The sequence below is a fragment of the Mesorhizobium sp. M6A.T.Cr.TU.016.01.1.1 genome, from assembly GCF_003952585.1.
Lineage (GTDB): Bacteria > Pseudomonadota > Alphaproteobacteria > Rhizobiales > Rhizobiaceae > Mesorhizobium > Mesorhizobium mediterraneum.
This window is the reverse complement of sequence record NZ_CP034452.1, coordinates 3,536,126-3,646,792: the sequence shown is the minus strand read 5'-3', so window position 1 is coordinate 3,646,792 and position 110,667 is coordinate 3,536,126. Positions and strand designations below refer to the sequence as shown.

The window sequence follows — 110,667 nt, the reverse complement described above, 5'->3', positions numbered from 1 at the left end:
ACCAGCTCGGCTTGGTCTTCCATGCCGCCGTCGTCACCTTGGCCTCAAGCGCCTTCATAGCGATCGGCACCTGGGAGTCGCGCAGGAATGCGGCGTCGGCATCGTTGGTATCCCCAGCAAAGCCGTCCTTAAACGTCTCTGCTTTCAAGAACGCAAAGCCATCGGGCTGCACGTCAGGCTGAAAGTTCGGCGGCGGAGGAACCTCGGCATATTGGTCCAGCGTGGATTGACCGACCTCTGGCGCGAAGGCGGCGACATAGACGAGGCCCGCAACATTGGCAGCGTTGCCGGCTTCTGTAATTACCGTGCCACCGTAGGAATGGCCGACGAGAATGGCTGGCCCATCCTGCCGGGCGAGCACGCGACGCGCTGCGGCGACATCGTCCTCGAACGACGTGAGCGGGTTCTGGACGATCGAGACTTTATAGCCACGGCTTGTCAGTTGGTCATAGACGCCCCGCCATCCAGCTCCGTCGGCAAAGGCGCCATGGACGAGAACGATGTTGCGGAGCGGCACGCTCTGCGCACCGGCAGCAGTTGCCGAAAGCGTCAGCGCACCGACGGCGATCGCTAGGGATTTGATCATGGCAGTTCTCCAGTTGGGTTTTGCTGTTGATAGGACAATCATGATCTACCCCCAAGGATACGGCTTGATTATCGAGCGGATTCGGACATCAATGTCTCGAAATGAGAGACAATCCGAATTTGCTGGAGGCCCCATATGCTGCGCGACTTCAGCGATACGGTCGCTTTCGTAAAGGTGGTGCAGGAAGGGAGCTTCACAGCGGCAGCGCGCGTGCTCAAGGTGCCGAAGACACGGGTCAGCCGGAAGGTGCAGGAGCTGGAATCCAGACTGCACACACAATTGCTGAATCGGACAACGCGCAGCCTGAAGCTGACTGAAGCGGGAGCGGTCTATTTCCAGCACTGCGAGCGAGTGGTGAAGAATCTGGAGGATGCGGAGAACGCAGTGGCCGAGTTGCAGCAACATCCGCGCGGGTGGCTTCGGATTACTGCCCCGTACTGGCTGGCAACTCGCGTCCTCGCGCCGCTGCTCACCGAGTTTCGCCGCTTCTATCCAGAGGTGTTCCCGCAATTGCTTCTTGGGCACGAGGTCGTCGACCTCGTCGCCAAGGACATCGACGTCGCTTTCCGGCTCCAGGAAGGCACCCTGCCCGATTCCACGCTCACGGCTCGGCGGCTCGGCGCATTGCCGATGGGCATTTATGGAGCCCCGACCTATCTGGGACGTGCGGGGACGCCGCAGCATCCTTCGGAGCTAGCGGAACATGCCTGTCTGTTGACAGAGTTCTATTTCAATCGTCCGGCAGTAGAATGGCCCTTATCGAGCGGCGGCGAGCGGTCCCAGTTCAAAGTACGAGCAGTGGCCGTCGCCAGCGATCCAGAGGCTCTTCACGGGTTCCTGCTGGAAGGAGTTGGCCTGTTCATGACCAACCATGTGCGCGTCAAGTCGGACGTTGCCGCTGGAAGGCTGGTCCGCGTCCTGCCCGAGTGGGCAGGGCCCGAGTGGGCAGGGCCCGAGCCGACCCTCTATGCGATCCGGCCAGGCGGCGGCGTTCAGCCCCCCAAGGTTAAAGCATTCTTGGACTTTCTCATTCCGCGGCTCGACTTGAAGAAGATTGATAGCAAAGGGAGCCACATCTGAAGCCGGCGGCAGCCGGCCGATCCAATTTGACCCAAGCGTAGCCTTATCAAGGTTACACCGATTTAATGTGCAAGCAAGTGGGAGAATTGCCATAAAGCTTTGATATCGACGAGTCATCCTGCGTGTCGGAGTGTGCCGTCGCGTCTACTTCACCTTGGGAGCCGTAGACGGTATATTTGCCAACCGGAGCGCCGATGGCCACCTGGAAACAGATCGTTTTTGCACTTGTGATCCTGGTCGCGGCCGCGGCCGCCTGGGTTCGCTTTTTTCAAGGCGCGCCGGATGTGCTGGCGCGCTGGGGCATCGACTGGGCTCATGCCGCAACGCCGCCAACGGGCGCCGTCGATAAGGCCGGGCAAGCAGGCAGCGGCAACGCCGCTGGCCAGAGGGTGACTATCGTCGCGTTGCCGGCGGCCGCGGCCGTCATCAACGATCGCCTGCAGGCAATCGGCACTGGCCGCGCCAACGCTTCGGTGACGGTCAATCCCTACAGTTCCGGCCGCCTCGTTGAATTCGTGGTCGAGTCCGGCGCCCATGTCGAAAAGGGGCAGGTCATTGCCACCCTCGATTCCGACACCGAGGTGATCGCACAGGACCGCGCCAAAGTTGCCGTGCAGGACGCGCAGGCCAAGCTCGTCCGAGTCAAATCGCTGCGCGCATCCAACGCCGCGACGGCGGTCGCCGTTGCCGATGCCGAAGTGGTGCTGGCCAATGCCAAGCTGGCGCTTCGCGATGCAGAACTGGCCTTGCAGCGCCGCTCGATCGTCGCGCCGATCGCCGGCGTCGTCGGCATCCTGCCAATATCAGCCGGCAATTATGTGACCAGCCAGTCGGCGGTCGCCACCCTCGACGACCGCTCCAGCATACTGGTAGAATTCTGGGTGCCGGAGCGCTTCGCCGCCGCCGTCAAGGTCGGCGCGCAATTGTCGGTGACGCCGATCGCCAATCCCAACAATGCCTATACCGGAACGGTTGCCGCCATCGACAACCACATCGACGAAGCCAGCCGCACCCTTCTGGTCAAGGCAAAGATCGCCAATCCGGCCGATTCGCTGCGTGCCGGCATGTCCTTCCGGATCGCCATGAAGTTCCCCGGCGACAGCTATCCGGCGGTCAGCCCGCTGGCGATCCAGTGGGGGTCGGACGGCGCCTATGTCTGGGCGATCGCGGACGGCAAGGCCAAGCGGGTGGCCGTCCGCATCATCCAGCGCAACACCGAGACCGTGCTGATCGACGCCCCGATCGTCAGCGGCGACATGGTGGTGACCGAAGGCACCCAGAGCGTCAGCGAAGGCGGCGAGGTCGCCATCGCCGGCGAAGAACAGCGCGCCGCGGACGCCGACGGCTGATGACCGCTTCCAACAACGCCGCCAGCGACACAGGCTTTACCGCGCTATTCATCCGCAGGCCGGTGATGGCCTTCGTCTTGAACACACTGATCGCGGTCGCCGGCCTTGCCGCCTTCTACGGCGTCGAAATCCGCGAGCTGCCGGACGTTGACCGCGCCGTCGTCACCGTTAACACAACCTTTGAAGGCGCGGCGGCCGAGACCGTCGACCGCGAATTGACCGACGTGATTGAGGGCGCGGTCGCCCGCGTCTCCGGTGTGAAGTCGATCTCGTCCACGTCGTCCTTCGGCACGAGCCGCGTCACCATCGAATTCAATGACGGCGTCGACCTCGACGTCGCCGCCTCCGATGTGCGCGACGGCGTCGGCCGCGTCGCCGACCAGATGCCGGACACGGCGGATGCACCGCGCATCGTCAAGGCCGATGCCAATTCCGAGCCGGTGATGCGACTGGCTGTCACCTCCGACACCATGTCGGTGCAGGACATGACGGTGCTGGTCCAGGACCAGATCGAGGACGAGCTTGCCGCCGTGCCCGGCGTAGCCGACGTCCAGGTCTATGGCGACCGCGACAAGATCTTTCGCATCGATGTCGACCAGAACAAGCTCGCCAGCCTGGGCTTCACAGTCGCCGACCTGAGGGCAGCGCTGGCCTCGGTTGCTTTCGATTCGCCGGCCGGCTCGATCACCACGACCAACCAGGACCTCATCGTGCGCACGACGGCGGACGTGACCACGCCGGAGGAGTTCGAGAACATCATCATCGGCGGCACGACCCGCATCCGCGACGTCGCCACCGTCACGCTTGGCCCCGACATCGGCCAGACCACATTGCGTTCGAACGGCAAGACCGGCATCGGCCTCGGCATTATCCGCCAGGCGGAATCGAACACGCTGGATATTTCGACCGGCGTCAAGGCCGCCGTCGACAAACTGCAGGCAGATCTACCTCAGGGCATGTCGATCAAGGTCACCAGCGACGATGCGGTCTTCGTCAACGGCGCGGTGCATGAGGTTGAGATCGCACTCGGCCTTTCCGTCTCCATCGTGCTGATCGTCATCTACGTGTTTCTCCTCGACTGGCGAGCGACGCTCATTCCGGGGCTCGCGATGCCGGTCGCCATGATCGGGACGATCGCCGCTATCTATCTCGCCGGCTTCTCGGTCAACATATTGACGCTGCTCGCCCTGGTGCTGGCGACGGGCCTGGTCGTCGACGACGCCATCGTCGTTCTGGAAAACATCGTGCGACGACGCAATCAAGGCATGGGACCACGCGCCGCTGCCTTGCTCGGCGCCCAGGAAGTGTTCTTCGCCGTCATCGCCACGACGCTGACGCTGGTCGCCGTCTTCGTGCCGATCTCCTTCCTGCCCGGGCAGACCGGCGGCCTGTTCCGCGAATTCGGCTTCGTTCTCGCCATATCGGTGCTTCTGTCCGCCGTCGTGGCGCTGACGCTTTGTCCGATGCTTGCCTCACGCATGCTGTCGGCCGCGCCGCTTCACCACGAAGGCGGCAGCGGCATCGGCGCCCGCATCGGCGGCGCGCTGAACATGCTCTACCGGCGCTGCCTGCGCATCTGCCTCGACGCGCCGTGGATCGTGCTTCTGGTCGCGCTGCTGTTTGCAGCCACCGCCTTCACGCTGTTTGGCACGATCCGCCAGGAACTGACGCCGACCGAGGACCGTGCCGTCGTGCTCATGCGCGTCGACGCGCCGCAAGGGGTCAGCCTCGACTACACGACGCAGCAGATGGAGAAGATCGAGAAACTGATCCAGCCGCTGCGCGATTCCGGCGAAATCCGCAACACGTTCGAGAGCGCCGGCCGAAACGGCGCCTACAATGCCGGCTTCATGGTGATGACGCTGGCGCCGTGGGACGAGCGCACGCGCAGCCAGCAGCAGATCATGGCCGACATTAGCCGGCTCACTCGGCAGGTGCCGAGCGTGCGCGTCTTTCCGATGCAGCCCAACAGCCTCGGCATTCGCGGCGCCGGCAATGGCCTGCAGTTCGCGCTGGTCGGCAACAATCGCGCGGCGCTCGGCGACGCTGCGGTGAAGATCATCGCCGAGATGCAGAAGGATCCCCGCTTCCAGTCGCCCCGGCTCTCCGTCGACCCGACGCAACCCCAGCTTTCCGTGGCCATCGACCGCGAGCGCGCTTCGGACCTCGGCATCGACATCACCGGGCTTGCCGACACTTTCCAGGCCATGCTCGACGGCAATGATGTCGTCGACGTCTATATCGCCGACCGCAGCTACGGGGTGAAGCTCGTCTCGACGACCAACCCGATCAACGATCCAACCGACCTGGAGAATATCTTCCTGAAGACGGCCGACGGCCGCTTCGTGCCGATGTCGACCATTGCCACGCTGACCGAGCGCGCCGTGCCACCCTCGCTGACCCGCGAGCAGCAACAGCCGTCGGTGGCGATCACCTCCAACCTCAGCGGCGATTTCGCGCTCGGCCAGGCGCTCACCCGCGCCGAGGCAATCGCCACGCCGCTCCTGCCGCCGGGCAGCCGCATCGTCCCCTTGGCCGAGGCGGCGACGCTGGGCGAAACCAACAGTGCCATGATCACCATCTTCGGTTTCTCGCTGGTCATCATCCTTTTGGTGCTCGCCGCCCAGTTCGAGAGCTTCGTCAGCGCGGTCATCATCATGGCGACAGTGCCGCTCGGCCTCGCCTGCGCGATCTTTGCCCTTTTGCTCAGCGGCACCAGCCTCAACGCCTACAGCCAGATCGGCCTGGTGCTGCTGGTCGGCGTCATGGCCAAGAACGGCATCCTGATCGTCGAGTTCGCCAATCAGTTGCGCGACCGCGGGCTTGGCGTGCGCGAGGCGATCGAGCAGGCCTCCACCATCCGGCTGCGGCCGGTGATGATGACGATGATCTGCACCGTGCTCGGCGGCGTGCCGTTGGTGCTGGCGAGCGGCGCCGGCGCCGAGGCGCGCATCGCGCTCGGCTGGGTGATCGTCGGCGGGTTGGGCCTGGCCACCGTCTCGACGCTGTTCCTGACCCCGGTCGCCTATCTCCTGCTCGGTCGCTTCGTCACACCCAAGGTGGAAGAGGCATCACGGCTGAAGCGCGAGCTCGAGGAAGCCGCCTACACCAATGTCGAGCCGGCGGAGTAGGTTCAGGTCAGGCCGCCTTCAGCGGGCGTTTCGCAATCATTCGGCAGCTGCATCCCGATGAACACCGTGCCGTTGGGCTTCGTCAGCTCAGACGGCACTCGGTCGCCTCGGCCTTGGCACTTTACCCGCGGCAGAGATGATCGTAGTTCGAATAGTCTTGTCAACGCGACGCCGCCCCCCGGGGCCGCGAAGCAAAGGCGCGGAGACCCTACAATGAGCTATCTGGACGAGCTGTTTTCGGTGGCCGGCAAGACCGCGCTGGTGACCGGGGCTGCGACCGGCATCGGCCGCATGGCGGCAACCGCTTTGGTCAGGGCTGGCGCCACCGTGATGATCGCCTCGCGCAAGGGCGAGGATTGCATCAGCGTTGCCGGCGAATTGAACGGCCTCGGCGGCTCCGGCCGGGCCGAGGGTTTTTCCGGGGATGTTTCCAGCGAGGCTGGCATCGCTGCGCTGGTCGCCGAGGTCAAGGCACGGACGGAGCGGCTGAACATCCTGGTCAACAATGCCGGTGTTTCCTGGGGGGCGCCGCTGGAAAGCTTCCCCTACCATGCCTGGGCCAAGGTGTTCGGCGTCAATGTCACCGCCGTCTTCCATCTGACGCGCGAGCTTCTGCCGCTGCTCGATGCTGCCGCCAGCGACGCCGATCCGGCCCGGGTGATCAATCTGGGTTCGGTGATGGGCACACAGCCGCTGGCCGACGACGCTTATTCCTACTCTGCCTCCAAGGCTGCGGTTCACCATCTGACGCGCACGCTTGCGATCGAGTTCGCCGCCCGTCGCATTACCGTCAACGCCTTCGCCCCCGGGCCCTTTCAGAGCCGGATGACCGCCTTCGCCACCGCGACCGAGGAACAGGCCAACCATGTCGGCGGCCATGTTCCGCTTCGTCGCATCGGCGCGCCGGATGACATTGCCGGCGCAACGCTCTATTTGTGCAGCCGTGCCGGCAGCTATGTCACCGGCGCCGTCCTGCCGATCGATGGCGGGCAGTCGGTGCAGCATGGGCTGACACTGTTCAAGGAATAAGGAATGAAGCCGCTCGCGCTCCGGACGGTTGAAATGGAGGACATCAGCGTGGAACCGATCAGTCTCGATGTGCTTCTGGCCAGCGTCGGCAAGGAAGTCGGCGTGTCGCCGTGGCGGGTGGTCTCGCAGCGCATGATCGACCAGTTTGCCGACGCCACCGACGACCACCAGTTCATCCACTGCGATCCGGAGCGGGCCAAGCGCGAGACGCCGTTCGGCGGCACCATCGCGCATGGCTTCCTGTCGCTTTCGCTTTTGTCGGCGATGACCTTCGAGACCATGCCGCCGCTCGAAAACAGCAAGATGGGCGTCAACCATGGCTTCGATTCGCTGCGCTTCCTGGCGCCGGTGAAGACCGGCGCGCGCATCCGCACCCGTTTCGTGCTGGCCGACGTCAAGGTCAGGCCGTCGGGCTGGGTGCAGACGGCGCATGACGTGACCATCGAGATCGAGGGTTCGAAAAAGCCGGCCCTGACCGCGCGCTGGCTGACGCTGACCCTGATCGAGCGCCAGCCAGAAGCGGCATAGACGGCTCAGCTAGCGTCGCTGGAGATGAACTTCATGTGCCGGCCGATCTGCAGAGCGATGTAGACGACCAGTGAGCAACCGATCGGAAACACGATCTCGTTGAGGCCGGTTGCGATAGCCTGCGGCAGTGCGAGGGCAACGTCCTTCACCGCGGCCGTCTCGATCGTCAGCACCGTGATTCCGCCGCCGAACACCGCGCCTATCAAGGCGCCTGCCAGCGTGAAATGGAGCGGACGGGGTTCTTCCTTCGACGCCAGCGAGGCCAGTATCCAGCCGAGCAGGCCGTATTCGATCGCCCGCAGCACCCCCAACGTCGTGAGCGAGAGGATGGCCGGCTTTGCGGCCGCATCAAGCGCACTTACCATGACCTTTTGCGTCCCCTTGGCGATGCCCATCGCCAGTGGCGCCGAGATCGCGCTGATCAAGCCGCCGAGCGAGGCTCGCACCTTGGCGAGCGCCGTTCCGAGGCTGACGCCGGCGCAGACGAAGAACGCCCATGTCACGCCTTGCGCCAATTCGATCAGGACCTGGGTGGTAGCCGGGTGGGAGCCTGCTGCAAATCTGCCAGCCAGAATAAGGGCCTCCATGGCGAAGCCGAGTGCGATCGCCAACCATGCAACCATGACGACTCGCCTGAGCGCCAGCCTGGCACCATGAGAAAGTGGATCCACGTCCGACACGCCGGACGAAAGCTCAGTCGTGGCCATGTTGGCCTCCCCAAACGGAATTTTTGCAGAACGGCGAACTATCGGTCGGTTGTAACGGCCCGATGTTGCCCGTTTGGGCCAGAGTAACACTCTACGTGAGAAGAAAACGGACATGTCGGAATGCTCAAGCTGGTTTTGACAGCGCCTTGTCCGTTTCCGTACAGCGTATATAATTTAGCCAACCGCCAACGGATAAAGGCAGGCAAATTGCAGCTCAGCGTCCAGACACGCCGCGAGAAACAAAAGGCCGAACTGCGCTCCGAGCTTGTCGATGCGGCGCACAAGCTCGTGCAGGAGGAAGGCTATGAAGGCCTCACCATCCGCAAGCTGGCGAAGCGCGTCGGCTATGCGCCAATGTCGGTCTATTCCTATTTCGCCGACAAGCAGGACATATTGTTCGCGCTGGCCGAGGATGCGTTCGAGACTCTGGCCAAGCGTATCGAGGATCACCCGGCCGACGATCCGATCGAGGCGCTGCAGGTGGTGATGACCGAATATGCGGCCTTCGGCCTTGGCAATCCCAACGAATACCGCACGGTGTTCATGACGGAAAAGACCAGACCGCCGGAAGGCAGGACCTTCGCCGAGATGCAAGAGGGCAACCCGTTGATGAAGGTGCTGATCAGCAGAGTCGAGGCCTGCGTTGCCGCCGGCAGGCTCAAGGGCGACCCACGCGCCATCGCCACCATGCTGTGGGCAGTCGGCCACGGCACGATCTCGCTGCTGATCACCTTTCCCTTCTATCCGTTCGGCGATCAGCAGGCTTTCGTGAAGCGGATGTGCGACTTCACGCTTGCCGGGCTGGCCACTCAGGACGTGCCGCCGCTGACCGGAACGCCGGCCAACTGCTGAAGGAATCTTGGTTTCGAAGACCTGAATATCTCGTAAGGCACTGGTGAACGGCGCCGGGCGGCGCAACTCGGTGCGTGCCGACGCGATGCAATTCCAAACATTCAAATAAAATTGTTCGTACATGTACGACTTCCGGCTTGAGCCCCGCGACTGTCGGGCGTATATGTACGCCATACCGTACATGTACAAAAAAGTTCAGCCGCCGAAACCGGAGACAGACAATGAAAAAGACAATCCTCACCCTCGCGGCCGTCCTGGCATTGTCGGGCGCGGCCCTCGCCGGCCAGAGTCAGCCCGGCAAGCAGGCGCCGGCCGCCTGCGCCGACACCAACATCAAGCTCGATTGCGGCGCGACCGGATCGGTCGAAAAGGTAGGCTCGGCCACTCGCGATGGCTCTACTGAAAAAAGGGAGCCGCGACTCGGCATCGACATCGATCCGTGGATCGTGCCCAGCACGTTCTGAGGTTCGAAAGCAAAAGGGCGGTAGGAAATCCTGACCGCCCGTTTTCGTGGCCATTTCAGCCCGGCTTCACCGAAGCCAGATGGAAGTCATTTCCTGCGCTTCTTCATTCCAGCCACGATCTTGGCCTTGCCGGGCCTTGCGGGAGCGCCGGAAATGGAAGTCCCGGTGATCGACACCGGATCGCTGGCCGGAAACGTGTCCTCGAGCCCTTCCTCGAGCTCCTCTTCGATGTTTGATTCTTCGTGCTTCTCGTGTTCGAGAGAGCGCACGGCCGACGTCTTCTGGACCGCTGGATTCGGCGCGGATTTCGACGGCATCGACATTCTCCCTCGACTTGCTCCGGCAAACGGTCGAGCGCAGCGAATGTTCCTAAGCCGCTGCGTCGCCTGCCGCCTCCGACAGGAAAGTAAAGACATAATCGGAGAAGGAACGCCAGCATTCGACCCGGAACGCATCGGCCGCGGTGCGCAACAGCACAATCTCGACCTTGCCCAGAATGGTGCGCGACGCCGCGCCTACCGGAAAGGCGTCAAGCGACAGATCCTGCGGGCAGCCTGAATTGATTGTTGCCGCGGCTGCCGGGCCGGTGACCGATATGGCGACGTTGCGATGCGAGATGCCGACCGCCGAATGCAGCACTGTCAACTTGGCACAGTCGGCGAGCGGATCTTTTGCCGCCTCGTCGATGACCAGCCATTCGTCCGGCCCTAGCCACAATGCAGTGCGCCCGGCCTTTGCCGCCGAGGTTTTGGGCTTTCGCGGCAGGGTCACGCCGAGCGCCTTCGAAAGCGCCGCGACCGAGGCCTCCGGCGCGCGCAGCGAAATGCGCTCCGCCGGCGGCAACACAGCAAGCGTGACGCCGGTGGCGGAAAATTCCTGGCCGGCGAGCGCCGGGCGGCGTTCGGCCGATGGCGCAGTGGCGGCAGTTTTCTTCGCGGCGGCCTTAGCCATTGAGGCGCTCCCCCTTCTCGTCGAAGAACACCATGCCGGTGACCTCCACCTCGATCGTCCCGTTTGGCATCGGCACGTAAAGCGTCTCGCCCATCCGATCACGGCCTCCGGCAACCAGAGCCAGGGCGATCGAGCGGCCGCAATTTTGCGACCAATAGCTGGAGGTGACATGGCCGATCATGGTCATCGGGATCGCCTGCTTCGGATCGCCGACGATCTGCGCGCCTTCTTCCAGCACCACCTTGGGGTCCTTGGTCTTCAGGCCGACAAGCTGCTTGCGGCCCTTGGCGACGAGATCCGGCCGCGCCATGCCCCTGATACCGACGAAATCGGTCTTCTTCTTGCCGACCGCCCAGTCGAGACCGGCATCGCCAGGCGTCACCGTGCCGTCGGTGTCCTGGCCGACGATGATGTAGCCTTTTTCGGCGCGCAGCACGTGCATCGCCTCGGTGCCGTAAGCGCAGGCGCCATGCTTCTGGCCCTCGGCCCACAGCGCTTCCCAGACGGCCTGGCCGTGGTCGGCCGGCACGTTGACCTCGAAACCGCGCTCGCCGGTGAACGACATGCGGAACAGCCTCGTCGGCACGCCGCAGATCTTGCCTTCGCGCACCGACATATGCGGCAGCGCGTCGTCCGACATGTCGATGCCTTCGACCAGCGGCGCGATGATGTCCCGAGACTTCGGTCCCTGCACGGCGATCACCGCCCACTGCTCGGTGATCGAGGTCAGCCAGACGTTGAGATGCGGGAACTCGGTCTGGAGGTAATCCTCCATATGGTTCACCACCCGCGGCGCGCCGCCCGTCGTCGTCGTCACATGGAAACGGTCCGGCGCCAGTCTTCCAACGACACCGTCGTCATAGATGAAGCCGTCCTCGCGCAGCATGATGCCATAGCGGCAGCGGCCGGGCTCCAACTTCTCCCACGGATTGGTGTAGAGCAGTTCCATGAACTTGGCCGCATCCGGCCCGACCACCTCGATCTTGCCCAGCGTCGAGGCATCGAACAGGCCGGCGGTCTTGCGCACGGTGACACACTCGCGATCGACGGCGGCATGCATGTCTTCGCCCGCTTTGGGAAAATACCAGGCGCGCTTCCATTGGCCGACATCCTCGAACACGGCACCTTGGCGCTCGGCCCAGGGATGAATCGCCGTCTTGCGGGTCGGGTCGAAGAGCGGACCCCGCGCGTGTCCGACGATCGAGCCGAAGGTGACCGGCGTGTAGGGCGCGCGGAACGTCGTCAGGCCGACTTGCGGGATCGGCTTGCCCAGCGTCTCGGCTGCGATGGCCAGGCCGTGCATGTTGGAGGTCTTGCCCTGGTCGGTCGCCATGCCGTTGGTGGTGAAGCGCTTGACGTGCTCGATCGAGCGCATGCCTTCATGCACCGCCTGGCGGATGTCCTTGGCGGTGACGTCGTTCTGGAAATCGACGAAGGCCTTTACCGTCGTGTCCGCACCGGCGCCGGGCGCCGCACCCAGCATGCCGCGCGACCAGCTCTCGCTGGCGTCGACCTTCGGCTTGGCTCCCTTGAGGGTGTCGGCGCCGGCATTCTTGACGCCCGCATCCTTGGCCGCCTTGGCGCCCGCCGCATAGGCCTCGTCGATCGTCGCCGACAGCCCGTCCGTGCCGTTGCAGGCGCCGACGGAGACGCAGTCCTGCGCATAGGCGCCGGGCACGAAGCGCTTGGTCTCGTCGTTGAAGGCAACCTTGCCGCGCGACTGCGAGAACAGATGCACCGACGGCGTCCAGCCGGCCGACATCAGGATCGCGTCGACCGGGATGGTGCGCTCGCCACCGCCATTCTTCGGCTGCACGGTCATCGATGAGACGCGCAATTTGCCGCCGGCGCGGATCACCGCACGGCCGAAATTGACCTCGATGCCGAGCGCCCTCGCCTCATCGATCACCGGTCCGGTCGGGTTGTCGCGCAGATCTACGATGGCCGCCACGCCGACGCCGGCCTTCTTCAGGTCGATCGCCGCCGCATAGGCGGAATCATTGGCCGTATAGACGCCGACATTCCTGCCGACCGCGACGCCGTAATGGTTGAGATAGGTCCGCGCCGCCGACGCCAGCATGATGCCGGGCCGGTCGTTGTCGGCAAACACCATGTGCCGCTCGATGGCGCCGGTTGCCAGCACCACGCGGCTGGCGCGGACCTGCCACAGCCGCTCGCGCGGCAGGTCGCGGCCGGGGCTCTGCAGATGATCGCTGACGCGCTCGACCAGCCCGACGAAATTCTGCGCGTAATAGCCGAAGGCCGTCGTGCGGGACAGCACGCGGACATTGTCCATGGCCTTGAGCTTGGCGACTGCACCTTGCGCCCAGGCAAAACCATCCTGGCCGTCGATCCTGGCGCCACTCTCGAAACGAAGGCTGCCGCCGAAATCCGCCTGTTCGTCGGCAAGGATGACGCGCACGCCGGTTTCGGCCGCGGCAAGTGCGGCGGCGATGCCGGCAGCGCCACCGCCCACCACCAGCACGTCGCAATGGGCATAGCGCGCCGAATAGTGGTCGGGATCCGGCTGGTCGGGGGCGACGCCGAGGCCGGCCGCAGCCCTGATCTTGGGCTCGTAGAGGTTCTTCCAGGCGGACTTCGGCCACATGAAGGTCTTGTAGTAGAAGCCCGCCGAAAGCAGCGGCGAGGCGATGTCGCCGACCGCGCTGACGTCGAAGGAAAGCGACGGCCAGCGGTTCTGCGACTGTGCCGTCAGCCCGTCATAGAGCTCCTGCACGGTGGCGCGGACATTCGGCGTCTTGCGCGCTGCGTCGCGCTTGACTTCAACCAGCGCGTTGGGCTCTTCCGCCCCGGCGGACAGGAAGCCGCGCGGCCGGTGGTATTTGAACGAACGGCCGACCAGATGGACGCCGTTGGCAAGCAGCGCCGAGGCCAGCGTATCGCCCTCGACACCGGCATAGGGCCGGCCGTCGAAGCTGAAGCTGGCCGTCTCTGCCTGCTTGAGGCGCCCAGCGCCGGGAATGCGGAACGCTGCGATCATTTGGAGGCTCCCGGCAGCTTCGCGGGCTTCGGCTCGCCGGCCTTGTAGGTCATCAGGAACCTGTCGCTGACGGTATCGCGCACGGCATTGAAGAACCGCGCGCAGCCATGCATGTGCCGCCAGCGCTCATAGATGATGCCTTTGGGATTCGAGCGGATGAAGAAGAACTTTTCGAAGTCGTCATCGCTTGTCGCGGCCATATCTGACGAACGTGCAATATGCGCCTCGCCGGCGTTGCGGAATTCGAGTTCCGGACGCTCTTCCTCGCAATAGGGGCAGCGGATGAGAAGCATGATTGTTCCTACAATTCGCCGTGGCCGACGCGAGCGCCGGCAGGTTGATCGCAAAGCCTCTGGCCCAACGTCACGAAAGGAGCGACGAGCCGGATGCGCTCCTCGATGCTTGCCGCGGGGCGAAAAAGCGCGCGGTTCGCCATGTTGCCGATAGTGAGCTGGATCGGATCGGTGGTGACGATGAGGCCGCGCGGCTCGAATGGCTCGTCCTCGTCCAGATCGGATGGCCGGCCTTCAAAGAAGGAAACGATTCTTTGCCCGCCGCTCCAGACGCAGGCCAGAACGCCGTCATCGACAGCAAACGGCCATTCCGCCTCGTTTTCGGCGCGACTGATCGGCTGCACGCGCACCTCGTCCGGCGACGGAAAATGAAACAGGCCTTGCTCTCCCGCGAGCATCAGCGGCATGGCGACAGCCATCTCGGCCATCATCAGTGCGCCACCGCCGCCGCAGCCGCCTCGTCGATCAGGCGACCGGTGCGGAAGCGCTCGATGGTGAAAGGCGCATTGATCGGATGCGGATCGTCCCTGGCGATGGTGTGGGCAAAGACATGGCCCGATCCGGGCGTTGCCTTGAAGCCGCCCGTGCCCCAGCCGCAATTGACATAGAGACCGGGCACCGGCGTCTTGGCCAGGATCGGCGAGCGGTCGGGCGTCACGTCGACGATGCCGCCCCACGAACGCAGCATCTTCATGCGGGTGAACATCGGGAACATCTCGCAGATGGCGTCGAGCGTGTGCTGCAGGATGTGCAGGCCGCCGGTCTGCGAATAGGAAATATACTGGTCGGTGCCAGCGCCGATGACCAGCTCGCCCTTGTCGGACTGCGAGATATAGGCATGCACGGTGTTCGACATCACCACGCAGGGGAATACCGGCTTGACCGGCTCCGACACCAGCGCCTGCAGCGGATAGCTTTCCAGCGGCATGCGCACGCCGGCCATGTTCATGATGACGGACGAATGGCCGGCGGCAACGACGCCGACCTTCCTGGCGCCGATGAAACCGCGCGTCGTCTCGACACCCATGACCGCACCGTTCGGCGCCCGCTTGACGCCGGTGACCTCGCAATTCTGGATGATGTGGACGCCGCGCGCCGAAGCGCCGCGCGCATAGCCCCAGGCAACGGCATCGTGACGGGCGGTGCCGCCGCGACGCTGCAGGGTCGCGCCCATCACCGGATAGCGGGCATCGCGCGAAATGTTGAGCGGCGGGCAGAATTCCTTCGCCGCTTCCGGCGTCAGCCACTCATTGTCGATGCCGTTCAGCCGGTTGGCGTGGACATGGCGCTTCAGCACCTGGATGTCGTGGACATTATGCGCCAGCATCATGACGCCGCGTGGCGAATACATGACGTTGTAGTTGAGCTCCTGGCTGAGCCCGTCCCACAGCTTCAGCGCATGGTCGTAGATGCCGGCGCTCTCGTCATAGAGATAGTTGGAGCGGATGATGGTGGTGTTGCGGCCGGTATTGCCGCCGCCGAGCCAGCCCTTTTCCAGCACCGCGACATTGGTGATGCCGTGCACCGTGGCGAGGTAGTAGGCGGTGGCCAGGCCATGGCCGCCGGCGCCGACGATGATGACGTCGTACTCCTTCTTCGGCTCTGGCGAGGACCACTGTTCCTCCCAGCCCTTGTGGCCGCGCATGGCCTCACGGGCGATGGCGAATACCGAGTATTTCTTCAACGTTCCAGCCTCGCAGATAGCGGCCGGGCATCCAATCGAGCGCCGGCGCGCGAGGTGTATCACTAGCGAAACAGCGCTGCCAGCCTTGCGCTGTTTGCGACGGCGCTTGCCGTTTTGCGCCGCGACAAAAAAGACCGGTCCGAAGCGGCGGGCCGAACGACGATGCATCCGGGCACCTTCGCAGGTATCGGGTGGCTCGCGCCGCCTCGACCTGCGATCAACACCCCGATTGCCGGCCAAGCTGGCGCGAAAAAAGGATGCAAAAAAATGTTCGCACTCACCAACAAGGTCGCCATCGTCACCGGCGCCAGTTCCGGCATCGGCCGCGCCACGGCAAAACTCTTTGCCGAGGCAGGCGCCAAGGTGGTCGTCGCTGCCCGTCGCCAGGCAGAGCTGGACGCGCTCGTCGCTGAAATCGAGGAAGCCGACGGCACCGCGATCGCCCTTGCTGGCGATGTCCGAGACGAAGCCTATGCCAATGCCCTTGTGGATCTTGCGGTGGACAGGTTCGGCGGTCTCGACATCGCCTTCAACAACGCTGGCTCCGTCGGCCAGATGGGACCGGTTCCCGACATGTCGCTGGCGACGTGGCACGAGACCATCGACATCAATCTGACCGGCGCCTTTATCGGTGCAAAATACCAGGTGCCGGCGCTACTGGAGCGCGGTGGCGGTTCGCTGATCTTCACCTCCAGCTTCGTCGGTCGCACCGCCGGCATGCCGGGCATGGCCGCTTACGCTGCGGCCAAGGCCGGGCTGATCGGTTTGACTCAGGTTCTGGCGGCCGAATACGGAGCACAAGGGTTGCGCGTCAACGCACTGCTGCCCGGCGGCACCGACACGCCGGGCGCGACGACGACCACACCCGAAGCCCGGGCTTTCGTCGAAGGCATCCACGCTCTGAAGCGGATGGCGCAGCCGGAAGAGATCGCCCGCTCGGCGCTCTATCTGGCGTCGGATGCGTCGAGCTTCACCACCGGAACGGCGCTCTTTGCCGATGGCGGCGTCTCGATCAATCGGACGTGAGGCGTTTCGCGTCGGCGAACGATGGAAAAGGGCATGTCGTAAAACCGCGCTTGCTTTCTTGGCGCGATTTGGCGATTCCGTTTTCTGTTCGAAGAATGCTGTTCGAAGACGGGCCTAAAACATGCTGCTGATCAGGACCTACATCGCTGCTAGCGCAATCGAGGGCGTCGGCGTCTTCGCCGCCGAGCCGATCGGGAAGGGAACGTCGATCTGGCAGCTCGATCCGGATTTCGACCGGCTGATCCCGATGGAAAAATATGAGGCCGCGCCGCCGCATCTCAAGGAATTGCTCGACAGATATGCCTATCCAAGCCCGGACCGGCCCGGATTCATGGTCTATGAAGTCGACAATGGGCGCTTCATGAACCACGCCGAAATGCCGAACACGGATTTTTCGCGGTATGGCGGGGCAACCGCGATCCGCGACATAGCGGCGGGCGAGGAAATAACCTGCGACTACGGCGAGTTCTTCGAGGATTTCGAGCGACTTCATTTGGCCACGGCATCATAGCGATCTGGTTGCGTCGTTTGAAGAAAACCCGGAGCGATGATCGGCTCCGGGCCAAATTTCCAGCCCCCAGCTTTAGTTTCGCTGGGCGTGCGGCTCGTCGGTATGCCGGCCGTCATACTGCAGGTCCAACTCGCGAATTGCCTCCTGGCCTTTCTGCGGATCGACCAGGGTGAGAAGCGCGTCGATCTTGGCCTCCATCCGGTCGGTACCCTCCTTAGATTGCGGCGAGCCGACGAAGAGCAGGAACGCCAGGCCACCGACCTGCCAAAGCAGTTGCAGGAATTCCGATTGCCAGTTTTCGAGCGTGTCGCGGCCCATCTCGATCAGATAGCCGCCGAACTCGGGCGGTTGGCCAAGCGCTCGCTGCTCGTCGAGATAGGCGAACCAGCCGAAGACCCAGTGGCCGACAAGCGAGATGATGAAGAAGCCGAGGGTAATCCAGGCATAGCTGTAAGCCCGCCACACCGAAGATGGCTTCACTTTGCCCGACGGCCTGCTGTCCTCACCGCTTGGCATCGTCGCTGTCCGACGCCGTGCGAGCCAGGAACTGCTCCGTGGTCGCGGGCAGGTTGTTTTTCAGCCACTCGGCCATCGCCTCCTCTTCCCGCAGGTTTTGCTCGCAGACGCGGGCGACCTCTGTTTCGCCAAGAGATTCGGCGGCCGCGATGAGGATCCTGTAGGAGGCAATCTCCATATGCTCGAAAGTGTAGCTCGCGAGTGAACCTTTCATCACCTCGTCCCCTGCGAAGACGCCGCTCAGGGACTGCGCCGCCGCCATCAGCTTGCCGCCGGCGTCCTTCAGCGTGGATGTATCCTCGTCTAAACTTTCCAGGCAGGTTCTGAGGCGTGCGGCCTGCCCCTTCGTCTCGTCGACGTGCTGGCTGATGCGCCTACTGAGCTCGGGATAGCTCTCCAGCCGGCTTAGCTGTCCGTTCAGCATGGTTTCGGCCTGCTCCTCCATCGCATGCGCGTCCCTGAGCCACTGGACAAGCCATTCACGGGTGTCTGACATCGGTTTTCTCCTCTGCTTGCGTCGCCGCAACAACCACCGCGGAGCGAAGTTGGTTCCTTCATCGATCAAGCCAGGCGGGCCGTTTTGCCGGATTGGGCAGCAGAAATTTATCGGTGGCGGAAATGCCAACGATCGCTCATCCGCGCGACAGAACCCCGGTCGCGAAGGCACACACCCGAGGTCGTGATTCTTGCTTTTTGACGGCAGTTATGCTAAGTACTTGGGCATGGTGCTGATTTGCGCCGACGACCCGCCGCGGAGGCGGGTTTTTCGTTTCGGCAGTGGACAGAGCGGCATGATTCTGCTATCAGCCGCCACAATTCGTGGTGTAAATCGCCGCGGAGGCTAGTGGCTATGGCCGCTTGCCTGTTGATATCAAACACGAAAGACAGGATTGCCCGTGCAGGTACTCGTCCGCGACAACAATGTTGACCAGGCGCTTCGCGCGCTCAAGAAAAAGATGCAGCGCGAAGGCATCTTCCGCGAAATGAAAATGCGCGGACATTACGAGAAGCCGTCCGAGAAGCGCGCCCGCGAAAAGGCGGAAGCCGTTCGCCGCGCCCGCAAGCTGGCCCGCAAGCGCGCCCAGCGCGAAGGCCTGCTGCCGATGACCCCGCGCCCGGTGGCGGCTGGTGGTGCTGCTGGTGCCGGTGCTCCGCGTCCGCCGCGGTTCTGACGCCAATTTTTCGTCCTTTTCGAAGGATATCCAAGGTGGCGCGATGCGTAATCGCCGCCACCTTTTTGTTTTGAATTCCTCGATTCGGAGAGGCCGGTTCGGAAGGGAACAGACCTGACGGCGCGGCGGGCAGTGAGGACAGAGCAGACATGAATGCAATAAGCGTGGAGCGCAGAACCGCATTGCGCGGCTTTGCACTGACGGCAGCCTTGCTTTCCGGGCTGGCGCTCGCCGGCTGCCAGACAGCCCCGACCGGCGAATTCACCAACATCGACAAGGCACAAGGGTCGGCCGAGAACATCTCCTCGCTGTCGGCCGTTATCCAGCGCAGTCCCCAGGACCCGGAAGGCTACAATGTGCGCGGCTCGGCCTATGGCCGCGGCGGCCAGTATCAGGCAGCGCTCAAGGACTTCAACACCGCCATCCAGCTCAATCCGAATTTCTACCAGGCCTATTCGAACCGCGCGCTCATCCAGCGCTTCCTCGGCGACCAGGCGGCCGCGCTTACCGACTACAACCGCTCGATCCAGATCAATCCCGACTATGACGCCGCCTATATCGGCCGCGGCAATCTCTACCGCAAAGCCGGCCGCATCCAGGAAGCGTTCAACGATTTCCAGAAGGCGATCCAGCTCGACACGACCGATGCCCGCGCCTACCACAATCGCGGCCTGATCTATCAGAGCCAGGGCCAGCACGCTTTCGCCATCGAGGATTTCTCCACCGCCATCTCGCTGGCGCCGGACGCCGCCGAACCCTACAATGGCCGCGGCCTCTCCTACCTCGCCATGAACGACGAGGATAATGCCTTCGCCGACATCAACATGGCGATCAAGCTCGACGGCAAGAATGCCGAGGCCTGGTCCAACCAGGCGCTGATCTACGAGCGGCGCGGCGACAAGGCCAAGGCGGCGAAATCCTACCGCGAGGCAGTGCGTCTTAATCCCACCTACCAGCCGGCCAAGGACGGCCTGGCGCGCACCAGCGCCGGCTAACCGACGGCGACGTTGGGCCTGATATGGCAGGCCTGCCGTTTTTGGCATGCCTTCGAAGCCTTCAATCACTGTGCGTTAACGCCCGCCTTGATCGCGCCAAGTTTTCGGCGGAACGCTCGCGATGCTCAGCCGTTGTTCAAGGCAATTCGCAAAAGGACCCCTCCCATGATCAAGAAACTCGCCTGTGCCGCCGCCCTCGCCACCACGGTGCTCGCTGCCCCTGCCAGCGCGGGCAGGCTGGAGCTCGGCGTGCTCGACTGCACCATCGATGGCGGCACCGGCTATATCGTCACATCCAACAAAGGCGTGGCCTGCACCTTTCGCCCTCATCATGGCGGCCCGCCCGAAGCCTATACCGGGGTCATTTCCAAGCTCGGCGTCGACGTCGGCAAGACGCACCAAGGCGAATTGATATGGGCTGTTCTGGCGGCCACTCGCGATCGTAATTCCGGCGATCTTGCCGGCAGCTATTATGGCGTCAACGCCGAGGCCAGCCTGGTGACCGGCGGCGGCGCCAACCTTCTGGTCGGCGGATTGAACAGCGCCTTCTCGCTGCAGCCTCTCAACGTACAGGCGCAGACCGGCGTCAATCTGGCAGTCGCCGTAACCTCGCTGGAGCTGATCCACTCTTTCAAATAAGCGGCATAGCGTGGCTCTGCGGCGCGGAACAGGATTGAACTGTTCCGCGCCGCGTGGTCCCCGGCGCGTGGTAGCCTTTTGATTAGGCGCTTTGCGGCTTCGAAATTAACCGATTATCGCGCGGTGGCGCCAAACCTCATTCTGTGCGCAGCGCTTCGATTGGCTGTAGCCTTGCGGCCTTGCGGGCGGGATAATAGCCGAAGAAGACGCCTACAGCCGCCGCAAAGCCGATAGCCAGCAGGACGGCGCTGAGGTCGATGATCACCGGCCATTGGGCGATAGAGCCAACGGCGATTGCCGTAGCAATCCCAATAGCGGCACCCAGAATACCGCCGAGCAAGGCCAGCGTTGCTGCCTCAACGAGAAACTGGGCAAGGATATCTCGCCGTCGCGCGCCGACCGCAAGCCGCAGTCCGATCTCACGGACCCGCTCCGTCACCGTCACCAGCATGATGTTCATGATGCCGATCCCGCCCACCACCAGCGAAATTGAGGCCACCGCCGAAAGCAGCAGCGACACCACGCGCGTGGTCGAACCCTCGACATTCGCAGCTTCGGCGAGGTTGCTCACCACGAAGCTGTCTTCCTGACCCGTCCGCAACCGGTGGCGCTGCCACAGAAGGTTGCGGATAGCTGCCATCGTGTCCTCTGCCGAGGCCCAATTGGCGAACTTGACCGTGATGCTGTGTACGAAGGTCGGATTGGCGCGGCTCGTGCCGATGAACTGACGTCGCACCGTCTTTAGCGGCACAAGTGCCACATCGTCCTGGTCATCGCCCCATACGCTCTGACCCTTCCGCTCCAGCAGTCCGATCACCGTGAACGGCACGTCGCGGATGCGAATCGCGGCGCCTACCGGATCGGCTCTTCCGAACAATTTCTCCCGCATCGTTGTTCCGAGGAGCACCACATTGGCGACGCGCTTGTTGTCCTCCGGGGTCATCTCCTGCCCGACGATAACCCGCCATTCGCGCGCCGAGAAATATTCCGGCGTCACGCCGCGCACCACGCCTTGCCAATTGCTGGAACCGATCGTGAACTGCTCGCGTGCGTGGAGGAGTGGCGCCGCCACCACGACGCCGGGGATTTCCATTCCGATCGCCGCCGCGTCCTCTTCACTCAGCCGCGGCGCGCCACCGGCCCCAAGCCGGACGCTGCCCATCTTCGCACTGCCCGGACTGATGCTGATGAGATTGGCGCCAAGGCTGCGGATCTGAGCTGCGATGCGTTCGCGCGCACCAACCCCGATCGCGATCATCACCACGACAGCGGCCACACCGATGATGATGCCCAACATGGTGAGCGCGCTGCGCAAATGATGGGAGCGTAATGATCGCAGGGCAGTTCTTGTGCTACCGGACATTGTTGTAAGCCAGCGATAGATGGCGAGCGTTACCTAGAGACCGTGCCTGTTGCGCGACAGGGGTGTCGGACACAACGCGACCATCTCGAAAGGCCACAATGCGATCGGCATGGGCAGCAATCTGCGCCTCATGGGTGACCAGCACAATGGTCAGGCCCTCTACATTGAGGCGGCGGAAAATCGCCATGATCTCCAGCCCGGTCTGGCTGTCGAGCGCACCAGTGGGTTCATCGGCGAGCAGAAGCAAAGGCTCCGTCACCAGAGCACGGGCAATCGCAACGCGCTGCTGTTGTCCGCCCGAGAGTTCGGCAGGCGTATGTCTGGCCCGATCGGCGAGCCCTACCCTGGCCAGCATCGCCAGGGCTGCGCGCCGCCGCTCTCCAGCCCACATGCGGCGATAGACAAGCGGCAGCTCCACATTTTCTAGTGCGCTGGCCCGCGGCAGCAGATTGAACGACTGAAACACGAAACCGATGTTGCGATTGCGGATTGCAGCGAGCTCATCGTGATGGAGACCACCGACGTAAACCCCGTTCAGGCGGTAGCGGCCTTCGCTGGGACTGTCGAGGCAGCCCAGTATGTTCATGAAGGTAGATTTGCCTGACCCAGAAGGTCCGATCACCGCGACGAATTCGCCTCTTTGAATCGTCATGGTCACCCCTTCGAGCGCCCACACCGGTCCTCCGCCAACACGGTAGCAATGGCGCAGCCGATCGACTTCGATCAGGGCCATGGATGCCTCACCGCAACCGGAACTTGACCAGGACGGAAGACGCGTCATCGTCCCGACGCGGAGCAGTGGCAAGCCCTGTAATGACCTGCTGCCCCTCGGTCAGGTCGCCTGCCAGCAACTCTGTTGTACGACCGTCGGTGATTCCAAGCCGGAGCGAAACCAGCTTCGGCTCGCGGTCTGGCCCAACTACAAAGACCTCGCCCGGGCTTCCTGCCTCTGCGCCCGTTTCGGCAATGGCCGGCGCGGTTGAACGCGCCTTGTCCCCGGTATCATTCGGCGGCCGGAAACGCAGGGCAGCGTTCGGCACTTTCAAGACGCCCTGTCGCTTGGCCACTACCACACTCAGATTGGCGGTCATGCCGGGCAACAGCAGCTCATCGGAATTTTCGGTACCGACCACCACTATGTATGTGACGACATTTTGGACGACCTGCGGTGCCTTGCGGATCTGCTTTACCGTGCCGGTGAAGATTCGGTCGGGATAGGCATCGGCGGTGAAAGTAACTGGCTGGCCAAGCGCAAAACGGCTAATATCGGCTTCCACCACCGAAGCCTCCACCTGCATCTCAGTCAGGTCCTGAGCTATGGTGAACAGGATCGGTGTCTGCAGGCTAGCCGCGAGGGTCTGACCACCACTAACGGCGCGATTGACCACTGTGCCGGTGACCGGCGCGCGTACATACGTGCGGTCAAGATCGATTTGGGCCTGCTGAAGCACCGCTTCCTTCTGCTTCACCTGGGCAAGCGTGTTGGCGAGCTCGGCTTCGGCCATATTGAGTGTCGCCTTGGCGGCTCGAACGGCTGCCGATTGCGACAGTTCCTCCGCTTGGGCAGCAGTCGCCTGCGCCTTGGCAGAGTTATGCGCAGTGTTGTCCCGCTCCCATTCACCCTGCGCGATGATCTTCTGCTTAGCCAGCGAGCGTTTGCGGTTCACTTCCTGCGCCGCACCATCGAGCGCGATTTCGGCGCGTGCAGTCTGTGCTGCGGCAGAATCATATCTGGCCGCGGCGGTCTCCATCTCTGCCCTGGCCCGCTCGATTTGGGCTCGCTGTACGGAAACCTGCGTTTGGGCCATCTCCCGTTCGGCAAGGGTTTGCGCCAGTCTTGCTTCGTAAATCTCCGGGTCAACCCGGGCGATGACCTGACCCTTGGTGACCTTGGAGTTGAAGTCGACATAGAGTTCCTTCACCCGACCCGAGAGCTGAGAACCGACTTCCACCATAACCAGTGCGTTCAGCGTGCCAGCCGCCTGAACTGTTGTGATGATATCGCCGCGCTCCACGGCTTGCGAGCGATAGGCGGGGGTATCGGGCCGGATCGAGGACGGCTTGAGGAGAGCTGAGAGGTTATTGAAGGCCGACAAAACCTGGCCGGAAGTCGCCGATGGCGTCGGTCCCATCGAACTCCCTGGCGTCACCGCGGCGCCGAGGATTGCCGTAACGAACAGAACGCTGCGCATCATTTTCTGACCACCTCCGAGCCGGAAGGGAAAGGTAATCCCTTCCGGCTCTTTAATCTGTGATCGGCAATGCCGTAGAGGAACTCATTTCACCTATTGAAGAAATCCATCACAGCAAACCGCACAGAGATCGATTCGAAAGTTCCGGATCTTACTGCTTGCATTGCCCCGGATTGCCCTCGCAGGCTGTTTCGGTCTTGTTGTCGATGTTGCCCTTGCCTTCAGCCGTGTCCTGCGTTGCCGTGCCGAACGCATTGCCACTCACATCCTTCGTGGTCTCATTGCATTGGCAGTCCGGAACCGACCCTGTCTTTGTGCAAGTAGCCACGCCAGCGGCGCCGCAGAAGTCTGTGCACTGCGTCGCCGACACGCCAGGACAGGCGTTCTGCGCTAGCGCGCCGCCTGCTCCAAGCAACAGTGTCCCACCCCAGAAAGCCGCAGCCGCGGCTACCTTTAAACCACTATGTCCAACAATCATGTTCTCCTCCGAATTTGCCAGAGCTAGAGGGTGCTGCGCAGGCCATCTCTGGCACTGGTCGGCAGCATGAGGGCGCAAGAGAGCCCTCGATCCGGCTCGATCGATTATGCTGTGGGAGATGCGGAAGTTATGAGGCCGCCAGTAGCGGGTTACGCCGCCGGGCCTCCCAAGACTCTTTCGGGTGAAGGTCCCTCTGCGGCGCGTAGAACCGCCGCGATACTTGGCCTGTGCAAATCGGCAACGCTCATTGTCGCGCTCCAGTACGACCGCAAGCAGAATAATATTCGCTATTGCTAATATATTAACCGTACCTGCGGAAGTTGGCAACAAATATCTACATCCACCGGTTGACGTGCCGCTAAATCGATTCGGTAGAGCGGCGTCAACATCGCCATCGGCGTCAGCAGTACCAGATGCGCAGCACGGCGGATCGATGGAGCCGGGACGCACGATCATTTTGACTTCCCGCCTTCATCAGCATTCTCAGCGCACCCGCAAAAAACCGCTTGAGCTCAACTGCAGTTGAGGTTTTACAACCCCCGAAGCGCCGCTTGCCCTTTGGAGACGAAGGGCGCTCCACCATTTTTTGAATCGGCGTATAAGAACGTTCGGAGGGCGGGGTGACCGAAACCAGCACAAACAGGGTCGATTGGCGCGCGCTGTGGGCGAGCGGCGATCTGGCGCGCTTCTGCTTCATCAGCCTCGGCATCCTGCTGCACGCCACCAATGAAACCATGGTGGCGACGGTGATGCCGGCCATGGTCGGCGAACTCGCTGGCGTTCAGCTGGTCGGCTGGTCGCTGGCGATCTACGAGCTCGGCGCCATCGTCGCCGGCGCTGCCGCCGGGCGGCTGGTGAGCTACGTCGCGCTGCGCACCAACATGGTGGTGGCCGCCCTGCTTTATGCGGCCGGCGCACTGGTCTGCGCCATCGCGCCCTCCATGCCGCTGTTCCTGACCGGGCGCCTGATCGAGGGGTTTGGCGGCGGCGCGCTAGTGTCGTTGGCCTTCGTCTCGGTCGAGCGGCTGTTTCCACGCGCCATCTGGCCACAGCTTTTCGGCGTCATGTCGGCGATCTGGGGCGTCGCCGCCTTCAGCGGCCCGGTGCTGGGCGCGTTGATGACCGAGTTGCTCTCCTGGCGCTGGGCTTTCGGCGTCTTCACGCTCGGCGGCACGGCCATGGCATTGGCGAGCTTCATCGTGCTCGACACGCCTGAGGCGACCAAGCCGCAGGCGATCACTGGGACGGCGCCGCCCTTCCCCTTCGCCGCGCTCGGCTGCCTTGCCGTCAGCGTCGTGCTGATCGCCACGGCCGGGGTCGACATTGCCCTGCTGCGTTCCTCCCTGCTGCTGGCCCTCGGCCTGGTCGGGCTTGCGCTGTTTGTCCGCATCGATGCGCTGAAGCCGCGCTCGCGGCTGTTCCCGTCGCGGCTGTTCTCTTGGCGCTCGCCGGTCGGCGCAGGCATGACCATGGTCGCCGCGTTCTCCGTGGCGACCTGTTCCTTCGCCGTCTACGGACCGCTGCTTCTGACCAGCCTGCACGGCATTCCGATCCTGACCACCGGCTACATCATCGCCGCCGAATCGATCGCCTGGTCGATCCTGTCGATCCTCGTCGCCAATGCGCCGCCGGAGCGCGAGAGGCTGATCATCACCGGCGGCGCGCTGATGATCGCGATGGGCATCGCTGGTTTCGCCTATGCCGTGCCGGCGGGTTCGATTCCGCTGATCCTGTTCTGCGCCTTGCTGCAAGGCGGCGGCTTCGGCATTGCCTGGCCCTTCGTCACCCGCGTGATCGTGGCATCGGCCAGGGATGGTGAGCAGACGATCGCCTCTGCCGCCGTGCCGACCATGCAGCGCATCGGCTATGCGGTCGGTGCAGCACTGACCGGCATCGTCGCCAACGCCAGCGGTTTTTCCGAAGGCCTGAACCGAGAGGCGGCAGCGAATGTCGCCACCTGGTTGTTCCTTGCCTTCGTGCCACTCGGCCTTCTGGGATGCCTTGCAGCCCTGAGGATCTCGGGGCCGGCAGCCCGGCCACAGGAAGCAACGGGCTAGACAGTAATTGTCTTCAGCCGCTCGGCGATCAGTGCCGCAAGCCGCGTCGCCACCTCGTCCTTGCTCATCTCGGGCCATTCGTCGACACCGGCCTTCGAGACGATCCGCACCCGGTTGCGATCGCCGCCCATCACGCCGCCTACGCGGGACACGTCGTTGGCGACGATGAAATCGGCGCCCTTCTTCCTGAGCTTGGCCTCGGCGTTCTTGACGAGGTCCTGCGTCTCAGCGGCAAAGCCGACGACCAGGCTGGGCCGCCTTTTGTGATGACCGACACCGGCAAGAATATCGGGGTTTTCGATCATCTGCAGCGCTGGCGGCCCCTCGCCTGCCACTTTCTTGATCTTCTCGCCGGCCAAAGTCTCGCTACGCCAGTCGGCAACGGCAGCCACGAACACGGCCGCGTCCGCCGGCAGCAGTTGTTCGACCGCGTCCTTCATCTCGTTTGCGGTTTCGACATGCAGCGTGGTGACCTCAGTCGGGTCGGCAATGCCGACCGGACCGGACACGAGGCGCACATCGGCGCCGAGCCTTGCCAGCGCCGCCGCAATGGCGTGGCCCTGCTTGCCGGACGAGCGATTGGCGATGTAGCGCACCGGGTCGATCGGCTCATGCGTCGGCCCTGAGGTGACGATGATCTTTCTGCCGGCCAGCGGCTTCGGCCTGATGTCGAGCAGCGCCTCGATCGCGGCGACGATCTCCAGCGGCTCGGCCATGCGGCCCTCGCCTGCCTCGTTGCTCTCTGCCATCTCGCCCTTCGCCGGGCCGATGAATGCGATGCCGTCCTTCTGCAACGTCGCGCGGTTTCGCCGGGTCGCCGGGTGCGACCACATTTTCGGGTTCATGGCGGGCGCCATCAAAACCTGCTTGTCGGTGGCGATGAGCACGGTCGAGGCAAGGTCATTGGCGTGGCCGTTGGCGAGCTTCGCCATCAGGTCGGCGGTGGCCGGCGCCACGACGACAAGGTCGGCCTCGCGCGACAAGCGGATGTGGCCGACATCGTGCTCGTCATTGCGGTCGAACAAATCGGTGAAGACGTGGTCGGCAGCCAGCGCTCCAACCGACAGCGTGGTCACGAACTCCTGCGCCGCAGCGGTCATGACGACACGCACCGGAGCGCCCCGCTCGCGCAGCCGGCGGATCAGGTCGAGCGCCTTGTAGGCGGCGATGCCGCCGCCGATGATGAGCAGGATGCGCTTGCCGGAAAGGATCATGCCCGAGACCAGTCCTTGTCCAAAGTCATGCCGGCTTCAGTACCGGCGTGATATCGGTATGGATGAAATCATCGCCCTTGAAAAGCAATGGCAGATCTCGGGTCTTGGCGAGAGCGTAGGCGAAGCAGTCGCCCAATGTTGAGGTTGGCCGGGTGGCCGGTGCCGCGGCCATAGGTTGAATAGGCAAGGCGAGCTGCAGAAAGCTGCACCAAATCGAAGGCTAGAATTTCGAGTTGAAGCTCCGAAACTATCGCTTCAAGTCGGGCAGCTCCCTCCGGATATCTGCCTCGCAAGGCGACGCAATATGCTTCATATAGCGTGCCAGAACTGATCGACGGCAGCTCCGATCGGGCGATGGCGTTGGCGAACAACACGTTGTCTGATTCCCGCCCCAGAATGGAAATCAATGCCGACGTGTCGACGACAAGAGCGCTCACCGGAGGCCTTCGTCCCACATTTCATCTGCGAGTTTCTTCAGGTCGAAAGGCTCCGCTGGTTTCACGCCAAGCGCCAGAACCTTGTCAACGTCGATCCTTCGTCGTGCAGGGCTTTTAACCTCTCGCGCAAGAACTTCCCGAGCCTCCTGCTCCATCGAAACACCTCGCGCGGCGGCGCGCTCGCGAAGGGCCTGCTTCACGCTGTCGTCAAGATTGCGGATGGTGAGCGTACCCATGGCATTGCTCCTTCTCATCCAACATAGTTGATGAAAGGAATGCTTTCAATGACAGCGCCGACAGCACTGCTGTCATTGCTTGCATTCAAAGCAGCTTCCACGCGATATACACCAGCGTCACCGCGATCACCCACAGCGCCAGCCGGCCGGAGCGGGTGTAGCGCGCCTCGGCCTTGCCGATCGCGTGCGCTGTCCTTTCGTCGAAGCGCAACCCATGTTCGGCCATCAAATCGATCTCGCGCGACAGCCGCTCGGTGCGGGCGGCGAGGTCCGGCGCCTGGCGGGCCAGCGCCAGCAGCGCGCTGGCGCCGTCGCGCGCGTCGGCCAGCAGAGCACGCGGGCCGAGATTGCCCGATATCCAGCCGCTGACCACCGGTTCGGACGTCTTCCACATGTTGAAGGCCGGGTCGAGGGTGCGGGCGACGCCCTCGACCACCACCATGGTCTTCTGCAGCAGCACCAGTTCGGAACGCGTCGCCATGTCGAAGAGGTCGGTCACCTCGAACAGAAGCGTCAAGAGCTTGGCCATCGAGATGGTATCGGCCGGCTGGCCGTGGATCGGCTCGCCGATCGCCCGGATCGCCTGGGCGAACGCCGCGACATTGTGCTGGCGCGGCACGTAGCCGGCCTCGAAATGCACTTCGGCGACGCGCAGATAGTCACGGGTGATGAAGCCATAGAGGATTTCGGCGAGGAAACGGCGCTCCTTCTTGCCGAGCCGGCCGGCAATGCCGAGATCAACGGCAACGATGGTGCCGTCGGCCTCGACGAACAGGTTTCCCGGATGCATGTCCGCATGAAAGAAGCCGTCGCGCAGCGTTTGACGCAGGAACGACTGGATCAGATTGGCGGCGATCGCCTTCAGATCGTGGCCGGCAGCAGCGAGGCCGGCAATGTCGTTCATCTTGATGCCGTCGACCCATTCCATGGTCAGAACGTCGCGGCCGGTGCGCTCCCAGTCGACCATCGGCACGCGAAAGCCGGGATCGTCCTTGGTGTTCTCGCCGAGCTCCGAAAGCGCTGCCGCCTCGAGCCTCAGATCCATTTCGATCTTGGTGGTCTGCGCCAGCGTCTCGGTCACTTCGACCGGCCGCAGCCGGCGCGACGACGGGATGTACTTCTCCTGCAGGCGGGCAGCGAGAAAATAGCTCTCGAGATCACGAAAGAAGAGGCGGCGCACGCCTGGCCGGATGACCTTGACCGCCACCCGCGAACCGACGCCGTCGTGCAGGGTTTCTGCGATATGGACCTGAGCGATCGAAGCCGCGGCAACGGCATCGCCGAAACTGGCGTAGAGGTCGCCGACCTTGCGCCCGAGCGAAGCCTCTATCGCCGCAATGGCCTCGGTCTGCGGAAAGGTCTGCATCTTGTCCTGCAGCATGGCGAGGTCGAGCGCCATGTCGTTGCCGACGACATCGGGCCGTGTCGCCAGGAACTGCCCGAGCTTGACATAGGATGGCCCGAGCCGGACGACCGCCTTGGCCAGCCGGTCGCCACGCTCATAGGCAAGCGCGCGGCGGCGGGTGAACAGCCGTGCCATCCGCCAGCCGAGTTTCGGCAGGCCGGAAAGCTCGTCGCCCGGCAAGGCCGCCACGACGCCTTCGCGGACCAGCACCCAGCCGGCCCGCACGAGCCTGAAACCAGCGCCGACCCTGCTCATGACTGCGCTAGCCTCAAAGCTTCCAGCCCGAATGAAGCGCAGCAATGCCGCCGGAATAATTGCGAAAAGAAGCGCGGTCGAAGCCGGCGCGGGAAATCATCGCCGCAAAATTCTGCTGATTGGGAAACTTGCGGATTGATTCGACCAGATAGGAATAGGGCTCGCCGTCACCGGTCACCGCCTTGCCGATCCTGGGGATGGCGTTGAACGACCACGCCTCATAGACCTTGTCGAGCAACGGCATGTCGACCTCGGAAAATTCGAGACAGAGAAAGCGTCCGCCGGGCTTCAGCACGCGATAGGCTTCCGCAAGCGCCACATCCATGCGCGGCACGTTGCGAATGCCGAAAGCGATCGTGTAGGCGTCGAACGTGGCCTCAGCGAAGGGCAGCTCCTCGGCATTGGCTTCGACGAAATCGGTGTTTGCCGTTAGTCCCTTTTTCTCGGCCCGGTCGCGGCCGACGGCGAGCATCGAGCCGTTGATGTCGAGAACGGTGGCATGGGCGTTCCTGCCGCTCGCCTCGACGATGCGGACGGCGATGTCGCCGGTGCCGCCGGCAACGTCGAGAACGCTCCAGCGCGGTCGTTTCGGTGGATTGAGCCATGTGACCATAGCGTCCTTCCACAGCCGGTGCAGGCCGGCCGACATCAGGTCGTTCATCAGATCGTAGCGGTTCGCGACCTTGTGGAAAACGTCATTGACCAGGGACTGCTTCTCGCCTGCCCCTACACGCTTGAAACCATAGGAGGTCTCCATGCCGCCAACGGCCGTGGTTCTCTCAACCGACATTATTTTTGATCCGCCATAAAACCGGCGGGACCATAGCCGATCGATGGTGCCGACGCTATTGTTTAAGGCGCGGTGTTCGGCCGCGCTTCTCGGTTGTGGAATCATGCTTATGGCTCCGCGAACTGGGCTGACCTGACGGGATGACTGCATGCCTTTGAAAGCGGAACTGCACTGCCATATCGAAGGGGCAGCGGCGCCCGAACTCGTCATCCGCCAGGCGCAGAAATACGGCAAGGACACCTCGCCCTACATTCAGGACGGCTCCTTCGTCTGGCACGATTTCACCTCCTTCCTCGCCGCCTATGATTTCTCCTCCGACCTGTTCCGCACGGAAGAAGACTATGCGCGGCTGGCCGATCATTACCTGACCAGTCTCGCCCGCGACGGCGCCATCTATTCCGAGATCTTCACCTCGCCGGACCATGCCGGCAAGGCCGGCCTGTCGCCCAAGGCCTATACGGACGCGCTCGGCGAAGGCATGGCGCGTGCCAAGGCCAAGACCGGCATCGAGGGCCGCATGATCGTCACCGGCGTGCGCAACGCCGGCGTCTATTCGATCGAGCAGGCGGCGCGCTTCGCGGCCCGCTGCGGACATCCGCTGGTCACCGGCTTCGGCGTCGCCGGCGACGAGCGGATGGGCGATCTGGAGGACTATGTCAGGGCCTTCGAGATCGCGCGCGAGGCCGGCCTCGGCATCACCGTCCACGCCGGCGAGCTGATGGGCTGGGAAAGCGTCAAGGCGGCGCTCGACCATATCCGCCCCGCCCGTATCGGCCATGGCGTGCGCGCCATCGAAAATCCCGACCTTGTCCGGCGCATAGCCGACGAAGGCGTCGTGCTCGAATGCTGTCCCGGCTCCAACATCGCGCTGAAGGTCTTCGACAGTTTCGCCGATCACCCTTTTCCGGCGCTGCAGGCGGCGGGCTGCAAGGTGACGCTAAACTCCGACGACCCGCCCTATTTCTGGACGTCGCTGAAGCGCGAATACGACATTGCCGCAGAGCATTTTTCGATGGACGACAAGGCGCTCGCCGCCGTCACCAGAACCGCAATCGAGGCCGCCTTCGTCGATAAGAAGACCAGGACGGCGCTTCTCGCCCGCCTCAACGCCGCCCGCTAACTCTCTCCTCCTGCAAAAACTGTGGTAGGTGATCGCAAGCAGTTCCTTGGCCGGCGCATTGTCGATAGGGTTCACGTAAGCAGCCGGAATTTCAGGAGAACACCATGAAGGGCGTCACCGTCGTCGACCACCCGCTTGTCCAGCACAAGCTGACCATCATGCGAAAGAAGGAAACCTCGACGGCCGGCTTCCGGCGGTTGTTGCGGGAGATCTCGCTGCTGCTCGGCTACGAGGTCACTCGCAACCTCGAACTGACGACGACAACGATCGAAACGCCGATCGAGACGATGGAAGCGCCAACGCTGGAGGGCAAGAAGCTGGTCTTCGCCTCAGTGCTGCGCGCCGGCAACGGCTTGCTCGAGGGCCTGCTTGACCTGGTGCCGGCGGCGCGCGTCGCCCATATCGGTCTCTACCGCGATCATGAGACGCTGGAAGCGGTCGAATATTTCTTCAAGGCGCCGAGCGATCTCGCCGACCGGTTGGTGATCGTCGTCGACCCGATGCTGGCGACCGCCAATTCGGCGATCGCGGCGATCGACAAGCTAAAAGGGCGCGGCGCCACCAACATCCGCTTCCTCTGCCTGCTGGCTGCGCCAGAAGGCCTCGAGCGCTTCATCAAGGCGCATCCCGATGTCCCGGTATTCACCGCGTCCATCGATCGCCAGCTCAACGAGAAAGGCTACATCATGCCCGGCCTCGGTGATGCCGGCGACCGCATGTACGGCACTAAATGACCGTGCCACTCGTTTACCGATCGTTTACGCAAACGGCCGCTTTCCGCATCTGTTAAAGCGGCAAACACCATGTCGCGATAAGCATGGGCGTTCACGAAGGCCGGTCCATGCTGCTGCGCAATCTTCTCATCCTTGGCGTGCTCGCCGTAACATCGGCGTCGTTCCCGATCCTCTATCAATCGAATCCGCAGATGCTCGATGGCCTGCTGAAATCGGCGGTCGGGGCGAGGCCCACGATCGAAACGCAAACGGACCTGAACCTGGCCGGGGTTCCCGACAGATCGGCGACGCCGCAGCCGCTCGGCCGCAAGGTCGTGGTCACGGCGGATGCGCGCGGGCATTTCACGTCGGCGTTCAAGCTCAACGGCCGTCAGGTCGACGGCATGATCGACACCGGCGCCACGCTCGTCGCCATCAACAGTTCGACCGCACGCAGGATCGGCATTTCGCTGAACGCGTCTGACTTCCGCCACACCGTCAACACCGCCAACGGGGCGATCAAGGCTGCCCTGGTGACCGTCGATCGCCTGCAGATCGGCAAGATCACGGTCGACGGCGTCCAGGCGGTGGTGCTCGACGACAAGGCACTGCGCACCAATTTGATCGGTCTGAGTTTTCTCCAGCGGCTTGAAAAATACCAGGTCGAAAACGGCGCGCTGTTGCTCGTCCAGTGATCACCCGCGCGGCAGGATCCGCCGGATGACGGCTTTTTCCGCAGGCGGCTTCGAAGCGCCGATCGTATAGGCCGAAAGCACGGCGGCCGCGGCCGCCTCGGCATCGGAGGCGTTGCGGGCATGGACCAGCGCCAGCGCCTCGCCGGCGCGTACCTCCGCACCGACCGGCAATAGCCTGGTGATGCCGACCGCATGATCGATGCTGTCGTCCGGCCGTATGCGCCCGCCGCCAAGCCCGACGACGGCAAGACCGATGTCGCGGGTGGCGATGCCGGTGACAAAGCCGTTTTCGGTCGCCTTGACCGCAAACTCGGTCGCCGCCTTCGGCAGGTATTTTTCCGGATTCTCGATGAAGTCGGCCGGACCGCCGAGCGCCGCCACCATGCGCGCGAAGACGGCCGCCGCGCGGCCACCGGCAAGCGTCTCGGCGGCGCGCCGCATGCCGTCCTGGTTGGACGATACCAGCCCCGCCGACTGAAGCATGTCTGCGGCCAATGCCAGCGTCACATCCTCCAGGCGCCGATCGCGGACGCGGCCGGTGAGAAAGTCGACGGCATTTTGCACCTCGACCGCGTTGCCGGCTGCCGATGCCAGCGGCTCGTTCATGCCGGTGACCAGCGCCGAGGCCTTCAGGCCTGCGCCGTTGGCGATTTCGACCAGGCTGTTCGCCAGTGCCGCTGCGTCGCGCGACCTTTCCATGAAGGCGCCGTTGCCGACCTTCACGTCGAGCACCAGTGACTGCAAGCCGGCGGCCAACTTCTTCGACAGGATCGAGGCGGTGATCAGCGGCACCGATTCGACGGTCCCCGACACGTCGCGGATCGCATAGAGCCTGCGGTCGGCGGGCGCGAGATCGGCGGTCTGGCCGATGATGGCGCAGCCGGTTTCGAGCACCACCTTGCGGAAGCGCGTAACATCCGGCTGGCTGATATAGCCGGGGATGGCATCCATCTTGTCCAGCGTGCCGCCGGTATGGCCGAGGCCGCGGCCGGAAATCATCGGCACATAGGCGCCGCAGGCGGCGACGATCGGCGCCACCATCAGCGAGACATTGTCGCCGACGCCGCCTGTCGAATGCTTGTCGGTCACCGGGCCCGGCAGGTCCGACCAGTCGAGCACGTCGCCGGAATCGCGCATGGCCAGCGTCAGCGCCACCGCCTCGTCGCGGCTCATGCCGTTGAAGAACACCGCCATGGCGAACGCCCCGACCTGCCCGTCCGAGACGGTGCCGGTGGTCACGCCCTCGATGAAGCTGGCGATCTCCTGCGCCGACAGCTTATGGCCGTCGCGCTTGCTGCGGATGATTTCCTGGGGAAGCATCAGGCCGAGACCTTACTCTCCGGCAGCCCGTCTTCGAACACACGCTGGAGAATGGTCGCCAGCCGCGCGCCGCCAACCGGCGCCATGTCCTTGGTCTCCTGGTGCGAAAGCTCCGCCCCGGTCATCCCTGCTGCAAGGTTGGTGATGACCGAGCAGGCAGCGACGCGCAGGCCGAGGAAGCGGGCGAGAATGACTTCCGGCACGGTCGACATGCCGACGGCATTGGCGCCCATGACGCGCGCCATGCGGATCTCGGCGGGCGTCTCGAAGCAGGGCCCGGAAAACCACATATAGACACCCCTATGCAGCGCGGTAGCCGTCGCCTTCGCGGCCGTCTCGATCGCCGAGCGAAGGCCGGCATCATAGGCTTCGGTCAGACCGACGAAGCGGCGGTCGCTTGGCTCGCCGATCAGCGGGTTGGAGCCCGAGAAGTTGATGTGGTCGGTGATCAGCATCACCGAGCCTGGCCCCATGTCCGAATCGACTGAGCCGGCGGCATTGGTGAGGATCAGTTGCGAGATGCCGAGGCCGGCGAGCACCTCCAGCGCCGGCCGCATCGCCGCCGCGTTGCCCTGCTCGTAATAATGCGCGCGGCCGGACAGCATCAGCACTGGCGTGCCGGCAAAACGTCCCGCCACCACCTCGCCGGCATGGCCGGTGACGCCGCTTCTGGGAAAACCCGGCAATTCGGCATAGGAAATGCGGACGGCGTCCTCGACCTGGTCGACCAGCCCGCCGAGGCCCGAACCCAGCACGAGCGCGGTGGCGGGCGCCAGCCCGTCCAGCCTTTCGACGAGATGATCGAGCGCTTCCTTCATTTCAAAATATCGCCCTGGAAGCCGTAGGGCAGCATCTCGCCCATCGTCACAGTCTCGACCACGCCGCCATTGTCGCAGAGATAAAGCTTGGTTTCCGGCCGGCAGAATTCGGCCAGCCGCTGCCGGCAGCCGCCACAGGGCGAGCATTTCGCCATGCGCTCGGCGATCACCGCGATCTCCGTGATCCTGCCGCCGCCGCCCATGATGTAGTGGCCGAGCGCGGTGGTTTCGGCGCACCAGCCTTCCGGATAGGACGCGACCTCGATGTTGGCGCCGGCAAAGACGCGGCCGTCCTCGGTGCGCAGTGCCGCCCCGACCGGGAATTTCGAATAGGGCGCATAGGCCTTGGCCATGGCGGCCTTGGCCGCTTCGAACAGGTCATGCGACATTTAGTTTTTCCCTAGAATGATCTGTCCGAAAACCGGCTTCCACTTTTTCGCGGCCATGCTCATATTTTCCTTTTCGCATGGCCCGGTCCGAAACCGGCTTCCACTTTTCGGGGCCATGCTCATATTTTCCTTTTCGCATGGCCCGGTCCGAAAACCGGCTTCCACTTTTCGGGGCCCATGCTCAGCGTTCCTTGACATAGGGCACGCCGCCGGCGCGCGGCGGGATCGCCTTGCCGATGAAGCCGGCGAGCAGGATGACGGTGAGAATATAGGGCAGCGCCTGCATGAGCTGCACCGGCACCTTGCCGATCAGCGGCAGCGGCGTGCCCTGCAGGCGGATCGACAGCGCGTCGAGGAAGCCGAACAACAGGCAGGCGAACATGGCGTTGACTGGCTTCCACTTGGCGAAGATCAGCGCGGCCAGCGCGATATAACCCTTGCCGGCGGTCATGTCCTTGACGAAGCCGCCGTTCTGCACCATCGACAGATAGGCACCGGCAATGCCGGTGAGCACGCCGGTGCAGATCAGCGCCCGGTAGCGCAGCCAGGCGACCGAGATGCCAGCGGTGTCGACAGCGGCCGGGTTCTCGCCGACCGCGCGCATCCGCAAGCCGAAACGGGTGCGAAACAGCACCCACCAGGTGAACGGCACGGCGAGGAACGCAACATAGACCAGCACGGAATGGCCGGAGATGAGTTCCGAATATATCGGACCGAGGATCGGCACGCCCCTGAGCGCGTCCGCGCCGGGCCAGATGATCGCTCCGAACCGCTCGTCCGAGGCCAAAGCCGGGGTGCGCCCGCCTTGCTGGAACCAGGCCTGGCCGAGCATGATCGTCGATCCGGCGGCGATGAAATTGATCGCCACACCGGAGACGATCTGGTTGCCGCGATGGGTGATCGAGGCAAATCCGTGGATCAGCGCGAAGGCGACCGAGATGAGGATGGCCATGCCGAGGCCGAGATAGGCGGAGTGGAAGACGGAGGCTGCGGCGGCACCGGCGAAGGCGCCGACCAGCATCTTGCCCTCGAGCCCGATATCGAAAATGCCGGCCCGCTCCGAATAGAGGCCGGCGAGGCAAGCGAGCAGCAAGGGCACCGACAGGCGGATGGTCGAGTCCAGAACCTGGATAACGGCGTTGAACAAATCCATCTCAGGCACCCTTCCCCTTGATCGCTTCCATGCCGACAGATCTCGGACTGAGCGAGGCGAACAGCGCCTGGACATAGGGCCGGAACATGTGCTCGAGCGCGCCGGCGAATAGGATGACCAGGCCCTGGATGATGACGATCATGTCGCGGCTGATCGCCGGCATCTCGAAGGCGAGCTCGGCGCCGCCCTGGTAGAGCATGCCGAATAATATTGCGGCGAGCACGATGCCGACCGGGTGCAGCCGCCCCATCAGCGCCACGGCGATGCCGACGAAACCTGCGCCCGAAACGAATTCGAGCGCGACATTATGCTGGTCGCCCATCGTCGGGTTGAGCGCCATCATGCCGGCCAGCGCGCCCGAGATCATCATGGCGACGATGATGATGCGGGTCTCCGAAATGCCGGCATAGCGCGCCGCTTTCGGGCTGTGGCCGTAGGTGCGCATCTCGTAACCGAGCTTGGTGCGCCAGATCAGCACCCAGACCAGAAAGGCCATGGCCAGCGCCAGCAGGAAGCTGATGTTGAACGGCGCCGAGCGTATCTTGGCGCCGAACAATTCGATGACCCAGTTGAGCTTCGGCAGTTGCGCGCCTTCGAGGAAGGTGCGCGTCTGCGGCGCCATCGAATTGGCCGGCTTCAAGAATCCGACCAGTGCATAGACCATGACGCTGGCGGCGATGAAGTTGAACATGATGGTGGTGATGACGATGTGCGAGCCGCGCTTGGCCTGCAGATAGGCCGGGATCAGCGCCCACAGCGCCCCCATTGCCGCGGCGGCGATGATCGCCAGCGGGAAGGTGAGCCACCAGGGCAGCACGCTGTCGAAGGCCAGGCAGACGATGCCGATGCCGAGACCGGCTATATAGCCCTGGCCCTCGCCACCGATGTTGAACAGGCCGCAATGCGCCGCAACCGCCACCGAAAGCCCGCTGAAGATGAAGGTGGTGGCGTAGAAAAGCGTGAACGCGATGCCTTGCCCACGGCCGAACGCGCCCTCGACCAGGACGGCGGCCGCGCGGAACGGATTTTCGCCAACCAGAAGCACGACGAAGCCGGCGACGACGAAGGCAACGGCGAGATTGATCACCGGAATCAGCCCGTAATCGGCCCAGGCCGGCAGCTTGGCGTAGGGAGTGCTCATTCCGCCGCCTCCTGGCGCTCGACGCCAGCCATCAGCAGGCCGAGCTCGCCTTCGCTCGCATCCGGGCCGCGCTCGCCGACGATGCGGCCGGCAAACATCACCAGGATGCGGTCGGACAGCGAGCGGATCTCGTCGAGCTCGACCGAGACCACCAGCACCGCCTTGCCCTGGTCGCGCATGGCGATGAGGCGCTTGTGGATGAATTCGATGGCGCCGACATCGACGCCGCGCGTCGGCTGGCCGACGATGAGCACGCCTGGGTCTTGTTCCATTTCCCGCGCCAACACGATCTTCTGCTGGTTGCCGCCGGAGAAATTGGCGGTCTTGAGGCGGCAGTCCGCCGGGCGGATGTCGTATTTGGTGATCTTGTCCCTGGCGTCGTCGCGGATGGCATCGATATTGAGGAACGGCCCCCGGAGATAGCGCGGATCGTCGTGATAGCCGAGGATCGAATTCTCGTTCTCCTCGAAGGCCAGCACCAGCCCGACGTGATGGCGATCCTCCGGCACATGGGCGAGACCGCGGTCGCGCAGCTCGCCGGGATCGGCGGCCCCGGTGAGATCGATCGGCTTGCCGTCGAGCATGACGGAGCCCGAGACGGCGCGCCTGATGCCGGAAATCGCCTCGAGCATTTCGGATTGCCCGTTGCCGGCGACGCCGGCGATGCCGACGATCTCGCCGGCGCGCACATCGAAGGAGATGTCGTCGACCATGGTGACGCCGCGGGAATCCTTCACCGTCAGGTTCTTGACCGCGAGCTTGACGCCGCCGGCTTCCGCCTCGCCCTTCTCGACCCTGAGCAGCACACGGCGCCCGACCATCAGCTCGGCCAGCTCCTCGACTGTCGTCTTCTTGGTCTCCCTGGTCGCCACCATCGTGCCCTGGCGCATGACCGAGACCGTGTCGGTGATCGCCATGATTTCGCGCAGCTTATGGGTGATCAGCAGGATCGTCTTGCCCTGCTCCTTCAGCTGCTTGAGGATGCGGAACAGATGGTCGGCTTCTGCGGGCGTCAGCACGCCCGTCGGCTCGTCGAGGATCAGGATCTCGGCGCCGCGATACAGCGCCTTGAGGATTTCGACACGCTGCTGCAGGCCGACCGGCAACTCTTCGATGATCGCATCGGGATCGACTTCCAGCCCGTATTCGCGCTCGAGCCGTTCCAGTTCGGACCGCGCCTTGGCGATGCTCTTCTTCAGCAGCGCATCGCTTTCGGCGCCGAGAATGACGTTTTCCAGCACCGTGAAATTGTCGACCAGCATGAAGTGCTGATGCACCATGCCGATGCCGAGCGCGATGGCGTCGTTTGGCGACTTGATCGACGCCGGCTGGCCGCCGACGCGGATCTCACCGCTGTCGGCCTGGTAGAAGCCATAGAGGATCGACATCAGTGTCGACTTGCCGGCGCCGTTCTCGCCGACAATGCCGTGGATGGTGCCGCGCACGATCTCCAGATTGATGTCGCGGTTGGCGCGCACGGCGCCAAAACTCTTGTTGATGCCGATCAGCTCGATTGCGGCTTGCGCCATGCAGCCTGTCCCACTCTTATTTTTTTATCGCTTGGTCAAAACGCCTAGCATGACGCCCCGTCTGTGCCAATTGGCCGGAGCAGCGTTCACTCTCGACAAATCCCCGCGCGCTTGTCAATTTCGAACGTGGCCGCAGCCTTCACATTCGCTGTCGCATCGGCCGGAAAACCGGATTCGATTTTCGGAAAGCACGATGCGAAGATTGTAAGTGTCAGAGCGTAGTTTGTGCGTCCAATTGGACGCCCGTCGCTCTAATGTGGCAGACCCAGAAAATTCGCATCTCTTGGGAGTTGCGCAGCAAGAACCCGAGGTTTTTCAAATGACCATGCCCGCCGACCGGCTGACAACGCTGGAAATACGCGCCGCCGAGCAGGAGAAGACCATCGAGGAACTGTCCGGCCAGATCGCCGAGCAGTGGAAGGTGATCGAGCGCATGCAGCGCAAGCTCGATGCGCTCACCGACCGCTTCCTGGCGTTGGAGGAACAGGCCGCACCGGACGTGCCGGTGACCAAGCCGCCGCATTGGTGAGCGACTGAGGAAGAGCAACGAGCGTGGCCGGTGAAAGCGACCGCATAGCTGGACGGCCGCGAATACGTGCAGCCGGCCCACGCGGTTCTCAGGTCAGGCAGCGGCTTTCGACGGCTGCCAAAGTTCGATCGGATTGCCTTCGGGATCATGAATGCGGCAGAAGCGGCCGGCCTCTGAATCCCATTCGGCGCGAGTTTCGACGGCGATGCCCGCCGCCTTGAGATCGGCCACGGTCGCATCGATGTCATCGACGCGGAAATTGATCATCCACTGCTGATCCATGCGACCGAAATAGTCGCTCTCTCGACGGAACGGTGCGAAGACGGTCGGGCCAGCCTCCTGTTTCCAGACGGTCTTGGCGATGTCGACAATGCCCAGATGCTTCTCGTACCAGGCGGTCAGCGCTTGCGGGTCGCTGGCGCGAAAGAAGAAGCCGCCTATTCCCGTCACCGTTGCCATCGGCCGTTACCTCCTCTTGCCGGATATTATTTTTGCGGTCCGCCATCCATAACGCAAAACCGCCGGGTTTTCACCCCGGCGGCTTTGATCAGATCCGCGATGTCGGTCGATCAATAAGGGCAGGCGTTGTCCGACATGTAGTCGTGCACCTTGACGGTGCCGGCGATGATGTCGGCCTTGGCCTTTTCGACCGCCGCCTTCATCGCGTCATCGACAAGCGCCTTGTTGTTGTCGTCCATGGCGTAGTCGACACCGCCTTCCTTGAGGCCGAGGTCGTTGATGCCGCCGGTGAACTTGTCGTTCTTGGCGTCCATGAAGGTGTTGTAGACGGCAACGTCGACGCGCTTGACCATGGAGGTCAGCACCTTGCCGGGCTGCAGTCCGTTCTGGTTGGAATCGACGCCGATGCCGAGCTTTCCGGCATCCGCCGCTGCCTGCAGCACGCCAACACCGGTTCCGCCTGCCGCCGCATAGATCACGTCGGCGCCCTGGTCGATCTGCGTCTTGGCGATCTCGCCGCCCTTGGCCGGATCGTTCCAGGCTGCCGGCGTATCGCCGGTCATGTTCTGGATGACATCGGTCGCGCCGGCTGCCTTGGCGCCGCCGACATAGCCGCAGCCGAATCTGCGGATCAGCGGAATGTCCATGCCGCCGATGAAGCCGACCTTCTTCGACTTCGAGGCCATCGCCGCCATCACGCCAACGAGGTAGGAGCCTTCCTGCTCCTTGTAGACGACGGAGCGGACATTGGGCTTGTCGACGACCATGTCGATGATGGCGAATTTGGTGTCGGGAAACTCGACGGCGATCTTCTCCAGCGCATCCGCCCAGGAGAAGCCCGCCATGGCGATCGGATTGCGGCCATCCTCGGCGAAACGGCGCAGCGCCTGCTCGCGCTGGGTCGCGTTGCTGACCTCGAATTCCACATAAGCGATACCGGTTTCGGCCTTGAACTTTTCGGCGCCATTGAAGGACGCTTCGTTGAACGACTTGTCGAATTTGCCGCCGAGATCGTAGAGAAGCGCGGGCTGAATGTCCGCGGCGAAGGCCGGAAGAACCATCGCAGTTGCGGCCAGGAGGCCGAGAACGATACGTTTCATGTGATCCACACCCTGTCGGTTATTTTTTCCGTTACGCACCGCCTGCCCGCCCGGTTCTCCGGCAGGCATGCGACATCAGACAGGAGTGTCTTCCTCCCGCTTCGGGCCAATCTGGCACGGCCCGAAACAAAATTCACGCGGAATTTTGACCTTTTGGAAAAGCGTGGCGCCGCATCCCGGCGCCACGGATCATCGCCTCGACAACGGCCTCAGGCGGAGACGGCAGCCGGGATGGCGCAGGCAACGCCGGTGCCCTGCAGATTGCAATAGCCGTAGGGATTCTTCGCCAGATATTGCTGGTGGTCTTCCTCGGCGAAGTAGAATTCTGGCGCCGGCGCGATCTCGGTGGTGATCTTGCCGCGGCCGGCACCGCGCAACGAGGCTTCATAGGCGTCGCGCGAGGCGATCGCCGCCTGGTATTGCGCATCGCCGAACGTGTAGATCGCCGAGCGGTAGGTGGTGCCGACATCGTTGCCCTGGCGCATGCCCTGCGTCGGGTCATGGCTTTCCCAGAACAGCTTCAGAAGCTGTGCATAGGACACGATCTTCGGGTCGTAGACGACGAGCACGACTTCGGCATGGCCGGTCAAACCGGTGCAGGTTTCCTGGTAGGTCGGGTTGGGGGTGACGCCACCCGCATAGCCGACAGCCGTGACCCATACGCCCTCGACCTGCCAGAACATGCGCTCGGCGCCCCAGAAGCAGCCCAGTCCGAACATCGCTGTCTCCAGCCCCTCGGGATAAGGCCCCTTGAGCGGCCGCTTCGAGACAAAGTGCTTGGATGCCGTCGGGATAGGCTTGGCACGACCCGGCAGCGCCTCGGCAGGCTTCGGCAGATTGAGCTTCTTGTTCAGCATGTCGCTGAGAAAAAACATGCGCGGTCTCCCTTTCTCTTTGATTTGGGATTCTCTTTGATTTGGGATTTCTCTTCGTTTGGGGACGCCTGAAGGCCATCAGCAACAAGTCATCAAGTCCGGGCGAACCGCCCTGTCGGCCGCTCCCGCCTGTAGCCGATCATGTAGAGAATGAAGGCAAGCACCGCGAACACGGCGAAGCCGGGCTGGTTGAGCACCCAGGCGACGGCGCCGTCCCACAGCAGCGGACTGACCTTGTCGCGGACGAAGCTTTCGAAGGCGCTTCGCGTATCCGGCGAGACGGCGAGCCAGCTTGTGTTGAGCGGGGTCATGACCAGCGCCGAGGCCGCCACCGAGCGTGTCGTATCGAGCACCGCCATGATGACGGAAACCGAAAGCGCAACCATTGCCGCGAGACGGAAAAGAAAGCGAAACATGCAGACCTTTCCTCCCCAGGACCTTAGCAGACAGACTGCACGTCTGTTTCGAACAGAGAGATAGTGTGCGCGCGCTTTGTTCGCAATCGCGACACGCGAATTTGAAGCTACGCTGCCGGTTTCAGCTTTCGCCGATTGACGCGCCAGACAGCGAGCACACCGCCCGCCACCGCGCCGACAACCAGCCCGGCCAGCCCGACGAACAGGGCAAAATAGGCGCAGGCACCCTCGAAGCAGCTCATGTCGGTGAGATTCGCGACCATCAAGCCGCCGAAAAACCCGGCGCAGGCGCCGAGCGCGGCGCCGAGAATGACCCCGAGCAAGGTGGCGATGATCGAGGCCAGCACCGGCGGGCGTTCGGTTCCCGGATTGGCATAGACTGCATCGGCGCCCGAGCCGCGGCGCAGAAGGTAGATGCAGAGCAAGCCGATGGCGATTTCAGCGCCGGTGATGGCCAGCCCTCTGGCCGAGAAAACGAAGTCCGGCGTGACCAGGATGTAGCACTGCCTCGCCAGCAGCCACAGTATGGTGGCGACCTGCCAAAGCGTGAAATGCCTGGGAAAACGCGCCGAGCGGTTGAAGGCGAGACCGAGGACAAAAAGCCCCCACAGAAAGATGACGATGCTGGCGGCGAGGCTGCCATAGATGAGATAGTAAACGCTGTCCGGCAGGCCGTAGTCGCTGGTCAGCGGCCATCCCGAGATCATGCCGTAAACAGACCAGGCCATGACCAAGGCGAGCCAGGCAGGCGGGATGTAGGACAGCCCGCTGTCCGGTCGCCTGGCCGACCGTCCGCTGGCCGGCTGCTCGTTGCTCGATGTCATGCCGCCCCCGCAAAGCTGACGGACACTCGATAGGCGGCCAACAGCGAAGTCAAGCGCGGCAGGTTTTTTTCGGCATTTCCCGTGCACGTCGTTCGACAGTCGCCGCATCGGGAGCATTGCGTCGGTAGCACGACAAAACCATCTGTACCCGGCAAAGCGAATAGAGTGCCGTTATGGCTTGGCATTCGATGCCGGATCGACTAGATGAGCCCCGCGCCTGTTGCTTTGACGGCTCAGGTGCGGGGAAAGGGTGTCCGTTGGTTGACGGCGCCCACGGTACCGAGTTCCGGACCGGAATCCCCCAAGGGAGACGCATCTCCCCAACCCGCGCGGCGAAACCGGCCGACGCGAAATGCCAAGACGGAGAGGTGGCCGAGTGGTTGAAGGCGCACGCCTGGAAAGTGTGTTTACGGGAAACCGTAACGCGGGTTCGAATCCCGCTCTCTCCGCCATCCAGCTTCCATAAAATCCTTTCTTTTCAAAAACTTCCTTGTTGCGCTTGACCAGTGCGAAGCGAAACCTATCTCAGACTGTGTAACAAACTGTGTAACATTAGAGAAAGATAATGCGACGTTCCGCAGCGCCAAGGCCGCATAAACGTGAAGGCATCTGGTATCTCGTTCGCAGGGTGCCGAAGGAATTCGCGGCGTTTGATCGCCGCTGCCTGGTACGCATTTCCACGGGGGTCGCCGTGGCTGACGATCCCCGCGGTGTACGGGCGCGAGATGCAGTGCAAAGCCTCGGCGCAGGGCTGGAGGCGTATTGGCGTAGACTGCGGGAAGGCCAATCCGCCGAGGCGGGGCTGCGTTTCGAAGCCGCGAGGAAGCGCGCGCGGTCATTTGGATTGGCCTATCGCACTAACGAGGAACTAGCAGCGGGGCCGCTCGACGAACTCATGGCCCGCATCAAGCTGCTTCTCGACAAAAAATCGATCGAGGACGCGGAGGACGTCTCGGCGGTGATGGGTGGGGAGAAGCGGCCAGCGGTCCGCCTGAGCGGTCTTATCAAGGAATTCGAGACGATCGAGCAACAGAACTTGCTGACTATGTCGCCCAACCAAATCAAGAAATGGCGTAACCCCAAAAAGCGCGCAGTTGCTAATCTGGTTGGAGTCATTGGCGACAAGGAGATCGCAAGCCTCACTCGGGACGACGCAGTCGCGTTCCGCGAGTGGTGGCAAAAGCGGATCGTTGAGGACGGACTTGATATCGGTACGGCCAACAAGGACATCGGCCATGTTTCGAAAATGCTGCGCGTCGTCGATCTGACTCACCAGCTCAAGCTGGAGCCGGTTTTTCGCAACCTCCGTCTTTCCGGCGCCGTCCCCGGGCAACGCGCTGCGTTCCCAGCGGAGTTCATTCAGGAGAAGATACTCGCTGAAGGCGCGCTCGACGGACTCAATGACGAAGCCCGCCATCTAATCTATGTAATTGCCGATACCGGACTCAGGCTTTCTGAAGCGGCAAACCTCACCACCGAAACAATCCACCTCGATCAAGAAATCCCGCATGTGCGGGTGCGCCCCAATGGCCGTCGCTTAAAGACCGGTCATTCAGCCCGTGACATTCCCTTGGTTGGCGGCGCACTTGCAGCCATCAAGCTCCATCCGGACGGCTTTCCTCGTTATCGCGACAAGGCCGCCTCACTTTCAGCGCTCGTCAACAAGGTGCTCGCCAGCAAGGAACTTCTGCCGACTTCCGAGCATAGTCTTTATAGCCTGCGACACACTTTCGAGGACCGGCTGACGGCAGTTGAGGCGCCGGAGAAGGTAATTGCCTCTCTGATGGGCCACAAATGGATCCGGCCGAAATACGGCGCGGGACCTTCGTTAGCGCAAAAGCGCGAGTGGCTCCAAAAAATCGCTTTTACCCCGCCCGGGCGAATGTGATTGCGCCATCCAGGCCGTGAGAACCAACCTCACGGCTCCAGCTGTCCGAGCCATTTAGGTTGAGCGTGACCAGCACGCGCTGCGCTCGCTCGCGATTTCCGAGCTTCCGCCGCATTTGTTCGACCTCGTATTCCAGCCTTTCGAAGGTCGGTGTATAGGCATCTCCATGACGGATGACCAAGTAGGCCGCAACAGCTAGACAGCATTCGAGCTCCGTGGCCGATGGATCGGAAAAAGGGGCGACGCCATAGCAAGGCGCGCAACGCCTCTCGAAAGCTTCCGAACTAGGCAAACGGCCAGCACGTGGCATCGTGACAGAAACCTATGCCTGATCGACGAACCTGAAGTGCTCACGAAGCTTGACCGGTGCGCAGGCCATCGGAGGGACAATTCCGCTCTGCCTAAAACCGACAAAAATTTTGAAACACCCGTCCCTCCGGCTCGAATTCAAAAGTTCAGCCCAGACAGGAACGCCTGATATCTTGTCGTGCACTGTCACGGTGCCAAACCTGGTGCCGGCGACAACGGCAGTTTGGCGAGCAGAAGAATTCCCGAGACTGAGACGTTCTACGGCTTGGCTCATGTTCGCGTTCCTCCTCGATTGGAAACAGGATGGGCCATATGGAAGCGAATAAAAGGAGGTTGGTGACGAGTCTCGGTAGTGGAGTAGAAACGGATGGAAAAGCTTGCGCTATTCGCCATCGGCGCCGCTAAGCGCACTTGAGAGAAGGGGCATGATCGCCAAGAGATGACGTCCCAAGAACTCTAGCGCGTCGCTTGTCGCCCCACTCTGAACTCTCGTCGGTCTGGTCCATTTATTCGACTCGAGGATGTTCGTCCGTTCATCCGGCAGGCTGCATGATCGGCATTGGCGAGGCAATCGAGGCGACAAACATCGCTCAATATGAGTAGCCGACAGGCAATCTCTAATTGCGAGGAGCGGATAGAATTGGGTACGGTCAAGGGATGAAAACGCGATATGGCTACGCTGGCGTCCATATGTTCGACCGCACATCCAGCCTTAGCCGGTCGCTGTGTGTCAAAGCGATTTAGAGGCGCGACACCGCAAGCCAGTTAGAAATGCGACAGTGACGCGTCTTTTTGGCACGACCTTAGCACCCGATCGGGCCTCAGCTGGTCGTGGTTGCGCAGCCCGATGGGGTGCGATTTTATAGAGCTCCCCTGGCTTTAGCTTTGAGAGCCCGTCATCGACACAAATGCAAGGGAACGGTCCGACCGCTTGCGGACATTCGACATGCCGTGGCAGCTTGCTATGGTGAGCCAGCGCATTCCGATACACGTTTTCCGCGCTCTTCAATTCGTCAGGCGTGAGACGGTCGTGACCGCTGCGCCAATTGATCTCGTGGCAGGGTTTGAGAAGCCTCTGGTTCTCGTTGTCGACGGACGAAGCTTTGATCCCACTCGATCAAGAGTGCGCTCTTTGCGAAGCCGGCTATACCGTTGCTCCAGCACCTGTGCTGAGGCTGAGCGCTTGATCAAGGACAGCCCCGGCCGCTGCTGTTCTGGACGTGAAGTTGCGGGATGGTGACTGCGTTGAGGTCGCGAAGACCTTGACCGCGGGTACGTTGTTCATCCGGATGAGCGCTGAGCCGAGAAGCGGCCAAGAACGCTTGCCTGTATTCGAATCCTACGGGAACCGCGAAACGAGCGTCCAAGGGACGCAATTCTCCGACGTCGTTCACTCAAGCTCATCTCGCAACTTGAACGCTTGTATCAAGCCGCTGCGTGTGCGCCGGTGGACCGGATTGCTGCATCCAAACCACGTGCTCAGTTCCGCCCCCGCAATAACTCTACCGTCCGAAACGGCTTTCGCGCGCCAGGTCCACCCCACATGAAAGTTCCGCGAGCAGCACGGACGGAGAGGCCGGTCACAACTCCTTCGCGTGCTCTTTTACTACCGAATCAAGTGCCAGATGGAGAGGCACTGCCTTAGAGAACAGGAAGCCCTGCGCGGTTCTGCAGCCAAGCTTGTACAGAGTTTGCCGATCTGCCTCTGTTTCAACGCCCTCGGCCATGACCTCGATCCCGAGCGTCCTACCAAGATCAATCACCGCTTTGACAAGCAGCCGATCCTCCCGGGACTTGGCTAAGCCGCGAATGAAGCCCTGGTCTATTTTCACCTTCCTGATCCGACTGTCCTTGAGCGATGCCAACGTCGAAAAACCGGTGCCGAAGTCATCGAGCGCGATAGAAATGCCAGCATGTGAAAGCCGGCCGAGCTTTTCATCCACTCTGTCCGGATCCACCGGGGCTTCTTCGGTAATCTCGATGTCGAACATCGTTGCAGGGAGGTCTTTTGCCGCCAGACCATTAAGAATCATCTCGTCAATATCGCCAGCTTCCAATTCGCGCGGTGAAACATTCATCGCCACACGAACATCACGACAGTCAGCTTTGACCAAGCCCTCGATAAGAGCGCAACAGTCGGCGAATACCGTTTGAGTTAGCAGCTGAAGCATTCCAGTTTCGCGTGCCGCTGTCATGATCTCGGGCGGAGAAATGGGACCGTGAAGCGGGTGAGACCACCTTAGCAAGGCTTCAAAACCGACGACGGCCTCAGTTTCGAGTCTTACGATTGGCTGGAACCAAGGGACCAAGCTTCTCATCGTTATCGCCGAATGAAGATCGCGTTCGATTGACTGGCGGCGTTGCAGTTCCCGGGCTAGCTCGGCATCGAACAGACGAAATTCATTCCTGCCGCGGCGCTTAGCTGTGTAAAGGGCGATGTCGGCCCGCAACAACATTTCCGTTAGTCCGGGGTTTTCAGCCAAGTAGATTCCTATAGACGCTCCAATGCGGACCGATGCGATCCCAGGATAGGGGCGAGCAAGCTTGGCTATGAGATTGGACGCGAGATTGGTGGGAGAAGGAGAATTCTTTCGCGAAGAAAAAACCAGCACGAATTCATCCCCACCGATGCGGGCGAGCGTTGAGCCCTCCGGTGCTTCTTCCTCTATTCGGCGGGCGATCCTGACAAGCAGCTCGTCACCCGTTCTGTGACCGTAGGTATCGTTGACAGATTTGAACCCATCCAGATCAATCAGCATGGCGACCAAGGGCCCATCAGTGTTCTCAAACTGATCGATTGCATGTTCGAGGCCGCGCCTGTTGAGGAGCGCGGTAAGATGGTCCTCCCTGGAATTGCGCTCCATTTCCGCGGCAAGCCGCTCGGCTTGATGTCTCAGGCGGCTCGCGTCACGGAAGCGCGCTTGTCCAACGAACGAGGCTCGAACCAGGCCGCCCTCGAAAAGCAGGACGGCAAAAGCCAGAATGTAGTTTTCCAGGGTTCCCTTCGTCAGCAAGCATGCGGCGGCAATGAGGAGTGGCGGTGTGATGAAGTATATCGCTGCCGCAGCATATGAGCTGCCGTACGTGACCGCGCCAGCTGAAATGCCCGCCAGAATTATTAGATGCAGCGATGCTTGAGACGTCGTGTACCCAGCCGTTAGGATGGCAAGGAATGACCAGGTGAATCCCGCCAGAAGAGCAAGCCTGCCAAACCAGCGAAGCCGCAGCCAAACCCGTGTCAGATCATCCTGGACTCCGGGTTCCTTCAGCTGATGACGGGCGAGTGCAAGGCGGGCGGCATTTATCGCATTAACGACCGAAAACCAGGCCGCGCCAGCAAGACCGTTCCCGGAAAGGGCCTGCACGGTCAAAATCAGCCCGGACAGCACAATGCTTATCGGCATTGAGACGAAAAGGCCTGCCCTCAGATCAGCGAGCTGGTCCTGAAGGATTCTCGCCTCCAGCGGATCTTCTTTTTCCAGGGCTGGACGGGTCAGCTTGCTTACTCCTGCTTGTCCGCAGCCTACGCAGCCCCCCTGAAGGACGGGTTAATTCTTCAATCGGAGATCAGCGTCGGGAGCAGGATTACTCCGGCGCATGATGCACTCTCTCCCATCGCTCGGCCAGCACATCGCGCAAAAATGCAACTGCTGGTGCAGTATCACCGCTGGAGCTCCGCCGAAATCCCATGCCGGACAAGGGGAACATGTTGGGCAAAGCGAAGCCCCAGATGCCTTGCAAGCCGTGCCGCCAGGTGGTCTCTGGAGTAGAGTCCAACCAGTATGTTCGTTGCATGGTAGAGCGGCGCCGCCGACAGGCGCAGCCGCCTTTCGTATATGTGCAGCATGTCGGGGTCGCCAACATTGCGGCCGTCGCGGCACGCAGTCATGATTCCACGGGCGAGCTGCTTCTGGCTGCTGAGGCCGATGTTGAATCCGTGAGCGGTCACCGGGTGCATGCCGATGGCAGCGTCGCCGATGAGTGCGGCGCTCGGGGCCCGGAATTTGTGCGCCCACGTCGTGACCAGCGGATAGGTATGGCGCTTGCTTGCCAAGGTCATTTTTCCAAGGCGCCCTCGACACCGTTTCGTCAACTCCGACAGGAACAAATCGTCATCGAAGGCAAGCAGTCTATAGGCCTCGTTTGAGCGCAATGTGAGCAGCAGCGACGACATGCCCTCCGCGAGGGGCAATATCGCTATCGTCTGATGGTGATCGAACCATTCGATGGCGATCTGGTGGTGGGCGCGCTCGTGCCTCACTCGGCAAATCAGCATCGAGTGGCCAAGCCGGTTGATATCGGCGCCGATGCCCAGCAGATCACGCGTGGCGGACAAACGCGAATCCGCGGCAACAACAAGCCGAGCAGTTAAACGCGCGCCATTAGAGAGCGTTACGACTGCTCCTTCTTGGCTGTTTGTTGCATCGACGACCGAATGGCCGCACAACAGCCGGGCGCGATCCTGCAAGCGGACGATTTTGAACAGCGCTTCCCGGATCCGGCAATTTGGAACCAAAACCCCCAGCGGTTCTCCAGAGTTGCTGGGAGGATCGAAACGAAGAGCGAATGCGCTCGAGCCGTTGAGCACGCGCGCGCCTTGAAGTGCTGATTTGTCCGAAGCCGGGATGACATCCCAGGCGCCGAGCTCGCGAAGGGTTCTGATCGAAGCGTTGGTCAGCGCGATTTCGCGACCATCGAAAGCCGGATTCGCCAGACTATAGAATGTGTTCTGTTCAACAACTGCCACCTTGAGTTCGCTTTGGGCAAGCGACGCAGCGAACGAAAGGCCGACCGGCCCGGCTCCAACGACAACGATGTCAAAATTCTCGTCAGAGCCCATCAGCGTGCCGCCATCCCGTCGGCTATCCTCGTGTAACGGTGGAACTGAGCCGAGTGACATCCGCTGAGCTCCGTGCCCGCCGCATTGCCTAAAGGCGCTGGGCCGCGGGATTCGCATGGATCGGCAACGAAGCATGCAACCCGCTCAGAGGTGGATGCGGCTAACCGAACCCGCCCTTTCGCCGCGCAGCCGCGCAGATCGCCGCCAGCAAGCGAGACACTCGCGACGCTGGTCAGCCACGGCCGCGCCGCATCGATGGCCACATTCCACTTGGAACCCGTGCGCATAGCTACTCACGCTCCACGACGTCGAAGCGGGTTCTCTTGCTAGGGTATCGAACGTAGCGCTCTCTCTCGTCATCCCAGCCAAGGTAGCGGAAACTTTTATGCACGACCGCGCATATCTTCGCAAGAACCTGCTGCATGGCTTCGATGTCGATGTCCTTGCAATTCAGTCGCCGATAGAGCAAAGCCCACGCGGCGACATAGTCGTCGAAATAGCGCGCGTCACTCGAACCAATGATCAACTTCGGACGGTTGGTCGATCTCGAAAACGCACGTCCCAACCCCGATGATGCTCCGCAGCACGTTGACATCACGAGGATCTTCGGCGCTGGATCCGAGCCCTGGAACATTTCTACGAAGTCAGCCCAAAGTAGGCTACCTCGCCCACTGGATGAAGCGATCCCGTCTCCATTGCCGTGCCCAGCGATGTGAAGCACGTCGCACTTCGCCTTGTTCGCTTGGACTACAGCCTCACGAAAATGCTTTCGGTCCAAAGTAATGCGATAGTCCGAGTGGATGTTGAAAGCCTTTAACAACTGCTGCAGGATCGGTCCCTCGTGCTTGTCGTGGTAGTAGTCTTTCGCGTAGTGGCAGTCGATGATGTGAACGGTTTTCATGGCACTCCAGCCGTTTGTTCGTTGATCGTCGTGACGAGCGGACACCACGCGCCCGGAACCGCGTGACGTACGCTGAGTTCCGGTGCCGTCGCATAGCCTCAAGGCGCGGGCCGGGAATCCGGATGGATCGGGAACGACGCACACAACCCATCAAAGGCGAAAGCTGTTGATCGGCCCCCGTTTCCGCGCAGCCACGCTGATGGCCAGCCAGCAAGCGAGATACACACGACCCTGGTCAGGTAAATGGCTGCGCCGTAAGCACAAGGCATAGCCGACCACACGACAGAAAAACCCGGCACCGTGAAGGTGCTGATAATGACGACCAAACTTTCCGTGAGTCATGCATTTCTCCCTCGAAGACTGGTCTATAGACCACACCGATGAGTATGACCCTGATCTGGATCAGCCAGACATGACCAACCGGCACTGTCGGTTCTCGGTCGGGTGATCGATCGCGACGTTCCACTTTGGAACCCGTGCGCACATTGCCAAGCTCTCGTCGGCCACGCGAGGTACTTTCGTGGCATCAGCCGCCTCATATTGGTGCAATGGGAGGCAGTCCTTCGCACGACAGAGGCTTTTCACAAATCGATGTAGTGCGCAGCTTAGGTCAAGGTGGTCATGGAGCATGGACAGCTTGTTCCCGACCGAGCCGGCTCGACTGACGAGCGCGATCCGCGCATCTTATGCACAGCGGATTGAAATCAGCGTTCCGGTTTGTCGTCCCGATCAATTAGTATCCGCTCGGCGGCTCCGTCGAGATCTTCGTATTGACCGCTTCGCAATGCCCAGACGAAGCCGGACAGGCCCAATGCACCCAGAAAAAGGGCCACGGGTATGAGATAGAGTAAGGTCGTCACGAGGATTGTGCCGAATAGCTGACTGCGGAGCGTCTGACTTTTTGAATAACTTGCACCGTCGCATTCGCCATGAAGCCGTGCAAGCGCAATGCGTTTCCAATAACAAGCAGCGATGAGGCAGACATGGCAATCGCCGCTATCAAGGGCGTGACGTGCCCGAGGATGGCGATTGGTACTGCCACCGCATTGTAGACGATTGCGATTGCGATGTTCTGCCGGATCAGGTGTCCTGCCTTGCGCGAGACGCCCAGGGCGAGCGGCACCGCCAGGAGGCTTTCGCGCAGGAAGACGAAGTCTGCCGCGTTGCGGCCAATGTCGACGGCGGTGGCCGGTGCGATCGAGACATGCGCCACGCTCAGCGCCGGCGTATCGTTGAGGCCGTCGCCAACCATCAGAACCTTGTGCCCAACTTTCGCGAGGGTCTCGATGCGCTCGACCTTGCCCGATGGCAGCAGGCACGGAACGAAGTCGTCGATATCCAGCAGCTTTGCCACTTCGGCGCAGGCTGCGGCGGTATCGCCCGACAGCATTTCGATCGACACCCCGTCACCGTTCAACTGTTGGATGCCCGCTCCAGCGTCGGCGCGCAACGCATCCTCGAAAACGAAGGATGCGGCAATCATCCCGTTTCTCGTCAGGACCGTTCCGCCGTAGCCGTGTTTGCCTTCACCGCCAGTTCGAGCCTTCCAGCCGGCCCATCCGCGTCGACCCAGTCGCCAGGTGCTTCCCGCGTCAGTGGCTTCGATTCCAAACCCGGGATGCTCGGTCACAGTATCGAATTTGTGCTGCCCGCCAGGAGCGGCAAAACCGGCTATGGCCTTTGAAAACGGATGGCGGGAATGCGCAGCCATGTCGGCGGCGATTGCCAGCATCGCCGGATCAATCGAGTCCGCATTGACCAGCCGGGGCTGGCCGAGCGTGAGCGTGCCGGTCTTGTCGAACACGGCAGTATCGATCGCCGCGAGGCGCTCCATGGCCGAACCGTCCTTGACCATGATGCCGCTCTCGAAAAGCCGCCGCGCCGCGACCACCTGCACGATCGGCACCGCGAGGCCAAGCGCGCACGGGCATGTGATGATGAGAACGGCGATGGCGATCGTCATCGCCCGATGCCAGTCGCCGGTCGCCGCCATCCAGCCCAGGAATGTCACAAAGGCGGTGAGATGGACCACTGGGGCATAAAGCGCTGAAACGCGGTCGGCGATACGGCGATAGTGCGCGCGGCCGCCCTCGGCGGCCTCCATCAACCGGACCATTTCCGCGAGAAACGAATCCTTTGCGGCGGCTGTCGCCTCAATCGTCAGCGGGCCGGTAAGGTTGAGCACGCCGGCCTGTACTGCTTCGCCCGGCGCCACGTTTTTCGGCGTGCTTTCGCCTGAGGCCAGCGAGCAGTCGAGATCCGACGTTCCCTGGATGATCTTGCCGTCGACGGGGATCCTCTCACCGGCCGCGATCAACAACCGCATGCCTGGTTCGATCTCGCCGACCGGCAGATAGTCGCGCGCGCCGTCGCCGCGCATCACCATGGCGCCACGCGCGGCCAGCTGAGACAGGCCCTTCACGGCAGTCCGGGCACGCTCCCGCATCACATGATCCAGCGTGCGCCCGATCAAAAGGAAGAACAGCAGCGATACCGACGCGTCGAAATAGGCGTGGTCGCCATGATTGATCGTCTCATAGAGGCTCATGGCATAGGCGAGCGAAACACCGACCGCGATGGGCACGTCCATATTCATGCGACCATGGCGCAAAGCATTCCAGGCCGAACGGAAGAAGATTCCGCCGGCGAAGGCGAGGGCAGGAATGGCGATCAGCGCCGAGACCCAGTGAAACAGGTCGCGGGTAGCACCTTCGGCGCCGGACCAGACAGAGACCGAAAGCAGCATGATGTTGCCCGCCGCAAAGCCGGCAACAGCGACGGCGCGGATCAGTTCGGCAAGCGTCTTGTCCTTGTCATCGACCTCGGGTGTGAACAGATGCGCCTCGTAGCCCAGCCTGCCAAGCGCGGCGACGAAGGGTGGCACCTCGTCTCCTCGCCACCGGACCGCGACCCGCTTCGTCGACAGGTTGACGCGCGCGCTTTCGACGTGATCGAGCTTTCCAAGTGCCGCCTCGATCGTCTGGATGCAGGCGGCGCAATGAACCGTCGGCACTGAAAGATCGGTCTGCCGAAGATTGTCGCCAAGCGATCGGCTCGCCAACCTGATCTCCTGGCTGGATGGCAGGACCGACGTGGCGCCGTTCAGATCCAGCGCCATTTCAGCGCCCGGTGCACAACAGCTCATTGCAGCGCTCCATGGGAAATCATAATCCTGCGGACGTCGCGATAGGGTCGTGTCAGGCCGGCATCGGCGTCGACTTCGACGATCCAGACGCCGTCCTTCGGCATATGCTGGGCGGCGAACTCCTGGCCGGAGGCGAGGGCGAGCGTGACGGACTTGTCCTCTTTCTCGTAGGCGGGATGACGAAACAGCACCTTGACGCCGTGCAGAGGAACCGGCTTGCCGGCGGCGTCGGTGAGGCTGTAGCGGACTTCGCCCCATGCGATGGTCAGCTTGCCGGTCCAACCGAGCGCTGCTTGGGCGCGGCCGGCCTCGGCCTCCTTGTTGAATTGCTGGCTGGCCACATAGGTGTTCTCGACGACGAGGCCGGTCCAGCTCGTATTGGCGAGCGTGGCCATGGTCAGGTTGACGGCGATGACCACCCCGAAGAAGGTGAGAATGATGGCCAGCATGTGCCTGCCGGTGAATTCGCGAAGCTTTTGGGCATTGGCGGTCATTTGGCGGCCTCTGGCGCGTTGAATGTGGCGGTGTATTCGTTCGACTCGAAGCTCGCCTTATCCTCGACACGGAACTTGAAGGTCTGTGCCGGGGCGTGGATCTGGTCCGCGGGCTGGCGAACGAAGACCTTCAACGTTTTCAGGCGGTCGGGTTCGACCGGGATGGCGAAAGACCGGCCCGCCGGGATGTCGTCGCCGACGACGACCATGTCGGCACCCTTCAGACCCTGCATGGTGACGACGATTGTCCTTGGCTCAGGGATCATGTTGAGCAGCTTCACGGTATAGCCATTGCGGATGGAGCCATCGGATAGCGTGACGAATTGCGGATTGCGGTCATGCAGCACGTTCAGTTCGAGCCGATCGCGCGTCAGCAGCGAATAGAGCAGGCCCAGCCCGATCAGCGACCATAGGCCCATGTAGATGTAGGTGCGCGGCCGGAAGATCTTGCGAATGTGAAAATGCGCCACCTGATCGGAGAAGGTGCCGACAGCAGTCCTGACCAGCGACGGATTGATTGAACTGGAGCCGCCTGCGGTCGCCAGCATCATGTTGGCGTTGTAGTCGGAGAGCGTCGCGTAGGAGATCAGCCCGCGCTCCTTGCCGAGCTTGTCCATGACGCCGTCGCAGGCGTCGATACACAGCGCGCAGGTAATGCATTCGAGCTGCTGGCCGTCGCGAATGTCGATTCCCATTGGGCAGACCGCGACGCAGGCATTGCAGTCGACGCAGTCGCCGACGGACTGCCCCGAGGCTTGCACCTTCTTGGCGTGGCGCGATCGCGGCTCGCCGCGCCAGTCATTGTAGGTGACGGTGAGCGAATTCTCGTCGAGCATGGCTGCCTGGATGCGCGGCCATGGGCACATATAGGTGCAGACCTGTTCGCGCATCAGGCCGCCGAACGTGTAGGTGGTCGCCGTCAACACGGCGATGGTGATGTAGGCGACAGGTGCGGCGGTACCGGTGAAAAGCTCGCCCATAAGTGTCGGTGCATCAGCGAAATAGAAAATCCAGGCGCCGCCGGTCGCCGCAGCGATGACCAGCCAGACGGCATGCTTCGATACGCGCAGCATCAGCTTGCGGGCGGTCCAGGGACCAGCGTCAAGTTTCATTCGGGCGTTGCGGTCCCCCTCGATCGCACGTTCAACGAGAAGGAACAGATCGACCCACACGGTCTGCGGACATGCATAGCCGCACCAGGCACGGCCGACAGTCGAGGTAATCAGGAAAAGTCCAACGCCGGCCATGACCAATAGGCCGGCCACATAGAAGAATTCCTGCGGCCAGATCTCGATGAAGAAGAAGTAGAAGCGCCGATTGGCGACATCGAGCAGCACGGCCTGGTCCGGGGCAAATGGACCGCGAGCCCAAGGCAGCCACGCAGCCAGGTAATAGATGCCAAGGGTGATCGTCATCACCAGCCATTTGAAGCGACGAAAGTTGCCCGAGGCGCGCTTCGGAAAGATCTTTTGACGCGCGGCATAAAGGGGCTTGCGGGTTTTGGCGGAATTGACAGTTTCTGTTTCGAGCCGTGTCAACTGCGTCTTGTCACGCACGTGCAACTCCACTTTCCCAGCCAATGTCAGGGGCACCTGTCGAAAAGCCTCGCGGTAGGACAGCCTTGGCGGGTTGTGCAGATCGCATTAGGAATGGTGTCGAGGCCCGGCTCACGCCGGGCCTCGTCCGCTTGGCAGGGGGGACCGAAGAATAGGGCTTCCATTCCTATTCTCCGCCGCCAAGCGAATGGACATAAACTGCAAGTTCCTTGACCTTGATTTCGCCGAGACGGCCAACCCAGGCCGGCATGATACCCTGCTTTGGCGCACGAACCTGGGCGGCGATGGCCGTCTCGCCGGACCCGTAAAGCCAGATCGCGTCGGTCAGGTCGGGGGCGCCGAATTCCCTGTTGCCTTTTGCATTGTCGCCGTGACAGGCGACGCAGTTCTCGGCAAAGACCTTGGCGCCGGGTTGGATCAGACTTGCATCGCGGACCTTGCCGGAAAGGCTGGCCACGTAGGCGCTGACTTGTGCGATCTGGTCGGCGGCGATGATGTCGCCGAAGGCCGGCATTTCTGACAGTCGCGTGTCCGGATCGGAAGCAAAGCGGAGGCCGTGCGTGATCGTCTGCTGGATCTGGTCGGGGCTGCCGCCCCACAGCCAGTCATCGTCATTCAGGTTGGGAAAGCCCTTCGATCCCTGAGCGCCGGAGCCGTGGCATTGCGTACAGTTGACCTTGAACGCGGCAGCCCCGGCAGCGACCGCGAATTCGCGCAAGTCATCGTCAGTCAATATCTCCGACACGCTCTTTGCCTGGATGGCTGCAACATACTTGCCATTGGCGGCCTCGGCCGCGGCAAGGTCGTTCTTGACGTCCTTACGGCTTGAATAGCCGAGCATGCCCTTGGTTGCCGAGGTCAGCATCGGCCATGCCGGGTATGCGGTCGTATAGACGAGCGCCCACGCTATGGTGACGTAGAAGGTAATCACCCACCATCGCGGCAGAGGATTGTTGAGCTCCCTGATGCCGTCCCATTCATGCCCGGTGGTTGAGACGCCGGAGACCTCATCGATGTGCTCGTCGCTCATGATCACTCGTCCTCGAGCGGAATGCGGGCAGCTTCGTCGGCCAGCCTTCGGCTGCCGGGGCGTAGGGCAAAGGCGATGCACCCGACGAAGAACAGCGCCATCGCAACCAGGCCCCAGCTGTCGGCAAACGCCCGCATCAAATTGTAGGTCATCAGCGTTCTCCTCAGCGGTAGCCGGCGGCTTCGTCGTAATTTTTGAAGTCGACCAGTGTGCCAAGCATCTGCAGGTAGGCGAGCAGGGCATCCATTTCGGTGACCTGTTGCGGGTTGCCGTCGAAGTCGCCGATCTTGGCTTTGGGGTAACGCGCCTCAAGGCCTGATGTGTCGGCATTGGGATCGGCCTGCGCCGCCAAATCGGCATTGGCGTGCGCGATCATGTCATCGGTGTAAGGGACGGCTACACGCCTGTTGGCGATCAGATGCGTCGAGAAATCCTTCACGTCGATCGGCGTGTCTTTCAGGAACCCATAGCTCGGCATGATCGATTCCGGCACCACCGAGCGCGGGTCGGTAAGATGCGCGACATGCCATGCATTCGAGTAGCGGTCGCCAACCCTGGCGAGATCCGGCCCGGTGCGCTTCGATCCCCACTGGAAGGGGTGATCGTACATGGACTCGGCAGCCAGGCTGTAGTGGCCATAGCGCTCAACTTCGTCGCGGAACGGCCTGATCATCTGGCTATGGCAGAGAAAGCAGCCCTCGCGCATATAGATGTTGCGCCCGACAAGTTCGAGCGGCGAATAGGGGCGCATCCCTTCCACCTTCTCGATCGTATTGTCGAGATAGAAGAGAGGCGCTATCTCGACGATACCGCCGACCGTCACCACGAGCAGCGAGCCAACGAGAAGAAGCGTGGCGTTCTTCTCGATGATTGCGTGTTTGTCCATCAAGCCCATCACCTGGCTCCTGATCGCGCAGGTCGGATGGCGACGGGGCTCGGCATCGGCTCCTCCTCGCGCTGGTGGCCGAGGATGGTCATGGTGATGTTCCAGGCCATGATCAGGGCGCCGGAGAGGTACATGGCCCCACCGATGGCGCGCATGACGTAGTATGGGTGCATGGCAGCGACGGTTTCGGCGAAGGAATAGACCAGGAAGCCCTGCTGGTCGTATTCACGCCACATCAGGCCCTGCATGATGCCTGACACCCACATGACCGAGGCGTAGACGACGATCCCGAGTGTCGCCAGCCAGAAGTGCCAGGTGACGAGCCGCAGCGAGTAGAGCCGGTGACGGTTCCAGAGCTTCGGCACCATGTAGTAGATTGCGCCGAACGAGATCATGCCAACCCAGCCGAGCGCGCCCGAATGGACGTGGCCGATGGTCCAGTCGGTATAATGCGACAGCGAATTAACCGCCCTGATCGCCATGATCGGGCCTTCGAAGGTCGACATGCCATAGAAGGCGACGGCCATCACCATCATGCGGATGATCGGATCGGTGCGCAGCTTGTCCCAGGCGCCGGACAGCGTCATCAGACCGTTGATCATGCCGCCCCATGACGGCATCCACAGCATGATCGAGAACGCCATGCCGAGCGTCTGCGCCCAGTCGGGCAAGGCGGTATAGTGCAGGTGATGCGGGCCAGCCCAGATGTAGAGAAAGATGATCGCCCAGAAATGGACGATCGACAGCCGGTACGAATAGACTGGCCGGTTCGCCTGCTTGGGCACAAAGTAATACATCATGCCGAGAAAGCCGGCGGTGAGGAAGAAGCCGACCGCGTTGTGGCCGTACCACCATTGCGTCAGCGCATCTTGGACACCGGAAAAGGCGGAGTAGCTCTTGGAGCCCAGGAACGAGACTGGCATCGACAGGTTGTTGACCACATGCAGCATCGCGATGGTCACGATGAAGGAGAGGTAGAACCAGTTGGCGACGTAGATGTGCGGTTCCTTGCGCTTCAGGATCGTGCCAAGGAATAGGATAAGGTAAGCGACCCAGACGATGGTCAGCCAGACATCCACATACCATTCGGGTTCGGCGTATTCGCGGCCCTCGGTGATGCCGAGCAGATAGCCGGTCGCGGCCATGACGATGAAAAGCTGGTAGCCCCAGAAGACGAACCAGGCGAGATCACCGCCGAAGAGGCGGGCGCGGCAGGTGCGCTGCACGACATACAGAGACGTGCAAAGCAGCGCGTTGCCACCGAAGGCGAAGACGACACCGGATGTATGCAGCGGCCGCAAACGGCCGAAATTGAACCAGGGCTGGATGTTGAGATCGGGATAGGCGAGCTGAAGCGCGATCACCACGCCGACCAGCATGCCGACGACACCCCAGAACACGGTGGCGATCGCGCCGTAGCGGATCGGACCGTCCATGTGAGCGGATGGGTCGATCGGAGCTGCTGGCTTGAACTCCGTGTTGCGCAACAGGATCGCAGTGAAACCAGCCACTGCGAAGAACAACACCCACATATGTCGGCGGAAAGGTTCATCCACGCCGAAGCCGGCGGCCACCAGGGCCGCAAAAGCGAACACGCTTAGAAGGACGATCTCAGTGCCGAATTTCATTGCAGATCCCGATCTCGAATCTGGTGGATGCCAAATCCGCAGCGCACTAATTGCGCAGCCGCCGCCCCCTCGCCCTGATCTATGTCAGGCCGCACGATTTTGTGTCGGCGGCGCAATCAGCAGGTGGCGAATGAACGAGGAACGCAGCGCGGGCTCACCCCCTCATGGACAAGGGAGGCGTTCCCTGGGTTGGGCGGGCGCAGACGCGATCGATTGAGGCGAAAGCTGAGGCTCTGCGACGCGTTGGATGCTATTGCCGATGCCCTACCAAACGTTGTTCGAATCCCATTGGAAACGAACGCGATCGTTCGGCCGAGCCGTGGCAGCTTAAGGACCGTGCTTCGCCGGTATGTGCCGAAATACACCTGGCGATTGGTCATCGTCCCTATCAAAGCCCGAAAGCTGTCACGACCGTGACGCCGCTTCTTCGAAGGCGCGGCGAGATCGCATTAGAAGGCAAACACGGCCCGCCCCGGAGCCATGCGACATGGGCCTCGCCGCTTAGGGCCGCTCGCGTCCGCCGCCACAGCGCTTCTCCAGACGGCTTATGCTGTCCACCGTCACATGGCGTGCGTTCTCAATCCGAATCACCCCGTCAGCCCGCAATCGCGTCAGTTGGCGGCTCACGGTTTCGTTGGTAATTCCAAGGAAATCAGAGATTTCGGCACGCGTCAGCGGCAGATCGAAGGACGCTGACCTGGAAGCCGCGTCGAGACTGGAATCGATATTCCGGGCCATCATGAGGAGAAAACTCGCCACCTTTTCCGGAGCTGTCTTGCGCCCCAGCGTCACCATCCACTCGCGCGCCTCATCGAGTTCATTCAGCGTCTGTTTGAGCAGGCGATGCTCGAATTCCCGTGACGCCTTCATCATCCGTTCGACGGCCGCTCGCGGAAACGAGCACAGCGTGACTGCTGTTGCCGCTTCCGCATTGATCGAGCTTTCCACCTTGAAAGGACGTCCCAGAAAATCCGGTGCAAACTGGAGACCGACGATCTGCTGGCGCCCATCCGACAGGCTCTTTGATAGCTTTACCACGCCTGAAAGCACGTTCGAGTAGCTGTCGACGTTCTGTGCCTCGCCGGTCAACTCCATTCCTGACTCGATCCGGCGACGCGAGCAAGTCTTGGCGAGCCCAACCAAATTGTCTGGATCGAGCGCACCGCAGACACCGCGACGCCGTGCCTCGCAAGGGAGGCAAAGAACAGGAATGCCGGAAGTATGAATGTCTTGCCGAAAGGTCATGCGTTCGCTTTACCCGATCCTAACTGCCGGCAGGATACCCATCCAGGGTAGAGAAGTCCTGCGGCGGTTTGTCCATGCGCGCGGCTGATCGAGATCAGGGTCTGCTTCAGCGATGCGTGCAGTGTTCGGCGGGCAACACGGTGAACGCGAGATGCAATCGGAAATAGCTGTCAAACTCAGCGAGAACGTCCCACGCTACACCAGCTATCCGACGGCGCCGCATTTCCATTCCGGGGTCGATGCTGCCATTTACCGTGGCTGGTTGGAGGCGCTGGAAAGTGGCGACGAAATCTCGCTGTATTTGCACATTCCTTACTGCGACAAGCTCTGCTGGTTCTGCGCCTGCCACACCAAGCAGACGCACCAATATGAGCCGGTGGCCGCTTATCTGCGCTCGCTGAATGCCGAAATCGTCACGATTGCCGGTCTGGTGAGCGGCAAGGCACATGTCCGTGCAATCCACTTCGGTGGCGGTTCGCCAACGATGCTGAGGCCCAATGACATGGTTGCTCTTGGAGCGGCCTTGCGGGACAGCTTCGACCTTCTCCCGGATGCTACGGTCAGCATCGAAATCGGAACCAACGACATGGACAAGGCGCGCCTTGATGCGCTTGCTCAAATCGGCGTAACGCGGGCGAGCCTCGGCGTGCAGGATTTCGATCCGCAAGTGCAAAAAGCAATTAATCGTGAGCAAAGTTTTTTGCAGACCAAGGCAGTCGTCGACGGGGTTCGTTCGCGGGGCGTTGAATCGGTCAATCTGGACCTGCTCTACGGGCTCCCGAATCAGACACGCGAGACGATCTGTTCCACGGTGGCGCAGGCACTGACCTTGGAACCAGACCGGATGGCTCTGTTCGGCTACGCACATGTGCCCTGGTTCAAGAAGCATCAGACGATGATCGACGAGGCATGGCTGCCGAGTCCCACCGAGCGTTTCGCCCAATCTCAACTCGCGGCGCGGGCAATTGTCGCCAAGGGATATGAGGCAATAGGACTCGATCATTTCGCGAAGCCCGACGATGCGCTGGCCATAGCGGCCCGCGCAGGGGTTTTGCATCGCAATTTTCAGGGCTACACCGAGGATCGCTGCCCGACACTGATCGGACTTGGCCCTTCGTCCATCGGTCGTTTTCGCCAAGGCTACGTGCAGAACATGGCTTCGACTGCCGGGTACGGGCGCATGGTTGCGGATGGCGGGTTGGCTGCCGTCCGGGGCGTTGCCCTTTCCGACGACGATCGCGTCCGTGGCTGGATAATCGAGCGGCTGATGTGTGATTTTGCCTTCTCGGCAGTCGATCTGGTGGAGCGGTTCGGCAAAGCCGGCGAGAAGCTCCTTCATCGCTCGAGGTCCATCGCCCTCCACGATCCTGCCCGAGCGCTTGAATTCGATGGCGACAGTTTCGTCGTACGGGCTGAAAGTCGCCCCTTCGTTCGAACCATCGCGGCCAAGTTCGATACATATTTCAAAGGGGGAACGGCGAGGCACTCGGTGGCGGTCTGAGCAAAGCACAGTGCGCTCGCCGTTTGGTCGATCGCGAACCAGCTGCGTTTCATTTTGACCGCTCATAGGCGACTACCGCATCCAATCGAAAATGCAAACTTAGGCTGTTGCGCGGTATTTCCTTCCACATCCTCTCTTACGCATACCTGCATTCCAAGGTGTTTGATCCTATGCTTCGCGAGGGGCAGGTAGGCCGCGACAGCTAGGCAATGTTCCAGCTGCCTCTAGCGGAGGAGTCACGATTTTTCGGCAAGCTCCGTCGGCAGACCTTCTTTTCGGGCCTTGGCAAAGGCTCGGTCGCCTTCCAGAAACGCCGCCAGCATGAAAGGGATGAGTTCTGCCACGGTTTCAGACTGACGATAGGTCTGACGGTAAAGTGCAGCATACTCCTTGAGTGTTTGGCCCAGCTCCGCGCTGACGGTAATGGTGATCTTCGAAGCTGTTCGGTCTGGAAGCTTTCCAAGTTTCAGGTCAGCCATGGTAACTCCTGCTCAACTCGCGTATGGCCGCAGCACGATGTCCTTGTGCACGATGACGCGCAGTGGCCAACCTGGGCGGACGATGATGGTGGGCTGGATATTGAGGTTTTTTTCGGTGATGCGCTGGCCGGCTCGACTGGCGTTCTGCTGGGCTGATTCCCGGATCGCCTTGACCAGATCGCTCTCGTTTTCGCCGAGGCTGAATTCCGTGCCGACACCGAGCAATGTGGCAAGCGCCACCCCCTTGATCAGCTGCCAGGTGTGGAAATCGACTTTGTCTTCCAGCCCTGCGTAGCCGGCGGTGTCGCTCGCGGGCAGATTGTCGATTTCGACCGACGAGCCGTCGGGCAGCAGAATGCGCTGCCAGACCAGCAGCGCTCGCTTTTGCCCGAACGCGACGACGCTGTCGTAGACGCCGATAAGACGTGAGCCCTGCGGAATCAGCAATATGTTGCCCGTGACCGTGTCGTGCACATTCTCGGTGACTTGCGCGACGACAAGGCCCGGCAAATCGGAATTGATGCCGGTGATCAGGCTGGCGGCAATCACGCTGCCAGCCATCAGTTGATACGGCGAGATCGGCGTCTGCAGCGCATGCGGATTGTAGATCCCGCCAGTGCTCCGCTGGCTGAGGAAATCAAGCTTTCGCTGCTGATTGTTGTGGTCGCTTTCCGCCGGCGCCACCGAGGCTGACGCGCGTGCTGCTTCGGATTGGGGAAGTGCCTCAAATGGATGCTGAGCAGTTTGCACGCTCTCACCGACATCTGTCTGTTGAGCTCGATTTTCGACGCGGAAAAGCACCTGCGATTCACGCGCTTCGATCGCCTGCTGCGCTAGACGCTGCTCCTCGGCCGAGATGTCTTGGCCCGGCACGATGCCGAGCTGGCGCTGCCGCTCGAGGATGGGGCGACCGAGGTCGCCCGGCAAAGGTGGCCCAAGGACGGGAGACTTCGGCTTCATGCCGGAATAGTCATGGGGAAGCGTATCGAGTCCCTCGACGGTTGGTTTGCGCTCAGTGCTGTAGAGATCTTCCGCCTGATCCCTGATGCGAAGGGCCGGCCCCTGGAGCGCCATCATGGCAACGCCGAACACAGCGCCGGATCCGAGCGCTGCGATCGCGATGATCACACCGCGCCTGAACCGCACCACGCGGCGGGGAGAGGCCCGAAGCTGCAGTTCCTCGGGATCCAGTTTCGGCGGGATGCCAGAGCGGGAATTTTCGATCATGAGCCCTCACCTCACCGGCTGGAACGCGAAAAGAGCGAGATCCGCCGTAGCGGTTGCCTGTCGTCAATCCTGCTGATGCGGATCACCTGCTGCTGCTTGGTGCCGAGGCGAAGTTCGGCCGCGGCGAAGAGCCGATCGACGATGTAATAGTTGCCGCGCACGCGATAGTTGACGAGCTCGCTGCTCCCATCTGCGCCGACGATGAAGAGTGGTGGCGCCTCGCCCTGATCTATGCGACGAGGGAACTCAATATAGACCTTGCTGCCGTCGTCGAAGGCTCGCGTCGGTCTCCAGGGCGGTGTGTCGCCACTGATCGAGTAGCGAAAGCGAAGGTTTTCGAGCGCGATATTCGACGCGACCGGTGTAACTGCCTCGGCTTGAGCATTGCGCTGGCGAAGCGCGATGATCTGGTCTTGGCTGTAGGTCCAGGAGATTGCCGCCATTGCTGTCTTCTCGGTGCTTTGAAGCTGCAAATGATAGGTCCGCCGGTCCGTCGTAATGACGACATTGGTGGCAAGACCCGGCGCGAAGGGTTTCACCAGAACATGGGTGCGCTGATTGTCACCGGTGCCGCTTGCAGTATCGCCTATGACCCAGCGCACGGTGTCGCCAGCCGACACGGCGGTTAGTTTCTCGCCCGGCTGCAGAGCGATGTCGGTCACGCGCTCCGGCGCGGCATAGAGCTGATAAAGCGCGCCATCGGTGAAGGGGTAGACTTGCACGGCATTAACATACCCGTACTTGGTGGGTTGCTGGGTCGCGGCTTTGTTGGCATCAGCGACGCGTTCTTCAGGGGGGCGCTTGTCCTCGGCCTTGCCGGGCTCGGGCTGCAATTGGCCAGGCAGCGGCAGTGGTTTTGGCACCTCGACAATTCTAATCGGCCTCTCCTGCGCCTTCTCGATCGCGGCCGGTTTGAAGTCAGCAGCGTCATAGGAAATCTCAGGCGGCGGCACCTTCTTCGATGCACAAGCGGAAACGACCGCTGCCGACACCGATAGGATCAGCACGGCACGAATCGGTGACATTTTATCTTTCATTGGTGGACTCCGTCGGAGAAAGGGGGGGTGGGACGGCGCTGTCGAGCTCGCGTGACCAGTCAATGGCGTTGATGAAGACGCCGAGCGGATTCTTGCGCAGCTGATCCGTATTGCTTGGCGAGCGGATCACGATCGTGAGGATCGCAGTCCAGCGCATCGTGCTGGCAAGGCTTCCGCGCTCAAACACCTGCTCGGTCCATTTGACCTGGAATGAACTTTCGGAGGCCCTGACCACGCTGGTGACCTGTACCGAGACACTGCGCGTTCCGATCTGACCGAAGGGGTCGTTCGCCTTGGCGTATTCGTTGAGGAAGAGCGCTGCGCGATCGCTAGCAAAGTCGTAAGCTGCCAACCAGTTCTGCCGTACCAAAACCGGATCGGTGGAAACGGAACGGACATTCTGGATGAAGCGGCCGAGATGCCAGGCGATCTGAGCATCCGAGGGCTCATAATTCCGGATTGCCGGCGCGACGGCGCGCGTCTCGCCGAAGCCATCGACCTCGACGACGTAAGGCACGACACGGCTTTGCATCGACTGCCATACGAGTCCGCCGGAAAGTCCGGTCGCCAAGGCCAGGCACCCAAGGGCCATGAGCCGCCAGTTCCTGGCCTGCAGTCGAGATGAGCCGATGCGCTCGTCCCACAGCTGGGCGGCTTTTTGATAGGGCGTGACCGGTTCGGGTGTTTTGCCGTAACGGTGCACGGGTCGCTTGAAGAGCATCTAGTCATCCTTGTCGTTGAGAGAGGGGTTGGCGCTGCCTCCCGGCCGGTCTCCGTCTCGGACAGCTTGCATGGCAGCGTGGCGATGTGCACGGGCGGTCTGTTCAGAACGTAGGCGCCTTGCCCACGTCGGCGCCGAAACAGTGGCCGAACCGGCAGAGCGTTCGGTCATTGACGCGGTCGGCGTGCCGCCGGTCGCGGTCCACGCGGCATCGCGCCCGGCATCGGCGTTGCGCCCAACACTTGCAGTGGCGGATCGCGCTACGCGTATAGCGGCGCCGCCAGCGGCACTGGTTACACCATGCATTCCAGCAGCCACACCGGAGAGGCCAACGTCGGGCGAGGTTGCGCGCCCGATCTGCCAGGACGTGGAAGCAGCCGATCCCATTGTTGTGCCGGCGCGGATGGCGGCGAGACCGCCGCTGGTTGCCATACGCGCGCCAGAAAATGCCGTGCCTCCAGCAACGAGTGATACACCCGCTGCCGCCGCGGTCGTGCCGAGGGCGGCGCCCGCGCCAAGCTGCGGTGCGCCTGAGACAAGACCCGACGCGATCCCCGGCCCAAAAATGCCAAGGCCAAGCAGTGCCAGTGCGCCCAGTACCTGGGACATGGCAGCGGCCAGATCCGGCTCCTTGCCTTGCAATGCGGAAGCGAACTCCCCGAAGAGCGTGGAGCCGATGCCGACAATGACGGCGAGCACCATCACCTTGATGCCTGACGAGATAACATGGCCGAGCACGCGTTCGGCTAGGAAGGCTGAACGGTTCCAAAGTGCGAATGGAACCAAAACAAAACCTGCCAGCGTGGTGAGCTTGAACTCAAGGATGGTGATGAAAAGCTGGATGGAAAGGATGAAGAAGGCGATGATGACCAGGAACCAGGCCATCAGCAGCACGAAGATGGTCAGTGCGTTGCCGAAGATTTCCGGGAAGCCCAGGAGCTGACTGGCTTGGTCAAGCATTGGCCAAGCACCTTCGAAACCGGTCGCGGCAATGCGGCCCGGGCGCAAGAGATTGTCTGCCGACAGATTGCCGGCCGACGCCTTAATCCCGAGACCGGCAAAAGAACGATAAACGATATCGGCGAGGTTCTTGAAATTGTTCAGGATGAAGGCGAAGACGCCAACATAGAGCACCTTGCGGACAGGCCGGCCGAGAACGCTGGTTTCGTCGCCGAGCGCCCACGCCAGGCCGGCAAGTGTGATGTCAATGCCGATCAGAATGGTAGTGAGGAAGGCGACGTCGCCCGATAGCAGACCGAACCCGCTGTCGATGTAGCGGATGAAGGTCTCCATGAAGCGATCGATGACGCCAAGGTCGTTCATGCCGCTGCCTTCCTCGTCGTGATGAACTCGTGATTAATTGCCGGGATAAGCCGAGCCGGTACCCAAGAATCGCTTCGTCATCTCGCGGGCGGCTTCCTCTGACTGGGCCTTGCGGGCGGCATCCTCGGCCTCAGCTCGAAACTGCGTTGCGAGCAGCGTCTGGATCTGCATCTGCTGCTTTGTCGAAAGCGCCATCAGCTGGTTGGTGGCCTGGCTTGCCTGAAGCGCACCGGCCGCCCCTTGGCTGCGGTTGACGAGATCGGCGAGCAGATCGCCGTCGGCGCGGACGTTCTCGACGATTTGCGACTGGACCCCCATGGTCTGGCGGAACGCCTGCATGGCGGTTTGCCAACGCTCGCGCGCAGCACTCGCCACATCGCTGACCTTGATCGTGGCGTCGTAGCTTTCCGGATATTGGCTGCGCCACTGGTCTTGAAGCTTGCCCAGATCAAAGCTGAGGCCACTCGCCTGGTCCATCAAGCCGTCGATGCGATGGAGCGAACCGGTGAGTTGGCCAACGGAAGAGAAATCCAGACGCTGAAGATTGCGCGCCATGTTCTGCAGCATGGTCGCCTGATTCTGCAGCGACTGGATCTGGTTGTTGATCTGCTCCAATGCGCGCGCGGCCGTCAGCACGTTCTGCGCATAATTGGACGGATCGAACACGATAAGGGCGTAGGCGGGCTGCACATAGTCGGCCATAGGCTTGGCGATCAGGGAAACGGTGATCAGGCCGGAGAGAAGGCGTCGCCGCATCATGCTAATTGCTCCTTGTCTGGTTGAGGGAATTGCTTGAGAAGTTCGCCGGCCCAATCGAGGCCGCGCGCGATCAGGAACTGCGAGGCAAAGCTGCCTTGCCCGTCTTCGGACATGATCCTGTCGATCAGAGTCTGCGTGGCCGGATCGGAAGCACCGCAAAGCGCAAGAGCGATGGGGCCAAGCTCGAGCTCGAACAGACGGTTGCCGCGGCGCGATTGCAGATAATACTGACGCTTCGGCGTGGCGCGGGCGATCAATTCGATCTGCCGCTCGCTTAAACCGAAGCGCTCGTAGGCTGTGCGCGCCTGGGGTTCCACGGCACGATCATTGGGAAGGAAAATGCGCTGCGGGCAGCTTTCGATGATTGCCGGCGCTATGCCAGAGCCCGCGATATCAGCCAGCGACTGCGTAGCGAAGACAACCGACACGTTCTTCTTTCGCAGCACCTTCAGCCATTCGCGGATGCGGGCGGCGAACAGCGGATTGTCGAGATAGACCCACGCCTCGTCGAGCATGATCAGCGTGGGCCGTCCGTCGAACCGTTCCTCAAGTCGCTGGAACAGATAGGTAAGCACCGGCAGCAAAGCGCCTTGGCTGTGCATTAACTCCTCGGTCTCGAAACACTGCACATCCGACAAGGCCAGCCCATCATGATCGGCATCGAGCAGGCGGCCGAAGGGACCGTCGAGCGTGTAGGGCATCAATGCGGTCTTCAGCGCATTGGATTGAAGCAGGACCGAAAGACCGGTCAGTGTGCGTTCCTGCGCCGGCGCGGTGGCAAGGCTGGCCAGCGCTGACCAAATAGCCTCCTTCACCTCCGGCGTGACGGTGACGTTCTCGTGGGCAACAAGGCTGGCGATCCATTCGGCCGCCCAGCTTCGGCTAGCCTGGTCGTTGATGCTGCGCAGTGGCTGAAAGGCAAGGGAACCGTCCGCTCCTAGCGCGTGGTGTTCTCCACCCATGGCAAGTGTTGCAGCACGGGCCGAATTGCCTTTGTCGAAGACATAAACCTGGGCGCCGGCATAGCGCCTGAACTGCAGAGCAATCAGAGCAAGCAGAACCGACTTGCCGGCGCCGGTCGGACCAACAACCAGCATGTGGCCGACATCTTCGACGTGGGTGGAAAGCCGAAACGGTGTCGACCCACTGGTCTCGGCAACGAAAAGCGGTGGCGCTTCGGTTTGGGTGACTTTAGCGAGATGCTCGTTTGTCGCAGGACCGGCCCAAACCGACGACAGCGGTATGAGATGGGCAAGGTTCAATGTATGAACGAGCGGTTGGCGAACGTTAGCGTAGACATGGCCAGGCAATGAGCCGAGCCAAGCCTCGACCGCATTGACGCCTTCTCGGATCGTGGTGAAGCCGAGCCCATTGATGATGCGCTCGACCGCGCGAAGCTTCTCTGCAGCGGCTTGGCGATCCTCGCCCCACACCGTCACGGTGGTGGTGAGATAGCCGAAGCTCACATGATCGCCGCCCAATGCCTGAAGGGCTTCGTCGGCATCGAGCGCCTTGTTGTCGGCATCGCTATCGACAAGCGGGACCGGCTCGTTGGTAATGACCTCGCGTAGGATTGCCACGATCGATTTGCGCTTGGCAAACCACTGCCGGCGCAACCGCGTCAGCGTCTTCGTGGCTTCCGTTTTCTCGAGCGGAATGAAGCGCGTCATCCAGCGATAGGCGAAATCCTGATGATTGAGGGTATCGAGGATCCCGGGCCGGGTGAGGTTCGGAAAGCCGAGGATGGTCAGTGTGCGAAGATGCTGCTCACCCAGCATCGGCTCCAGGCCACCGGTAAGCGGCGCATCGACCAGTATTGCATCCAGATATATCGGCGTTTCGGGGGCCATGATAGGATGGCGGCGAGGCGAAATCGTGCCGTGGAGGTAGGTCAGCGTCTGAGCATCATCGAGGACGCGTACTTCGGACATGAAACCCGAGAAGAGATCGAGCACGCGGTTGGTCTCGTCACGGAACCTCGCCAGATCCTGGCGCCAGTCTCTTTCTCCTTGGGAATAATGAGAGTCGACGAGCGCGCTTTCTGCGCGCGCCTGGGCGTCCGGCGGTGGCATAAACACCAAGGTCAGATGATAGCGGCTCTCGTAGTGCGCTACCTTCCCCTCGAAAGCAGCGCGGCGTTCTTCGTCGACCAGCCACGACGCGGCGTCAGGAAAATGCGAGTTCGGATAGCCCAGCGCTTCTATGCGCTCGGCCTCAAAGAACAATGCCCAGCCAGAGCCAAGGCGTCTGAGAGCATTGTTCGCCCGGGCGCAAATGCCGACGAGTTCAGCCTCCGTCGCACTTTCGAGATCCGGGCCGCGGAACCGCAACGTCCGCTGAAAGCTGCCGTCCTTGTTGAGCACGATGCCGGGCGCCACCAAGGCAGCCCAGGGTAGATGGTCGGCAAGCCGGTCGGCTTTGCTTCGATATTCCGAAAGGTTCAGCATGCAAGCCACCCCTTCAGACGTAGGTGGCGCACAAGCACGCTGGCGAAGTCCGGATCGCGTCTTGCGGCAAAGACCGCTAACGAGTGGCCCGCGATCCAAAGCACCAGACCAGCAATCCATTGCTGCAAGCCGAAGCCAATGGCCGCGGCCACTGTACCGTTGAGGATCGCCACCGCGCGCGGAGCCCCGCCGAGCAGGATCGGCTCGGTCAGCGCCCGGTGGACCGGTACTGCGAAGCCCTCGATATGCTGCTCCCCGGCGGCCATCAGACGAGCGCCCCACCACCGAAGGAGAAGAAGGAGAGGAAGAAGCTCGATGCCGCGAAGGCGATCGACAGACCGAAGACGATCTGAATCAGGCGCCGAAAACCACCGGCGGTGTCGCCGAAGGCAAGCGTCAGGCCGGTGGTGATAATGATGATCACCGCAACGATCTTGGCGACCGGTCCCTGCACGGACTCCAGGATCTGCTGCAGCGGCTGCTCCCACGGCATGCCGGAGCCGGCCGCATAAACCGGGGCCGTGATAAGAAACGCGAGCGCTGTGGACGAAAGAAAGCGAAGCTTCTTGCGCATGAGGAAGGCCTTTCAAAGCTGCTGGAGTTGCGAAAGCGTGAGCGGGGCAACGGCGTAATCGCCGCTGCCGTCGAGACCGGTGACCTCGGCGATTGCGTCGATGTGGCGCGACGAGCCGCGTCCCGCTATAAAGACGATCAGATCTATCGCCTCAGCGATGAGCCGGCGGGGAACGGTGACCACCGCTTCCTGGGCGAGTTGCTCAATGCGATAGAGAGCCGAGCGCGCGGAATTGGCGTGTACGGTAGCGATGCCGCCTGGGTGCCCGGTGTTCCATGCCTTCAGCATGTCGAGCGCTTCCGCGCCCCTCACCTCGCCCACGATGATGCGGTCCGGCCTGAGCCTCAGCGTCGAGCGCACGAGATCGGCAAGGGTGACCGAGCCCCGCCTCGTTCTCAGGGCAACGCAGTCCCTGGCCGCGCACTGCAGTTCGCGTGTGTCCTCGATCAGGATCACCCGATCGTCGCATTCGGCGACTTCAGCCAGCAGAGCGTTGGCGAGTGTTGTCTTCCCCGAGGAAGTGCCGCCGGCGATCAGCATGTTGCGCCGCTCGCGGACGGCCTTTTTCAGCGCATCGGCCTGCAGCGGCAGCATGATGCGTTCGGCAACATAGTCGGCCAGGGTGTAGACTTTCGCGGCGGGCTTGCGGATGGCAAAACATGGCGCCAACACCACAGGTGGCAGCAGGCCTTCGAAGCGTTCGCCAGACGGCAATTCGGCACTGACGATCGGGTTGTCGGCGTGCGCCTCGGCGCGCACGTGCGAAGCAACCAGGCGGATGATACGTTCTGCCTCGGACGGGTGCATGTGAACGTCGGTATCGACCCGACCTTCGCCTAACCGGTCGAGTCGCAGCGCGCCGTCGGGATTGACCATCACCTCGATGACGGACGGATCGGCCAGGGCTTCGGTGATTGCCGGACCCATGGCGGTGCGTAGCATGACACGCCGCCGGTGGTCGGCCTCGGGATGAGAGCTCATCCTTCCCCTCCCCCACCATTGTCTTTGCTAAGCGACTTTTTGCCGGAAGCGATCTGGCGGCCGACCTTCTCAACGAATTTCTCGAAACGCTCTTGGGCAATAGCCTGCGTTGCCCGATCCGGGACCGGCGTGTGGGCATGAAGGGTGATCGAAAAGCGGATGAAGAGCGCCAGGCTCTCCAGGATCACCTCGGAATCGCGCCTGACGTGGGCAAGATCGCGGGAGAGCCGGTCAAGCCTTACGCCGTAGCGCCGATCGAACTCGCTCTCGCCACGCCGCTCGATGAACGCCTCGATCGCCTTCGCCACGATCGCTGATTTGGTCGTTGACGGATCGCGACTGAGGTTGTCCAGTTTCTCGCTGAGCTCCGGCTCAAGCAGAAACTGATGGCGAATGCGGTGCGGCTTCATGCGGCTCGTTCCGACGGCCCGGCGTTGCGCCGGCGACGGGAGAAGCATCGGCCAGACGCTCAAAATTGCTTATGGCCGTTATCTACGCTGAGGTGCGCTCTGCAACTCAGCGGACTTCAGAAGCCGGGAATGACATCGTCGCCCCTGCCCTCGTTGATACCGTAGGCGCGGGCCGCAGTGGAAATCCGATCCATGACACGCTTGTCCGCGAGCGCTTCGCTGTCATCGTCTGCGGGCTTGTACAGATCGGCCTGATCGGGCTCTTGAGAGACAACAACGTCTTCTTCGGGCAGGCTTGGATGGCGTTGCTGCTGAACGCCTCCCTCGTCTTCAACTGGCGCGTCGGCGCTTTCCTCGTCCGCAGCAAGTCGGCTATCGACGCTGCACACTTGTCCAGTCCAGCCGTCCGGGCGTGATGCAGGGCAGTCCGCATAGGGCCCGTCGTGCAGCACCGGCGCAGGCAGCACCCGATCTGTGAAATTCTGATCCTGATAATAGCGCAGCTTCTTGGCGCGGATCGGCGGCAACCCAGAAACCAGGACCAATTCGTCTGACGGCGGCAATTGCATCACCTCGCCTGGCGTCAGGAGCGGGCGCGCGGTTTCCTGGCGGCTCACCATGACATGTGAAAGCCAGGGCGCAAGCCGATGGCCCGCATAGTTGCGCATCGACCTAAGTTCGGTTGCGGTGCCGAGGGCATCCGAGATGCGCTTGGCCGTGCGTTCGTCATTGGAGGAAAAGGCAATTCGCACGTGGCAATTGTCGAGAATAGCATTGTTCTCGCCATAGGCCTTTGAAACCTGGTTCAAAGATTGTGCGATCAGATAGGAGCGAATGCCATAACCTGCCATGAAGGCGAGCGCCGTTTCGAAGAAGTCGAGGCGACCGAGCGCCGGAAACTCGTCCAGCATCATGAGCAGCTGATGCTTACGGCTCTTCTTCGGGTCCCCCTCCAGACGCTCCGTCAACCGCCTGCCGATCTGGTTCAAGATCAGTCGCACCAAAGGCTTGGTGCGCGAGATATCCGAAGGCGGCACGACCAGATAGAGCGACAGCGGTCGCTCTCCATCCACTAGGTCAGCGATGCGCCAGTCGCAGGACGAAGTGGCCGCCGCGACCGTTGGATCACGATAAAGCCCGAGAAAGGACATGGCGGTCGAGAGGACGCCTGAGCGCTCGTTTTCCGACTTGTTCAGGAGTTCGCGAGCCGCCGAGGCCACTACGGGATGGACCTGAGGGTTATGCCCCGTCCCGAGATGGTTTGTCGTCATCATCCGCCGTAGCGTTGCGGCAAACGAGCGTTGCGGGTCCGACAGGAAGGTGGCGACGCGGGCCAGCGTCTTGTCCTCTTCAGCGTAGAGCACGTGCAAAATGGCGCCAACTAGGAGTGAATGGCTGGTCTTCTCCCAGTGGTTCCGTCGCTCCAGCGCGCCCTCGGGATCGACGAGGATGTCGGCGATGTTTTGAACGTCCCGGATCTCATCTGGGCCTTTGCGCACCTCCAGCAGCGGGTTGTAGCGTGCCGATCTCGGGTCGGTCGGATTGAACAGAAGGCAGTACGAGAATTTCGACCGCCAGCCGGAGGTCAACTGCCAATTTTCGCCTTTTATATCATGAATGATGGCAGACCCGGTCCAGGAAAGTAGCGTTGGAACAACCAGCCCCACGCCCTTGCCCGAACGCGTCGGCGCAAATGCCATGACGTGCTCCGGGCCGTCATGGCGCAGATAGCGATCGTTCAGCCTACCGAGGAAAACGCCCGCCGGCCGTAACAACCCTGCCGTCTCGACCTCATGAGTCGTGGCCCACCGTGAAGACCCATAGGTCGTAACCGACCCGCGCTGTCGCGCGCGCAAAAGCGAGCCAGCGATTGCGGCGGCACAGCCCAGGAATCCGCTGGCGCCTGCAAGCGTACCGGCTTTGTCGAAGACCTCCGGCGCATAAGCATCGAAGTGGAACCACCATTCAAACAGCTTCCACGGCTTGTAGATTGGCCAGCCGGCGAAGAGAAACCATGGTGCGCCGAGAGGCGTCTGGTAGGTCAGCATTTGAGCGCACCATTGGGTTGCCGTCCATACGCCGATAATGACAATTGCGCACACAACGGCGATCTGCCCGATCAGTAGCTTCGTAGGTGTCATCGGCTTGGCCCGCTGAACAACGCGACCTAGCATCGCGCGGCGCAGCCGGGACAGGAATGTTCCTCACATACGATTTGGGAGCAATGAACGACTTCCTACGTATGCAGGTCGGTCAGCACGCGTGTTGCGCCTTCACGCGACACCATCCGCCACTCCATCCTTTCCATTCACCCTGAGGCCCGGCGCCGCCGACAGTTGCGTGACCGCTCCTCCGCAAAGTTATCTTCTGCGTTCAGGGAGCCACGGCGCCTGGGCTGGCTGATGAACACCGTCCGCTCGCGCATGTGGGGTCGAATTGATTTGTGCCCAAGTGGAGGCAGGCTCGTCTTCCAACAGTTGCCGCAGTTCCCCTGGCTCGAACGCCATCATCGGTGGGGAAGCGGGTTCATCCTCCAACAGTTGCCGCAGTTCCCCTGGCTCGAACGCCATCATCGGTGGGGAAGCGGGTTCATCCTCCAACAGCTGCCGCAGTTCCCCTGGCTCGAACGCCATCATTGGTGGGGAGGCAGGCTCGTCCTCCAACAGTTGCCGCAGTTCCCCTGGCTCGAACGCCATCATTGGTGGGGAGGCAGGTTCGTCCTCCAACAGTTGCCGCAGTTCCCCTGGCTCGAACGCCATCATTGGTGGGGAGGCAGGCTCGTCTTCCAACAGTTGCCGCAGTTCCCCTGGCTCCAATGCCATCATCGGTGGGGAGGCGGGTTCATCCTCCAGCAGCTGCCGCGGCTCTTCCTCGTGCGGCAAGCGCCTCCTTAGCCGGTCTTGCAGCGCCTGCCGATCGGCAACGAGGTTGTCGAGGGGCAGCGGCTCGTGGTCTGGCCGCTGCCCTTTCACCAATCGTTCAACCAGCGCCCACGTGCCCTCCAGGACAAATACGCCGCAATCATAATGGTTCGTCTGTCTGGCCATGGGGGCTGGCGCCAAGGTGGCATTCAGCAGTCCTGCGAGCTGTTTTGCAGGCACGTCGTTATATCCCTCTCGCTGGAGGGAGTCGTAGTGATAGGCGAACCGCCTTTCCGGGTCGCGGCGATCAACGAGCAGCAGCGACCAATGGGTGCCGGGGCTAGTAGCCGTGCCATTATTCACTGGCAAGAACAGGAAGTCGGCTGTGGCGTTGTTTTGATTATAGATGGACTGCAATATGCCTCGAGCGTCTTGCGGCGACGTGTGTCGCAGTAGATGGGATACGGAAGGATCCACCAGCCGAGTCCGGGCAGCGAGCGCCGGATTGATCCCCTGCAGTTGCCCCTCCAGCAAATTGTAATCTCTCTGGATATGGGCGTCGCTCAGCCATTCGGCGGCGCCGAGCACCCGCCCCGTTGCAACGTTGGACGGGGCTGTCGGATCGAGCGCCCCGATCTGAGCCCCAGAGGAACTGGTAGTCAGTGTGGTCACATCAACCAGTGGAAGGCCGCGGTAGGTGCCTGGCAGCCTAGCGGTTGCTGGCGAGGCGGGTTGGGGAGCTCTTGCCGGTGCCGCTGGCCCAGCTTCAGCAGCGGCCCCAACGCGCCTGGTGACTGCGTCTGCCGGATGAGCAGAAAGGACAGTTTCGCGCCCGAGCACAATGCGCGGCAGGATATCCCGGAGGTGAGCCAATGCAGAACTGATACTTAGCCTATTACCATAGGAGACAGCCTTGAAGCTCTCAACATCTTTATCCAGCGATTTGTCGTGAATCCGAGCCGCAATCCCAAGCTTGTTATTTTGACGCAGGTACTGACTAAAATGTCTAAGAAAATTTGTATAGCCGCCCACGGTATCTGGATTCCGTCCGGTCGCAGGCGCTGCCAGGTACTCCTTGGTCGAAGCGGCTCTGTAATTTCTAATGAGCTCGGCATCGTCAGGATAGGGGATCACGACAGGGCGAGCCATAATCGGGGCTCCGCCTGTCGACTTCTTGAGGTAACGCAGTGCGCCAGCCACGGTGGAGGAACCACCCGTACTCTCGTACTCCTTGAGATCCTGATCCAGCGACGAATGATAAAGCCGAGCAGCAAACCCTGGCTTGTTGTTTTGAAGGAGCCACCGACTAAAGCCGAAAAGAGAATTTACATTGTAAGTAACCGTGTTCGCTTTGGCCTTACCCGCGTGGAATGCTGCCCTCAGCCCTTCGATAGCGGTCGCATCGTTGGAATAGACAGGACGCTTGTCGGCACCGTCGGGGACTACAATTGGACGATCCGGCTGCACTGTCGAGGGCATCGACCCACCACCTCCGGGATGCGGTGCTGGGGTGGATTCGTGCTCATCCCTCTGCCTGACGAGCTGCGCCTCACATTCCGGTGTAGCCACCTTATGAGGATCCTGCATCGGTTCGATCCCCTCCATCTCCTGCTGCAACCAAGCCAAAGCTTGGCGAGCGGCCTGCGCGGCTTCATCAACCGCGGAGGATGTCTCCACACCTCTGGCGGACGCCGGCAGAGCCTGCTCCGCCCGCCGTCGAAAGAGCTCTGGCGAGGCGGATTTCTCCGCCCACAATCTGGGCTGCGTAGCGAGTCCCCGTCCAGATTTATGTGGCACCGCCTCGCTTGGCAGCGGACTGCTCCTGTCCCGTGCAGCTACCAGCTCCTCCGGGGCGCCCTGGTCGCCGTGGCGCCAGTTCAAGTGAGGGACGGCCTCTCCAAAGTCGGGCGCTTGGTGTTGGTGCGCGGTTGGGGCGAGAGACAATGGTAGATCGGTGCCCTCCTTATAACCTACCGGCAGGAGCTCCTCTGGCCAATCGAATCCCTGCTGTGGTGCGGTATGCTGAGCAGCGTCGCCACGGGGACGAGCCTCCATGCTGACCGCGTTTTCCAGATGATTCCCGAGTATAACGCGCGGCGGGTTCTTGCGGAGATAAACCAGCGCAGATTCGATCGGAGCTCCACCATTAGAGGAGGCGGCCTTGTAGCTCTCAACATCTTTATCCAGCGATTTATCGTAAATGCGACCCGCAATTCCGAGCTTGTCATTTTGACGTAGGTAATGACTGAAATGGTTAAGAGCAGTTGCGTAGCCGCTCGCGGATCTGAAATGTCTGGTGAGCGCGGCGTCGTCAGGATGGGGGTTCAGGACAGCGCGACCCACAATCGGGCCGGCTCCGCCCATCGACTTCATCAATTGACGCAGTGCGCCAGCCACGGTGGAGGAACCACCCCTACTCTCGTACTCCTCGATATCCTGGCTCAGCGACGGATGGTAAAGCCGAGCAGCAAGCCCTGGCTTGTTGTTTTGAAAGAGCCAACGACTAAAGCCGAAAAGAGAATTTGTGCTGCGAGTGACCGTGTCCGGCCTGGCTTTACCCGCAAGGAGTGCTGACTTCAGCCCTTCGATGGCGGTGGCATCGTTGGAATAAACAGGACGCTTGTCGGCACCGTCGGGGACCACAATTGGACGATCCGGCTGCACTGTCGAGGGCATCGACCCGTCGAGATGCGGTGCTGGGGTGTATTCGTGCTCGTCCCCCTGCATCACAAGTTGCGCCTCCCGTTCCGATGTACCCACCTGATGGGTGGGGAGTTGCATCATCACGCGAGCGCCTGAGTTGCCAACCTCACCTGGTTGCCGCTCAGTGACAGCATGCTGCAGATTGCTTTGGATCCTCTGCCTCTTCGTTGGTCTCAACTCACCTTTACCATGCGAGCCATTGACGAGGACCTCCTCGCCTGGCGCACCCATCAACTCGTCCGCCGCCTGCAGTTCGCCCAAGTGCTGCTCAAAACCGGCTTGGCCGGCCTGTCCGCTTGCTCGTGCGGTACGGCGTGCTGCACCTGCAGCCAAGCTGCCACGATGAATGTCTAGTTTGTACGGGTGCACGCTATCCTCACTTCCACAGATCACATGAGCAACCTACTCAGGCAAGCTTTCGAGAGGCTGACGAGGTCCGCCGCCGCGGAAGGCGAAGGCTGGTTTTCTGCTCAGCGGTTGACGGCCTCGCGTGTTGCGGCCGCGCCGGGTATCACGCCAATCAATCTGAATAGTCGATGCATCAAACGAACCAGGATGGGATTTTCGTAGCGGGGCTGCTCTACTCACTCTTGTCCTGAGGGCAGAATTCAACCATATCGCCGAGCAACTGGATGCCGATTGGATACCCGATCCGGAAAGCTTCAGCTCCTATGTGACGCGAGGATGAGAATCGTGGCAGCTCCAGACCGGCGGGCTGCCACCGACACCGGCGATGACCGACGAGGGTCTTCTATTGCCAAGGCAATCGTCCGTTCGGGGACCTATGTGTTCCAATGCTCGTCGAGCGGATCGGGTGGGCGGCACCGCCGTAGCGTTACGGCGAGCGGAAGCGGCGTTGGTGTGCGGCTTTTCCCCTGAACGCTTCACACGAGGCTGATAGTGGATCTTGCAATCGCACACACGCGGTCTGCAGGCGTGCCCATCAAGCAGTTTGCGCAGACCAACGTCGCGGCGAGCCGATCCTCAATACGCAGCGCAAGTCCTAGACTCCACGATCGTCCTTCGGTGAAGATTTGCTCGCGCCTCGCCCTGATTACAGCCGATAAGGCGAGCTAACAATTGCAAGAGCCACAAGCTATTCCAGCTCGATCGGTTTGGTGTTCCAGTCGGGCGGGGTCTGACCGAGAATGTTGCGAACGAAGAAGTCTAGGAGTTTGCGCTCGGTGTAGGTGCCTAGAGTATGGTGATTGGCACCAGGAACGTAGACCATGTCAAAATCTTTTCCTGCCTTGATGAGTCGATCGGCAAGCTGGAACGAGCAAAACGGATCGACATTATCATCCATTTCGCCGACCGCGATCATCAGCTTGCCCTGCAGCCTGTGAGCATTGTCAACGGCGGAGGATTGCGAATATTCAATGCCGACCGGCCACCCCATCCACAGTTCGTTCCACCAGGTCTTGTCTATCCTGTTGTCGTAGCAGCCGTTTTTGGCGACGGCGACCTTGTAGAAATCGGGGTGAAAGAGCAGCGCGCTGACTGCACTCTGGCCGCCGGCGGATGCGCCAAAAATGCCGACGTTGGATATGTCGTACCATGGATATTGCGCGGCCGCCGCCTTGTGCCACAGAATGCGATCGGGAAATCCTGCGTCCTTCAGATTCTTCCAAGCAACATCATGGAAGGCGCGGGAGCGGTTGTTGGTGCCCATGCCGTCGATCTGAGCAACGACGAAGCCCAGCTGCGTGAGCGGCTCTGTCCGCCGCGAGAAGGATTTCGGGACGAAGGAGCCGTGGGGTCCAGCATAGATATTCTCCACAACCGGGTATTTCTTCGTCGGGTCGAAGTTGGCTGGCAGGTGGAGCACGCCCCAGATATCAGTTTTGCCGTCGCGCCCCTTGGAATGGAAACTGAGCGGCGGCTGCCAGCCTGCGGCGACGAGCTCGGAAATGTCGGCCGTCTCGATCTGCTGGAGCTTGGCATTGTCGCTGGCGCGGTAGAGTGCCATGCGCGGGGGCAGATCGATGCGTGACCAGAGATCGACATAATAGCGCCTGTCAGGCGAGAACTCGATATGGTGGTTGGCCGGTTCGGGCGTCAGTGCAGTCAGTCCCTTGCCGTCAAAGCCGATGCGGTAAGCATGGACCCAATAGGGGTCCTCCTGCGGGTTCATCCCGCTCGCCTCGAACGCTTGACCGGATCGACATGGTTGACCCTCCGGACGACCCACTCACCTCGGGTGATCTGGTTTTCGAGCGCGCCTGTCCGGCCGTTGAAAAGATACAAATGCTCATACCCGTCGCGCTCGGATGCCCAGATGATCTCCTTCCCGTCATCGACATCGAAACGGAAGATTTTTCCGGCATCCTCCTGGCCATTCCCCAGCGGCAAATAATCAACGAATGTCTCGCTGGTCTCATCGATCAGGGAGCGCCCGCGGCCCGTGGCGGCGTCTACCTCGACCAGGCGATAGAGCTGATGCCCGCGCTGGTTATATTCGAAAGTGAAGCCGCGGCTGTCCGCCCACCACCGGAGAGGGGAAAGTTCGAAGACGTTCGAGAAGAGGGCATCGTCAATCACGGTCTGGCGCGGGCCGGCAATGTCGAACAGGACCGGCTGGGGCAGCGGAAGGACATCGCCCGGCCTGGGATAGAATATTGTTGAATATTCCCGCTCCAACTGGTCCGTCGAAGAATTGAGATAGCGGACCTCCCGCCTATAGCCGGGGCGAACAAGGTAAGCGGCGAGGTGGCGCGAGTCCGGCGACCAGCTCAGCGTCGAAAAGACGTAGCAATTGCCTTCGGCTCCGTCCCGGCTCAGAGGAACATCCTGCAATCCGTCCTCGCTGCGCAGGAAAACATTGCAGTTCTTGATATAGGCGATCCATTTGCCGTCGGGCGACGCGTTGCTCTTGTCGGGGTTGTTCTCCGCTGGCGGCGTGTAGCGGTGGCTGAGCTCCCTAGGGTCCCCTTTCCTTGCATCGAACGTGGTGCTGGTACAGTCGTAGCTTGCAAGGTCGCAGCTCCACCGGGTGTCTTCAATCTGGAAGTCGAGCCTGCGACCATCCTCACTCAGTTCGAAACGGTCGAACGGAAGATTGCCGGCTTGATAGCTCTCATGGCTCACCTTGTTTAGCGCTGCCGCCAGACGCGCCTGATCGAAAGCGGGCCGCTTGAAACCCGTGGCAGCATCGACCTGCATGAACTGCTGCTCGCCGTGGCTAGTCCGGCGGTAGACTAAGGCTTCACCCCCGGTCAGCCAGAAAGGCATTTTGGGGACATTGACAGTGAGCCCGCCATATCGATCGTTGATCGTAAGTGCGCGCTTGAAATCGGCCGGCGCTAGCGGCGGGTGTAAACTTTTCGAACCCTTGGCCAGCGTCTGAGTTGCCGATCCCCGTGCCGCGCGCGTCAAAGCGCCGATCCTGGACATACCTGTTCACTTCTTTCGGTTTTCGGAATGCGAATTTTGAAGTTGGGTTCTCGTCGCCGGTCTGCAGCAGCGCCGAGCGTCGCCTTGGAGGAGAGCCAGCACGCGGGTGCAGCCAGGCCGCGCAACAGGGGCGCTCCTTGGACATCCAGGCACTGGTCGGGTGCCGATTGAAGAGTTGGCGTCCGCCGCCGAAACAACCAGGAAAGAGCGTCCATGCAGCCCTGACGCGACTATTTCCTCCGCGAGTATGGCCGCTTGCTTTTCTACATCATCTGAAAGGTCCTGCTCTAGTCGGGCCGGATGTCACCCCGGCAGAAATCATTGTGCTATTTCGACAATCTCCGAGCGATTGCCGCCGGCCCATGACGAGGTTTACCGATAGGGCGCAATATGCGTGCCAAAGGAAAAGCGGTTTAAATACACGGCAATCCGCCTATGTCGCATCCCCAACATCGTCGTACACCGGACAATGCCGGACGAAATTGTCCCGGGGCGTCAAATTGGTTTTGATGGTGACCCAAGGAGTTCTGGCCTTATCTGAGGCGTTCGGCCTTTTTCGAGAGCCGGACTCTTCGCGCGTTTCCGGCGACCCGAAGCGCCTGATCAAAGCTGACGGCATTCCCGGGTCTTGGCCTTGCCACAGCAGCAGCTGCTGCATCAATTCCGACGGACGCTGTAGAACACCTGCAACACACGGCCCGCAGCAATTTCTCCGGCGCAACGCTGGGGCGACCGCCTTTGGCACTGCAGGCGTACATGCCGGAAAGGATGCCGTCTAGCCGCACCAGCGCTCCATTGATCATCAGCCGGTGCGGGCACAAGGATGATCGGCTGGAACGAAATCTTCCAACCGCTTCATCGTGAACAGCTGCTCCATGAACACATCGCTCCCGTGCATCGAGCCGTCTCGCCAGGGGGATCGATAGTCTGTCTTTGGCGTAGGTATTTCAGCAGCCTGCTGCTAGCGTGCGGACGACGCCGACATCAACCGGCGGACAAATGCGCCGAGGGCAACAAGCGCGCCTGACGCAACGCCGCCAGATCAGCCGAGCCGGTGCAGAAGCAGGCGACGGCCAACTGGCGGATGACGATCTCGAAATGCGCGACAACCGCCTCGGTGGACACTGTCGCCGCGCCCAGCACGCTGGCCGCCTGCCCGGCGATGTCCGCGCCCAGGCGGATGGCCTTGGCCACGTCGACGCCATCGCGGATCCCGCCCGACGCGATCAGCTTCACCGTTGGCAGCGCCCGGCGCACCGCCTGCACGCTGGTCAGGGTGGGAATCCCCCAATCGGCGAACGACATCGCCACTGCACGGTCGGCGGCATTGCGGGCGCGCTCGCCCTCCACTGCGGCCCAACTGGTGCCGCCGGCGCCGGCGACATCGATTACCGCCACGCCCGCCTCGACGAGCGCACAGGCCACCGAGGCGGACAGGCCCGCCCCCACTTCCTTGGCCACGATCGGCACCCCCACGATGCGCGCGGCGCCAGCGATCAGCGCCAGGACGCCGCGCCAGTCGCGGTCGCCCTCCGGCTGTACCGCTTCCTGCAGCGGATTGAGATGGACGATGAGCCCATCGGCCTCCAGCGCGTCCACCGCGCGACGCGCCAGGTCCAGGCCGTCGGCCTCCCGCAGTTGCGCGGCGCCGATATTGGCCAGCAAGGGAATGTCTGGCGCCAGGCGGCGCAGCGCGCGCGTTAGCCCCTGGGAGTTGCGGGATTGCAGGCTCACACGCTGCGAACCGACGCACATGGCGATCCCCAAGGCTTGCGCTGCCTCGCTCAAATACCGGTTGATGGCCTCGGCCCGTGGCATGCCGCCGGTCATAGAGCTGATCAGCAGCGGCGCGCGCATAGCCTTGCCCAGCAGCGAGGCGCGCAGGTCGATCTGCGTCAGGTCCAACTCGGGCAGTGCGCAGTGTTCGAAACGGATGTACTCCCAGCCAGCGGCCACCGTGGCCGGCGCCGTTCGCCGATCCAGCACGATGTCCAGATGTTCGTCCTTTCGCCGGCTCAGGGCGGTGTCGCTCATGCTCGCTCCATCCGTAGCAGCGGGCGACGGCGTTGCGTCGGATCGAACCGACGGCAGCGCGCCCAAGCCGCCGCCTCCGGCGCGTTCAGGCCGACGCACGCTGGCCTCCCCCTGCAGCGTCGCTGCGGTAGCGGCTGGTCGAAGTCTGGTAGTACTGCGCGCGGATCGCCGCCATCGCCTCGATCAACGGTCCCCACGGCGCGGGAAAGCATTCTTCCGCCATCACCCGGTGCAGCATGCGCGTATGGCCGGCCAACTCGTCGTTGAGGAACTCAACCACAGGCATAGCCGGATAGCGCTGCAGAAGCAGGATCGCCGCGTTGTCGCCGGCCGACCTGTCCTTGTCGCGTCCATGCAGATCGTTCTGCAGGCGCCCTATCACTGAGATGAGCCGCAGGACCTGGCGAAACGCTGGACGCGCGCGCAAGGTCGCCATGTCCAGCCCCCACAGCAGCGACAGGCAACAGAACACGTTCCCGTAAGCGATCGAATCGATGCCGTTGTGCAGGTACTCGGCGTAAGACCAGCGTCGCGCCCCTGCCGCCTGCGCGTGTCCGGCGCGCAGCGCCGCGCAGTAGCACCGGGTATAGTCGAGAAGCCGAGCATAGTCGCGACGATCGTAGGCGAGCGCAGCCAGCGAAGCGCGCAGCTGAGCGCAGCCCTCGAATCCGGAGAGCACGCACGGTACGCCGTGCCCCAGCGCCTGCTCCACGGCGGCGAGCTGCTCCGGCGCGATCAGGCCAAGGTCGTTGCAATCGTCTAGCCAGAACAGCAGCGCCAGTTCGCGATAGAACGCCACGATCAGCGTTTCGTCCTGCGGATCGCGGCCGGTGGGGGCGCTGGTGTCGCGCAGGCTCGGGTGAATGCGTTGCAGGATATACTGGCCGCCCCTTACCGCTTCCTCACCATGCTCATCGGCGAAACCGGTCAGGGCACGCCCCCACTCCAGGACCTGCTGCAGCGCGCGTTCGGTCTGGATCATGGCGCCGCTCCTGCTCCCTCGGCTACGACGCGCCGCCCCCAACGAAGCGCCAGCCACAACCCGGCGAGTTCGGCCACGCGCACGACCCGGGTAGGGCAATACAGTTCCTTGCCGATCCACAGCGGCGCCTCCGGCATTTTATGCGCCGCATGGCGGGCGAGCATCCACTCCAGCGCACGCGCTACCGCCTGCGCGATCCGCCGGCGCCCTGTTGGCTCTTCGCTCCCGTTCATCACGTGCAACGTGAACAGCGCATAGGCGGTTTCCTCGAATGTTGACGCGCGACCGGCGCCCCAGCCGCCGTCGTCGCGCTGCGCCTGCAGCAGCGCCGCCAGCGCGCGCTCGTCGCGCCACTGGGGCTTGCCTTGCGCCAGCGCAGCGACCGCATGCGCGGTGGGATACAGCCACGAAACGTGCCATTTTTCGTTGTCCCAAAGACCATGCGGGTTGCGTTTGGCCTCGATGTAGGTGCTGGTGCCGGCGGCGGGCTTTCCCAACAGTCGCAGCGCATGCAGGGCATGGATGTTGGTCGACACCGAGGCATTGCGCTCGCCGGGAAAGGTGACGAACAGCTCGCCGATTTCGAAATGGCGCAACGCATCGACCGCCGGGGCGCGGCCTGCAAGGCGCAGGACGCACAACGCAACGGCGGTGTCGTCCGCATCGGCCGCGAAGTGCAAGGCCGGCCCCAGACCGCGCACGCCCAGGCGGGCGTCGAGCTGGGCGACGATCACGCGCACCGCATCGGCGAGCGCGGGATGCGCGAACAGCCCGACCAGATGCAAGGTGTACAGCGCCCAGCATGGCTCGAACACATTGATAGGCCAGACGTTGGGAACGACGCCTTCGATGCCGCTGTGCGTCGCCCGCGATGCCGCCTGCAGATACGCGTCGGCGCGCCCGACCTGCGGCGTGCTCCCCTGTTTCACGGCGTGCGCACGCCACGCGGCGGTGGCCGCCGGACTGATGCCGATGCTACCGTAGCCATCCGGGCATAGGGTGGCCGGCGACGTCCCCCAGGCTTCCCAGGAGTGCAGCAACGGATGGCCGCTCGGCAACGTCGCCACCGCACCCAGCCTGAGCAGGCACGCTTGCCGCAATGGCAACAGCGCCGGGTGGCGGGGAAACGCCACGCCGCCCAGCAAGGATGCGGCCTCGCCACACAACTGCGGCAGGATCAGCTCAGCGCCGATCGGCGCGTCTTCTGGCACGGCATGCGCGTACGGATCGGGCTGGCGCTCGAGGAAGGCGCGACGCGCTGCGCGGGCCGCTTTCATGCTGGTGCGTCATCACCTCGTCCGACAGCCCGGCAAAAAAATCGTGATCCTCGTAGAGCAAGCCCATCAGCGCGCAGATGACCATGGTCGGAAGGGGAAAGGAGAGGTGGGCGGGCTGGGGCTGGGCCGCCGGGGTCTCGAACAACTGCCCGGCGATCGCCTCGACCTGCTGCGCGAGCAGCTTTACCCTTGGGTTGCTGAAGGCCGGTGCCACGATCGTGCGTAACCGGGCATGCTCGCTCCCCTCGTGTGAAACCAGCCACCCCGGCGAACCGAGGATCACCGAATCCGGTGAAAGCCGCCGGCGGCATTCCCGCGGGCCGGAACGCCGCGTCGGACAGCACCGCCTTGGCCTCGTCGTAGCCTGTCACCCACCAGCCTTCGTGCCCGGACGGGAAGCGCACGCGGTGGATCGGACCGTTGGCGCGTAACGCCAACATCTCGGGCGAGGGCTCGATATGATCTACGCGCCACATCGGCAGCGTCGGCAGCGGTTGTTCGGACATCGTGGCACTTCACTTTCTAACCGATGGAAGGGCAATCCGTGTTGCTAGCATCTCAATTGCAAAGGCCGCGCCAAATCTCACTGGGCAGTAAACGCATGGCTCTCCCCGAAAACCTCCACGATCCCGGCATGTCGACTATGCGGAACCCGACATGTCGGCTTTTGCCAGTGTCAGCTTTCGTTCACGCATGACGCGTTTCGCGCGCCGCCCACCCAAGCCCGTGAGCACGCTCGGCAAGGGCGCCCCAGGCGGCTTGCAGACCATCAGGCCGCATCTCCGCGCCATAACGGCGATCGCGAAGTTATCGATCCGATTGCCAGTTGCTGATGCAAGCTCTTGTGAACGGCCGTTTGGAGCCGGCCCGCAGCCCCGCCGGCAGTATCGAGCAAGCCGCTTGCGCCGGCTCGCCATTAGCAGGCGAGGACGAAGGTCGCCGGCGGCAAACGCACGCGAGCACATTGCAAGCGACATCCGCGAACGCGGCGCCGACTGGTCAGCCTCCGCCTCGGTGCCCGCATATGTCCGCGAGTCGAGCAGCGCCTGCGCCACGAAATGAGCAGAACGCGTTACGAACATCGACCGCCGGCTGCTGCGCATGCGCGATGATGAGGCCTGGTCTCGCAGCGGCATGCGTTCCGAGAGATGCTGCACCAGGTACGAGGCGACCTTATCCAACAAGGCACCACTTGCGCTGTTTTGTGGAGACGAGCGTCGGCATGCATCCATGCGGGTGCTTGAGTGGTGAAGACTCTGAACGACGGTTCCTATGGCGCTGCCGGCGCAATCAGCTGCTTGGGGACGCGTGACGCAGATCAAAGCTCCCCTTGCCGAGCACGGAGCAGGCGAGTGAGAGAGCAGATGAATAGGCGTGTCGCCAATATTTTCGCATTGCTCTAATCGATTATAGTTGTGAGGAGCAATTTGAGACCATTTACTTGCGGCTCAAGTCACCCATAAAAGAAGGCAAGCACCGATTCGGTAGCTTATCCCCTGTCTTTCGCGTACTCGCGGCCGTGGCGCCGGGTGAACGATTGAAGACCGCCGGTCTCACTCGCAGGTGGGTGCCAGGGCGTGGGGCGGTTGGCAAGCCACAGGAGTAGGACAATGTCGAAGGATTCGGGTAAGGGCGATAATCACGGCGGCGGACCGGGCAAGATCGAGATCACGCTGGTGGTGAACGGCCAGCCCACGCAGGTCGAAGCCAATCCCAACCAGCCGCTTCACGTCATTCGTACCAAAGCCCTTGAGAACACGCAGAATGTCGCCCAACCAGCCGAGAATTGGGAATTCAAGGATGAGGCCGGCAACTTGCTCGACGTCGACAAGAAGCTTGGCGATTTCGGTTTCCCGAATACTGTGACCCTGTTCCTCAGCCTGAAGGCGGGCGTCGCAGGTGCCTAAACCCCAAAGTGTGGATCCGGAGGTCTCCCGAGCGAAGTTTGATCGGAAGATCGGCCGGTTCCGGCCATATGCTGATGTCTATCGGGCTCAGGGCTGCTTCTTGATCGAGGCGACTTTTCCGCGCGCTTTCTTCATTTTCGCCAGCCCCAAGTTAAAGCCACGGGTGGTCAGCGCAGCGAGCGAGGTCGACTTCACCGACTACGACTTAAGACCACCGTCCGTGGTCTTCGTCGATCCGTTTACGCGTGATCCGATTGCCCGGAAAGATCTATACCTGAAAATGCTTAGACGTCCGCCGCTGCCCGGAACGCCGCCGGAGATGATAGGAGCTCTCATCCAGCAGAACGCCGTGCCGCTGACGGACTTCATCCAGGCCAACAGTCCCGAGGACGAACCATTCCTGTGCATGGCGGGCGTCCGGGAATACCACGACAATCCAGCCCATTCAGGTGATCCATGGCTACTTCATCGGGGTTCTGGCGAAGGCTGTTTGGCCTTCATCCTGGACAAGATCATCAAGTACGGAATCGTTCCTATAGAGCAGTTGCAGATTCAACTCCAACCGACAATCGTAGGAATGGTGGTATCCCCTCAGGCGATACAAGAATGACTGGTTTGAGAGATGTAACGATCGTGACTCTCCCGCGCGGCTGCATCTCGACCACGCATGGGCATCTGCGCTCAGTTGGTCGCGAGGGCAATGAGGGGATGGCACTTTGGGTCGGCGTTCAGGAAGACCGGCACTTTGCCGTAACAGAGACGGTTATCCCGGCGCAGCGTCACATTCGAACAAACGATGGCGTTTGCGTGATCGTTGCGGCCGAAGAACTGCACCGGCTCAATGTCTGGCTCTACAAAAGCGGCCTGAAACTCTTGGCCCAGATTCACAGCCATCCGGGCCGCGCCTACCATTCGACGACGGACGACGCTTATGCGGTTGCTACCACGGTTGGGTGTCTGTCGCTGGTGGTGCCGAATTTCGCCCGCGAGCCTTTCGATTTTGCTCGGGTCGCCGCCTATCGGCTTGACGAAAAGGCCAAATGGAATGCGCTCCCTCCCGCGGCACTGTCGCGAATGATCATGATATCGAGTTGAACAATGGCATTCGCTAACTTCATCGATCGCGCCGCCACGGCGGCATCTCAGGTCCTGGCCGATTTTCATCTGGGAGACTTCAAAGCAGCTCTTGAAAAGCAGGTCGTGGCAGTCGCCTTCGACCATCAGGCCGCTTCCTGCGCCGAAGGCCAGGCGACATTAGATCTTGCGGTGAGATTGCTCGCTAGGCTCTACCCGGTTCTGACGATACTCCCGCTGGACAGCGCGGCGAGCTCTCAAGCCCAAGCGCTGGAGCGCTTGGCAAAGTCGATCAATCCAAAAGTCGGCATCCGGCGTTCCGGCAAGTCTGCCACCGTCTGCGTCGTTGCAGGGGTAACGCGCCCATCACTCCGGTGCCCGATCTTTTTCGTGGGATCGGACGGTTGGGCGGCAAAGCTGTCGCGTACGGACCCGGTGGGCTCTGGCCCAAGTCTGCTGCCTTATGGAGCTGGCGCCGCCAGTTGCTTCGGCGCCGCCAACGTCTTTCGAACTACCTTCGCCGCCCAGTTGACCGGCGCCGAGTTGGACGAAACCATCGACCTCTCGCTATGCAGCTACGACAAGACCAAAGCCGGGGAGGCTGGCCCGATCGACTTTCCAGTCGACCTTGGCGAAACCCACCTCGTTGGGCTCGGTGCGATAGGCCATGGCTCGCTTTGGGCGCTAGCGAGACAACCCGATCTCAAGGGTCGTCTGCATGTAATCGATCACGAAGCGATCGAACTCTCAAACCTGCAGCGCTACGCATTGGCCGGCCAGGCGGAGATTGGTATGTCCAAGGCGGTTCTTGCAGCCACCGCCCTTAGATCGACTGCCCTTGAGGTCGAGGCGCACCCTCTGACGTGGGCAGAATATGTTGCGCGCCGGGGCAATTGGGTCTTCGACCAAGTGGGTGTGGCGCTTGACACCGCCGCCGACCGTCTGGCTGTCCAAGGTGCACTGCCGCGATGGATCGCAAACGCTTGGACGCAGGAGCACGATCTCGGTATCTCCCGGCATGGTTTCGATGACGGCCAGGCTTGCCTTTGTTGCATGTACCTGCCATCCGGAAAATCCAAGGACGAGCACCAGCTGATTGCCGAGGAACTCGGAATACCGGAAGCACACGAGCAGGTGAAAACGCTCCTGCAGACCAATGCCGGAGTTCCCAACGACTTTGTAGTTCGCGTGGCTACAGCGATGGCTGTGCCGTTTGAACCGCTAGCCCCGTTTGTCGGCCAGCCCCTGCGCTCCTTTTATCAGCAGGCTATCTGCGGCGGTCTGGTGTTCCAGCTTAGCGAAGGAAGTCGCCGCGTTCGAACTGTCGTTCCGATGGCCTTTCAGTCGGTGCTTGCCGGGATTATGCTTGCCGCGGATTTGGTCAAACATAGTGCGGGGTTTCCCATGAGCCCGACGACGAGCACTCGGGTGAATCTTCTGCGCCCCCTTGGCTCTCACTTGCACGATCCGAAGGCCAAGGACTCCAGCGGCCGCTGCATCTGTAGCGACGACGATTTCATTGCCGCTTACAGGCGCAAATACGGCGAGCCCGTTGATCAGGTAAGCGATGTCTCGGCCGCCTAAGCAGACGCGCACCTCTCCGTGGACGCAGGGGGCGCGGCTTGTGGGCGTGACCATGGGCGCCATTATGACACGCTTGGCCCGCTCCTTTGCCCGCCTATCGTCCTCCGCGCATGATCCCTGACACCTCCTTGCCGACGTGATGATCCAGCACCAGCCGCCATGGCACCAGAGGCTGGTCAAACCTCCGTTGTTGGCCGGTTTGGACAGTGCTGCATCAGGTCTCGACCGACGTCTCGACAGTCAGGGCTGCTTCGACGGGTGTGAAGATGTCAACATCGACCCCAGGCGCCCGAATCGTCACAATCAGGGCGTACCGAGCCAGAGCGTCGACGCGTTCCAGGTAAGGCTTCTCCTTCCACCAGCCCCCGACCGGGAACACGCCGATCGCGTCACGCTCGGCGAGATCGGCGGCGCTGCCCGACCAGAAATCGGCGTGCAACGAGCCGCGATCGCGGAAGGTGCCGAGCAGCCACTCTTCTCCGCCTCCAGCAGGCGCCCCTTCCTCCTCGTCCCGAGCGGCCTGATTGATGCGGGCTCGGAACTCGTCGACTGTCTCGGTCGCTGACTTTACTCTGAACCGAAGACCATGGGACGCGTAACGATGCCGGCGGGTCCATCCGCGTTCACCGGGGTTGGGTTCGATGAAATAGGACAGCGTGACGCGGAGCTCGACCTGGGCAGCGCCGAGCGCCGCGAGCTGCTCCTTCGGCCAAGGCAGGCGATGCAGCTTCATGTCACGCGTTTTGGCAGCCGCGCCGCCCTCGCGCTGGAAAGGCTGAAGCTCATCTTCAACGATAAGCGTGAGGTCGTTCACCGTTGACAGAAGCGCGCGCCCAAGATCTGGCACGCCATAACCATAGCGCCGCACGAGCGCCTGGATCTCGCCCTTCGCTCCGTTGCACGCATCGATGCGTGCGCGCATCGCCGGAGTCCATTCGGCCGAGTGGACGATCAGGGCGCGAACCGCTTCAGGCCACAGCTCGGGGCGCGCTGATAGAATTAGTCCCGCCATCCGTGCGGCATGGGCCGTTGCCGCGCTCGTATCTCCGAGGGTGGTGAAGTGGCGCAGTTCGGGTCGATAGAAAGTGGTCAATATCTGCAGATCGTCGATCGGCTCGCCAGGCAACACACCGTCATGGGCGAGATTGCCGCCTTCGAAGACGACCTCGGGCTTCACCGGCCACTGCCTGTCCCAAACGACCGAAGTGCGACTGCGCGGCGAGAGCTCGCCGACCGGCGCGATCGGAGCGTAGCCCGCAAAGTCGGTGTCAATGATATCGACCTTTTCTGTGAAAGCGCCGACCGTCAGCGCATTCCAGGCCTGAGAAGGATCATCGACTGCTTCCAGATCGTTGCGCGTCAAATGCTCGGCGGGCATGAGGTCATCGCCGATGTTGCCGGCAGAGAGAACGATCAAGCGTCGCTGTTCCTCTTCGAAACAGAGTTGGTCGATAGCGGCAGACCACGATGTGGGCCTTCCACGCGCCGGACTGGCGCTTGTCACAGCCATTGCGATCGCGCGGCGGCGCTCCGGCGCCTGCACCTCGGCGCGGGCGATCGCTTCCGCGGTGATCGCGCCATAGAGTTCTGGATCGTTTGCCTCGTCTTCTGGCGGAAGGATACGAACACTCTCCAGCCGAAAGGGCAATGGAACTGGATCGCCTCCGACCAGGAGCGGGACCAGATCACCGTACAGGCCGACACCTGCCATTCGCGTCCCGTGGCCGCTCCACGCAGGTGTGTCGTCGCTGCCCCATGCCGGTTTGACGGTGTGCCAGTCTTCAACGGCAAGTGCGGGTTCGATCAACGGGTGGGTGCGACGCACGCCGCTGTCGAGAATGCAGACCGCAATATCGGTTTGAGGCGGTCTGACGCGCCCGAGAAGCTCGTCGCTCCAGTCCCTTTGCTCCGCGCCGCCAAGGCCCATGAAGAAGGACGGCGTATCCTTCGCGCGCCGCAGCTCGGCGACGACATCGCTGTGCGCAATCATGCGGTCGAGCATTGCCGTGCTGGCGAGTGCCAGCATGACCACCCGCTCCGGAAACCTGACCGCATGCGTGCGCAAAGTGATGTTCAGGGCTTCGGCAATGTGCTCGAAGTTCTCGCGGCGACCGTCGCGCAGCCAGACTTCCCACCACACCTGCTCGTCAGCGGCCTGGGGGAAGAGGTCGTCGTGGTCGGTAAACAACGATCGTGCAGTCGCCAGCCTGACTGTCTCCATGCGGGAGACGAGCGGCTCGTTGCGCGGTCTGCCGCGGTCAGTGTCAACGTCTCGATACGCCTCGACTTTCCGCAAATAATAGGCTTGCGCGCTTTGCGGCAGGAACACCGACGCTGTGATGGGAGCACCGGGTTGAGTTGGCTCATGGACGGCGACCAGCTCCATGTGCTGGCGACGATCGGCCAACTGGTCGAGGGCCGCCCGTCCGGACATGGGCAGATCGATCTCGAGATAAAAGCCAGGCGTGCCGACCGACAGCTGGGGGTCACGCGCCGCAATCTGCTGGCGTGCACTTTCGACCGCTTGTTCGATGGATTGCGTCAAGGCCGCAGCATGCGACGCCCGATCACGCGCCGGCAGCGGCGGTGCATGTATAAGTTGGTTGGGCCGCCGATAGGCTTCCCGAATGCCGTTGTTGCGAAGGTGGATATGGGCGCGGTCGCGCGGAAAATCGTCTGCCATTATGATCTGTGCTGTCGCTACTCAGACAGCGAAGCCTGCCGGCGTTCCTTCAGAGCGTCGATGAGCGCTTCCGAGGTGATCCGCTTCCCCCCCCGCAATATGATGGTTTTTGCAGCGTCGTCGGCCGCGCGGGTGATCTCGGCCTGCGACAGTCTCTCTGCCTGAGAGATCGCCTCGTTCCAGGCAAGCCCTCTGGTGTCGAAGCGGTCGAGTCGAGCCCGAAGCAGCGCCTCGATAATCGGCCGATCGGGCACGGCGTATTCGATGACATCGTCGAAACGGCGGAACAAAGCTCTGTCGAGCAGCTCGGGATGATTTGTTGCCGCAATAATCAGGCTGTGGCTGTCGTCTTGCTCGAGAAACTGCAGAAACGAATTCAGCACGCGCCGAATCTCGCCAACATCCTGGCGTTCGCCTCGACGCGCGCCGATGGCATCGAATTCGTCAAAGAAGTAGACGCCCCGCGTCGCCTGCATTGCATCAAAAACAAGCCGCAGCTTTCCGGCAGTCTCTCCCATGAACTTGGTGATCAAACCATCGAGGACGATCGTGAAAAGGGGCAGATGAAGCTCCCCGGCCAATGCCGATGCGGTCATCGTCTTGCCTGATCCTGGCGGGCCGACCAGAAGCAGTTTGCGACGGGGAACAAGCCCGTGCTCGCGCAAGCTTGCTTGTTGGCGCTGCTCTCCCAGCACGCGGTGCAGGCGCGAGCGCAGACTGTCCGGCAAAATCATGTCGGTCAGTCGCAGGTCCGGATAGCGCACATGCAGGAGCCCTGCGAGCTCGCCCTTTGGCTGAAAAAGGGGAACCGGCCGACTGCTCTTGGCAATCCGGGCGTCCCTGCTCTTGGCTGCGTCGACCAGATCCTTGAGCTCCTGAGCAAGCTTGCCATGGCCTTGACGTGCCTCATGCGCAGCAAGCTGCATCGCGATAGAGAGGAAACGATCCTCGTCGCCGGCAATGTGGCTTTTAAGCAGCGTCACGATATGGCGGGCCGTGGTCATGGCTCTCTTCTGGGGTATCCGTTTACTTGGCGAAGCGCATGCAACCTAAACGCTTTCAACGGCGATTTGTATCGCGCAATGGTGTTTTTTCTCTTGCCGATGTTCGCCCGTGGCAACTTCAGCGGTGAACTGTTGCGCCGCGGTCATAGGCCAGCCGGAATAACGCCGGCCAGCAGACAACAGTCCGCATCTTCGAGCGCTCGAAGTCTGGCCACTCACGCAGCGTGTCGGGTCCGAACGCTCCAAAGCCGCCCCGCCTGGCAGGTCCATGCGACCGATTGCGGGCGTGCGGCCATAAGGTCTACGCGGGCTCGCATGGCTGCCCGCGCCGCTGGCTAAAAAAGCTGTACACCATCTCACGAAACACCAGGTCCGCTCCTTTGCCGGCCGACGGTCCATGAAATCCCCTCCCCACTCACGACACCGGAGACCTCCTTGCCCACATGGCGCTCAAGCACCGGCCGCCATGGCACCAGCGTGAACTCGCGCGACTTTTCAACGACGGCATATTTTCCGCTGGCAAGCTCGACGGAGCGGCGGAGCGTACCCTCTACTCGTCCTCCGGATCGCGCTTCGGCATAGGGCAGGCCAAGTTCCTCCGACAGTTGGCCAGCAACACGGTTCAGTTCTCGCTGGCGCAGGATCGAAAGCATGTTGGCTCGATAGACGATCCGATCCTGTTCTTCATGCGCGAGGCCTCGCGCGATCAGCCACTGCCGCCGGCGAGCTTGCGCCTCTCTCACGTCGCGGCCGAAGCCGGATCCGTGCAAAGGCTCGGGTCTATCGGCAACCAGCTCCCGGTCGAGCCAGGTGGCGCCGTTGAAGCTGACCTGTCGCTCCAGCGCCATTGAGGAGAGCTTGTCGGCAACGACAGGCTCGGCCCTGGCCCGCTGGCCCTCATAATTCGCGACGCGATCGAGATGGTCCGGCGCGATGAGCCAGGTGCCGTTCGGCTCTCGCTCGACGCCGCCGGTCGCGCGGCGGATCGCCTCCAGCCGCCGCACATGCGTTCGCGCAAAGCTCTCGGTGGCGGATGGGTCATGCTTCAGGTGCATATCGACGTCGTAACGGCCGCCATGCGCTGCGGCGATTTCGGCGATGGTACGATCGACCTGCCTCGGCTCGGTGTTCCTTGGCGCGACACGCACGATGCAGCCATTAGGCATCGTTTCCATCGCCTCGCCTCTACCGATGTCGATCCAATGGCTCTTACCGTCGACGGCGTCGACGATCATGTAATGGCGGTCATTGATCTCGTCGGCCAGTCCACGCGCGACAACGCGACCGACGAGAGACTGGACGGGCTCGCCGGCTCGATCGTGGATCACCCAGTCGGCGGCACTGCGGGCAAGCCCCTTGCCGGTCAGTTCGCGGTGCATGGTCTTGATGATGTCGCCGCGTTCGCCGGTGCGGCGCAGCGTGGCTTCGAGCTCATCGTCGAGGCGCCAGGAGCCAGCGCCGACCTCCGCGGCCAGACCCATCCGCTCGAGCTTGCGCAGCCGTCCCTGGTGCAGCGTCTGGCGAATGGCGTCGGGACCGCCCGGCGAGACCAGGCCGTCATCATCACGCATGCTGAGCAGCCGACGGTCGATGCTGGTGAAGCGTTCCTGCTCCATTTCCCGGCGCAGGCGAAGCTCAATCTCGCGGTCGGTTCGCGGACCGAGATCGAGGCTGACCAGCTCGGCCGCCCGCTCGCGGATGCCAGATGAGATATATTCGCGCGCGATGACCAGGTTCTCGCCACGGTCGTCCCTGCCACGGACGATGATGTGGCTGTGCGGGTGGCCGGTGTTGAAATGATCGACCGCGACCCAGTCGAGCTTCGTGCCGAGGTCTTCCTGCATCTGCGCCATGAGCCGCCGCGTCAGCGCCTTGAGGTCGTCGTACTCGATGCCGTCTTCGGCAGCGACGATGAAGCGGAACTGATGGCGGTCGCCGTCCGCGCGATCGATGAACGCCTTGCCGTCGACGCGGCCGCTGTCGGCGCCGTAGAGCTCGCCAGGTTCACCTTCGCGGGTGACGCCGTCGCGCTGAAGATAGCGTAGATGGGCACGCGCCCCGTCCGCGCCCTTGCCGGCGAGCTTGACGACCCGCGCCTTGACGATCACCCGGCGCTGGCGGAAGGCGGCATACCGGTCGCGCGATTTCAGCAGTGCGGCGGCCGCCCCGCCGCGCCCTGTCCGGCTTCCGGTGAAGCGACCACCGCGTTGCGGCCGGCCGCCAGCCCGGTTGATCGCCGCACGAACCTGGCCGGCATAGCGTTTGCCGGCCTTCGAGCCGCGCGACCCGATTTTGCCGAGCTTCGGCCTGAACTCGTCATCCTTAATGCGAGCCTCCCAGACATATCAAGCAAAATCAGATACTTACACGTCCAACCCTCTTGGCACCGGCGGCAGCCTCCCGGAAAAACGATGTGCAGACAAAGATTTAACCGCCTCCTGGAGGCGGTACCTTTATCTTGCCTTACGCGCCCAGCCCCGCCAGACGCGCCCCCGTCCGCCCATGGCTAACGCACCGGCTCCTTCGGCTGCGCGCCGTCCTTGCCGAGCGGCACGAAGAGATCGCCGTTTCGCACGCCTGAGTGAACACCGTCATGAATGAAGAACAGCGACCGTCCGAGAGGAGCGATTTGCGCCTTTGGAGCGACAGATTGGCTTTCGAACGCCTCGATGTCGGCCGCCGAAACTCCGGCCGCCTTGAGTTGGTCGAGGTACTCGACGGTCTCTTCTGGCAGCGGTTTGCCACGCTTCAAATGCTCGTCGTAGCGCTCGGGACCGGCATTGTAGGCGCCAAACAGGCCAGGAAATCCGAAGCGGTCATACATGGCACTGAGATAGGCCGTGCCGGCCAGGATATTGTCGCGCGGATCGTGGGGGTTAGGCCCAAGGCCGTGTTCGACCCGCATCTCTTCATAGGTGCCGGGCATCACCTGCATGAGGCCCATGGCGCCAGCGGGGGAGGTGATGGGGCGGCAGTCGCGCATCGTCTTGCCGCCGCTTTCGGCAGCCATGACGGCATAGATCCAGGCTTGGGGAATATGGAAGCGCCGGCTTGCTTCCGATACCAACGTCTGCCACTTTCGCAGCTGCGGACTTTGGGAGATGGCGACCGGCTCAGCGCCGGTCGAGGCGGAACAGGCGCATGGCGCAATGGCGATCATGCCCAACAAGAGGAGGATCACTCGGTCCATAGTGGTACGAGCCTCCCGATGACATTTTGAGTGGGAACAGGCCCGAAATAGCGGCTGTCGAAGGAGCGGTTTTTGTCGCTGCCGAGCAGGAAAACCTCGTTATCCCCGAGCGCTCGGCAGCCGTTCCACCATGGCAAAGGTCGGCCTTCGGCGTCGATTTTGAGCCGGCGCGCGACGATGTCGCCGCCGATGATGATGGCGTCATTGAAGGCGCAGACATTATCGTCCGGCAGCGCTGCAAGACGTTTTGCCAGCGGCACATTGCGAGGCAGATAGCTGCGCTCGGCGGCGAGATACGCCGCGTATTCAGGCGGGCGCACGAGCACGAGATCGCCACGCGCCAGCGCTCCCGCAGCGATGCGGTAAAGGCCGATCGGCGCGCTGGCCGAGGCGTTCCAGACCAGCCAAGGGGTGGGCTTTCCCAGCGCCGTGAAGCCCAAAAGACCGAGACCGGCCGCGGCCAAGGCGACCGTCTTACGGGCTCGAACACGCCTCAGGCGGCTGCCGATCAGATGGATGGAAGGGCGCCGCCTCATGAACGGCCTCCCGTGCCGCCCTGGCCGGAACCGGCCTTGCCATCGCCGGCGGTGGAGTGCTGCGGGTGTCCTTTCGACCAATGGTCGAGTTCGTCGATGTGATAGCGGACATAGCGGCCGTGCTTGCGGAATTTCGGGCCGCCGCCCTTGAGCCGCATCTTTTCGAGCGTGCGCTGGGAGAGCCCGATATAGAAGGCGGCTTGGGCTGTGCTGAGAAACGGGCTGCCCTTTTTCGCGCGGGCCGCGCGTTCGTTTTCGTCGTCCATGATGATCCTCGTTTCGCTTCGGACAAGCGAGGGCGAGGATGGGCGAGGGAGATCGTCTCGGGGACGGGCGAAGAGTCGGGGGAGAGTTTTCGCCGCCCTTTAGGGCGGACGGGGTTTGGGTGGAACTCCTGGGAATGAGCCCCGCGCCGGGGCTGCGGCGCGAGGCTCTATCTCGGCCGGTCAGTCGGCCGGGTTCCAGATGATGGCGTAGGTGTCGTGATCGTCCTGGCCGGCGGCGCGGCCGAGATTGGCGTAGAGCTTGCGCGGTCCGAACTCCGGCGCTGCAATCGACAGGCTCACATAATACTTGCCGGAAGTCTCGCCGGTGCGGATCCAGCCGGCGCCAACTTCGACCCCTTGCGTAAGCACCCGGAAGTCGGGATGGTTGTCGGCGCTCTTGGCCTGGTTGGGGACGATATCGATGTCGGCGCGGACGCTGAGCGTCTTGAGCTGGCCCTTGTAGGCGCCGTTTTCCTGCTTGTTGACGTAACCGATCGCGGTCATTTCGAAGTCTCCTTTTGTGGTTTCGCCGGGGACCATCCCCTGCGATGGCGCACCGTAATGGGCGCGTCAGGACCGCCTGAATCCGACAGGGCCGCAGCGACAGCGAAGGATCCGAGCGGGCAGCTTTTTTGTGAGCGAAGCGGCGCGAGGAAGCCGCCGCAGGCGGCGGGGAAAAAAGCTGATGGCGAGGGTTTCGGGCGGCCGGACCCGCCCATAGGTCGACAAGCCAGCCGCAGGGATGGTCCTTGGAGAGAGCATGGAGACCGCTCGCCAAGTGCGGTCTTTCAGCCAAGCAGGACGCCGGGATGAAACGGCCTGCAAAGATGCTGCGCCCTTATGCCGGATCGAGATCGTGCCAGCGGGTCGGGCGCCAGAGCAGACATCCGGCATGGTGCGATCTATGAAAGCAGGGCTCGCCAGCGGGAATTTGATACGCGAAGGGGCCAAAGCAAGGCTGGATGAGAAGCCGGTGCTACCTGCAGGTCCAGTGTCATGTGGCGGCGCTCGGGAAACCGCTACGCAACGTGACGCGCTCTTATGAGGCGAACAGACCGGCCCCAAAACCGATCGACCGGTGGTCGGCGCGAAACGCGTCATGCCTGTCCGAAAGCTGACAGTGGCAGAAGACGCATGTCGGGTTCCGCACAATTGACCATGCTGGATTTGTGAGGTTTTCAGGGAGAGCCATGCGTTCACTACCCAGTGAGCTTTGGCACGGCATTTGCACTTGAGATGTGGCAACACGGATCGAAGGTTGACTGCATGCACAAGCGCGAGATGAGCAATGCTCTCCTTTCCTGGAGGCTTGGCAGCAGATTCGATTGTGACGTTGCGAGGAGCTTCAGCCGCTCGCGGCGGAAGTGATCTCAAATCTGAAGGCACCGTTGGGGCCGCAGCCATCAAACACATCTTTCTCTTTTTCGCAGCTCGTCATCAACGCGATGCGGACTTCTTCGCGTCGACGGCGGCCGAAGGTGGAGAAGGGCTCGACTTGCAAAAAGGAGTTGTCAATGACGTCTTACGTTCGCACCAACAGCCCGGCGCAGGTGCGCTCACTGTCCACCTTTGGCAAGCATCTGCAAAGGAGCGTGCTGACGGCGACGCTGCTTGCCGCGGCTTCGACGGGAAGTGAAGCGCAGCCCTATGTTCGTGCTGACGGCAGCACGACTGACGACTTGGAAGCGGCGCGCGCAAGTTGGCGTCATGACGCCGAATTCAATGGAAATGTGGGGCTCGCAGCCATCAACGCGGATGCGCGTATGCGTTGGGTTCCACCGGGGAGGGGGCCAGAGCTCCTCGCCTGCCCTCGTCCGTCTTGACGAGTGCCCGCTTACAGCCTACCTCACTATCGCGTTAGCACTCGTCCATCGCGAGTGCTAACAAAAACCCCTCAACATCCGCACCAGGGAAAAATCCGAAAATGGCAAAGTCGAAGTTCCGCCCGCTGCATGACCGCGTGGTCGTTCGCCGGGTCGAATCCGAATCCAAGACCGCTGGCGGGATCATCATCCCGGATACGGCAAAGGAAAAGCCGCAGGAAGGCGAGATCATCGCCGTCGGCTCCGGCGCCCGCGACGAAGCTGGCAAGCTCGTCCCACTGGACGTCAAGGCTGGCGACCGCATCCTGTTCGGCAAGTGGTCGGGCACGGAAGTCAAGCTCAATGGCGAAGACCTTCTGATCATGAAGGAATCCGACATCATGGGCATCATCGGCTCATATCAGGCCCTTTCGTCAACTGAATTCCCGGGCTCGATTGAAGCCCCTGCCAGGAGCTAAAAATGGCTGCCAAAGACGTAAAATTCTCCCGTGATGCCCGCGAGCGCATGCTGCGCGGCGTCAACATCCTCGCCGACGCGGTGAAGGTCACGCTCGGCCCCAAGGGCCGCAACGTCGTCATCGACAAGTCGTTCGGCGCACCGCGCATCACCAAGGACGGCGTCACCGTCGCCAAGGAAATCGAGCTTGAGGACAAGTTCGAGAACATGGGCGCGCAGATGGTCCGCGAAGTTGCTTCGAAGACCAACGACATCGCCGGCGACGGCACCACGACCGCGACCGTTCTGGCACAGTCGATCGTCCAGGAAGGCCACAAGGCCGTTGCCGCCGGCATGAACCCGATGGACCTGAAGCGCGGCATCGACCTCGCGGTAACCGACGTCGTTGCGACGCTGATCAAGAACGCCAAGAAGATCAAGACCTCCGAAGAGGTTGCCCAGGTCGGCACCATCGCCGGCAACGGCGATGCTTCGGTCGGCAAGATGATCGCCGAAGCAATGCAGAAGGTCGGCAACGAAGGCGTCATCACGGTTGAGGAAGCCAAGACCGCCGAGACCGAACTCGAAGTCGTCGAAGGCATGCAGTTCGACCGCGGCTACCTCTCGCCCTACTTCGTCACCAACGCCGACAAGATGGTTGCCGAGCTCGAGGACGTCTACATCCTCCTGCACGAGAAGAAGCTGTCCAACCTCCAGGCCATGCTGCCGGTTCTCGAAGCCGTCGTGCAGACCTCGAAGCCGCTGCTCATCATCTCGGAAGACGTCGAAGGCGAGGCTCTGGCCACGCTGGTCGTCAACAAGCTGCGTGGCGGCCTGAAGATCGCCGCCGTCAAGGCGCCGGGCTTCGGTGATCGCCGCAAGGCCATGCTGGAAGACATCGCCATCCTCACCGGTGGCCAGGTCATCTCGGAAGACCTCGGCATCAAGCTCGAGAATGTCGGCCTCAACATGCTCGGCCGCGCCAAGAAGGTGTCGATCTCCAAGGAGAACACCACCATCGTCGACGGCGCCGGCAAGAAGGCCGAGATCCAGGGCCGCGTTGCCCAGATCAAGCAGCAGATCGAAGAGACCACTTCGGACTACGACAAGGAGAAGCTGCAGGAACGTCTGGCCAAGCTCGCCGGCGGCGTTGCGGTGATCCGCGTCGGCGGTGCGACGGAAGTCGAAGTCAAGGAAAAGAAGGACCGCGTCGATGACGCCCTCAACGCGACCCGCGCGGCCGTCGAAGAAGGCATCGTTGCTGGTGGTGGCGTCGCGCTGCTGCGCGCTTCGGCCAACATCAAGGCCACCGGCGTCAATGCCGACCAGGCCGCCGGCATCAACATCGTTCGTCGTGCGCTGCAGGCTCCGGCCCGCCAGATCGCGGCCAACGCCGGTGCGGAAGCATCGATCGTTGCCGGCAAGATCCTCGAGAACAAGGGCGCGACCTTCGGCTACAACGCCCAGACCGGCGAATATGGCGACATGATCGCCATGGGCATCGTCGATCCGGTCAAGGTTGTCCGCACCGCTCTCCAGGACGCGGCCTCGGTGGCCGGCCTGCTGGTCACCACCGAAGCCATGATCGCGGAGGCTCCGAAGAAGGAGTCGGCTGGCGGCGGCGGCATGCCTGGCGGCATGGGTGGCGGCGGCATGGGCGGCATGGGCGGCATGGGCGGTATGGATTTCTAATCCAGCTCTGGCAGCTTTCGCAACGAGAGGGCGGCAGCAATGCCGCCCTTTTTTTGCGAACCTCGGTCCGATAAACGATCGGCGCCAACGCCGGCCATCGGCGTTAGCGCAACCTCAAAAGAACTGTCGAGTTGATTGCGGGCGACTTTTGCGTCATCAGAGGCGCAAGGCGGTCGCGTGTGAGGATTGCGCGCTCCCATGGGCGGTTTCGGCATGTGCCTCGCCTTCGACATCGGCATTGAGGCCAAGCAGGAAATCGGCGGCTTTCGAGGCATGGCTTGCGGCGCGGAAGATGGCGCGGTTGTCCTCGCGCAAAACCGTCAGCCATGAGCCGATGTAGTCGGCATGGCGCACGGTCGGCTCGATGCCGAGACTGCTGCAGATGAAGGCTGATGCGATTTCGGCGACCAGTTCCTCGCGCGCATAGGTCTTGGACCCGAAGGAGCCGGACAGGTCGCGCGCGAGTCGCGTCGGGTGGCCGGTCCAGTGGCCAAGCTCGTGAAAGCAGGTCCGGTAATAGTCAATCTGGTGGAAGAAAGCCGGCTGCGGCGGCACCTGTATGGTGTCGCTGCCGGGCATGTAGAAAGCGCGCTCGCCGCCGATGCGAAAATCAGCGCCGGTTGCATGAATGAGCGCCTCGGCCTGCGGGACCATCTCGCGCTCAGGCAGAGGCTCGCCGGCGGCGTAAAGATATTCGGGCAGATTATCGCACTGCGCGACATTGAAGACGCTAAAGCGCTTCAGGAAGGGCACCGCCTGCGGTTCGTCGCCATCGGTGTCGGCGCGTTGCTTTTCGTTCTTGGGAACAAAGCGGTCAGCGTGAACGATGGTGGTGCCGTGCTCACCCTTCCTGACATTGCCACCTAGGGAAAGCGCCTGCCGGAAGGTGAGCCAGTTCTGGCTGGGGAAACCGCGATCGATGACCCCGCCCCACAGGATCAGGATATTGATGCCGGAATATCGGCGCTGGGTGGCCGCATTCCGCGGCAGGCCGAGGCCTGTCCTTGCCCTGCCCCACGGCTTGACCCATGGCACGGTGCCGCGCTCCAGTTCGGCAATGATGCGGTCGGTGATTTCCTGATAAAGGCTGGCGCCGGTGCGCCCGCCACTCTCTGCGCCAGCCTGTCGGCTGCCGCAACGTTTGTTGTTTGCACGCATCGTGATGTCCTCCGCTCTTCAATCGCGCCCTCCCCGGAAGCGGGGTGGGCGGCGAAAGCGACCGGAAAGGCCCGACGTCGGAGGCGGACTGCATCCGCAGGACCGGAACGGAGTGGAGGACCCGAAGCGAAAGCGAAGGGTTGCGGGACGCCGCGGCGGGCCTAGAAGGGAGTGCTGCCCGCCCTGCGCCACCGGGGAAGGCCACGATAAAAACGACGCCGGCCGACAGGCCGGCGACCGTCAGCAGCCGAAGGCTGCCCCGCGCCAGGGGGCGAAGCCGCAGGGCCAAGACCGCCTGAGCCTGGCGAAGATAAGCGGGCTCGGTTCACGAGCACCCGGCCAGCGCCTTCAGGCGCGGGCGCTCAGGATTGTTGTTGGCGCCCACGGCAGCTGGATGACCGCAACAAGATGCCGAGGAGCAACAGCAAAGCCAGCTGCCACAAACGGCACGCTCCGGCAACAACAGCGTGGCCGATCTACAGATGCTGCCCCGCACGAGAGCCTGCACGCTTTGAGCGCGCATCGGCGAGCAAGCGTTGCAAGCTGGCCATGTCGACCAGGTGGGCGATCACTATATCGCCGACCACCAACGCGGGCGTACGGTCGATGTGCAGACCTTTCGCGAGTGCGCGGACGCGCGCAAGTTCATCTGCGATGGCCGGATCTTGCATTCCCGCTTGAGCTGCTCCACGTCAAGGCCCACACGCGCTGCGATCTTGAGAGTGATCCTTTCAATGATCCAACTGGGGGAAGTCATAAGGGCGCGGTGGAATTCGTCGAACTTTCCCTGTTTTCTCGAGGCGAGTGCGATTGGGAATCCGGTCCCAGGACCGGGAACCGTCTGATCACAAGCTTCAGATTGGGATCATTCTTGAAGGCTTTTTGGTAGTTGAGATCTGCCAGTCTGCAATGCGGACAGTTGTGGTAGTCATTGAATATGACCAGAACGGCATCGCCTTGCGGGTTGCCGGCGATTGGCGAAGGGGGTCGTTGTCGAATGCGCCGCTCCACTTTTGCCTGTCGATCGACCACGCCTGCCGGTGCAGGTTCGCGCTATATTGGCTCGCCAGCACGGCGAGGAGTAAAAGAAGAGCTGCGACAGTGATGGCAGTCGGCTTAGACATGAGTCTCCAATCCATGGACGGCGTGGCAGCAACGGCCCGCCTTTTGGTGTAAAATGCTTTTGATCGAGCCCCGCACTTGCCACAGGGCGCAGTCGCGAGGGCGCACAGTTATAGATGCCGGTGCGCTCTGGCGGTTTCTGGAAAGATGGCCTTGCGCCATCGGGCCCACCCCACCAGCTGAGCGTCGTTCGCGCGGGCCGGGCAACCGCGACCGCCATTCACCACGCCGGGCGACTGACCGTCCGCCCGGCAGAGCGCTGAAGGGTCCCCGGACCTTCCGGGTTGCCGGCGATTTGGCGAAGCGGGGTCGTTGACGAGTGCGCCGCTCCACTTTTGACTGTCCATTGGCACGACTGCATGGGCGGGGGCGGCCTTTCCCGCGGCGGGTGCGCGCTATTATGGCTCGCCAGCACGGAAAGCAGCACGGCGAGGAGAAAAAGGAGAACCGCGAGAGTGGTGGCCGTTGTCTTAGACACGAGGCTCCAATCCATGGACGGCGTGGCAGCAACGGCCCGCCTTTTCGGTGTAAAATGGGTCGCTTTTGATCGTGCCCCGCAGTTGCTACAGGCGCACAGGTGCGGGTGCGATCTGGCGGTTTCTCAAATACGGCTTTGCGCCATCGGGCCCACCCCAATAGCTGAGCGTCGTTCGCGCGGGGAACTGCGTTCACCACGCCGGGCGACTTGACCGTCCACCGCCAGAGCGCTGAACGGTCCGCTAGTGAGGCGCTCCCCGAATCGTCGTTTATCCCGCTCGCCCCAGACCGGGCGACAGCCAGCGTTGCCGCTACGCTGCGGAGAAATATCGTCAGCGCGTGGCATTCGGACATAAGCTGATCGACGCCAAGAATAAGACCCACGGAGGTGACCGGTGCGGCCGGAACAAGAAAGAGCGTTGCAGCCATTGTGACGAGGCCTGCACCGGTAATGCGGGTTGTTCCGTTCGAAGGGAACAATGCGACGAACAGCATGAGGATCCGGCAGCCGATCGGCAGATCAGTTTTCGTCGTCTGGGCGATGAAGAGGGCGGCGAGCATCATATTCGTGCCGTCCAGATTGAATGGAATGAGACCCACGACCGAATGCGTGGCGCCGGCCTTTTCCATCTTCTCCATGAGCGAGGGCAGCGCGGCCTCCGAGGAGGACGTTGCGAGCAGCAGCTCGTCCTTGATGTATCGGACGAGAGAGAAGATCGAGCGGCCGTTGTAGCGGCAGACCGCGCCGAACAGGACCGAGAAGAACAAGACTTGCAGGATGTCGCCTTCCGCGAAGGCACTGGCAATGGTTGATGGGATGATGTTCATCAGGAAGCTGGTCACGGACTGCTCGTGAGCCGTGGCCACATAGCCCTTAACGGCTTGGACATCGAGCGAGGCCGGATCGATGTTGAGGCCGGCGCCAGGCTGAACGATATTCGCGACAATCAGTCCGACAACGAGTGCAAGTGTCGAGAAGGTGAGGAAATAAACCATCGCCTTGGCGGCAACTCGGCCGACCTTCTGCAGATCGCTCATGCCGGCAATGCCGGTCGCTATTGTCAGGAAGATGACAGGTACGGTGATTATCTTGACGACATCGACGAAGGCATCGCCGAGCGGCTTCAGGCTCTGGCCGGTCTCCAAATGGAAATAGCCGATTGCAGCACCCAGGATTATGGCGGCAAGCACCTGCACGTAGGCCCGGGCAAAATGGCGCTTGCGGGCCGCTGCGTTCGCTATGGGGACTTGTGGAACCAACACCGTTTCTCTCCTTGACCGGATCGGGGTGGGGCTCCTCCTTCTCCCATGCAGTGCTCCGGTCGAACGCTGCGCCCACTTCGGCGCAAGCGATGTGCCAAATAGCAAAGAGGGGAAAACGCGCAGGACCTCTCACGCAGTGCTTGTTCGCTCTCCCGCACTCGCGCTGCGGTTGCCAGTCAACTATGGAAGGGTCCGTTCTTGGGAATTCCAAAGGTCGCTCTTTGCTTCGGCGCAGCTTGGCTGGCTGGAAGGTTCCCTGTTTGCCTTGGGGTCTGGGACCTGCGTCCAGATGGTCAACATTTTCCTGCGCGCCGCACGGGGCTCCAAAGATTCAATCGAGGACGGGCCCTCTTCGAAAACGGCGGCAGCGTTGGTCAAGCCCTTCCACCCTGCTGTCCCACCAAGGGTGTTCAGAAGCTCAGTTCACGATTAAGCGATGGATCAGCGTCATCTGGCGTTCGCGGCGGCGTTGCAAGGGGTCTGCCAAGGATGAGCAAGCCGCGAGGCAGGGCCCGAGACCTAGACTCCATCCTCATCAACAGCGCTCGGCTCGCGTTAGGAATGTTCGAACCGCAGCACGATCAGGTGGCCACACCGTTGGTCGGAACCGGAACCCGACGAATGATCGTTCGTGACCGACATCTGTGAACAAGCAGTGTGTGTCATTGCAATCACCACCCATTGCGCGCAATTGCCCATATGGCCGTGAATGAACTGGATTTGGTGATTTTCCAGATGGCGGTGGAAAGCGTCCGCTTGCTCTCTTCAAGCTTTGATGAGAAGGCGGCTGAGATAGCCACGAGGAGCCGTGGTAGCCTTCTTTTCGACGTGCGGGTTGACGGTGACCTGGAGGTCCAGCGAGTCGCAGCCATTGGATATCCAGGCGACAAGATCGGTGTGGTGGCATTGGACCGAGAGGGCCTTGTTAGCTGCTGTTGCCTTGTCAATGGCACCTTCTCACCTTTCATTGCACCGTTGGAGAACTGGACCAGCATGCCCCTGTCCATGCAGGCCCAGATCGATGTCACAGGCTATGCGAGGCTCCTTCTGGCCGCCCTGCGAAATGCTGGACATATGCTGGGCAGGTAGCATCGCCGATGATGTCTGTGATGAGATGGTGCAGACGGCTGGATGAGGCGATCGCTTGCCGGCAGCTTTGGCCGCCAAGCGATCGGTGAGTTCGCAATGCTGGACACGTCCTGTAGACTCTGCCAGTTAAGTTAGCGGACAACCATCTGACGAATGCCCGATCTGACAGTCTGGACGGCGCGGCATTCCCTCCTAGGAATGCAGCCGTGGTTCTACTCCATCGGCTGTCCTTGCGTCGAAGGCGACGGGCACACCGTGAACGATGGACGTCGCCGCCACCAATTCCTCAACTCGCGATCGGTCGCTTTGCACGCCGGCATAAGCGTTCGAATGGCGCGGATCGCCTGGGCGGTGGAGAGGAACCGGGCCTTGCCTCTGGACAGAACATAGGCTTCGGCGGCTTTTCACCCGCCTCCCTGAAACTCTGACTGACACGATCTAGGACGGGAGTTCGGCAGCCTTCAAGCCTATGTCCGATACCGGACAATCAGGCAGCGGTGGCCAGGCCGAAATAACGTTGCTCCTCCTCGCCGTAAGCGCCATGCGTGAGTTCCATCAATCCGACGCGGTCGATAATCGTGACCTCGCCGCGCTTGGCACGGACAAGTCCTCGATATTCAAGCATTTGCAGGGCCGTGGTGACCCCGGGACGGCGGGCGCCGAGCATGGTCGCCAGAAATTCATGCGTCAGGTAGATCTTGTCTCCGTCAGAGCGGTCATGGATCATCAGCAACCAGCGGGCCAGCCGTTCCTCGATTTTGGAGTGGCCATTGACCAGTGCCGTCCGGGACGACTGGACAAGGAACGCGCGGGCATAGTCCAGCACTGACGTGCGCAGCGACGGGCTTTCCGCAACCGCAGGACGAAGGATTTCAACCGGCAGGCGCCAGCCATTGCCTGCGGCCTGGATATAGGTCTCGTTGGAAGAGCTGTCCTGTCCGAGAATGACGGCAATTCCTGTCATCCCGTCATATCCGATAATGCCGACTTCACATTGCCGTCCGCCGGTCATGGTGGCGACCACCGAGGCGACGCCCCTCTCGGGAAAATATCCATTCCTGATCGGCTGATGCGCGATCTCCAACTGAGCCTTGATGTCCAGTTCGACGCGATGCAGCGAAGGTCGCAACAGCGCGAAGTCCTCCGGCGAAAGGGATTTCAGCACCCGGTTGCGAAAAAGGGATTCGGGCAAGGCTCTCTCCCATGCGGGCAAGAGCGCGTACCTCTTACTGTCGGCTGCATCCGAAGTAACTGACGGCCGATGCCAAAGCATAGGCTTCGAAACGCGCGATTGCAAAGCCCTATCGGGGCAGTGCAGCCATGCTAGAAGTCGCGCGGCCTTACGATAGGCGCGGATGACATGATTCCCTTCTGCGGCCACCAAGAACGGCTCGGGCACGCTTTAATCGTTCATACACAAGCTCGCAGGAATGTAAGCGGCGGAACAATCGGGTGATTCGTACCGCCCTGCCCTTTCAGAAATCAAGTCATTGGACGTCAATTCGGGCTGGAACGCCTCGTCGCGGAACGGCACAGGAAACGCAGCCGGATCAGCAATGGTGGTTCACCTTGTGTGCGGTCCGGATGTGCGGTCCGGCGGCTCATCGCCCAATGGCTTGTCGAGGGGAAGTGGAACTCGTCATGTCGCCTCGAACCGTCACCGCGCTAGCGCGGCGCTTTTGAAGACGCCGGTGTTTTCTTTGTGGAACTGAAACTGTGAGGTGATTGATGCATGACTCAAACATTTGCGTATTTCCGCTGCATCGGCGACGCACATTGGTCGAAAGTATCGCCCAGGCCCTCGAGACCAAGAACGGCGAGGCGGCGAGTGCGTTCTGGCGCTGTGCTGCCAAGAAAATGCTCATTCAATTGTCCGATGTAGGAATTGCGCCAGAGTTCGCTGCGCAGGAGGTTGGAAGCCTTCTTCATGCGGTCTTGGACGATATGGCCAACCGAACGGTAATGCACATAGCATAGGCTTGGGCGCTGTTGGATCGCGCGTCAGCTCGGGTCCTTATCGGGGAACTGCTCCGACTGGCCGACGGTCCGGCCAAACCGGCATACCGGCAAAGGTTTGAGGTTGGGATCGCTCACGGCGGCCGGTCCAATATTCCAAGGCGATCTCAGAAGCCACATTGGCTTCTTTCCAAGCGGACGGGCGCCATTTTGGCGTGCTCACGCTGGACTGCGGGTTGCGCCTACGGAAATCCGAAGTCCGGCCGCGCGAGTCGATCGACCGGAACAGTCGAATGCTCGTGGGGCCGGGTCCGCTCAGCTTGACGGCGGGCGGTGGCGGCCGTGAGCAGACTTAACCCAGGTCACGGCTGAGCATCCGCAGGCGCTATGCCGATTGGATGAGAACTGGTTGCCACAACACCGGCCCGTTCAGGCGTCCCCTCCAGCGGATGCGCAAGAGACTGGCGTAGGAAATCTCGAGGAAGCCGGCGACTGCCTCGGTGTTGCCGACCTGCTGGGGCTGTCCGATACGTGACAACGGCCAGGTCGCGAGACGAAGGATCCTTTCGATGCGCGTATCTGTCACCGTTACGATCCCGGAGAGATTGTTGGCCAAGCCGAATTCGATGATGCCCGCGAAGAGCTCGTAGGTTGCTTGTGCCAGGCCGCCAGCAGCCTTCGGCGCTGTCGCAGGGAGATCGAGCGCGAAACGACTACTCTCCCAGATATCGGCACTCGCAGGGACCACCATCTC

General features: G+C 62.1%; 96 protein-coding genes, 1 tRNA gene and 6 pseudogenes (2 of these 103 only partly in view). 29 read left to right on the top strand and 74 right to left on the bottom strand.

Translation table 11 applies throughout. The features are described from left to right. A protein-coding gene (locus tag EJ075_RS17500; RefSeq protein WP_126105096.1) for an alpha/beta hydrolase crosses the window boundary here: on the bottom strand, positions 1-586 show its 5' portion. Its footprint begins 194 nt before the window's first position; only the first 586 of its 780 coding nucleotides appear in the window; its start codon is at positions 584-586; its stop codon lies beyond the left edge, outside the window. 135 nt (positions 587-721) lie between these two features. Here EJ075_RS17500 and EJ075_RS17495 point away from each other — a divergent pair, with 135 nt between their 5' ends. The 5 genes from EJ075_RS17495 to EJ075_RS17475 all read left to right on the top strand — a co-directional run bounded on the left by EJ075_RS17495 (position 722) and on the right by EJ075_RS17475 (position 7,703). Next, positions 722-1,666 carry a LysR family transcriptional regulator gene (locus tag EJ075_RS17495; protein WP_126105095.1) on the top strand — a complete coding sequence of 315 codons (945 nt, stop codon included), beginning with the start codon at positions 722-724 and terminating at the stop codon, positions 1,664-1,666. Positions 1,667-1,860: 194 nt separating this feature from the next. After that, the gene (locus tag EJ075_RS17490) at positions 1,861-3,015 is read left to right on the top strand and encodes an efflux RND transporter periplasmic adaptor subunit (RefSeq protein WP_126105094.1); all 1,155 of its coding nucleotides are present in this window, start codon (positions 1,861-1,863) and stop codon (positions 3,013-3,015) included. Beyond that, entirely contained in the window at positions 3,015-6,146 is a 3,132-nt protein-coding gene (locus tag EJ075_RS17485; protein WP_126105093.1) for an efflux RND transporter permease subunit, read from the top strand. The genes EJ075_RS17490 and EJ075_RS17485 overlap by 1 nt, the downstream gene beginning before the upstream one ends. Positions 6,147-6,359: 213 nt before the next feature. Beyond that, positions 6,360-7,175, top strand: a complete 816-nt coding sequence (locus EJ075_RS17480) for an SDR family oxidoreductase (protein WP_126105092.1) — start codon at positions 6,360-6,362, stop codon at positions 7,173-7,175. 33 nt (positions 7,176-7,208) lie between these two features. Next, positions 7,209-7,703 (top strand): MaoC family dehydratase, encoded by a 495-nt coding sequence (locus EJ075_RS17475; RefSeq protein ID WP_029348059.1) that lies wholly within the window; start codon positions 7,209-7,211, stop codon positions 7,701-7,703. Between the two features lie 5 nt (positions 7,704-7,708). Here EJ075_RS17475 and EJ075_RS17470 read toward each other — a convergent pair whose 3' ends face one another. After that, on the bottom strand, positions 7,709-8,410 hold the full coding sequence (locus EJ075_RS17470) for a hypothetical protein (protein WP_126105091.1): 702 nt from the start codon (positions 8,408-8,410) through the stop codon (positions 7,709-7,711). A gap of 207 nt (positions 8,411-8,617) precedes the next feature. Between EJ075_RS17470 and EJ075_RS17465 the strand changes: the two genes are divergently transcribed. After that, on the top strand, positions 8,618-9,262 hold the full coding sequence (locus EJ075_RS17465) for a TetR/AcrR family transcriptional regulator (protein ID WP_126105090.1): 645 nt from the start codon (positions 8,618-8,620) through the stop codon (positions 9,260-9,262). A gap of 221 nt (positions 9,263-9,483) precedes the next feature. Further along, positions 9,484-9,726 (top strand): DUF680 domain-containing protein, encoded by a 243-nt coding sequence (locus EJ075_RS17460; protein WP_126105089.1) that lies wholly within the window; start codon positions 9,484-9,486, stop codon positions 9,724-9,726. An 86-nt stretch (positions 9,727-9,812) separates the two neighbouring features. Here the strand turns inward: EJ075_RS17460 and EJ075_RS17455 are convergent, their stop codons facing one another. From EJ075_RS17455 to EJ075_RS17430, 6 genes are read right to left on the bottom strand one after another with little or no spacing between them, the layout of a single operon-like run. Further along, entirely contained in the window at positions 9,813-10,043 is a 231-nt protein-coding gene (locus tag EJ075_RS17455) for a hypothetical protein (protein ID WP_126105088.1), read from the bottom strand. 52 nt (positions 10,044-10,095) lie between these two features. Then, on the bottom strand, positions 10,096-10,677 hold the full coding sequence (locus EJ075_RS17450) for a sarcosine oxidase subunit gamma (RefSeq protein ID WP_126105087.1): 582 nt from the start codon (positions 10,675-10,677) through the stop codon (positions 10,096-10,098). Then, a complete protein-coding gene (locus EJ075_RS17445) occupies positions 10,670-13,678 on the bottom strand; it encodes a sarcosine oxidase subunit alpha (RefSeq protein ID WP_126105086.1) in 3,009 nt (1,002 codons plus the stop codon). The genes EJ075_RS17450 and EJ075_RS17445 overlap by 8 nt, the downstream gene beginning before the upstream one ends. Then, entirely contained in the window at positions 13,675-13,971 is a 297-nt protein-coding gene (locus EJ075_RS17440; RefSeq protein ID WP_095488500.1) for a sarcosine oxidase subunit delta, read from the bottom strand. Before EJ075_RS17440 ends, EJ075_RS17445 begins: the two co-directional genes overlap by 4 nt. Positions 13,972-13,979: 8 nt before the next feature. Continuing rightward, complete coding sequence (locus EJ075_RS17435) at positions 13,980-14,402, bottom strand: hypothetical protein (protein WP_095488501.1); 423 nt, start codon at positions 14,400-14,402, stop codon at positions 13,980-13,982. Continuing rightward, a complete protein-coding gene (locus EJ075_RS17430; RefSeq protein ID WP_095488502.1) occupies positions 14,402-15,655 on the bottom strand; it encodes a sarcosine oxidase subunit beta in 1,254 nt (417 codons plus the stop codon). Before EJ075_RS17430 ends, EJ075_RS17435 begins: the two co-directional genes overlap by 1 nt. Before the next feature lie 267 nt (positions 15,656-15,922). On the opposite strand from EJ075_RS17430, the gene EJ075_RS17425 reads away from it, so the two are divergent. Then, positions 15,923-16,681 (top strand): SDR family oxidoreductase, encoded by a 759-nt coding sequence (locus EJ075_RS17425; RefSeq protein ID WP_126105085.1) that lies wholly within the window; start codon positions 15,923-15,925, stop codon positions 16,679-16,681. A 121-nt stretch (positions 16,682-16,802) separates the two neighbouring features. Next, positions 16,803-17,192 carry an SET domain-containing protein-lysine N-methyltransferase gene (locus tag EJ075_RS17420; RefSeq protein WP_126105084.1) on the top strand — a complete coding sequence of 130 codons (390 nt, stop codon included), beginning with the start codon at positions 16,803-16,805 and terminating at the stop codon, positions 17,190-17,192. Positions 17,193-17,264: 72 nt separating this feature from the next. Here EJ075_RS17420 and EJ075_RS17415 read toward each other — a convergent pair whose 3' ends face one another. After that, positions 17,265-17,708: a DUF6766 family protein gene (locus EJ075_RS17415; RefSeq protein ID WP_126105083.1), complete on the bottom strand. Its 444-nt coding sequence runs from the start codon at positions 17,706-17,708 to the stop codon at positions 17,265-17,267. Further along, positions 17,695-18,204 (bottom strand): DUF892 family protein, encoded by a 510-nt coding sequence (locus EJ075_RS17410; RefSeq protein WP_126105082.1) that lies wholly within the window; start codon positions 18,202-18,204, stop codon positions 17,695-17,697. The genes EJ075_RS17415 and EJ075_RS17410 overlap by 14 nt, the downstream gene beginning before the upstream one ends. A gap of 400 nt (positions 18,205-18,604) precedes the next feature. On the opposite strand from EJ075_RS17410, the gene rpsU reads away from it, so the two are divergent. The 3 genes from rpsU to EJ075_RS17395 all read left to right on the top strand — a co-directional run bounded on the left by rpsU (position 18,605) and on the right by EJ075_RS17395 (position 20,514). Continuing rightward, positions 18,605-18,880 (top strand): 30S ribosomal protein S21, encoded by a 276-nt coding sequence (rpsU, locus tag EJ075_RS17405; protein ID WP_095488505.1) that lies wholly within the window; start codon positions 18,605-18,607, stop codon positions 18,878-18,880. A gap of 149 nt (positions 18,881-19,029) precedes the next feature. Beyond that, positions 19,030-19,875, top strand: a complete 846-nt coding sequence (locus EJ075_RS17400; protein ID WP_126105081.1) for a tetratricopeptide repeat protein — start codon at positions 19,030-19,032, stop codon at positions 19,873-19,875. A 165-nt stretch (positions 19,876-20,040) separates the two neighbouring features. Continuing rightward, positions 20,041-20,514 carry a DUF992 domain-containing protein gene (locus EJ075_RS17395; RefSeq protein WP_126105080.1) on the top strand — a complete coding sequence of 158 codons (474 nt, stop codon included), beginning with the start codon at positions 20,041-20,043 and terminating at the stop codon, positions 20,512-20,514. 136 nt (positions 20,515-20,650) lie between these two features. On the opposite strand, the gene EJ075_RS17390 is transcribed toward EJ075_RS17395, so the two are convergent. The 3 genes from EJ075_RS17390 to EJ075_RS17380 are packed head-to-tail and all read right to left on the bottom strand — an operon-like array spanning position 20,651 to position 24,072. Next, on the bottom strand, positions 20,651-21,811 hold the full coding sequence (locus tag EJ075_RS17390) for an ABC transporter permease (RefSeq protein WP_245457940.1): 1,161 nt from the start codon (positions 21,809-21,811) through the stop codon (positions 20,651-20,653). Between the two features lie 55 nt (positions 21,812-21,866). Next, on the bottom strand, positions 21,867-22,610 hold the full coding sequence (locus EJ075_RS17385) for an ABC transporter ATP-binding protein (protein WP_126105078.1): 744 nt from the start codon (positions 22,608-22,610) through the stop codon (positions 21,867-21,869). Positions 22,611-22,617: 7 nt separating this feature from the next. After that, the gene (locus EJ075_RS17380) at positions 22,618-24,072 is read right to left on the bottom strand and encodes an efflux RND transporter periplasmic adaptor subunit (RefSeq protein ID WP_095488510.1); all 1,455 of its coding nucleotides are present in this window, start codon (positions 24,070-24,072) and stop codon (positions 22,618-22,620) included. A gap of 1,095 nt (positions 24,073-25,167) precedes the next feature. Here EJ075_RS17380 and EJ075_RS17375 point away from each other — a divergent pair. Beyond that, positions 25,168-26,604, top strand: a complete 1,437-nt coding sequence (locus EJ075_RS17375; protein WP_126105077.1) for an MFS transporter — start codon at positions 25,168-25,170, stop codon at positions 26,602-26,604. Here EJ075_RS17375 and coaBC read toward each other — a convergent pair. The 5 genes from coaBC to ubiE form a co-directional block, all read right to left on the bottom strand. Continuing rightward, positions 26,601-27,818, bottom strand: a complete 1,218-nt coding sequence (coaBC, locus tag EJ075_RS17370; protein WP_126105076.1) for a bifunctional phosphopantothenoylcysteine decarboxylase/phosphopantothenate--cysteine ligase CoaBC — start codon at positions 27,816-27,818, stop codon at positions 26,601-26,603. The two genes, EJ075_RS17375 and coaBC, sit on opposite strands and share 4 nt — an antisense overlap. A gap of 68 nt (positions 27,819-27,886) precedes the next feature. Continuing rightward, positions 27,887-28,255, bottom strand: a complete 369-nt coding sequence (locus EJ075_RS17365; protein ID WP_348627325.1) for a type II toxin-antitoxin system VapC family toxin — start codon at positions 28,253-28,255, stop codon at positions 27,887-27,889. Further along, a complete protein-coding gene (locus EJ075_RS17360) occupies positions 28,252-28,491 on the bottom strand; it encodes a hypothetical protein (RefSeq protein ID WP_095488558.1) in 240 nt (79 codons plus the stop codon). Before EJ075_RS17360 ends, EJ075_RS17365 begins: the two co-directional genes overlap by 4 nt. Positions 28,492-28,576: 85 nt before the next feature. Next, a complete protein-coding gene (gene ubiB, locus EJ075_RS17355; RefSeq protein WP_126105075.1) occupies positions 28,577-30,151 on the bottom strand; it encodes a 2-polyprenylphenol 6-hydroxylase in 1,575 nt (524 codons plus the stop codon). 13 nt (positions 30,152-30,164) lie between these two features. Beyond that, positions 30,165-30,941, bottom strand: a complete 777-nt coding sequence (ubiE, locus tag EJ075_RS17350) for a bifunctional demethylmenaquinone methyltransferase/2-methoxy-6-polyprenyl-1,4-benzoquinol methylase UbiE (RefSeq protein ID WP_126105074.1) — start codon at positions 30,939-30,941, stop codon at positions 30,165-30,167. 148 nt (positions 30,942-31,089) lie between these two features. Between ubiE and EJ075_RS17345 the strand changes: the two genes are divergently transcribed. The 3 genes from EJ075_RS17345 (at position 31,090) to EJ075_RS17335 (ending at position 33,469) form a co-directional block, all read left to right on the top strand. Next, a complete protein-coding gene (locus EJ075_RS17345; protein WP_095488516.1) occupies positions 31,090-32,061 on the top strand; it encodes an adenosine deaminase in 972 nt (323 codons plus the stop codon). Between the two features lie 104 nt (positions 32,062-32,165). After that, a complete protein-coding gene (gene upp / locus EJ075_RS17340) occupies positions 32,166-32,795 on the top strand; it encodes a uracil phosphoribosyltransferase (protein ID WP_095488517.1) in 630 nt (209 codons plus the stop codon). A gap of 110 nt (positions 32,796-32,905) precedes the next feature. Beyond that, on the top strand, positions 32,906-33,469 hold the full coding sequence (locus EJ075_RS17335) for a TIGR02281 family clan AA aspartic protease (protein WP_126107359.1): 564 nt from the start codon (positions 32,906-32,908) through the stop codon (positions 33,467-33,469). Here the strand turns inward: EJ075_RS17335 and deoA are convergent, their stop codons facing one another. The 6 genes from deoA to EJ075_RS17305 form a co-directional block, all read right to left on the bottom strand. Next, positions 33,470-34,789 carry a thymidine phosphorylase gene (gene deoA, locus EJ075_RS17330; protein WP_126105073.1) on the bottom strand — a complete coding sequence of 440 codons (1,320 nt, stop codon included), beginning with the start codon at positions 34,787-34,789 and terminating at the stop codon, positions 33,470-33,472. Beyond that, complete coding sequence (locus EJ075_RS17325; protein WP_126105072.1) at positions 34,789-35,607, bottom strand: purine-nucleoside phosphorylase; 819 nt, start codon at positions 35,605-35,607, stop codon at positions 34,789-34,791. The genes deoA and EJ075_RS17325 overlap by 1 nt, the downstream gene beginning before the upstream one ends. Further along, positions 35,604-35,996, bottom strand: coding sequence for a cytidine deaminase (cdd, locus tag EJ075_RS17320; RefSeq protein ID WP_095488520.1), 393 nt, complete (start codon positions 35,994-35,996; stop codon positions 35,604-35,606). Before cdd ends, EJ075_RS17325 begins: the two co-directional genes overlap by 4 nt. A gap of 181 nt (positions 35,997-36,177) precedes the next feature. Further along, positions 36,178-37,149: an ABC transporter permease gene (locus EJ075_RS17315; RefSeq protein ID WP_126105071.1), complete on the bottom strand. Its 972-nt coding sequence runs from the start codon at positions 37,147-37,149 to the stop codon at positions 36,178-36,180. A 1-nt stretch (position 37,150) separates the two neighbouring features. Further along, the gene (locus tag EJ075_RS17310; protein WP_126105070.1) at positions 37,151-38,290 is read right to left on the bottom strand and encodes an ABC transporter permease; all 1,140 of its coding nucleotides are present in this window, start codon (positions 38,288-38,290) and stop codon (positions 37,151-37,153) included. Then, on the bottom strand, positions 38,287-39,819 hold the full coding sequence (locus EJ075_RS17305; RefSeq protein ID WP_126105069.1) for an ABC transporter ATP-binding protein: 1,533 nt from the start codon (positions 39,817-39,819) through the stop codon (positions 38,287-38,289). The genes EJ075_RS17310 and EJ075_RS17305 overlap by 4 nt, the downstream gene beginning before the upstream one ends. A gap of 319 nt (positions 39,820-40,138) precedes the next feature. Between EJ075_RS17305 and EJ075_RS17300 the strand changes: the two genes are divergently transcribed. After that, positions 40,139-40,348 carry a SlyX family protein gene (locus EJ075_RS17300; RefSeq protein ID WP_095488524.1) on the top strand — a complete coding sequence of 70 codons (210 nt, stop codon included), beginning with the start codon at positions 40,139-40,141 and terminating at the stop codon, positions 40,346-40,348. Between the two features lie 93 nt (positions 40,349-40,441). Here the strand turns inward: EJ075_RS17300 and EJ075_RS17295 are convergent, their stop codons facing one another. From EJ075_RS17295 to EJ075_RS17275, 5 genes are all read right to left on the bottom strand, one after another. Beyond that, complete coding sequence (locus EJ075_RS17295; RefSeq protein WP_095488525.1) at positions 40,442-40,807, bottom strand: VOC family protein; 366 nt, start codon at positions 40,805-40,807, stop codon at positions 40,442-40,444. A gap of 110 nt (positions 40,808-40,917) precedes the next feature. Further along, positions 40,918-41,907 (bottom strand): BMP family ABC transporter substrate-binding protein, encoded by a 990-nt coding sequence (locus EJ075_RS17290; RefSeq protein WP_095488526.1) that lies wholly within the window; start codon positions 41,905-41,907, stop codon positions 40,918-40,920. A gap of 209 nt (positions 41,908-42,116) precedes the next feature. Then, on the bottom strand, positions 42,117-42,782 hold the full coding sequence (gene msrA / locus EJ075_RS17285; protein ID WP_095488527.1) for a peptide-methionine (S)-S-oxide reductase MsrA: 666 nt from the start codon (positions 42,780-42,782) through the stop codon (positions 42,117-42,119). Positions 42,783-42,874: 92 nt separating this feature from the next. After that, a complete protein-coding gene (locus EJ075_RS17280; protein ID WP_126105068.1) occupies positions 42,875-43,198 on the bottom strand; it encodes a hypothetical protein in 324 nt (107 codons plus the stop codon). A gap of 107 nt (positions 43,199-43,305) precedes the next feature. Further along, a complete protein-coding gene (locus EJ075_RS17275; RefSeq protein WP_126105067.1) occupies positions 43,306-44,022 on the bottom strand; it encodes a DUF2569 family protein in 717 nt (238 codons plus the stop codon). A 362-nt stretch (positions 44,023-44,384) separates the two neighbouring features. Between EJ075_RS17275 and EJ075_RS17270 the strand changes: the two genes are divergently transcribed. Together EJ075_RS17270 and EJ075_RS17265 are read left to right on the top strand one after the other, a co-directional pair. After that, positions 44,385-44,474, top strand: a tRNA-Ser gene (locus EJ075_RS17270). A 113-nt stretch (positions 44,475-44,587) separates the two neighbouring features. Beyond that, entirely contained in the window at positions 44,588-45,910 is a 1,323-nt protein-coding gene (locus tag EJ075_RS17265; protein WP_126105066.1) for an integrase, read from the top strand. A 1,889-nt stretch (positions 45,911-47,799) separates the two neighbouring features. Here EJ075_RS17265 and EJ075_RS17260 read toward each other — a convergent pair. From EJ075_RS17260 to EJ075_RS17205, 12 genes are all read right to left on the bottom strand, one after another. Then, the gene (locus EJ075_RS17260) at positions 47,800-49,623 is read right to left on the bottom strand and encodes an EAL domain-containing protein (protein ID WP_245457939.1); all 1,824 of its coding nucleotides are present in this window, start codon (positions 49,621-49,623) and stop codon (positions 47,800-47,802) included. A gap of 257 nt (positions 49,624-49,880) precedes the next feature. Further along, positions 49,881-51,062: a 5-demethoxyubiquinol-8 5-hydroxylase UbiM gene (gene ubiM / locus EJ075_RS17255; protein WP_185928337.1), complete on the bottom strand. Its 1,182-nt coding sequence runs from the start codon at positions 51,060-51,062 to the stop codon at positions 49,881-49,883. A 286-nt stretch (positions 51,063-51,348) separates the two neighbouring features. After that, positions 51,349-51,960: a hypothetical protein gene (locus tag EJ075_RS17250; protein ID WP_095488532.1), complete on the bottom strand. Its 612-nt coding sequence runs from the start codon at positions 51,958-51,960 to the stop codon at positions 51,349-51,351. Between the two features lie 704 nt (positions 51,961-52,664). Then, the gene (gene ccoS / locus EJ075_RS17245; protein ID WP_095488533.1) at positions 52,665-52,820 is read right to left on the bottom strand and encodes a cbb3-type cytochrome oxidase assembly protein CcoS; all 156 of its coding nucleotides are present in this window, start codon (positions 52,818-52,820) and stop codon (positions 52,665-52,667) included. After that, positions 52,817-55,105: a cation-translocating P-type ATPase gene (locus EJ075_RS17240; protein WP_095488534.1), complete on the bottom strand. Its 2,289-nt coding sequence runs from the start codon at positions 55,103-55,105 to the stop codon at positions 52,817-52,819. Before EJ075_RS17240 ends, ccoS begins: the two co-directional genes overlap by 4 nt. Beyond that, positions 55,102-55,599, bottom strand: coding sequence for a FixH family protein (locus EJ075_RS17235; protein WP_095488535.1), 498 nt, complete (start codon positions 55,597-55,599; stop codon positions 55,102-55,104). Before EJ075_RS17235 ends, EJ075_RS17240 begins: the two co-directional genes overlap by 4 nt. Next, the gene (ccoG, locus tag EJ075_RS17230) at positions 55,596-57,155 is read right to left on the bottom strand and encodes a cytochrome c oxidase accessory protein CcoG (protein WP_095488560.1); all 1,560 of its coding nucleotides are present in this window, start codon (positions 57,153-57,155) and stop codon (positions 55,596-55,598) included. The genes EJ075_RS17235 and ccoG overlap by 4 nt, the downstream gene beginning before the upstream one ends. A gap of 166 nt (positions 57,156-57,321) precedes the next feature. Next, positions 57,322-58,185, bottom strand: coding sequence for a cytochrome-c oxidase, cbb3-type subunit III (ccoP, locus tag EJ075_RS17225; RefSeq protein WP_126105063.1), 864 nt, complete (start codon positions 58,183-58,185; stop codon positions 57,322-57,324). 2 nt (positions 58,186-58,187) lie between these two features. Beyond that, positions 58,188-58,337: a cbb3-type cytochrome c oxidase subunit 3 gene (locus EJ075_RS17220; protein WP_024502864.1), complete on the bottom strand. Its 150-nt coding sequence runs from the start codon at positions 58,335-58,337 to the stop codon at positions 58,188-58,190. Between the two features lie 11 nt (positions 58,338-58,348). Further along, complete coding sequence (ccoO, locus tag EJ075_RS17215) at positions 58,349-59,080, bottom strand: cytochrome-c oxidase, cbb3-type subunit II (RefSeq protein WP_095488537.1); 732 nt, start codon at positions 59,078-59,080, stop codon at positions 58,349-58,351. Next, on the bottom strand, positions 59,080-60,699 hold the full coding sequence (gene ccoN / locus EJ075_RS17210) for a cytochrome-c oxidase, cbb3-type subunit I (protein WP_095488538.1): 1,620 nt from the start codon (positions 60,697-60,699) through the stop codon (positions 59,080-59,082). Before ccoN ends, ccoO begins: the two co-directional genes overlap by 1 nt. A 501-nt stretch (positions 60,700-61,200) precedes the next feature. Beyond that, complete coding sequence (locus EJ075_RS17205; protein WP_126105062.1) at positions 61,201-61,944, bottom strand: Crp/Fnr family transcriptional regulator; 744 nt, start codon at positions 61,942-61,944, stop codon at positions 61,201-61,203. Positions 61,945-62,095: 151 nt separating this feature from the next. Here EJ075_RS17205 and hemN point away from each other — a divergent pair, with 151 nt between their 5' ends. Next, positions 62,096-63,445 carry an oxygen-independent coproporphyrinogen III oxidase gene (gene hemN, locus EJ075_RS17200; RefSeq protein WP_126107358.1) on the top strand — a complete coding sequence of 450 codons (1,350 nt, stop codon included), beginning with the start codon at positions 62,096-62,098 and terminating at the stop codon, positions 63,443-63,445. Positions 63,446-63,681: 236 nt separating this feature from the next. On the opposite strand, the gene EJ075_RS17195 is transcribed toward hemN, so the two are convergent. The 19 genes and pseudogenes from EJ075_RS17195 to EJ075_RS17110 all read right to left on the bottom strand — a co-directional run. Beyond that, a complete protein-coding gene (locus EJ075_RS17195; protein ID WP_029354949.1) occupies positions 63,682-63,924 on the bottom strand; it encodes a DUF2274 domain-containing protein in 243 nt (80 codons plus the stop codon). Between the two features lie 12 nt (positions 63,925-63,936). After that, on the bottom strand, positions 63,937-65,151 hold the full coding sequence (locus EJ075_RS17190; RefSeq protein WP_126105061.1) for a TrbI/VirB10 family protein: 1,215 nt from the start codon (positions 65,149-65,151) through the stop codon (positions 63,937-63,939). 11 nt (positions 65,152-65,162) lie between these two features. Beyond that, positions 65,163-66,176, bottom strand: coding sequence for a P-type conjugative transfer protein TrbG (gene trbG / locus EJ075_RS17185; RefSeq protein ID WP_164547121.1), 1,014 nt, complete (start codon positions 66,174-66,176; stop codon positions 65,163-65,165). Between the two features lies 1 nt (position 66,177). Then, on the bottom strand, positions 66,178-66,909 hold the full coding sequence (gene trbF, locus EJ075_RS17180; RefSeq protein ID WP_029354943.1) for a conjugal transfer protein TrbF: 732 nt from the start codon (positions 66,907-66,909) through the stop codon (positions 66,178-66,180). Continuing rightward, positions 66,910-68,232, bottom strand: a complete 1,323-nt coding sequence (trbL, locus tag EJ075_RS17175) for a P-type conjugative transfer protein TrbL (protein WP_095488542.1) — start codon at positions 68,230-68,232, stop codon at positions 66,910-66,912. A 33-nt stretch (positions 68,233-68,265) separates the two neighbouring features. Further along, complete coding sequence (trbJ, locus tag EJ075_RS17170; protein ID WP_095488543.1) at positions 68,266-68,991, bottom strand: P-type conjugative transfer protein TrbJ; 726 nt, start codon at positions 68,989-68,991, stop codon at positions 68,266-68,268. Next, positions 68,988-71,438, bottom strand: a complete 2,451-nt coding sequence (gene trbE, locus EJ075_RS17165; protein WP_126105059.1) for a conjugal transfer protein TrbE — start codon at positions 71,436-71,438, stop codon at positions 68,988-68,990. Before trbE ends, trbJ begins: the two co-directional genes overlap by 4 nt. Beyond that, positions 71,432-71,704: a VirB3 family type IV secretion system protein gene (locus EJ075_RS17160; protein ID WP_024502852.1), complete on the bottom strand. Its 273-nt coding sequence runs from the start codon at positions 71,702-71,704 to the stop codon at positions 71,432-71,434. The genes trbE and EJ075_RS17160 overlap by 7 nt, the downstream gene beginning before the upstream one ends. Continuing rightward, complete coding sequence (locus tag EJ075_RS17155) at positions 71,704-72,012, bottom strand: TrbC/VirB2 family protein (protein ID WP_024502851.1); 309 nt, start codon at positions 72,010-72,012, stop codon at positions 71,704-71,706. The genes EJ075_RS17160 and EJ075_RS17155 overlap by 1 nt, the downstream gene beginning before the upstream one ends. A 12-nt stretch (positions 72,013-72,024) precedes the next feature. Beyond that, complete coding sequence (gene trbB, locus EJ075_RS17150; protein ID WP_024502850.1) at positions 72,025-72,993, bottom strand: P-type conjugative transfer ATPase TrbB; 969 nt, start codon at positions 72,991-72,993, stop codon at positions 72,025-72,027. Further along, complete coding sequence (locus tag EJ075_RS17145) at positions 72,990-73,403, bottom strand: CopG family transcriptional regulator (RefSeq protein ID WP_095488561.1); 414 nt, start codon at positions 73,401-73,403, stop codon at positions 72,990-72,992. The genes trbB and EJ075_RS17145 overlap by 4 nt, the downstream gene beginning before the upstream one ends. A gap of 116 nt (positions 73,404-73,519) precedes the next feature. Beyond that, a complete protein-coding gene (locus EJ075_RS17140; protein ID WP_024502848.1) occupies positions 73,520-75,544 on the bottom strand; it encodes a conjugal transfer protein TraG in 2,025 nt (674 codons plus the stop codon). A gap of 219 nt (positions 75,545-75,763) precedes the next feature. Next, positions 75,764-79,228, bottom strand: a complete 3,465-nt coding sequence (locus EJ075_RS17135) for a Ulp1 family isopeptidase (RefSeq protein ID WP_245457938.1) — start codon at positions 79,226-79,228, stop codon at positions 75,764-75,766. Positions 79,229-80,063: 835 nt separating this feature from the next. Then, positions 80,064-82,360 (bottom strand): annotated as a pseudogene (locus EJ075_RS17130) (prolyl oligopeptidase family serine peptidase). Positions 82,361-83,026: 666 nt separating this feature from the next. Next, a pseudogene (locus EJ075_RS33740) lies at positions 83,027-83,258 on the bottom strand (IS5/IS1182 family transposase); the annotation flags it as partial. An 86-nt stretch (positions 83,259-83,344) separates the two neighbouring features. Continuing rightward, on the bottom strand, positions 83,345-84,394 hold the full coding sequence (gene fni / locus EJ075_RS17125) for a type 2 isopentenyl-diphosphate Delta-isomerase (protein WP_126105058.1): 1,050 nt from the start codon (positions 84,392-84,394) through the stop codon (positions 83,345-83,347). Positions 84,395-84,479: 85 nt separating this feature from the next. After that, on the bottom strand, positions 84,480-85,376 hold the full coding sequence (locus EJ075_RS17120) for a hypothetical protein (protein ID WP_126105057.1): 897 nt from the start codon (positions 85,374-85,376) through the stop codon (positions 84,480-84,482). Further along, positions 85,373-86,641, bottom strand: a pseudogene (locus EJ075_RS17115) (hypothetical protein); the annotation flags it as partial. The gene EJ075_RS17120 and the pseudogene EJ075_RS17115, both read right to left, overlap by 4 nt. Beyond that, positions 86,622-87,159 (bottom strand): annotated as a pseudogene (locus tag EJ075_RS17110) (cytochrome); the annotation flags it as partial. The pseudogenes EJ075_RS17115 and EJ075_RS17110, both read right to left, overlap by 20 nt. 1,104 nt (positions 87,160-88,263) lie before the next feature. Here EJ075_RS17110 and EJ075_RS17105 point away from each other — a divergent pair. From EJ075_RS17105 to EJ075_RS17090, 4 genes are read left to right on the top strand one after another with little or no spacing between them, the layout of a single operon-like run. After that, positions 88,264-88,560 (top strand): DUF2604 domain-containing protein, encoded by a 297-nt coding sequence (locus EJ075_RS17105; RefSeq protein WP_126105056.1) that lies wholly within the window; start codon positions 88,264-88,266, stop codon positions 88,558-88,560. Further along, a complete protein-coding gene (locus EJ075_RS17100; protein ID WP_126105055.1) occupies positions 88,553-89,170 on the top strand; it encodes a putative metal-binding protein in 618 nt (205 codons plus the stop codon). Before EJ075_RS17105 ends, EJ075_RS17100 begins: the two co-directional genes overlap by 8 nt. Beyond that, positions 89,167-89,655 (top strand): Mov34/MPN/PAD-1 family protein, encoded by a 489-nt coding sequence (locus tag EJ075_RS17095; protein ID WP_091595801.1) that lies wholly within the window; start codon positions 89,167-89,169, stop codon positions 89,653-89,655. Before EJ075_RS17100 ends, EJ075_RS17095 begins: the two co-directional genes overlap by 4 nt. Positions 89,656-89,658: 3 nt before the next feature. After that, positions 89,659-91,218, top strand: a complete 1,560-nt coding sequence (locus EJ075_RS17090) for an E2 ligase fold family C protein (protein ID WP_126105054.1) — start codon at positions 89,659-89,661, stop codon at positions 91,216-91,218. A 214-nt stretch (positions 91,219-91,432) separates the two neighbouring features. On the opposite strand, the gene EJ075_RS17085 is transcribed toward EJ075_RS17090, so the two are convergent. The 7 genes from EJ075_RS17085 to EJ075_RS17055 form a co-directional block, all read right to left on the bottom strand. Continuing rightward, positions 91,433-93,901, bottom strand: coding sequence for a S8 family peptidase (locus EJ075_RS17085; protein ID WP_126105053.1), 2,469 nt, complete (start codon positions 93,899-93,901; stop codon positions 91,433-91,435). A gap of 17 nt (positions 93,902-93,918) precedes the next feature. Further along, positions 93,919-94,905, bottom strand: a complete 987-nt coding sequence (locus tag EJ075_RS17080) for an ATP-binding protein (protein ID WP_095488552.1) — start codon at positions 94,903-94,905, stop codon at positions 93,919-93,921. A gap of 356 nt (positions 94,906-95,261) precedes the next feature. Beyond that, positions 95,262-97,232 (bottom strand): relaxase/mobilization nuclease RlxS, encoded by a 1,971-nt coding sequence (gene rlxS / locus EJ075_RS17075; protein WP_126105052.1) that lies wholly within the window; start codon positions 97,230-97,232, stop codon positions 95,262-95,264. Positions 97,233-97,411: 179 nt separating this feature from the next. After that, entirely contained in the window at positions 97,412-98,095 is a 684-nt protein-coding gene (locus EJ075_RS17070; protein ID WP_126105051.1) for a lytic transglycosylase domain-containing protein, read from the bottom strand. Then, positions 98,083-98,631: a S26 family signal peptidase gene (locus tag EJ075_RS17065; protein ID WP_029354919.1), complete on the bottom strand. Its 549-nt coding sequence runs from the start codon at positions 98,629-98,631 to the stop codon at positions 98,083-98,085. Before EJ075_RS17065 ends, EJ075_RS17070 begins: the two co-directional genes overlap by 13 nt. Next, a complete protein-coding gene (locus EJ075_RS17060) occupies positions 98,628-98,897 on the bottom strand; it encodes a helix-turn-helix domain-containing protein (protein WP_029354917.1) in 270 nt (89 codons plus the stop codon). The genes EJ075_RS17065 and EJ075_RS17060 overlap by 4 nt, the downstream gene beginning before the upstream one ends. Before the next feature lie 180 nt (positions 98,898-99,077). After that, positions 99,078-99,401, bottom strand: coding sequence for a DUF736 domain-containing protein (locus tag EJ075_RS17055; protein ID WP_126105050.1), 324 nt, complete (start codon positions 99,399-99,401; stop codon positions 99,078-99,080). A 784-nt stretch (positions 99,402-100,185) separates the two neighbouring features. On the opposite strand from EJ075_RS17055, the gene EJ075_RS17050 reads away from it, so the two are divergent. The 3 genes and pseudogenes from EJ075_RS17050 to groL all read left to right on the top strand — a co-directional run bounded on the left by EJ075_RS17050 (position 100,186) and on the right by groL (position 102,848). Further along, complete coding sequence (locus tag EJ075_RS17050) at positions 100,186-100,533, top strand: hypothetical protein (RefSeq protein WP_126038541.1); 348 nt, start codon at positions 100,186-100,188, stop codon at positions 100,531-100,533. Positions 100,534-100,821: 288 nt separating this feature from the next. Beyond that, positions 100,822-101,115: pseudogene (gene groES / locus EJ075_RS17045) on the top strand (co-chaperone GroES); the annotation flags it as partial. Between the two features lie 65 nt (positions 101,116-101,180). Continuing rightward, positions 101,181-102,848: a chaperonin GroEL gene (gene groL, locus EJ075_RS17040; RefSeq protein ID WP_091595807.1), complete on the top strand. Its 1,668-nt coding sequence runs from the start codon at positions 101,181-101,183 to the stop codon at positions 102,846-102,848. Positions 102,849-103,004: 156 nt separating this feature from the next. On the opposite strand, the gene EJ075_RS17035 is transcribed toward groL, so the two are convergent. From EJ075_RS17035 to EJ075_RS33720, 5 genes and pseudogenes are all read right to left on the bottom strand, one after another. Further along, positions 103,005-104,006: a zincin-like metallopeptidase domain-containing protein gene (locus tag EJ075_RS17035; protein WP_126105049.1), complete on the bottom strand. Its 1,002-nt coding sequence runs from the start codon at positions 104,004-104,006 to the stop codon at positions 103,005-103,007. A gap of 476 nt (positions 104,007-104,482) precedes the next feature. Further along, the gene (locus tag EJ075_RS33735; RefSeq protein ID WP_051695369.1) at positions 104,483-104,677 is read right to left on the bottom strand and encodes a hypothetical protein; all 195 of its coding nucleotides are present in this window, start codon (positions 104,675-104,677) and stop codon (positions 104,483-104,485) included. Positions 104,678-104,759: 82 nt separating this feature from the next. Beyond that, positions 104,760-104,945: a hypothetical protein gene (locus EJ075_RS33730; RefSeq protein ID WP_245458208.1), complete on the bottom strand. Its 186-nt coding sequence runs from the start codon at positions 104,943-104,945 to the stop codon at positions 104,760-104,762. Then, positions 104,861-105,130, bottom strand: a complete 270-nt coding sequence (locus EJ075_RS33725; protein WP_245457304.1) for a hypothetical protein — start codon at positions 105,128-105,130, stop codon at positions 104,861-104,863. The genes EJ075_RS33730 and EJ075_RS33725 overlap by 85 nt, the downstream gene beginning before the upstream one ends. A 763-nt stretch (positions 105,131-105,893) precedes the next feature. Continuing rightward, positions 105,894-106,865, bottom strand: a pseudogene (locus EJ075_RS33720) (cation:dicarboxylase symporter family transporter); the annotation flags it as partial. Between the two features lie 702 nt (positions 106,866-107,567). Here EJ075_RS33720 and EJ075_RS17020 point away from each other — a divergent pair. After that, on the top strand, positions 107,568-107,957 hold the full coding sequence (locus EJ075_RS17020; protein ID WP_029354905.1) for a hypothetical protein: 390 nt from the start codon (positions 107,568-107,570) through the stop codon (positions 107,955-107,957). Positions 107,958-108,444: 487 nt separating this feature from the next. Here the strand turns inward: EJ075_RS17020 and EJ075_RS17010 are convergent, their stop codons facing one another. Continuing rightward, on the bottom strand, positions 108,445-109,356 hold the full coding sequence (locus tag EJ075_RS17010) for a Crp/Fnr family transcriptional regulator (protein WP_348627324.1): 912 nt from the start codon (positions 109,354-109,356) through the stop codon (positions 108,445-108,447). Positions 109,357-109,685: 329 nt separating this feature from the next. Here EJ075_RS17010 and EJ075_RS33715 point away from each other — a divergent pair, with 329 nt between their 5' ends. Further along, on the top strand, positions 109,686-109,934 hold the full coding sequence (locus EJ075_RS33715) for a DUF6074 family protein (RefSeq protein ID WP_126105047.1): 249 nt from the start codon (positions 109,686-109,688) through the stop codon (positions 109,932-109,934). A 364-nt stretch (positions 109,935-110,298) separates the two neighbouring features. On the opposite strand, the gene EJ075_RS17000 is transcribed toward EJ075_RS33715, so the two are convergent. Next, on the bottom strand, positions 110,299-110,667 hold the 3' portion of the coding sequence (locus tag EJ075_RS17000) for an acyl-homoserine-lactone synthase (protein WP_095486082.1). Its footprint extends 264 nt past the window's final position; only the last 369 of its 633 coding nucleotides appear in the window; its start codon lies beyond the right edge, outside the window; the stop codon is at positions 110,299-110,301.

What these genes read in the sequence shown, in the direction of transcription:
- EJ075_RS17295 (WP_095488525.1), bottom strand. Translation starts at nt 40,807, where the DNA reads ATGGCAACGGTGACGGGAATAGGCGGCTTCTTCTTTCGCGCCAGCGAC.
- EJ075_RS17485 (WP_126105093.1), top strand. Translation starts at nt 3,015, where the DNA reads ATGACCGCTTCCAACAACGCCGCCAGCGACACAGGCTTTACCGCGCTA.
- trbE (WP_126105059.1), bottom strand. Translation starts at nt 71,438, where the DNA reads ATGCTGAACCTTTCGGAATATCGAAGCAAAGCCGACCGGCTTGCCGAC.
- EJ075_RS17070 (WP_126105051.1), bottom strand. Translation starts at nt 98,095, where the DNA reads ATGGACCGAGTGATCCTCCTCTTGTTGGGCATGATCGCCATTGCGCCA.
- EJ075_RS17450 (WP_126105087.1), bottom strand. Translation starts at nt 10,677, where the DNA reads ATGGCTAAGGCCGCCGCGAAGAAAACTGCCGCCACTGCGCCATCGGCC.
- EJ075_RS17310 (WP_126105070.1), bottom strand. Translation starts at nt 38,290, where the DNA reads ATGAGCACTCCCTACGCCAAGCTGCCGGCCTGGGCCGATTACGGGCTG.
- EJ075_RS17240 (WP_095488534.1), bottom strand. Translation starts at nt 55,105, where the DNA reads ATGAGCTGTTGTGCACCGGGCGCTGAAATGGCGCTGGATCTGAACGGC.
- EJ075_RS17300 (WP_095488524.1), top strand. Translation starts at nt 40,139, where the DNA reads ATGACCATGCCCGCCGACCGGCTGACAACGCTGGAAATACGCGCCGCC.
- trbB (WP_024502850.1), bottom strand. Translation starts at nt 72,993, where the DNA reads ATGAGCTCTCATCCCGAGGCCGACCACCGGCGGCGTGTCATGCTACGC.
- EJ075_RS17395 (WP_126105080.1), top strand. Translation starts at nt 20,041, where the DNA reads ATGATCAAGAAACTCGCCTGTGCCGCCGCCCTCGCCACCACGGTGCTC.
- ubiB (WP_126105075.1), bottom strand. Translation starts at nt 30,151, where the DNA reads ATGAGCAGGGTCGGCGCTGGTTTCAGGCTCGTGCGGGCCGGCTGGGTG.
- EJ075_RS17195 (WP_029354949.1), bottom strand. Translation starts at nt 63,924, where the DNA reads ATGGCTGACCTGAAACTTGGAAAGCTTCCAGACCGAACAGCTTCGAAG.
- upp (WP_095488517.1), top strand. Translation starts at nt 32,166, where the DNA reads ATGAAGGGCGTCACCGTCGTCGACCACCCGCTTGTCCAGCACAAGCTG.
- EJ075_RS17055 (WP_126105050.1), bottom strand. Translation starts at nt 99,401, where the DNA reads ATGACCGCGATCGGTTACGTCAACAAGCAGGAAAACGGCGCCTACAAG.
- EJ075_RS17035 (WP_126105049.1), bottom strand. Translation starts at nt 104,006, where the DNA reads ATGCGTGCAAACAACAAACGTTGCGGCAGCCGACAGGCTGGCGCAGAG.
- EJ075_RS17060 (WP_029354917.1), bottom strand. Translation starts at nt 98,897, where the DNA reads ATGGACGACGAAAACGAACGCGCGGCCCGCGCGAAAAAGGGCAGCCCG.
- EJ075_RS17020 (WP_029354905.1), top strand. Translation starts at nt 107,568, where the DNA reads ATGGCCGTGAATGAACTGGATTTGGTGATTTTCCAGATGGCGGTGGAA.
- EJ075_RS17325 (WP_126105072.1), bottom strand. Translation starts at nt 35,607, where the DNA reads ATGAAGGAAGCGCTCGATCATCTCGTCGAAAGGCTGGACGGGCTGGCG.
- EJ075_RS17315 (WP_126105071.1), bottom strand. Translation starts at nt 37,149, where the DNA reads ATGGATTTGTTCAACGCCGTTATCCAGGTTCTGGACTCGACCATCCGC.
- EJ075_RS17080 (WP_095488552.1), bottom strand. Translation starts at nt 94,905, where the DNA reads ATGACCACGGCCCGCCATATCGTGACGCTGCTTAAAAGCCACATTGCC.
- cdd (WP_095488520.1), bottom strand. Translation starts at nt 35,996, where the DNA reads ATGTCGCATGACCTGTTCGAAGCGGCCAAGGCCGCCATGGCCAAGGCC.
- EJ075_RS17495 (WP_126105095.1), top strand. Translation starts at nt 722, where the DNA reads ATGCTGCGCGACTTCAGCGATACGGTCGCTTTCGTAAAGGTGGTGCAG.
- EJ075_RS17190 (WP_126105061.1), bottom strand. Translation starts at nt 65,151, where the DNA reads ATGATCGAAAATTCCCGCTCTGGCATCCCGCCGAAACTGGATCCCGAG.
- EJ075_RS17145 (WP_095488561.1), bottom strand. Translation starts at nt 73,403, where the DNA reads ATGAAGCCGCACCGCATTCGCCATCAGTTTCTGCTTGAGCCGGAGCTC.
- EJ075_RS17095 (WP_091595801.1), top strand. Translation starts at nt 89,167, where the DNA reads ATGACTGGTTTGAGAGATGTAACGATCGTGACTCTCCCGCGCGGCTGC.
- EJ075_RS17385 (WP_126105078.1), bottom strand. Translation starts at nt 22,610, where the DNA reads ATGGCCCTGATCGAAGTCGATCGGCTGCGCCATTGCTACCGTGTTGGC.
- EJ075_RS17425 (WP_126105085.1), top strand. Translation starts at nt 15,923, where the DNA reads ATGTTCGCACTCACCAACAAGGTCGCCATCGTCACCGGCGCCAGTTCC.
- EJ075_RS33735 (WP_051695369.1), bottom strand. Translation starts at nt 104,677, where the DNA reads ATGCAAGATCCGGCCATCGCAGATGAACTTGCGCGCGTCCGCGCACTC.
- EJ075_RS17265 (WP_126105066.1), top strand. Translation starts at nt 44,588, where the DNA reads ATGCGACGTTCCGCAGCGCCAAGGCCGCATAAACGTGAAGGCATCTGG.
- msrA (WP_095488527.1), bottom strand. Translation starts at nt 42,782, where the DNA reads ATGTTTTTTCTCAGCGACATGCTGAACAAGAAGCTCAATCTGCCGAAG.
- hemN (WP_126107358.1), top strand. Translation starts at nt 62,096, where the DNA reads ATGCAATCGGAAATAGCTGTCAAACTCAGCGAGAACGTCCCACGCTAC.
- groL (WP_091595807.1), top strand. Translation starts at nt 101,181, where the DNA reads ATGGCTGCCAAAGACGTAAAATTCTCCCGTGATGCCCGCGAGCGCATG.
- EJ075_RS17275 (WP_126105067.1), bottom strand. Translation starts at nt 44,022, where the DNA reads ATGACATCGAGCAACGAGCAGCCGGCCAGCGGACGGTCGGCCAGGCGA.
- EJ075_RS17420 (WP_126105084.1), top strand. Translation starts at nt 16,803, where the DNA reads ATGCTGCTGATCAGGACCTACATCGCTGCTAGCGCAATCGAGGGCGTC.
- EJ075_RS17260 (WP_245457939.1), bottom strand. Translation starts at nt 49,623, where the DNA reads ATGCCGATAAGCATTGTGCTGTCCGGGCTGATTTTGACCGTGCAGGCC.
- trbG (WP_164547121.1), bottom strand. Translation starts at nt 66,176, where the DNA reads ATGTCACCGATTCGTGCCGTGCTGATCCTATCGGTGTCGGCAGCGGTC.
- ubiE (WP_126105074.1), bottom strand. Translation starts at nt 30,941, where the DNA reads ATGTCGGTTGAGAGAACCACGGCCGTTGGCGGCATGGAGACCTCCTAT.
- EJ075_RS17220 (WP_024502864.1), bottom strand. Translation starts at nt 58,337, where the DNA reads ATGACCTACAATTTGATGCGGGCGTTTGCCGACAGCTGGGGCCTGGTT.
- EJ075_RS17490 (WP_126105094.1), top strand. Translation starts at nt 1,861, where the DNA reads ATGGCCACCTGGAAACAGATCGTTTTTGCACTTGTGATCCTGGTCGCG.
- ccoO (WP_095488537.1), bottom strand. Translation starts at nt 59,080, where the DNA reads ATGGGCTTGATGGACAAACACGCAATCATCGAGAAGAACGCCACGCTT.
- EJ075_RS17345 (WP_095488516.1), top strand. Translation starts at nt 31,090, where the DNA reads ATGCCTTTGAAAGCGGAACTGCACTGCCATATCGAAGGGGCAGCGGCG.
- coaBC (WP_126105076.1), bottom strand. Translation starts at nt 27,818, where the DNA reads ATGATCCTTTCCGGCAAGCGCATCCTGCTCATCATCGGCGGCGGCATC.
- EJ075_RS33715 (WP_126105047.1), top strand. Translation starts at nt 109,686, where the DNA reads ATGCATGACTCAAACATTTGCGTATTTCCGCTGCATCGGCGACGCACA.
- EJ075_RS17140 (WP_024502848.1), bottom strand. Translation starts at nt 75,544, where the DNA reads ATGACACCTACGAAGCTACTGATCGGGCAGATCGCCGTTGTGTGCGCA.
- EJ075_RS17105 (WP_126105056.1), top strand. Translation starts at nt 88,264, where the DNA reads ATGTCGAAGGATTCGGGTAAGGGCGATAATCACGGCGGCGGACCGGGC.
- EJ075_RS17470 (WP_126105091.1), bottom strand. Translation starts at nt 8,410, where the DNA reads ATGGCCACGACTGAGCTTTCGTCCGGCGTGTCGGACGTGGATCCACTT.
- EJ075_RS17235 (WP_095488535.1), bottom strand. Translation starts at nt 55,599, where the DNA reads ATGACCGCCAATGCCCAAAAGCTTCGCGAATTCACCGGCAGGCACATG.
- EJ075_RS33725 (WP_245457304.1), bottom strand. Translation starts at nt 105,130, where the DNA reads ATGTCTAAGCCGACTGCCATCACTGTCGCAGCTCTTCTTTTACTCCTC.
- ccoP (WP_126105063.1), bottom strand. Translation starts at nt 58,185, where the DNA reads ATGAGCGACGAGCACATCGATGAGGTCTCCGGCGTCTCAACCACCGGG.
- EJ075_RS17050 (WP_126038541.1), top strand. Translation starts at nt 100,186, where the DNA reads ATGCTCTCCTTTCCTGGAGGCTTGGCAGCAGATTCGATTGTGACGTTG.
- ccoN (WP_095488538.1), bottom strand. Translation starts at nt 60,699, where the DNA reads ATGAAATTCGGCACTGAGATCGTCCTTCTAAGCGTGTTCGCTTTTGCG.
- EJ075_RS17460 (WP_126105089.1), top strand. Translation starts at nt 9,484, where the DNA reads ATGAAAAAGACAATCCTCACCCTCGCGGCCGTCCTGGCATTGTCGGGC.
- EJ075_RS17085 (WP_126105053.1), bottom strand. Translation starts at nt 93,901, where the DNA reads ATGGCAGACGATTTTCCGCGCGACCGCGCCCATATCCACCTTCGCAAC.
- EJ075_RS17360 (WP_095488558.1), bottom strand. Translation starts at nt 28,491, where the DNA reads ATGGGTACGCTCACCATCCGCAATCTTGACGACAGCGTGAAGCAGGCC.
- EJ075_RS17440 (WP_095488500.1), bottom strand. Translation starts at nt 13,971, where the DNA reads ATGCTTCTCATCCGCTGCCCCTATTGCGAGGAAGAGCGTCCGGAACTC.
- EJ075_RS17390 (WP_245457940.1), bottom strand. Translation starts at nt 21,811, where the DNA reads ATGTTGGGCATCATCATCGGTGTGGCCGCTGTCGTGGTGATGATCGCG.
- EJ075_RS17400 (WP_126105081.1), top strand. Translation starts at nt 19,030, where the DNA reads ATGAATGCAATAAGCGTGGAGCGCAGAACCGCATTGCGCGGCTTTGCA.
- EJ075_RS17280 (WP_126105068.1), bottom strand. Translation starts at nt 43,198, where the DNA reads ATGTTTCGCTTTCTTTTCCGTCTCGCGGCAATGGTTGCGCTTTCGGTT.
- EJ075_RS17380 (WP_095488510.1), bottom strand. Translation starts at nt 24,072, where the DNA reads ATGATGCGCAGCGTTCTGTTCGTTACGGCAATCCTCGGCGCCGCGGTG.
- EJ075_RS17290 (WP_095488526.1), bottom strand. Translation starts at nt 41,907, where the DNA reads ATGAAACGTATCGTTCTCGGCCTCCTGGCCGCAACTGCGATGGTTCTT.
- EJ075_RS17065 (WP_029354919.1), bottom strand. Translation starts at nt 98,631, where the DNA reads ATGAGGCGGCGCCCTTCCATCCATCTGATCGGCAGCCGCCTGAGGCGT.
- trbF (WP_029354943.1), bottom strand. Translation starts at nt 66,909, where the DNA reads ATGCTCTTCAAGCGACCCGTGCACCGTTACGGCAAAACACCCGAACCG.
- EJ075_RS17410 (WP_126105082.1), bottom strand. Translation starts at nt 18,204, where the DNA reads ATGTCAGACACCCGTGAATGGCTTGTCCAGTGGCTCAGGGACGCGCAT.
- EJ075_RS17160 (WP_024502852.1), bottom strand. Translation starts at nt 71,704, where the DNA reads ATGGCCGCCGGGGAGCAGCATATCGAGGGCTTCGCAGTACCGGTCCAC.
- EJ075_RS17250 (WP_095488532.1), bottom strand. Translation starts at nt 51,960, where the DNA reads ATGAAAACCGTTCACATCATCGACTGCCACTACGCGAAAGACTACTAC.
- trbJ (WP_095488543.1), bottom strand. Translation starts at nt 68,991, where the DNA reads ATGATGCGGCGACGCCTTCTCTCCGGCCTGATCACCGTTTCCCTGATC.
- EJ075_RS17155 (WP_024502851.1), bottom strand. Translation starts at nt 72,012, where the DNA reads ATGCGCAAGAAGCTTCGCTTTCTTTCGTCCACAGCGCTCGCGTTTCTT.
- EJ075_RS17205 (WP_126105062.1), bottom strand. Translation starts at nt 61,944, where the DNA reads ATGACCTTTCGGCAAGACATTCATACTTCCGGCATTCCTGTTCTTTGC.
- fni (WP_126105058.1), bottom strand. Translation starts at nt 84,394, where the DNA reads ATGAGCGACACCGCCCTGAGCCGGCGAAAGGACGAACATCTGGACATC.
- trbL (WP_095488542.1), bottom strand. Translation starts at nt 68,232, where the DNA reads ATGAACGACCTTGGCGTCATCGATCGCTTCATGGAGACCTTCATCCGC.
- deoA (WP_126105073.1), bottom strand. Translation starts at nt 34,789, where the DNA reads ATGCTTCCCCAGGAAATCATCCGCAGCAAGCGCGACGGCCATAAGCTG.
- EJ075_RS17120 (WP_126105057.1), bottom strand. Translation starts at nt 85,376, where the DNA reads ATGATCCAGACCGAACGCGCGCTGCAGCAGGTCCTGGAGTGGGGGCGT.
- EJ075_RS17415 (WP_126105083.1), bottom strand. Translation starts at nt 17,708, where the DNA reads ATGCCAAGCGGTGAGGACAGCAGGCCGTCGGGCAAAGTGAAGCCATCT.
- EJ075_RS17435 (WP_095488501.1), bottom strand. Translation starts at nt 14,402, where the DNA reads ATGATGGCCGAGATGGCTGTCGCCATGCCGCTGATGCTCGCGGGAGAG.
- EJ075_RS17305 (WP_126105069.1), bottom strand. Translation starts at nt 39,819, where the DNA reads ATGGCGCAAGCCGCAATCGAGCTGATCGGCATCAACAAGAGTTTTGGC.
- EJ075_RS17475 (WP_029348059.1), top strand. Translation starts at nt 7,209, where the DNA reads ATGGAGGACATCAGCGTGGAACCGATCAGTCTCGATGTGCTTCTGGCC.
- EJ075_RS17090 (WP_126105054.1), top strand. Translation starts at nt 89,659, where the DNA reads ATGGCATTCGCTAACTTCATCGATCGCGCCGCCACGGCGGCATCTCAG.
- EJ075_RS17455 (WP_126105088.1), bottom strand. Translation starts at nt 10,043, where the DNA reads ATGCCGTCGAAATCCGCGCCGAATCCAGCGGTCCAGAAGACGTCGGCC.
- EJ075_RS17445 (WP_126105086.1), bottom strand. Translation starts at nt 13,678, where the DNA reads ATGATCGCAGCGTTCCGCATTCCCGGCGCTGGGCGCCTCAAGCAGGCA.
- EJ075_RS17480 (WP_126105092.1), top strand. Translation starts at nt 6,360, where the DNA reads ATGAGCTATCTGGACGAGCTGTTTTCGGTGGCCGGCAAGACCGCGCTG.